Origin of the sequence: Salinispora mooreana (assembly GCF_000379065.1) — a bacterium.
Lineage (GTDB): Bacteria > Actinomycetota > Actinomycetes > Mycobacteriales > Micromonosporaceae > Micromonospora > Micromonospora mooreana.
In genome coordinates, this window is sequence record NZ_KB900614.1 from 1,065,273 (window position 1) to 1,177,902 (window position 112,630).

108 protein-coding genes and 1 riboswitch (1 of these 109 running past the window's edge) are annotated in these 112,630 nt (G+C 70.4%); of the genes, 37 read left to right on the forward strand and 71 right to left on the reverse strand.

What is annotated here, in order from left to right; translation table 11 throughout:
• A complete protein-coding gene (locus SALPAC6_RS0105030) occupies nucleotides 1-951 on the reverse strand; it encodes a malate dehydrogenase (RefSeq protein ID WP_018252354.1) in 951 nt (316 codons plus the stop codon).
• Nucleotides 952-1,073: 122 nt separating this feature from the next.
• On the reverse strand, nucleotides 1,074-1,934 hold the full coding sequence (locus tag SALPAC6_RS0105035; protein WP_018252355.1) for a bifunctional methylenetetrahydrofolate dehydrogenase/methenyltetrahydrofolate cyclohydrolase: 861 nt from the start codon (nucleotides 1,932-1,934) through the stop codon (nucleotides 1,074-1,076).
• Nucleotides 1,935-2,366: 432 nt separating this feature from the next.
• Here SALPAC6_RS0105035 and SALPAC6_RS0105040 point away from each other — a divergent pair, with 432 nt between their 5' ends.
• The 8 genes from SALPAC6_RS0105040 to SALPAC6_RS0105075 all read left to right on the forward strand — a co-directional run bounded on the left by SALPAC6_RS0105040 (nucleotide 2,367) and on the right by SALPAC6_RS0105075 (nucleotide 11,064).
• Nucleotides 2,367-3,968, forward strand: coding sequence for a peptide ABC transporter substrate-binding protein (locus SALPAC6_RS0105040; RefSeq protein ID WP_018252357.1), 1,602 nt, complete (start codon nucleotides 2,367-2,369; stop codon nucleotides 3,966-3,968).
• An 89-nt stretch (nucleotides 3,969-4,057) separates the two neighbouring features.
• The gene (locus SALPAC6_RS0105045) at nucleotides 4,058-4,996 is read left to right on the forward strand and encodes an ABC transporter permease (RefSeq protein ID WP_026189334.1); all 939 of its coding nucleotides are present in this window, start codon (nucleotides 4,058-4,060) and stop codon (nucleotides 4,994-4,996) included.
• Nucleotides 4,989-5,957: an ABC transporter permease gene (locus SALPAC6_RS0105050; protein ID WP_018252359.1), complete on the forward strand. Its 969-nt coding sequence runs from the start codon at nucleotides 4,989-4,991 to the stop codon at nucleotides 5,955-5,957. The genes SALPAC6_RS0105045 and SALPAC6_RS0105050 overlap by 8 nt, the downstream gene beginning before the upstream one ends.
• 5 nt (nucleotides 5,958-5,962) lie before the next feature.
• Entirely contained in the window at nucleotides 5,963-7,048 is a 1,086-nt protein-coding gene (locus tag SALPAC6_RS0105055; RefSeq protein ID WP_018252360.1) for an ABC transporter ATP-binding protein, read from the forward strand.
• The gene (locus tag SALPAC6_RS0105060; RefSeq protein ID WP_018252361.1) at nucleotides 7,032-8,072 is read left to right on the forward strand and encodes an ABC transporter ATP-binding protein; all 1,041 of its coding nucleotides are present in this window, start codon (nucleotides 7,032-7,034) and stop codon (nucleotides 8,070-8,072) included. Before SALPAC6_RS0105055 ends, SALPAC6_RS0105060 begins: the two co-directional genes overlap by 17 nt.
• Nucleotides 8,073-8,221: 149 nt before the next feature.
• Complete coding sequence (locus SALPAC6_RS0105065) at nucleotides 8,222-9,415, forward strand: helix-turn-helix domain-containing protein (protein ID WP_026189335.1); 1,194 nt, start codon at nucleotides 8,222-8,224, stop codon at nucleotides 9,413-9,415.
• Nucleotides 9,416-9,800: 385 nt separating this feature from the next.
• Complete coding sequence (locus SALPAC6_RS0105070; protein WP_018252363.1) at nucleotides 9,801-9,989, forward strand: hypothetical protein; 189 nt, start codon at nucleotides 9,801-9,803, stop codon at nucleotides 9,987-9,989.
• 316 nt (nucleotides 9,990-10,305) lie between these two features.
• Complete coding sequence (locus SALPAC6_RS0105075) at nucleotides 10,306-11,064, forward strand: alpha/beta fold hydrolase (protein WP_018252364.1); 759 nt, start codon at nucleotides 10,306-10,308, stop codon at nucleotides 11,062-11,064.
• 305 nt (nucleotides 11,065-11,369) lie between these two features.
• Here the strand turns inward: SALPAC6_RS0105075 and SALPAC6_RS0105080 are convergent, their stop codons facing one another.
• Nucleotides 11,370-11,771: an ArsR/SmtB family transcription factor gene (locus SALPAC6_RS0105080; RefSeq protein WP_018252365.1), complete on the reverse strand. Its 402-nt coding sequence runs from the start codon at nucleotides 11,769-11,771 to the stop codon at nucleotides 11,370-11,372.
• A gap of 45 nt (nucleotides 11,772-11,816) precedes the next feature.
• Between SALPAC6_RS0105080 and SALPAC6_RS0105085 the strand changes: the two genes are divergently transcribed.
• Entirely contained in the window at nucleotides 11,817-12,581 is a 765-nt protein-coding gene (locus SALPAC6_RS0105085; protein ID WP_018252366.1) for an SDR family NAD(P)-dependent oxidoreductase, read from the forward strand.
• A gap of 6 nt (nucleotides 12,582-12,587) precedes the next feature.
• On the opposite strand, the gene purH is transcribed toward SALPAC6_RS0105085, so the two are convergent.
• Together purH and purN are read right to left on the reverse strand one after the other, a co-directional pair.
• Nucleotides 12,588-14,159, reverse strand: coding sequence for a bifunctional phosphoribosylaminoimidazolecarboxamide formyltransferase/IMP cyclohydrolase (purH, locus tag SALPAC6_RS0105090; RefSeq protein ID WP_018252367.1), 1,572 nt, complete (start codon nucleotides 14,157-14,159; stop codon nucleotides 12,588-12,590).
• Complete coding sequence (purN, locus tag SALPAC6_RS0105095) at nucleotides 14,156-14,776, reverse strand: phosphoribosylglycinamide formyltransferase (RefSeq protein WP_018252368.1); 621 nt, start codon at nucleotides 14,774-14,776, stop codon at nucleotides 14,156-14,158. The genes purH and purN overlap by 4 nt, the downstream gene beginning before the upstream one ends.
• A 213-nt stretch (nucleotides 14,777-14,989) precedes the next feature.
• Here purN and SALPAC6_RS25365 point away from each other — a divergent pair, with 213 nt between their 5' ends.
• The gene (locus SALPAC6_RS25365) at nucleotides 14,990-15,550 is read left to right on the forward strand and encodes a DUF4190 domain-containing protein (RefSeq protein WP_018252369.1); all 561 of its coding nucleotides are present in this window, start codon (nucleotides 14,990-14,992) and stop codon (nucleotides 15,548-15,550) included.
• A gap of 14 nt (nucleotides 15,551-15,564) precedes the next feature.
• On the opposite strand, the gene SALPAC6_RS0105105 is transcribed toward SALPAC6_RS25365, so the two are convergent.
• Nucleotides 15,565-16,833 (reverse strand): cell division protein PerM, encoded by a 1,269-nt coding sequence (locus SALPAC6_RS0105105; RefSeq protein WP_026189337.1) that lies wholly within the window; start codon nucleotides 16,831-16,833, stop codon nucleotides 15,565-15,567.
• Between the two features lie 226 nt (nucleotides 16,834-17,059).
• On the opposite strand from SALPAC6_RS0105105, the gene SALPAC6_RS0105110 reads away from it, so the two are divergent.
• Nucleotides 17,060-17,311, forward strand: coding sequence for a hypothetical protein (locus SALPAC6_RS0105110; RefSeq protein ID WP_018252371.1), 252 nt, complete (start codon nucleotides 17,060-17,062; stop codon nucleotides 17,309-17,311).
• A 60-nt stretch (nucleotides 17,312-17,371) separates the two neighbouring features.
• On the opposite strand, the gene sucD is transcribed toward SALPAC6_RS0105110, so the two are convergent.
• The 3 genes from sucD to SALPAC6_RS0105125 all read right to left on the reverse strand — a co-directional run bounded on the left by sucD (nucleotide 17,372) and on the right by SALPAC6_RS0105125 (nucleotide 20,268).
• Entirely contained in the window at nucleotides 17,372-18,259 is an 888-nt protein-coding gene (gene sucD / locus SALPAC6_RS0105115; RefSeq protein WP_018252372.1) for a succinate--CoA ligase subunit alpha, read from the reverse strand.
• A gap of 2 nt (nucleotides 18,260-18,261) precedes the next feature.
• Nucleotides 18,262-19,440 carry an ADP-forming succinate--CoA ligase subunit beta gene (gene sucC / locus SALPAC6_RS0105120; RefSeq protein WP_018252373.1) on the reverse strand — a complete coding sequence of 393 codons (1,179 nt, stop codon included), beginning with the start codon at nucleotides 19,438-19,440 and terminating at the stop codon, nucleotides 18,262-18,264.
• A 423-nt stretch (nucleotides 19,441-19,863) separates the two neighbouring features.
• Nucleotides 19,864-20,268 (reverse strand): cobalamin B12-binding domain-containing protein, encoded by a 405-nt coding sequence (locus tag SALPAC6_RS0105125; protein ID WP_018252374.1) that lies wholly within the window; start codon nucleotides 20,266-20,268, stop codon nucleotides 19,864-19,866.
• 416 nt (nucleotides 20,269-20,684) lie between these two features.
• Between SALPAC6_RS0105125 and SALPAC6_RS0105130 the strand changes: the two genes are divergently transcribed.
• Nucleotides 20,685-21,398, forward strand: a complete 714-nt coding sequence (locus SALPAC6_RS0105130; RefSeq protein WP_018252375.1) for a M23 family metallopeptidase — start codon at nucleotides 20,685-20,687, stop codon at nucleotides 21,396-21,398.
• A 272-nt stretch (nucleotides 21,399-21,670) separates the two neighbouring features.
• A complete protein-coding gene (locus tag SALPAC6_RS0105135) occupies nucleotides 21,671-22,513 on the forward strand; it encodes a M23 family metallopeptidase (protein ID WP_018252376.1) in 843 nt (280 codons plus the stop codon).
• A gap of 61 nt (nucleotides 22,514-22,574) precedes the next feature.
• Here the strand turns inward: SALPAC6_RS0105135 and pcrA are convergent, their stop codons facing one another.
• Nucleotides 22,575-24,956 carry a DNA helicase PcrA gene (pcrA, locus tag SALPAC6_RS0105140; protein WP_026189338.1) on the reverse strand — a complete coding sequence of 794 codons (2,382 nt, stop codon included), beginning with the start codon at nucleotides 24,954-24,956 and terminating at the stop codon, nucleotides 22,575-22,577.
• Between the two features lie 315 nt (nucleotides 24,957-25,271).
• Between pcrA and SALPAC6_RS0105145 the strand changes: the two genes are divergently transcribed.
• The gene (locus tag SALPAC6_RS0105145; RefSeq protein ID WP_033667091.1) at nucleotides 25,272-25,610 is read left to right on the forward strand and encodes a chorismate mutase; all 339 of its coding nucleotides are present in this window, start codon (nucleotides 25,272-25,274) and stop codon (nucleotides 25,608-25,610) included.
• 69 nt (nucleotides 25,611-25,679) lie between these two features.
• Here the strand turns inward: SALPAC6_RS0105145 and SALPAC6_RS0105150 are convergent, their stop codons facing one another.
• From SALPAC6_RS0105150 to SALPAC6_RS0105180, 7 genes are all read right to left on the reverse strand, one after another.
• Nucleotides 25,680-26,690, reverse strand: a complete 1,011-nt coding sequence (locus SALPAC6_RS0105150; protein WP_018252379.1) for an ABC transporter ATP-binding protein — start codon at nucleotides 26,688-26,690, stop codon at nucleotides 25,680-25,682.
• Nucleotides 26,683-27,720, reverse strand: a complete 1,038-nt coding sequence (locus SALPAC6_RS0105155) for an ABC transporter ATP-binding protein (protein ID WP_018252380.1) — start codon at nucleotides 27,718-27,720, stop codon at nucleotides 26,683-26,685. The genes SALPAC6_RS0105150 and SALPAC6_RS0105155 overlap by 8 nt, the downstream gene beginning before the upstream one ends.
• A gap of 5 nt (nucleotides 27,721-27,725) precedes the next feature.
• On the reverse strand, nucleotides 27,726-28,667 hold the full coding sequence (locus SALPAC6_RS0105160) for an ABC transporter permease (RefSeq protein ID WP_026189339.1): 942 nt from the start codon (nucleotides 28,665-28,667) through the stop codon (nucleotides 27,726-27,728).
• A gap of 75 nt (nucleotides 28,668-28,742) precedes the next feature.
• Nucleotides 28,743-29,753, reverse strand: a complete 1,011-nt coding sequence (locus tag SALPAC6_RS0105165) for an ABC transporter permease (RefSeq protein ID WP_018252382.1) — start codon at nucleotides 29,751-29,753, stop codon at nucleotides 28,743-28,745.
• Between the two features lie 105 nt (nucleotides 29,754-29,858).
• On the reverse strand, nucleotides 29,859-31,481 hold the full coding sequence (locus tag SALPAC6_RS0105170) for a peptide ABC transporter substrate-binding protein (protein WP_018252383.1): 1,623 nt from the start codon (nucleotides 31,479-31,481) through the stop codon (nucleotides 29,859-29,861).
• A gap of 241 nt (nucleotides 31,482-31,722) precedes the next feature.
• Nucleotides 31,723-32,409 (reverse strand): response regulator, encoded by a 687-nt coding sequence (locus tag SALPAC6_RS0105175; protein WP_018252384.1) that lies wholly within the window; start codon nucleotides 32,407-32,409, stop codon nucleotides 31,723-31,725.
• Nucleotides 32,409-33,656, reverse strand: coding sequence for an ATP-binding protein (locus SALPAC6_RS0105180; RefSeq protein ID WP_018252385.1), 1,248 nt, complete (start codon nucleotides 33,654-33,656; stop codon nucleotides 32,409-32,411). Before SALPAC6_RS0105180 ends, SALPAC6_RS0105175 begins: the two co-directional genes overlap by 1 nt.
• A gap of 196 nt (nucleotides 33,657-33,852) precedes the next feature.
• Between SALPAC6_RS0105180 and SALPAC6_RS0105185 the strand changes: the two genes are divergently transcribed.
• From SALPAC6_RS0105185 to SALPAC6_RS0105195, 3 genes are all read left to right on the forward strand, one after another.
• On the forward strand, nucleotides 33,853-35,154 hold the full coding sequence (locus tag SALPAC6_RS0105185; RefSeq protein ID WP_018252386.1) for a PspC domain-containing protein: 1,302 nt from the start codon (nucleotides 33,853-33,855) through the stop codon (nucleotides 35,152-35,154).
• Nucleotides 35,151-35,420 carry a hypothetical protein gene (locus SALPAC6_RS0105190; protein ID WP_018252387.1) on the forward strand — a complete coding sequence of 90 codons (270 nt, stop codon included), beginning with the start codon at nucleotides 35,151-35,153 and terminating at the stop codon, nucleotides 35,418-35,420. Before SALPAC6_RS0105185 ends, SALPAC6_RS0105190 begins: the two co-directional genes overlap by 4 nt.
• 175 nt (nucleotides 35,421-35,595) lie before the next feature.
• A complete protein-coding gene (locus tag SALPAC6_RS0105195) occupies nucleotides 35,596-36,849 on the forward strand; it encodes a phosphatidylserine decarboxylase (protein WP_018252388.1) in 1,254 nt (417 codons plus the stop codon).
• A 76-nt stretch (nucleotides 36,850-36,925) separates the two neighbouring features.
• Here the strand turns inward: SALPAC6_RS0105195 and SALPAC6_RS0105200 are convergent, their stop codons facing one another.
• The 3 genes from SALPAC6_RS0105200 to SALPAC6_RS0105210 form a co-directional block, all read right to left on the reverse strand.
• Nucleotides 36,926-37,828, reverse strand: coding sequence for a CDP-alcohol phosphatidyltransferase family protein (locus SALPAC6_RS0105200; RefSeq protein WP_018252389.1), 903 nt, complete (start codon nucleotides 37,826-37,828; stop codon nucleotides 36,926-36,928).
• A gap of 459 nt (nucleotides 37,829-38,287) precedes the next feature.
• A complete protein-coding gene (locus tag SALPAC6_RS0105205; RefSeq protein WP_033667121.1) occupies nucleotides 38,288-39,190 on the reverse strand; it encodes an NUDIX hydrolase in 903 nt (300 codons plus the stop codon).
• Between the two features lie 101 nt (nucleotides 39,191-39,291).
• Nucleotides 39,292-40,239: an NUDIX domain-containing protein gene (locus tag SALPAC6_RS0105210; RefSeq protein WP_018252391.1), complete on the reverse strand. Its 948-nt coding sequence runs from the start codon at nucleotides 40,237-40,239 to the stop codon at nucleotides 39,292-39,294.
• Between the two features lie 144 nt (nucleotides 40,240-40,383).
• Between SALPAC6_RS0105210 and SALPAC6_RS0105215 the strand changes: the two genes are divergently transcribed.
• Nucleotides 40,384-40,698, forward strand: coding sequence for a PspC domain-containing protein (locus SALPAC6_RS0105215; protein WP_026189340.1), 315 nt, complete (start codon nucleotides 40,384-40,386; stop codon nucleotides 40,696-40,698).
• Nucleotides 40,699-40,705: 7 nt separating this feature from the next.
• Here the strand turns inward: SALPAC6_RS0105215 and guaA are convergent, their stop codons facing one another.
• From guaA to guaB, 5 genes are all read right to left on the reverse strand, one after another.
• Nucleotides 40,706-42,259, reverse strand: coding sequence for a glutamine-hydrolyzing GMP synthase (gene guaA / locus SALPAC6_RS0105220; protein WP_020493541.1), 1,554 nt, complete (start codon nucleotides 42,257-42,259; stop codon nucleotides 40,706-40,708).
• A gap of 98 nt (nucleotides 42,260-42,357) precedes the next feature.
• The gene (locus SALPAC6_RS0105225; RefSeq protein WP_018252394.1) at nucleotides 42,358-44,049 is read right to left on the reverse strand and encodes an FAD-dependent oxidoreductase; all 1,692 of its coding nucleotides are present in this window, start codon (nucleotides 44,047-44,049) and stop codon (nucleotides 42,358-42,360) included.
• Between the two features lie 43 nt (nucleotides 44,050-44,092).
• Nucleotides 44,093-45,514 carry a M1 family metallopeptidase gene (locus SALPAC6_RS0105230; RefSeq protein ID WP_018252395.1) on the reverse strand — a complete coding sequence of 474 codons (1,422 nt, stop codon included), beginning with the start codon at nucleotides 45,512-45,514 and terminating at the stop codon, nucleotides 44,093-44,095.
• A gap of 49 nt (nucleotides 45,515-45,563) precedes the next feature.
• Nucleotides 45,564-46,727 (reverse strand): GuaB3 family IMP dehydrogenase-related protein, encoded by a 1,164-nt coding sequence (locus tag SALPAC6_RS0105235; RefSeq protein WP_018252396.1) that lies wholly within the window; start codon nucleotides 46,725-46,727, stop codon nucleotides 45,564-45,566.
• Between the two features lie 29 nt (nucleotides 46,728-46,756).
• The gene (guaB, locus tag SALPAC6_RS0105240; protein ID WP_018252397.1) at nucleotides 46,757-48,319 is read right to left on the reverse strand and encodes an IMP dehydrogenase; all 1,563 of its coding nucleotides are present in this window, start codon (nucleotides 48,317-48,319) and stop codon (nucleotides 46,757-46,759) included.
• Between the two features lie 181 nt (nucleotides 48,320-48,500).
• Here guaB and SALPAC6_RS0105245 point away from each other — a divergent pair, with 181 nt between their 5' ends.
• Nucleotides 48,501-48,908, forward strand: coding sequence for a DUF5319 domain-containing protein (locus SALPAC6_RS0105245; protein ID WP_018252398.1), 408 nt, complete (start codon nucleotides 48,501-48,503; stop codon nucleotides 48,906-48,908).
• Between the two features lie 74 nt (nucleotides 48,909-48,982).
• Here SALPAC6_RS0105245 and SALPAC6_RS0105250 read toward each other — a convergent pair whose 3' ends face one another.
• The 4 genes from SALPAC6_RS0105250 to groES form a co-directional block, all read right to left on the reverse strand.
• The gene (locus tag SALPAC6_RS0105250) at nucleotides 48,983-49,789 is read right to left on the reverse strand and encodes a response regulator transcription factor (protein ID WP_018252399.1); all 807 of its coding nucleotides are present in this window, start codon (nucleotides 49,787-49,789) and stop codon (nucleotides 48,983-48,985) included.
• Nucleotides 49,790-49,965: 176 nt separating this feature from the next.
• On the reverse strand, nucleotides 49,966-51,561 hold the full coding sequence (locus SALPAC6_RS0105255) for a molybdopterin-dependent oxidoreductase (protein ID WP_018252400.1): 1,596 nt from the start codon (nucleotides 51,559-51,561) through the stop codon (nucleotides 49,966-49,968).
• A gap of 127 nt (nucleotides 51,562-51,688) precedes the next feature.
• Nucleotides 51,689-53,320 (reverse strand): chaperonin GroEL, encoded by a 1,632-nt coding sequence (groL, locus tag SALPAC6_RS0105260; protein WP_018252401.1) that lies wholly within the window; start codon nucleotides 53,318-53,320, stop codon nucleotides 51,689-51,691.
• 70 nt (nucleotides 53,321-53,390) lie between these two features.
• Entirely contained in the window at nucleotides 53,391-53,705 is a 315-nt protein-coding gene (gene groES / locus SALPAC6_RS0105265) for a co-chaperone GroES (protein ID WP_018222648.1), read from the reverse strand.
• A gap of 307 nt (nucleotides 53,706-54,012) precedes the next feature.
• Here groES and SALPAC6_RS0105270 point away from each other — a divergent pair, with 307 nt between their 5' ends.
• Both SALPAC6_RS0105270 and ybaK read left to right on the forward strand, forming a co-directional pair.
• Complete coding sequence (locus tag SALPAC6_RS0105270; RefSeq protein ID WP_018252402.1) at nucleotides 54,013-55,242, forward strand: class I SAM-dependent methyltransferase; 1,230 nt, start codon at nucleotides 54,013-54,015, stop codon at nucleotides 55,240-55,242.
• Nucleotides 55,243-55,251: 9 nt separating this feature from the next.
• Nucleotides 55,252-55,734, forward strand: coding sequence for a Cys-tRNA(Pro) deacylase (gene ybaK, locus SALPAC6_RS0105275; protein ID WP_026189341.1), 483 nt, complete (start codon nucleotides 55,252-55,254; stop codon nucleotides 55,732-55,734).
• Between the two features lie 146 nt (nucleotides 55,735-55,880).
• On the opposite strand, the gene SALPAC6_RS0105280 is transcribed toward ybaK, so the two are convergent.
• On the reverse strand, nucleotides 55,881-56,618 hold the full coding sequence (locus SALPAC6_RS0105280) for an ABC transporter permease (protein ID WP_018252404.1): 738 nt from the start codon (nucleotides 56,616-56,618) through the stop codon (nucleotides 55,881-55,883).
• Entirely contained in the window at nucleotides 56,599-57,510 is a 912-nt protein-coding gene (locus SALPAC6_RS0105285; protein ID WP_018252405.1) for an ABC transporter ATP-binding protein, read from the reverse strand. The genes SALPAC6_RS0105280 and SALPAC6_RS0105285 overlap by 20 nt, the downstream gene beginning before the upstream one ends.
• 84 nt (nucleotides 57,511-57,594) lie before the next feature.
• On the opposite strand from SALPAC6_RS0105285, the gene SALPAC6_RS0105290 reads away from it, so the two are divergent.
• From SALPAC6_RS0105290 to SALPAC6_RS0105310, 5 genes are all read left to right on the forward strand, one after another.
• A complete protein-coding gene (locus SALPAC6_RS0105290) occupies nucleotides 57,595-58,185 on the forward strand; it encodes a TetR/AcrR family transcriptional regulator (protein ID WP_018252406.1) in 591 nt (196 codons plus the stop codon).
• A gap of 199 nt (nucleotides 58,186-58,384) precedes the next feature.
• On the forward strand, nucleotides 58,385-59,476 hold the full coding sequence (locus SALPAC6_RS0105295; protein ID WP_018252407.1) for a sugar ABC transporter substrate-binding protein: 1,092 nt from the start codon (nucleotides 58,385-58,387) through the stop codon (nucleotides 59,474-59,476).
• Between the two features lie 104 nt (nucleotides 59,477-59,580).
• On the forward strand, nucleotides 59,581-60,396 hold the full coding sequence (locus SALPAC6_RS0105300) for an ATP-binding cassette domain-containing protein (protein WP_018252408.1): 816 nt from the start codon (nucleotides 59,581-59,583) through the stop codon (nucleotides 60,394-60,396).
• Nucleotides 60,393-61,655 carry a sugar ABC transporter permease gene (locus SALPAC6_RS0105305; RefSeq protein ID WP_018252409.1) on the forward strand — a complete coding sequence of 421 codons (1,263 nt, stop codon included), beginning with the start codon at nucleotides 60,393-60,395 and terminating at the stop codon, nucleotides 61,653-61,655. Before SALPAC6_RS0105300 ends, SALPAC6_RS0105305 begins: the two co-directional genes overlap by 4 nt.
• 63 nt (nucleotides 61,656-61,718) lie before the next feature.
• A complete protein-coding gene (locus SALPAC6_RS0105310) occupies nucleotides 61,719-62,900 on the forward strand; it encodes an ROK family protein (RefSeq protein WP_018252410.1) in 1,182 nt (393 codons plus the stop codon).
• A gap of 33 nt (nucleotides 62,901-62,933) precedes the next feature.
• Here SALPAC6_RS0105310 and SALPAC6_RS0105315 read toward each other — a convergent pair whose 3' ends face one another.
• From SALPAC6_RS0105315 to glmS, 11 genes are all read right to left on the reverse strand, one after another.
• Nucleotides 62,934-63,188 carry a hypothetical protein gene (locus tag SALPAC6_RS0105315; protein ID WP_018252411.1) on the reverse strand — a complete coding sequence of 85 codons (255 nt, stop codon included), beginning with the start codon at nucleotides 63,186-63,188 and terminating at the stop codon, nucleotides 62,934-62,936.
• The gene (gene tsaD / locus SALPAC6_RS0105320) at nucleotides 63,185-64,249 is read right to left on the reverse strand and encodes a tRNA (adenosine(37)-N6)-threonylcarbamoyltransferase complex transferase subunit TsaD (RefSeq protein ID WP_018252412.1); all 1,065 of its coding nucleotides are present in this window, start codon (nucleotides 64,247-64,249) and stop codon (nucleotides 63,185-63,187) included. Before tsaD ends, SALPAC6_RS0105315 begins: the two co-directional genes overlap by 4 nt.
• A complete protein-coding gene (gene rimI, locus SALPAC6_RS0105325) occupies nucleotides 64,242-64,733 on the reverse strand; it encodes a ribosomal protein S18-alanine N-acetyltransferase (protein ID WP_026189342.1) in 492 nt (163 codons plus the stop codon). The genes tsaD and rimI overlap by 8 nt, the downstream gene beginning before the upstream one ends.
• Entirely contained in the window at nucleotides 64,730-65,407 is a 678-nt protein-coding gene (tsaB, locus tag SALPAC6_RS0105330) for a tRNA (adenosine(37)-N6)-threonylcarbamoyltransferase complex dimerization subunit type 1 TsaB (protein ID WP_018252414.1), read from the reverse strand. Before tsaB ends, rimI begins: the two co-directional genes overlap by 4 nt.
• Before the next feature lie 55 nt (nucleotides 65,408-65,462).
• Nucleotides 65,463-66,164, reverse strand: coding sequence for a uracil-DNA glycosylase (locus SALPAC6_RS0105335; protein WP_018252415.1), 702 nt, complete (start codon nucleotides 66,162-66,164; stop codon nucleotides 65,463-65,465).
• A 152-nt stretch (nucleotides 66,165-66,316) separates the two neighbouring features.
• A complete protein-coding gene (tsaE, locus tag SALPAC6_RS0105340) occupies nucleotides 66,317-66,826 on the reverse strand; it encodes a tRNA (adenosine(37)-N6)-threonylcarbamoyltransferase complex ATPase subunit type 1 TsaE (RefSeq protein ID WP_018252416.1) in 510 nt (169 codons plus the stop codon).
• Nucleotides 66,823-67,917: an alpha/beta fold hydrolase gene (locus SALPAC6_RS0105345; RefSeq protein WP_018252417.1), complete on the reverse strand. Its 1,095-nt coding sequence runs from the start codon at nucleotides 67,915-67,917 to the stop codon at nucleotides 66,823-66,825. Before SALPAC6_RS0105345 ends, tsaE begins: the two co-directional genes overlap by 4 nt.
• Nucleotides 67,914-69,032 (reverse strand): alanine racemase, encoded by a 1,119-nt coding sequence (gene alr, locus SALPAC6_RS0105350; RefSeq protein WP_018252418.1) that lies wholly within the window; start codon nucleotides 69,030-69,032, stop codon nucleotides 67,914-67,916. The genes SALPAC6_RS0105345 and alr overlap by 4 nt, the downstream gene beginning before the upstream one ends.
• 21 nt (nucleotides 69,033-69,053) lie before the next feature.
• Complete coding sequence (locus SALPAC6_RS0105355; RefSeq protein WP_026189343.1) at nucleotides 69,054-70,559, reverse strand: NAD(P)H-hydrate dehydratase; 1,506 nt, start codon at nucleotides 70,557-70,559, stop codon at nucleotides 69,054-69,056.
• Between the two features lie 44 nt (nucleotides 70,560-70,603).
• Entirely contained in the window at nucleotides 70,604-70,972 is a 369-nt protein-coding gene (locus SALPAC6_RS0105360; RefSeq protein WP_018252420.1) for a holo-ACP synthase, read from the reverse strand.
• A 126-nt stretch (nucleotides 70,973-71,098) separates the two neighbouring features.
• Nucleotides 71,099-73,012 (reverse strand): glutamine--fructose-6-phosphate transaminase (isomerizing), encoded by a 1,914-nt coding sequence (gene glmS / locus SALPAC6_RS0105365; protein WP_018252421.1) that lies wholly within the window; start codon nucleotides 73,010-73,012, stop codon nucleotides 71,099-71,101.
• A 162-nt stretch (nucleotides 73,013-73,174) separates the two neighbouring features.
• Here glmS and SALPAC6_RS0105370 point away from each other — a divergent pair, with 162 nt between their 5' ends.
• Nucleotides 73,175-74,362, forward strand: coding sequence for a pyridoxal phosphate-dependent aminotransferase (locus tag SALPAC6_RS0105370; protein ID WP_018252422.1), 1,188 nt, complete (start codon nucleotides 73,175-73,177; stop codon nucleotides 74,360-74,362).
• Nucleotides 74,363-74,367: 5 nt separating this feature from the next.
• Here SALPAC6_RS0105370 and glmM read toward each other — a convergent pair whose 3' ends face one another.
• From glmM to SALPAC6_RS0105400, 6 genes are all read right to left on the reverse strand, one after another.
• Nucleotides 74,368-75,723 (reverse strand): phosphoglucosamine mutase, encoded by a 1,356-nt coding sequence (glmM, locus tag SALPAC6_RS0105375; protein ID WP_018252423.1) that lies wholly within the window; start codon nucleotides 75,721-75,723, stop codon nucleotides 74,368-74,370.
• Nucleotides 75,724-75,835: 112 nt separating this feature from the next.
• The gene (rpsI, locus tag SALPAC6_RS0105380; protein WP_018222625.1) at nucleotides 75,836-76,300 is read right to left on the reverse strand and encodes a 30S ribosomal protein S9; all 465 of its coding nucleotides are present in this window, start codon (nucleotides 76,298-76,300) and stop codon (nucleotides 75,836-75,838) included.
• Nucleotides 76,301-76,320: 20 nt separating this feature from the next.
• Nucleotides 76,321-76,764 carry a 50S ribosomal protein L13 gene (rplM, locus tag SALPAC6_RS0105385; protein ID WP_018217015.1) on the reverse strand — a complete coding sequence of 148 codons (444 nt, stop codon included), beginning with the start codon at nucleotides 76,762-76,764 and terminating at the stop codon, nucleotides 76,321-76,323.
• 243 nt (nucleotides 76,765-77,007) lie between these two features.
• Nucleotides 77,008-78,378, reverse strand: coding sequence for a NarK family nitrate/nitrite MFS transporter (locus SALPAC6_RS0105390; RefSeq protein WP_018252424.1), 1,371 nt, complete (start codon nucleotides 78,376-78,378; stop codon nucleotides 77,008-77,010).
• 199 nt (nucleotides 78,379-78,577) lie between these two features.
• Entirely contained in the window at nucleotides 78,578-78,883 is a 306-nt protein-coding gene (locus SALPAC6_RS0105395) for a type II toxin-antitoxin system PemK/MazF family toxin (RefSeq protein ID WP_018252425.1), read from the reverse strand.
• Entirely contained in the window at nucleotides 78,861-79,118 is a 258-nt protein-coding gene (locus SALPAC6_RS0105400; protein WP_018252426.1) for a DUF6364 family protein, read from the reverse strand. Before SALPAC6_RS0105400 ends, SALPAC6_RS0105395 begins: the two co-directional genes overlap by 23 nt.
• A gap of 211 nt (nucleotides 79,119-79,329) precedes the next feature.
• Between SALPAC6_RS0105400 and SALPAC6_RS0105405 the strand changes: the two genes are divergently transcribed.
• The 5 genes from SALPAC6_RS0105405 to SALPAC6_RS0105425 are packed head-to-tail and all read left to right on the forward strand — an operon-like array spanning nucleotide 79,330 to nucleotide 86,760.
• Entirely contained in the window at nucleotides 79,330-81,387 is a 2,058-nt protein-coding gene (locus tag SALPAC6_RS0105405) for a molybdopterin oxidoreductase family protein (protein ID WP_018252427.1), read from the forward strand.
• Nucleotides 81,384-82,820 (forward strand): FAD-dependent oxidoreductase, encoded by a 1,437-nt coding sequence (locus SALPAC6_RS0105410; protein WP_018252428.1) that lies wholly within the window; start codon nucleotides 81,384-81,386, stop codon nucleotides 82,818-82,820. The genes SALPAC6_RS0105405 and SALPAC6_RS0105410 overlap by 4 nt, the downstream gene beginning before the upstream one ends.
• Nucleotides 82,817-85,330: a nitrite reductase large subunit NirB gene (gene nirB, locus SALPAC6_RS0105415; protein WP_020493542.1), complete on the forward strand. Its 2,514-nt coding sequence runs from the start codon at nucleotides 82,817-82,819 to the stop codon at nucleotides 85,328-85,330. The genes SALPAC6_RS0105410 and nirB overlap by 4 nt, the downstream gene beginning before the upstream one ends.
• On the forward strand, nucleotides 85,327-85,671 hold the full coding sequence (gene nirD, locus SALPAC6_RS0105420; protein WP_018252430.1) for a nitrite reductase small subunit NirD: 345 nt from the start codon (nucleotides 85,327-85,329) through the stop codon (nucleotides 85,669-85,671). The genes nirB and nirD overlap by 4 nt, the downstream gene beginning before the upstream one ends.
• Nucleotides 85,672-86,760: a uroporphyrinogen-III synthase gene (locus tag SALPAC6_RS0105425; protein ID WP_018252431.1), complete on the forward strand. Its 1,089-nt coding sequence runs from the start codon at nucleotides 85,672-85,674 to the stop codon at nucleotides 86,758-86,760.
• 87 nt (nucleotides 86,761-86,847) lie between these two features.
• Here the strand turns inward: SALPAC6_RS0105425 and SALPAC6_RS0105430 are convergent, their stop codons facing one another.
• The 4 genes from SALPAC6_RS0105430 to SALPAC6_RS0105445 all read right to left on the reverse strand — a co-directional run bounded on the left by SALPAC6_RS0105430 (nucleotide 86,848) and on the right by SALPAC6_RS0105445 (nucleotide 91,439).
• Nucleotides 86,848-87,465, reverse strand: a complete 618-nt coding sequence (locus SALPAC6_RS0105430) for a GTP-binding protein (protein ID WP_018252432.1) — start codon at nucleotides 87,463-87,465, stop codon at nucleotides 86,848-86,850.
• Nucleotides 87,446-87,811 carry a DUF742 domain-containing protein gene (locus SALPAC6_RS0105435; protein WP_018252433.1) on the reverse strand — a complete coding sequence of 122 codons (366 nt, stop codon included), beginning with the start codon at nucleotides 87,809-87,811 and terminating at the stop codon, nucleotides 87,446-87,448. Before SALPAC6_RS0105435 ends, SALPAC6_RS0105430 begins: the two co-directional genes overlap by 20 nt.
• A gap of 86 nt (nucleotides 87,812-87,897) precedes the next feature.
• Entirely contained in the window at nucleotides 87,898-88,305 is a 408-nt protein-coding gene (locus SALPAC6_RS0105440; protein WP_018252434.1) for a roadblock/LC7 domain-containing protein, read from the reverse strand.
• Nucleotides 88,305-91,439 carry a sensor histidine kinase gene (locus SALPAC6_RS0105445; protein ID WP_018252435.1) on the reverse strand — a complete coding sequence of 1,045 codons (3,135 nt, stop codon included), beginning with the start codon at nucleotides 91,437-91,439 and terminating at the stop codon, nucleotides 88,305-88,307. Before SALPAC6_RS0105445 ends, SALPAC6_RS0105440 begins: the two co-directional genes overlap by 1 nt.
• A gap of 435 nt (nucleotides 91,440-91,874) precedes the next feature.
• Here SALPAC6_RS0105445 and SALPAC6_RS0105450 point away from each other — a divergent pair, with 435 nt between their 5' ends.
• Entirely contained in the window at nucleotides 91,875-93,053 is a 1,179-nt protein-coding gene (locus SALPAC6_RS0105450; protein WP_018252436.1) for an ABC transporter substrate-binding protein, read from the forward strand.
• 55 nt (nucleotides 93,054-93,108) lie between these two features.
• On the opposite strand, the gene SALPAC6_RS0105455 is transcribed toward SALPAC6_RS0105450, so the two are convergent.
• Nucleotides 93,109-93,957, reverse strand: coding sequence for an ABC transporter permease (locus tag SALPAC6_RS0105455; RefSeq protein WP_018252437.1), 849 nt, complete (start codon nucleotides 93,955-93,957; stop codon nucleotides 93,109-93,111).
• Nucleotides 93,958-94,043: 86 nt separating this feature from the next.
• Entirely contained in the window at nucleotides 94,044-95,063 is a 1,020-nt protein-coding gene (locus tag SALPAC6_RS0105460; protein ID WP_018252438.1) for an ABC transporter substrate-binding protein, read from the reverse strand.
• A 260-nt stretch (nucleotides 95,064-95,323) separates the two neighbouring features.
• Here SALPAC6_RS0105460 and SALPAC6_RS0105465 point away from each other — a divergent pair, with 260 nt between their 5' ends.
• The 4 genes from SALPAC6_RS0105465 to SALPAC6_RS0105480 all read left to right on the forward strand — a co-directional run bounded on the left by SALPAC6_RS0105465 (nucleotide 95,324) and on the right by SALPAC6_RS0105480 (nucleotide 98,805).
• A complete protein-coding gene (locus SALPAC6_RS0105465; RefSeq protein ID WP_018252439.1) occupies nucleotides 95,324-96,100 on the forward strand; it encodes an ABC transporter ATP-binding protein in 777 nt (258 codons plus the stop codon).
• The gene (locus tag SALPAC6_RS0105470; RefSeq protein ID WP_018252440.1) at nucleotides 96,100-97,050 is read left to right on the forward strand and encodes an LLM class F420-dependent oxidoreductase; all 951 of its coding nucleotides are present in this window, start codon (nucleotides 96,100-96,102) and stop codon (nucleotides 97,048-97,050) included. The genes SALPAC6_RS0105465 and SALPAC6_RS0105470 overlap by 1 nt, the downstream gene beginning before the upstream one ends.
• A complete protein-coding gene (locus SALPAC6_RS0105475) occupies nucleotides 97,047-97,349 on the forward strand; it encodes a cupin domain-containing protein (RefSeq protein WP_018252441.1) in 303 nt (100 codons plus the stop codon). Before SALPAC6_RS0105470 ends, SALPAC6_RS0105475 begins: the two co-directional genes overlap by 4 nt.
• 79 nt (nucleotides 97,350-97,428) lie before the next feature.
• Complete coding sequence (locus SALPAC6_RS0105480) at nucleotides 97,429-98,805, forward strand: hypothetical protein (protein ID WP_018252442.1); 1,377 nt, start codon at nucleotides 97,429-97,431, stop codon at nucleotides 98,803-98,805.
• A 103-nt stretch (nucleotides 98,806-98,908) separates the two neighbouring features.
• On the opposite strand, the gene thiC is transcribed toward SALPAC6_RS0105480, so the two are convergent.
• From thiC to rpmJ, 17 genes are all read right to left on the reverse strand, one after another.
• Complete coding sequence (gene thiC, locus SALPAC6_RS0105485; protein ID WP_018252443.1) at nucleotides 98,909-100,501, reverse strand: phosphomethylpyrimidine synthase ThiC; 1,593 nt, start codon at nucleotides 100,499-100,501, stop codon at nucleotides 98,909-98,911.
• Between the two features lie 17 nt (nucleotides 100,502-100,518).
• Nucleotides 100,519-101,304 carry a bifunctional hydroxymethylpyrimidine kinase/phosphomethylpyrimidine kinase gene (gene thiD / locus SALPAC6_RS0105490; protein ID WP_018252444.1) on the reverse strand — a complete coding sequence of 262 codons (786 nt, stop codon included), beginning with the start codon at nucleotides 101,302-101,304 and terminating at the stop codon, nucleotides 100,519-100,521.
• Nucleotides 101,301-101,909 carry a thiamine phosphate synthase gene (locus SALPAC6_RS0105495; protein WP_018252445.1) on the reverse strand — a complete coding sequence of 203 codons (609 nt, stop codon included), beginning with the start codon at nucleotides 101,907-101,909 and terminating at the stop codon, nucleotides 101,301-101,303. The genes thiD and SALPAC6_RS0105495 overlap by 4 nt, the downstream gene beginning before the upstream one ends.
• A complete protein-coding gene (locus tag SALPAC6_RS0105500; protein ID WP_020493543.1) occupies nucleotides 101,906-102,685 on the reverse strand; it encodes a thiazole synthase in 780 nt (259 codons plus the stop codon). Before SALPAC6_RS0105500 ends, SALPAC6_RS0105495 begins: the two co-directional genes overlap by 4 nt.
• Nucleotides 102,682-102,882 carry a sulfur carrier protein ThiS gene (gene thiS / locus SALPAC6_RS0105505; RefSeq protein ID WP_018252447.1) on the reverse strand — a complete coding sequence of 67 codons (201 nt, stop codon included), beginning with the start codon at nucleotides 102,880-102,882 and terminating at the stop codon, nucleotides 102,682-102,684. Before thiS ends, SALPAC6_RS0105500 begins: the two co-directional genes overlap by 4 nt.
• Nucleotides 102,873-104,057 carry a glycine oxidase ThiO gene (gene thiO, locus SALPAC6_RS0105510; RefSeq protein WP_018252448.1) on the reverse strand — a complete coding sequence of 395 codons (1,185 nt, stop codon included), beginning with the start codon at nucleotides 104,055-104,057 and terminating at the stop codon, nucleotides 102,873-102,875. The genes thiS and thiO overlap by 10 nt, the downstream gene beginning before the upstream one ends.
• A complete protein-coding gene (locus tag SALPAC6_RS0105515; RefSeq protein ID WP_026189345.1) occupies nucleotides 104,051-104,677 on the reverse strand; it encodes a thiamine phosphate synthase in 627 nt (208 codons plus the stop codon). Before SALPAC6_RS0105515 ends, thiO begins: the two co-directional genes overlap by 7 nt.
• Nucleotides 104,672-104,781: riboswitch (TPP riboswitch) on the reverse strand. (Overlaps the previous gene by 6 nt.)
• 152 nt (nucleotides 104,782-104,933) lie before the next feature.
• Nucleotides 104,934-105,902, reverse strand: coding sequence for an aldo/keto reductase (locus SALPAC6_RS0105520; RefSeq protein ID WP_018252450.1), 969 nt, complete (start codon nucleotides 105,900-105,902; stop codon nucleotides 104,934-104,936).
• A gap of 16 nt (nucleotides 105,903-105,918) precedes the next feature.
• Nucleotides 105,919-107,598, reverse strand: coding sequence for an ABC-F family ATP-binding cassette domain-containing protein (locus SALPAC6_RS0105525; protein WP_020493544.1), 1,680 nt, complete (start codon nucleotides 107,596-107,598; stop codon nucleotides 105,919-105,921).
• Nucleotides 107,599-107,640: 42 nt separating this feature from the next.
• Nucleotides 107,641-108,246, reverse strand: coding sequence for a class I SAM-dependent methyltransferase (locus tag SALPAC6_RS0105530; RefSeq protein WP_018252452.1), 606 nt, complete (start codon nucleotides 108,244-108,246; stop codon nucleotides 107,641-107,643).
• Between the two features lie 38 nt (nucleotides 108,247-108,284).
• Complete coding sequence (gene truA, locus SALPAC6_RS0105535; protein WP_018252453.1) at nucleotides 108,285-109,115, reverse strand: tRNA pseudouridine(38-40) synthase TruA; 831 nt, start codon at nucleotides 109,113-109,115, stop codon at nucleotides 108,285-108,287.
• Between the two features lie 68 nt (nucleotides 109,116-109,183).
• Nucleotides 109,184-109,756 carry a 50S ribosomal protein L17 gene (gene rplQ / locus SALPAC6_RS0105540; protein WP_018252454.1) on the reverse strand — a complete coding sequence of 191 codons (573 nt, stop codon included), beginning with the start codon at nucleotides 109,754-109,756 and terminating at the stop codon, nucleotides 109,184-109,186.
• 32 nt (nucleotides 109,757-109,788) lie between these two features.
• Nucleotides 109,789-110,811 carry a DNA-directed RNA polymerase subunit alpha gene (locus SALPAC6_RS0105545; protein WP_018217041.1) on the reverse strand — a complete coding sequence of 341 codons (1,023 nt, stop codon included), beginning with the start codon at nucleotides 110,809-110,811 and terminating at the stop codon, nucleotides 109,789-109,791.
• Between the two features lie 97 nt (nucleotides 110,812-110,908).
• A complete protein-coding gene (gene rpsD / locus SALPAC6_RS0105550; protein ID WP_018252455.1) occupies nucleotides 110,909-111,535 on the reverse strand; it encodes a 30S ribosomal protein S4 in 627 nt (208 codons plus the stop codon).
• 13 nt (nucleotides 111,536-111,548) lie between these two features.
• Nucleotides 111,549-111,956, reverse strand: a complete 408-nt coding sequence (gene rpsK / locus SALPAC6_RS0105555) for a 30S ribosomal protein S11 (RefSeq protein WP_007073011.1) — start codon at nucleotides 111,954-111,956, stop codon at nucleotides 111,549-111,551.
• 18 nt (nucleotides 111,957-111,974) lie between these two features.
• The gene (gene rpsM, locus SALPAC6_RS0105560; protein WP_018222593.1) at nucleotides 111,975-112,355 is read right to left on the reverse strand and encodes a 30S ribosomal protein S13; all 381 of its coding nucleotides are present in this window, start codon (nucleotides 112,353-112,355) and stop codon (nucleotides 111,975-111,977) included.
• A gap of 265 nt (nucleotides 112,356-112,620) precedes the next feature.
• Nucleotides 112,621-112,630, reverse strand: partial view of a 50S ribosomal protein L36 gene (rpmJ, locus tag SALPAC6_RS0105570; RefSeq protein ID WP_012015104.1) — the final stretch only. It continues 104 nt past the right edge of the window; 10 of the gene's 114 nt are visible here — the last part of the coding sequence; its start codon lies off the right edge, out of view — the gene reads right to left on this strand; it ends in the stop codon at nucleotides 112,621-112,623.

Sequence of the window (112,630 nt, forward strand, 5' to 3'; positions counted from 1 at the left end):
TCACATGCTGGCGATGTCGCTCTGCTTGGCGCGAACCGCCTCGGCGGCCTCCTTCAGGGCGGCCAGCTCATCGGCGTCCAGGTCGGTCTCGACGACCCGCCGGACTCCCTGCGCGCCGATCTCCGCCTCTACCCCGAGGTAGACGCCGGAGATGCCGTACTCCCCGTCCACCCAGGCGCAGACCGGCATGACCTCGCCGGAGTCCTCGGCGACGGCCTTCGCCATCCGGGCGGCGGCGGCCGACGGGGCGTAGTAGGCCGAGCCGGTCTTCAGCAACGCCACCACCTCGGCGCCACCGTTGCGGGTCTTGACCACCAGCTCCTCGATCTGCTCGGCGGGCATCGCCTCGCGCAGCGGCTTGCCGGCCACGCTGCTCTGTGACGGCACCGGGACCATGGTGTCCCCGTGCGAGCCCAGCGTCAGCGTTCGCACCGACGCCACCGGTACGCCGAGCGCCTCGGCCACGAAGTTGGTGAACCGGGCGGTGTCCAGCATGCCGGCCTGCCCGAGCACCCGGTTATGCGGGAACTGGGTGGCGATCTGGGCCAGCGCGGTCATCTCGTCGAGCGGGTTGGAGACCACGATCACGACGGCGTTCGGCGCGTACTTGGCGACGTTCTCGGCGACCTGCCGGACGATCTTGGCGTTGGTCTCCAGCAGGTCCATCCGGCTCATGCCCGGCTTGCGCGGCAGGCCGGCGGTGACAACGACGACATCCGAGCCCTCGATGGCCTCGTAGCCCTCGCCGTTGGGGCCGGTGGTCACACCAACCAGCTTGGTCTCGAAGCCCTCGATGGCCCGTGACTGGTTGAGGTCCAGGGCGAGACCGGCCGGCTTACCCTCCACGATGTCCGTGATCACGACGGTGTCGAAGACGTCGTACTCGGCCAGACGCTGCGCGGTGGTGGAGCCGTAGAAGCCGGCCCCGACGACAGTGACCTTCTTACCCATTGACGTCCCACTCCCTGATACCAGTCGGTTTTTCCGGACCGTATCAGCCATCCTGGCACCGATCCGGTCAGGGGCGGACGGTTATGACCCCGATGGGTGCGCTTCGGTGCCGCTGCGGGACCTCAGCCGCGCTCGGCCCGCTCCACGACGTTGGTCAGCAGCATCGCGCGGGTCATCGGTCCCACTCCACCGGGCATCGGGACCAGGGCCCCGGCCACCTCGGCGACGCCGGGATCGACGTCGCCGGTGTAGCGGCCCTTACCATCGGGGCCGATCACCCGGGTGATCCCGACGTCCACCACGACCACGCCCGGCGTGATCATGTCGGAGGTGAGTAGTCCCGGCACACCGGCCGCGACGATCACAATGTCCGCGGCCCGGGTGTGCGCGGCGAGGTCGAGGGTGCCGGTGTGGCACAGGGTGACGGTCGCGTTCTCGCTGCGCCGGGTGAGCAGCAGCCCAAGCGGACGGCCGACCGTGTTACCCCGGCCGATCACGACGACCCGGGCACCCCGTAGCGCCACATCGTGTCGGCGGAGCAGCTCGACAATCCCGCGCGGGGTACAGGGCAGCGGCCCCGGGTAGCCGAGCACCAGCCGGCCCAGGTTCACCGGGTGCAGACCATCGGCGTCCTTGTCCGGATCGATCAGCTCCAGCACTCGCTGGGTGTCGAGGTGGCCGGGGAGCGGTAGCTGCACGATGTAGCCGTGACAGGCCGGGTCGTCGTTCAGGTCGGCCAGTACGGCGTCCACCTGCTCCTGCGTGGCGTCGGCCGGAAGTTCCCGACGGAGCGAGGCGACGCCGACCTCGGCGCAGTCACGGTGCTTGCCGTTGACGTACGCCTGGGAGCCGGGATCAGCGCCGACCAGGACCGTGCCGAGACCCGGCGTGACACCCCGTTCCGCCAGAGCCTTCACGCGGACCCGCAGCTCGTCCTTGATCTGAGCTGCGGTCGCCTTGCCATCCAGAAGCGTCGCCGTCACCTCCAGATCGTCTCACGCCGGCCACCGTGCGGGGCCGACGACCCGGGCAGCCGACGGCCGGCACTGCTGTGGCCGGGGACACCAGGACTGCCCGTCAGGTGCGATTCGTCACTCTGGGTAACGCATGAGGGCCCAAAACCGGACGACCGACGGTGGGCAGGGGCACGCCGGACGGTCGGCGACGGCGGGTTCGGTGTCGCCGTTGCGGGTCGACACACCCCGACCGATCCGCCGGTTCGGCGAGCCAAAGGCGCAGGTCAGCAGCGGCTGCAATAGCACAGAGGGGCACCCCCACCAAGCCTTGACACCACCCTCCGTTACGACTTCGCAACCCTTCCGTTGTCAATCGCGCACCAGCGACCTACCGTTGTCGATCGTTGCGCAGCGTAACCCAGCGTCGGGTCCTGCGCTGCGTGAGGATGAGGAGGCTTCATGCGTGTTCGTAGACTCGCCGCCTGGACAGCCCTCCCGCTCGCGGTGACCCTGGGCCTGGTGGCCTGCGGCTCCGGCGGCGGTGGGTCCGGCGGGACCGACCCCAACGCGGCCGTGCGGATCGAGATCGCCGAGCCGCAGCACCTGGTGCCGACCAACACCAACGAGACGAGCGGCTCGCAGGTGCTCGCTGCCCTGTTCAGCCCGCTGATCGGCTACGACGACGCCAGCCAGGCGTACGAGGTGGCAGCCGAGTCGGTGACGTCCGAGGACAACATCACCTGGACGATCCAGCTCAAGGACGGTTACACCTTCCACAACGGCGAGCCGGTCACCGCCGACAACTACATCGACGCCTGGAACTACGGCGCCTATGCCCCGAACGGCCAGGCCACGAGCTACTTCTTCGAGAAGATCGCCGGGTACGAGGACCTCCAGGGCGACACCCCGGCCGCGCAGACGCTGTCCGGCCTGGAGAAGGTCGACGACCTGACCTTCACCGTGACCCTGTCCACGCCATACTCCGGCTTCCGGACCATGCTCGGGTACAACGCCTTCTACCCGCTGCCGAAGGCCGCGTTCTCGGAGCCGGGCGTACTCGACGAGGGCTACGAGCAGGCGCCGATCGGTCAGGGCCCGTTCCAGATGAAGGGCACCTGGCAGCACGACGCCCGGGTCGAGGTCGAGCGGTACGACGCCTTCCCCGGCGAGCAGCCGAAGGTGGCGGGCGTCGAGTTCCGGATCTACCAGCAGCCCGCCGCCGCGTACGCGGATGTCCTCTCGGACAACCTCGACGTGATCAAGGTGATCCCGACCGAGAGCCTGTCGACGGCCCCCACCGACCTGGGTGACCGGTTCCAGACCAGTCCCGGGTCGTCCTTCCAGTTCCTCTCCTTCCCGACCTACCAGGAGGAGTTCAGCAACCCGGACGTGCGTACGGCGATCTCGATGGCGATCGACCGCGAGGAGATCACGACGGCCATCTTCAAGGACTCGCAGACGCCGGCCCGCTCGTTCATCTCTCCGGTTGTCGCGGGCTACCGCGAGAACACCATCGGCGACGCTGGCACCTTCGACCCGGCCAAGGCCAAGGCGCTCTACCAGAGCGCGGGCGGGCCGAGCCAGATCGAGATCTCGTACAACGGCGACGGCGGCCACAAGGACTGGGTTGACGCCACCTGCAACCAGCTCAGGGCAAACCTGGATGTGGCGTGCGTCGGCAACGCCGAGCCGAAGTTCTCGGACCTGCTGACGAAGGTCAAGGCGGAGCAGCCGGTCGGCCTCTTCCGGATGGGTTGGTCCATGGACTACCCGTCCATGGAGAACTACCTCGGCCCGCTGTACAGCAGCACCGGCTCGTCGAACTTCTACGGCTACAGCAACCCCGAGTTCGACAAGCTGGTCGCCGAGGGTTCGGCGGCGGCCTCCGAGGAGGAGGCGATCGCGAAGTACCAGCAGGCCGAGGAGGTGCTGGCCGAGGACATGCCGGTGATCCCGCTGCGCTACGGCCAGAACGTCTTCGGGCACTCGACCAAGGTCACGAACGTGGAGTTGGACCTCTTCAACCGGGTCGACCTGCTGAAGATCGAGGCAGTCCAGTAGTTCCGTAGTAAGCGGTGTGGTCGGGTCGCCGGGTAGCTGGTGACCCGACCACCCCTCTCCTTCGCCCTTTTTCAGAGAGACTGCCTAGTATGGTCCGCTTTATTCTGCGACGACTGCTCCAGATGGTCCTCGCCTTCTTCGGGACCACGCTGATCGTCTACGCGCTGATGTTCGCCGGTCAGGGTGATCCCATCCAGGCTCTCGCCGGCGAACGCCCGGTCACCGATGCCCAGCGGGCATACCTGACGGAGAAGTTCCACCTGGACCGGACCGGCATCGACGGCTTCTTCTACCGCTACTTCGACTACATCCGGAACCTTCTCCGGGGCGACCTCGGCGAGTCCCTCACCGGACGGCAGATCGGCGACATCCTGGCCGCCGCCTGGCCGGTGACGATCAAGCTGGCGCTGATCGCGATGACAGTCACCGTGCTCGTCGGGGTCACCGCCGGCGTGCTCGCCGGCATTCGGCGGGCCAGTGTCTTCGACAACTCGACGCTGCTGCTGACCCTGGTCGTGCTCGCCGTACCGACCATCGTGCTGGCGCCCATCGCGCAGTACCTCCTCGGCGTCCGGTGGCAGCTCTTCCCGCCCACCGCCGGCGCCGACCCCGACTTCTACGCGCTGCTGCTGCCCGGGATCGTCCTCGGCTCTCTCTCCCTGGCCACCGCGCTGCGGCTGACCCGGACCTCGGTCGCCGAAAACCTCCGCGCCGACTACGTGCGCACCGCCCGGTCGAAGGGCCTGGTCAAGCGACGGATCGTCGGCATCCACGTGCTGCGTAACTCGCTCATCCCGGTGGTCACCTTCCTCGGCGTCGAATTGGGCAACCTGATGGGCGGCGCAATCATCACCGAAGGGGTGTTCAACATCCCCGGGGTCGGTTTCAACCTCTTCCGCGCCATCCGTACCGAGGACGGTCCGTTGGTGGTGGGGATCGTCAGCGTGCTGGTCGTCGTCTATCTCATCGCCAACCTGGTGGTGGACGTGCTCTACGCCGTACTCGACCCGAGGATCCGCTATGAGTGATTTCGAGACGGTGGCCGCGTCGGAGGACCCGAACGCCCGGCGCGGCCCCTCCGGCGAGCCGAACGCGCCGAACCAGGTCGGCGGCACCTCCGTCACCCCCGGCCGACCGCGCAGCCTCGCCGGCGACGCCTGGCGGGACCTGCGCCGAAAGCCGATCTTCTGGATCAGCTCCGCCCTGGTCCTGGTGGTCACCGCGATGGCCGCGGTGCCCGCGCTGTTCACCGCCGCCGACCCGGCCGACTGCGTACTCTCCCGGCAGCACGCCGGCCCCTCCGGCGGCGCCATCTTCGGGTACGACTTCCAGGGCTGCGACACGTACGCTCGGGCGGTCTACGGTGCCCGCGCCTCGCTTCTGGTCGGCGCCCTCTCGGCGCTGCTCACCGGGCTGATCGCGCTCACCGTCGGCATGCTCGCCGGGTACTTCGGCCGCTGGATCGACGCCGTCCTCTCCCGGGTGATCGACATCGTGCTCGGAATCCCCCTGCTGCTCGCCGCGATCGTGCTGCTCAAGCGAGTCGCCAGCGACAGCGCGACGGTCCGGATCGCGGCGGTGATCTTCGTCCTGGCGGTGCTCGGCTGGACGACGACGGCCCGGGTGGTCCGCTCGTCGGTGATCACCGCCAAGGAGCAGGACTACGTCGCCGCCGCCAGGATGCTCGGCGCGAGCAACAGCCGGATCATGTGGCGACACATCCTGCCCAACACACTCGCCCCCGCCATCGTGGTGCTGACCATAGCGCTCGGATCCTTCATCGCGGCCGAGGCGACGCTCTCCTTCCTCGGCATCGGGCTCAAGGAACCCACGATCTCCTGGGGCATCGATATCAACAGTGGCCGGGTGCACATGCGCGAGTCGGCCACCCCGCTGATCGTCCCGTCGACCTTCCTCGCGCTGACCGTGCTGGCGTTCATCATGCTCGGCGACGCGATCCGAGACGCCTTCGACCCGAAACTCCGGTGAGTCCCGTGCGCGGGAACCGACACACCCGTGGCAGCGAGCGAAAGGCAGGCGCTGTGTCCCAGTCCGCCGTCCAACCCACGCCCGCCTCCCCCACTCCGGAGGGCGGCCACCTGCTCGAGGTACGAGACCTGCACGTCGAGTTCCGCACCGGAGAAGGCGTGGCGAAGGTGATCAACGGTGTCTCGTACCACCTGGACGCCGGGGAGACCCTCGCCGTGCTCGGCGAGTCCGGCTCCGGCAAGTCGGTCACCGCTCAGGCGATCATGGGCATCCTGGACACCCCGCCCGCGGTAATCCGTAGCGGGCAGATCCGCTACCAGGGGCGCGACCTGCTCACCCAGTCGGAGGAGCAACGCCGGCAGGTACGCGGCACCGAGATCGCCATGATCTTCCAGGATGCGCTCTCCGCGCTGAACCCGACCTTCCCGGTCGGCTGGCAGATCAGCGAGACGCTGCGCCAACGGGCCGGGATGTCCCGTGGCAACGCCCGCCAACGCGCCATCGAACTGATGGAGCTGGTGAAGATTCCGGCCGCGGCCAACCGGCTCGGCGACTACCCGCACCAGTTCTCCGGCGGGATGCGGCAACGCGTCATGATCGCCATGGCGTTGGCGCTGAACCCGAAGGTCCTCATCGCCGATGAGCCGACGACCGCGCTGGACGTGACCGTGCAGGCCCAGATCATGGACCTCCTGGCCGACCTGCGTCGGGACCTCCGCATGGCGATGATCCTGATCACCCACGACCTCGGCGTGGTAGCCGGCGTCGCCGACCGGATCGCCGTCATGTACGCCGGGCGGATCGTCGAACACGCCGACGTCCGGTCGCTGTACAAGTCACCCGCCCACCCGTACACCAAGGGGTTGTTGGAATCGATCCCGCGGCTGGACTTCCACGGCCAGCATCTGTCGACGATCCGGGGCCTGCCGCCGAACCTGATGCGGATCCCCTCCGGCTGCCCCTTCCACCCCCGGTGCCCCTACGTCCAGCAGGTCTGCGTGGACGTCGTACCGCACGACCTGGTCCTCGGCGACGGCCGGACCAGCGCGTGCCACTTCGCGCAGGAGGTCCGCGATGACCGCGCCCGCTAGCCCGCCGAAGAAGGTACGCGGCGAGCCAATCCTCGCCGTCAGAGACCTGGTCAAGCACTTTCCCATCACCCAGGGCGTCGTCTTCCAGCGCCAGATCGGCGCGGTCCGCGCCGTGGACGGGGTCAGCTTCGACCTGCGCCGCGGTGAAACCCTCGGCATCGTCGGCGAGTCCGGCTGCGGCAAGTCCACCCTGGCCCGACTGCTGATGCGGCTGGAGATGCCGACCTCCGGAGCGGCGACCTTGGAGGGGCGGGACCTCTTCGCCGCCCGGGGCGGGGAGTTGCGCCGGCTACGCCGCAACATGCAGATGGTCCTCCAGGACCCGTACACCTCGCTGAATCCGCGGATGACCGTCGGCGACATCATCGGTGAGCCCTTCGAGATCCACCCGGAGGCGGCACCCAAGGGCAGCCGGCAGCGGCGGGTCCAGGAGCTGCTGGACATGGTCGGGCTCAGCCCCGAGCACCTCAACCGGTACCCACACCAGTTCTCCGGCGGCCAGCGCCAGCGCATCGGCATCGCCCGCGCGCTCGCGCTGCGCCCCGAGGTGATCGTCTGTGACGAGCCGGTCTCCGCGCTGGACGTCTCGATCCAGGCGCAGGTGATCAATCTGCTCGAGCAGCTTCAGGACGAGCTCGGTCTCTCGTACATCTTCATCGCCCACGACCTGTCGGTGGTACGGCACATCTGCGACCGGGTCGCGGTGATGTACCTGGGTCGGATCGTCGAGCTCGGCACCGAGGAGGAGATCTACCAGCGGGCCACCCACCCGTACACCCAGGCACTGCTGTCGGCGGTGCCGGTGCCCGACCCGGAGTTGCGGGACAACCAGAACATGATCCGCCTGATCGGCGACGTGCCGAGCCCGGCGAACCCGCCGAGCGGCTGCCGGTTTCGCACCCGGTGCTGGAAGGCACAGGACGTCTGCGCCACCCAGGACCCGGACACCGTGCCGCGGGCCGCCGACCCGCACCCGTCGGCCTGCCACTTCGCCGAGCTCCGTGCACCGGCGTCCCCCTCCTGACGACCGCCGACCACCGATGCGCTGCTTCCCGGGCCGGATCGCCGGCACACTCCCGTATCGGTGACGGCGAGTATCGTCAACTGTGGTGGCGTGCCGGAGTATCGGCCGGCGGTCCGCCGCCCAGAATCGCTACCTGGGAGGCGACGATGATGGACCAGACGACCTTCGGTGCACGCCTACGCGCCCACCGCGAACGTGCCGGGAAGACCCGACCGGTCCTCGGTGGTCTGGTCGGTCGCAGCGCGGAGTGGGTCAAGGCGTTGGAGAACGGCCGCCTACTTCCGCCCCGCCTTCCCATGATGCTTCGCCTGGCTGAGGTACTGGGGCTCGACGACCTCGCCGACCTGACCGGAGATCAGACCCTGCCCGTGGCGTCGGTGACCCGCGCTGGTCATCCCGCTCTCGACAAGGTCGCCGCCGCGATGCAACGCTCTTCCCTGCCGGCCGGTCCGGCTACTCAGGTCGAGGTGCTGCGCGGCTTGGTCGGTCAGGCGTGGGAGTTGTGGCACCGTTCAACCACCGAACGGACGGCGGTCGCCGGGGTACTCCCTGAGCTGCTGGGCGAAGCGCAGCGCAGCGCTCGCCGGCTGGACGGACTGGCCCGCCGACAGGCGCTCGTCGAACTGGCCCGGATCTACCACCTCGCCCAGTTGTACCTGGCCCACCAGCCGTACCCAGAGTTGGTGTGGCTGGCCGCTGACCGGGCGATGTCTGCCGCGCAGAACGCCGATGACCCGGCCGCGATCGCGGCGGCCGGCTGGTACTACGCCCACGTCTACCGCGGAGCCAACCAGATCGACGCGGCCGAGCAGGTGCTTGTCGACGCTGCCACTCTGGTGGACCCGGCAGCCGACGATGAGCAGTTGGCCCGGTGGGGGCAGGCCCAGCTCGGCCTCGCGCTGGGGCACAGCAAGGCTGGTCGAGCCGGGCAGGCCTGGCGGGCATGGGACGCCGCCGACGAGGCCGCGGGCCGGCTTGGCAGCACGTACACCCACCCGTGGTTGATGTTCGGACCGGCGGCCTGCGCGACGTACGCGGTCACCATCGAAACGGATCTGTGCCGGCCGGGTGCGGCGGTCCGGCGTGCGGACACCATGGACTACCGTGCGCTTCCGTCGTGCACGCGTCGGGCCGCCGCCCTGATCGAGGGCGCACGGGCGCATGTGCTGCACCGAGGTGAGTTGGCGGCGGTGCATCTGCTCGGACGGGCACTGCGGGAGAGCGTGGACACCCTGCGACACCATCCGTATGCCCGCACCGCTGTCCTGGAGCTGTCCAGCCGGCCCGGCATGGTCGGGGAGGACGCGAGGGAACTTGCCCTCGCGATCGGCGTCATGGGGTAGCGCTCCCTCAGGTACAGACTCTCCCCGCCCCCACCCGCGACCGCTCGTAGCGTCCAGGTCACTGGCGGAGGGCAACCACTCCGGCCTCGCTCCCGAGAGTGCCGGAACTCGCCGCCTTACGGAACTCGACGAAAGGCGAACCCATGGCGGCCTCTTCCAAGCTATCCGGCGTGGTGCGGTGGTTACTCCGGCGGCAGGAGTTGTCGCCACGAACTCAGGTCGGGGAGCGCCACCAGGCGATTGAGCGGGAAGCGGCCCGGCGGCGGCTGCTCGAACAGGCGAGACGACTACGGGACACGCAGTGGCACCGCGAGCCGACTCAGCCCGCGCCCCCTACCCGGACGACGGTGGCGCAGAGCACCGATGGTGAGACCAGGGGCCATCGATGAGACCGGCGGCCGACCAGCAGGAACAGGCGATCCTCGCCGCGCACGTACCCGGACCTGACGGCATGTGCACCGGTTGCCGCGCCTGGTGGTCGCGGCTGACGCCGTACCCGTGCCTGCAGGCCGACTGGGCAACCAGCCGGCACGCCCGCAGAATCACCCACCGCTTCCTACACGGTGCCGGATGACCGCCCACAGCCCGGTCACCCGAGCATGGACCCGCAGCGGCTGCGGCCAGCCCTGGCCCTGCCCAACCCGAAATCACGAGCTACCGGCGGAGTACGATCGTGCACGACGGCCCGCGACAGCTGGGGATCGGCGGCGGCACGGCCGGGCACGGTGACCATGGCCCTACCCGAGACGCTCACCGCCGTCCATCAGGGCCATATGCCGGACACACACGGATGGGTGTGCCACTGAGGCTCCACCACCCGTCCACGCTTGACGCTCACTAGTCGACTACCAATCGACGTACCAAACTGGCAGAAGGAAGGTACAGCACACGTGGTGCTGCTCTCGCACGACATGGCGGGGACCGGTGACACGGTCGTCCTGCTGCATTCCTCGGTGTGTGACCGGCGGATGTGGGACCCGCAGTGGCAGTCGCTACTGGACGCCGGGTACCGCGTGGTGCGCTGTGACTTCCGGGGTTATGGGCAGACACCGGTGCCGGACGCACCGAACAACAATGCGGACGATGTACGTGAACTGCTGGACGCACTGGGCATCGAGCAGACGGCCGTCGTCGGCTCCTCCTACGGCGGCCGGGTGGCCCTGGAGTTCGCGGCCCGCTGGCCGAACCGGGTGAGCGCTCTGGCGCTGCTCTGCGCCGGCTCACCCCACCATGAGCCCACCGCGGAGCTGGACACCTTCGACGCCGAAGAGGAGGCTCTGGTCGACGCCGACGACCTGGACGGCGCGGTCGAGCTCAACGTACGTACCTGGCTGGGACCGGACGCCGACGACGAGACGCGCGAGAAGGTACGGGGCATGCAGCGGCACGCCTACGACGTACAGCTCGCCGCGGAGGAGGAGTACGACCAACTGGAGGCGGACTGCGAGCTGTCGACGATCACGGCCCGCACCCTGATCGTCTCGGGCAAGCACGATCTGGACTACTTCCAGCAGGTCGCCATCGACCTGGCCGACCGCCTCTCCGACGCCCGGCACGTGCAACTGCCGTGGGGCGGGCACCTCCCGAGCCTTGAGCGCCCCGCCGAGACCGCGACGCTCCTCAAGGGCTTCCTGAACACGTCCTCCTGACCCGATGCCTCGCTGGCCCACCTGATGCACGGGGCGAGGCGGGCGCGGGGCGACTCGCGCCGACCGGGCCGGCCGGGGTCGGTGGCCGGGTGGACATGCCGCCCTACCGCCGGCTTCCTGCCCGTCCGGTCGGCGGCTTTGTTCGGGCTGTCCGGGCAAAGTAGAGCCGCCATGGTGGTCATGCCGGCCGTCTTGGCAGCGGCGATAACCTCCTCCTCCCGGATCGATCCGCCGGGCTGCACCCCCTGATGCCAACCCCGAGGGTTTCGATCCGCGGGGCACCCGACGGTCGAACTGCGAGGCCCTCAGCTTTCGATCTGCGGGGCTCCAGGCTTTCGATCTGCGCGGGCCTCGGGTAGGCCACCGACGACGCCAACGTGGCCGCCCACGTCGTCCCGATCGGCGGCGCCGAGGACGGCGCCCAGCAGCCCGGGGAAGCGGGCGTCGAGGTCACCGCCACGGAGCTCGACGAAGCAGCGGGTGCCTTCCTGCCGGGTGCGGGTGATACCCGCATCGCGGAGCACGCGCAGGTGGTGGCTGAGGGTGGACTTGGCGACCGGCGCCCGAAGTTCGCCCCACCCGCGTTCGCGACCATCGGCGAGCACCCGTACCAGGCCGACCCGGATGGGGTCGTGGAGAGCCCCCAGCACGTCGATGAGGGAGATCTCGTCACGGTCGGGATGTCGTGCCGTCTTCATGGCGTTCATGATACCTTGTTCGACGTTTCACGAACATCGAACATTGGAGTGACAGTGAACGCCAGACCCTGCACCGATCTCACCGCACATGTCGTTGTCGTCACCGGCGCCGGATCCGGCATCGGCCGCGCCACAGCACACGCATTCGCCGGCGCGGGCGCACGGGTGCTGGGTGTCGGCCGCCGCAAGGATGCCCTTGCGGCGACCGCCGCCGGACACCCCACGATCGCCGTCCATCCGGCCGACCTGAACGACCCCGGAGCACCGCAGGAAGTGGTGGACGCCGCAGTCGACCGCTGGGGACAACTGGACGTCCTGGTCAACAACGCCGGCGCTACCAGGATCATGCCGTTGGCGCACACCACGGCCGCGGGCATCGCTGCCCTGTTCGACCTCAACGTCGTCGCGCCCAGCCTGCTGGCGCACGCGGCCCTACCACACCTGCGCCGGAACCGCGGATCGATCGTCAACGTCTCCAGCACCTACGGCCACCGGCCCCTGCCCGGCGCCGCCCACTACGCGGCCTCCAAAGCCGCCCTCGAACAGCTCACCCGGAGCTGGGCGGCAGAACTCGCGGCGGACGGCATTCGGGTCAACGCCCTGGCTCCCGGCCCGACCGAGAGCCAGGCATTGGCCGCCGCCGGACTCTCCGACCCGGCCATCGAAGAGATCAAGCGAGAAGAGGCCGTCCGCATCCCCCTCGGTCGCCGCGGTGACCCCGACGAGGTCGCCGCCTGGATCCTGCGTCTGGCCGACCCGGCCAGCACCTGGCTGACCGGGCAGGTCCTCACTGTCGACGGTGGGCTGGAGCTGACGTGACCTCGGTCAGTGGAAGAAGTGCCGGGTGCCGGTGAGGTACATGGTCACGCCGGCCGCCTTGGCGGCGGCGATGACCTCCTCGTCCCGGATCGATCCGCCGGGCTGGACAATCGCCCGCACTCCGGCGTCGAAGAGGATCTTCGGACCGTCGGCGAACGGGAAGAACGCGTCGGAGGCGCACACCGCCCCCCGCGCCCGTTCGGCACCGGCCCGCTCCACCGCCAACCGGGCCGAGTCAACCCGGTTTACCTGCCCCATCCCCACGCCGACGGTCGCCCCGTCGCGGGCGAGCAGGATCGCGTTGCTCTTCACCGCTCGAACCGCCCGCCAGGCGAAGGCCAGGTCCCGCAGGGTCGCCTCGTCGGCGGCCTCACCAGTCGCCAGCTGCCAGGTGGCCGGGGCGTCGCCTGCGGCGTCCACCCGGTCCCGCACCTGCACCAGCATCCCACCGGTGACCGGTCGCCACTCCGCCGATGCCGGGGCGTAGGCCGGGGCGCGCAGCAGGCGCACGTTTTTCTTGCCCCGCAGCACCTCGAGCGCATCGGGTTCGAAATCCGGGGCGACAACCACCTCGGTGAACACCTCCGCCACCTGCCCGGCGAGCTCGACGCCGACCGGCCGGTTCACCGCGATCACGCCACCAAAGGCGGACACGGGATCGCAGGCGTGTGCCTTACGGTGCGCCTCGGCGACGTCCGCGCCCACCGCGATGCCACAGGGGTTGGCGTGCTTGATGATCGCCACCGCCGGCTGGTCGGAGAAGTCGTTGGCGGCCCGCCAGGCGGCGTCGGCGTCAACGTAGTTGTTGTACGACATCTCCTTGCCGTGCAGCTGCTCGGCCTGGGCGAGCCCGGCCGGGCTCGACGGGTCGGTGTAGAGGGCGGCCGGCTGGTGTGGGTTCTCCCCGTACCGCAGCACCGCGTCGCGGCGCAGCGCCAGCCCGGCGAAGCCCGGCCACGGCGCATCCTCCTCGACCAGCTCCCGCGCGCACCATTCGGCGACGGCCACATCGTAGTCGGCGATCACCGCGAACGCCCGGGCCGCGAGCGCCCGGCGCTGCGCCAGGGTGAAGCCACCCGCCCGTACCGCCGCCAGCAGTTGGGGGTAGCCCGACGGGTCGGTCACCACGGCGACCGAGGCGTGGTTCTTGGCGGCGGCCCGCACCATCGCCGGCCCACCGATGTCGATCTGCTCGACGCACTCGTCCGGCCCCGCCCCGGAGGCGACGGTCGCCTGGAACGGGTACAGGTTGGACACCAGCAGGTCGATCGCTCCGATGCCATGCTCGGCGAGCTGCCCAACGTGCGACTCCTTGCGCAGGTCCGCGAGGAGACCGCCGTGAATCTTGGGGTGCAGCGTCTTGACCCGGCCGTCGAGGATCTCCGGGAACCCGGTCACCGAGTCCACCGCGGTGACCGGCACGCCGGCACCGGCGATGGCCGACGCGGTGCTTCCGGTCGAGACGATCTCCACGCCGGCGTCATGTAACGCCTGGGCCAGCTCGGCCAGACCGGCCTTGTCGTAGACGCTGACCAGCGCCCGCCGGATCGGGCGGCGCTCGTCCTGACTGGAACTCACGGAACCGTGACCTTTCTTCCGGTGATCGTCCAACCTGCACGGACCAGGCGACCCACCTGCTCGACGAGCTGGCGTCGCTCGGCCTCCTTGATTCGCTCGGTGAGCGTCTGCTCGTCGTCGCCGTCCCGGACCGGCACCGCGACCTGGGCGACGATCGGGCCGGTGTCCGTACCCGCGTCAACGAAGAAGAGAGTGGCCCCGGTGATCTTCACCCCGTAGGCGAGCGCGTCGCGGGGCCCGTGAATGCCGGGGAAGGCCGGCAGCAGGGTGTTGTGCGTGTTCAGATAGCGGTCGCCGAACGCGGCAAGGAAATGCGGGCCGACCAGCTTCAGGAAGCCGGCGGAGACGACCAGGTCGGGTGTGTGCTCGGCGACCCGCGCGGTGAGCGCGGCGTCCCAGTCGGAGCGGGTCGGATAGTCCTTCACCCGCTCCACGAAGGTCGGCACCCCCGCCGCCGCGGCCCGGTCCAGCCCGGCGATACCGTCGCGGTCCGCCCCGACCGCGACCACCCGGGCGCCGTACCCAGGATCGGTGCCGGCGTCGAGCAATGCCTGAAGGTTACTGCCGGAGCCGGAGACGAGAACGACGATACGGGCGACAGACGCGGGCTCAGGCACCGGACAACCCTATCGGGGTGGCCCGGCCGCCGGTTCGCTGGGCGGCAAGCCGACGCTGAATCAGCGACCAGGCCAGGTACGCTGCCGTCGCTCCCCCGCACACCGGTAGCGACAGTTGTCCCCATGTCGCACCCTGTGCAGAGGAGTAGCGAAAGATGCAGCCCGGAGTCCCGCCCCAATCCTCGAGCTCCTGCTGATCGACCGGGAGGACGCATGCAACCCGACCCATCCACCCCGCAGCACGATCCGTCCACCCCACCAGCGGATTCGTACGCCCCACCGGCCACGGACCCGTACGTCCCACCGGCCACGGACCCGTATGCCCGACCGGTGGACCCGTACGCCCCACCGGCTACCCCGGATTCGCGGCAGCCGTACCCCCCGCCGCCGGTGAACCCCCACGCCATGCCCACACCGCCGAGCCCGCCACCGCCGAACCCGTACGCCGTGCCCACCACTCCGCCGTACCCGGGGCCCTACGGCGGGGTACAGATGCACCCGAACGCGGGCTACCCGTTCCCGGCGGGGAAGCAGAACACGCTCGGACTGCTCTCCATGATCCTCGGCATCGCGTCGGTCCCGCTGGCCTGTTGCTTTCTCGGCCTGCCGGTGGGCATCGCCGCGGTGGTGACCGGATGGCTCGGCCAGCAGAAGGTCGAGCAGGGGCTCGCGGACAATCGTGGCCAGGCCCTGGCCGGCATCATCTGCGGAGCGATCGGCGCGTTGCTGGGCCTCGGCTGGGTTGTCCTGGAAGTCGTCGGGCGCGCCCTCTAGTCGCCTTGACGGAGTCAGCCGCGGGACAGGAAGCGGGCCGCTACCACGCCACCCAGCACGCCGGCCCCGGTCACCACGGTCGCCACCGCCGCCACCTGCCACGGCACCGGTCCGACCTCCGCCAGCCGGCCCGCACCCAGCGGGCCGGCCGATGCCGCCGCCACCGCCCCCACCAGTAGGCCCGTCACCGGGCCGGCGAGCACCGCCGGGCGCAGCAGCGGACCCCACTCTTCCCGGGCTCTGTTGCTGCCGGACCGCAGCACCCGACGGGTCAACGACCAGCCCGCCACCATCCCCACCAGAACCGGCACCGCGAGCAGGCCCGCCCCCAGTCCGTCCACCGGTCCACCGGGGAGGCCCGCGACCAGCGGCAGGGCCGGCAGCGCCCCCACTGTCACCTCGCTGGTCTGCACCGTGGTGTCGGTGCCGACCGCGAACCCGGGGCCGAGCAGGTAGCTGGTTGACCAGATCGCCGCGTTCGGGGCGTACGCCAGGTTGACCAGGGTGATCCCGGCCTGTCCCGCCACTCCGGTGTGGTAGGCCGCGATCAGGTCAGCCGCGTCACCGCCGCCGGTCGCCACCGCCAGCCCCGCGACGCCAGCCCCCGCCGCAAGCAGCAGCAACGCCGCGACCAGGCCGGTCCGGATCCCCTCCCGCAGCGGTAGCGGCGCCCGTGCGGCGAGCAGGTCACCGAGCCCGGTCGTACGAACCGCTCCGACGAGGGCAGCAACCGTGGCAACCACGGCGAGGGTCAGGCCGGTCCGTACCGGCGACACGTCCAGTTCCCCGCCGGATACCAGCAGGGCGGCGAGCACTCCGAGGATGGTGTACACGACCCCGACCGCCCCCGCGGCGACGAACGCACGCTGTGGCGACCTGCTTCCCCGGGCACCGATGGCCCGGGTGACGTGCACCCCGGCCCGGATGAGTCGCCAGCCGGCGAGCAGGGTCACCGCCAACGGGGCGAGCCCGAGCGGACCGGCGTTCGTCGTCAGCGGGACGCCGTGCCCGAGCAACCAGCCGGCCAGCCCGACCCGGACCGCGCCCGGCAGGCTCGACGCACCCTCACTGAGCTGGAAGAACCAGAGCACCACTGCCACCGGCAGCCAGGAGGTGAGCGCCGCCCCGACAGCGGCGACGCCTGCGGCGACGGCCAACGGCGGACGACTCGGCGGGCCACCCGCCCGTGGCGCGGGGACCCGGCGAGCCGGCCCGGGTCGCCCCGGTGGGCGAGCGCCCACCCGGGCGCGCCGACCGGGCTGATCGGGGGTGACAGAGGACATCAGGTCCACTCTGACATGCCGTGCGGGCAGTGGCAGGTCGATAAACCCGCCGGACGGGTTCGAGTTGCGTGATCCACCGTCTCCTGCCTCCGATCCGGTCTAGCCTCGGCCACAGGACGCCACCGCGGCCGACCGGTGTGTCACGTGAGGACCTCCACCACCGGAGGTGTTGAACCGTGTCTCCCCGTATCCCGGCCCGCGCGGCACCGACGCGAGGAGGCACGCCGTGACCGCTGCATATCCTCCGCCCGAGGCGACGGCGGGCCGGGACCGGACGACGCTCTGGGGCGTACTCGGTATCGTCGTTGGCCTGCTCTGCTGCGGGGTCCTCGGGATCGTCTTCGGCTACCTGTCGATCCGCGATGCGCGGCGCTTCGGCAACTCACCGGTGCTCGGTTGGTTGGGCATCGCCTTCGGCGTGTTCAACATCATCGGCAACGGACTTCTCTACGTTGGTGGCAACAATCCGTTCAGCTGAGGTGACGGCTGGAGGGATCAGCCGTGAACGGCCGATCCCTCCAGCTGTCGTCGGCGGGGCTCAGCCCGCGGACATGATCTCCCGCATCAGCCGGGCCGTCTCGGTCGGAGTCTTGCCGACCTTGACGCCGGCTGCTTCCAGCGCCGTCTTCTTGGCCTCCGCGGTGCCGGCCGAGCCGGAGATGATCGCACCCGCGTGCCCCATCGTCTTACCGGGCGGTGCGGTGAAGCCAGCGATGTAGCCAACCACCGGCTTGGTGACGTTCGCCTTGATGAACTCGGCAGCCCGCTCCTCGGCGTCGCCACCGATCTCGCCGATCATGACGATCGCGTCGGTGTCCGGGTCGGCCTCGAACGCGGCCAGCGCATCGATGTGCGTGGTGCCGATGATCGGGTCACCGCCGATACCGACACAGGTGGAGAAGCCGATGTCACGCAGCTCGTACATCATCTGGTAGGTCAGCGTGCCACTCTTGCTGACCAGGCCGATCCGGCCGGTGCCGGTGATGTCGGCCGGGATGATGCCGCCGTTGGAGGCGCCCGGCGACACGATCCCCGGGCAGTTCGGCCCGATGATTCGGGTCCGCTCGCCCTGCGCCACGTTATACGCCCAGAAGGCGGCGGTGTCGTGCACCGGCACACCCTCGGTGATCACCACGGCGAGCGAGATGCCGGCGTCGATCGCCTCGATCACCGCGCTCTTGGTGAACTGCGGCGGCACGAAGATGACCGTCACGTTGGCGCCGGTCTCCCGCATCGCGTCGGCGACGTTCGCGAAGACCGGCAGCTGGGCGCCGTCGAAATCAACGGTGGTGCCCGCCTTACGCGGGTTCACCCCACCGACGATGTCGGTGCCCGCGGCGAGCATCCGCCGGGTGTGCTTGGAACCCTCGGAACCGGTCATCCCCTGCACGATGACCTTCGAGTCCTTGGTCAGCCAGATCGCCATTGTCAGACCCCCGCAGCGGCCAGCTCGGCGGCCCGCTCGGCCGCACCATCCATCGTGTCGACCCGCTGGATCAGCGGGTTGTTCGCGCCGTCGAGAATCGCCCGACCGGCCTCCGCGTTGTTGCCGTCGAGGCGGACGACCAGCGGCTTGGTTACCTTCTCGCCCCGCTGCTCGAGCAGGCCCAGCGCCTGCACGATGCCGTTGGCTACCGCGTCGCAGGCGGTGATGCCGCCGAACACGTTGACGAAGACGCTCTTCACCGCGGGGTCGGAGAGCACGATCTCGAGGCCGTTGGCCATCACCGCGGCGCTCGCACCGCCACCGATGTCGAGGAAGTTGGCCGGCTTCACACCACCGTGCCGCTCACCGGCGTAGGCGACCACGTCGAGGGTCGACATGACCAGTCCGGCGCCGTTGCCGATGATGCCAACCTCACCATCGAGCTTGACGTAGTTGAGGTCCTTCTCCTTAGCAGCCTGCTCGAGAGGATCCACCGCGGCCTGGTCAACCAGCGCCTCGTGGTCCGGGTGCCGGAAGGCCGCGTTCTCGTCCAGGCTGACCTTGGCGTCCAGCAGGAGCAGCCCGCCCTCAGCGGTCTTGGCGAGCGGGTTCACCTCGACCAACGTCGCATCCTCGGCGACGAACGCCTTCCACAGGTCCACCGCGATCTCGACGGCCTGGTCGGCAATCTCGGCCGGGAAACCGGCCTGGGTGACGATCCGCCGGGCCGTCGCCGCGTCCACGCCGGTGTTCGCATCGATCGGCGCCTTGACGACCTTCTCCGGCGTCTCGGCGGCCACCTGCTCGATGTCCATCCCACCGGCGACACTGGCGATGCAGAGGAAGGTGCGGTTCGCCCGGTCCAGCAGGTAGGAGAAGTAGTACTCCTCGGCCACGTCAGCGGTCACGGTGATCATGACCTTGTGGACGGTGTGCCCTTTGATGTCCATGCCGAGGATGTCGGTGGCGCGGGCCACCGTCTCCTCCGCGCCCTCGGTCAGCTTCACCCCGCCGGCCTTGCCCCGGCCACCGACCTTCACCTGCGCCTTGACAACCACCCGACCGCCGAGGCGTTCGGCGATCGCGCGGGCCTCCTCCGGGGTCGTGGCGACGCCGCCGGCGAGCACGGGCAACCCGTGCCGCTCGAACAGGTCCCGCCCCTGGTACTCGTACAGGTCCACGATTGCGCGTCCCGTCCCGTCTCCGCGGCGCGCCGTCGCGCCGCCACCAGCGTATGGAAAACAGTTTGACGCCTGTCATCAGTTGTAACAGGCCATTGAAGGCAGCCTAGCGAGGTCGACACCACCAACGACCAAGCGGGTACGTGGTGTGCGGTTGTGCACAGCCGACTGGCCAGCACCCACCGTTTGGCCGAGTGTCAGCCTTCCGGACGATGTTTTCCCCGACACGTAACCCCGGCGGTCAGGCCTCGTTGAGTCAGATGTCAAAGCGCTGGTCAGCGCGGCGACGAAACGGCCGATGCCCTGTCGGTCGAGGGGTGGCGGCGGGGCATCGTGCATAGAGAGGCCGGGCGTGTGAGGGGTGCGTCCGGCCTCTCCCCCTGCCCAGCCCAGTGAACGCCCCCGGGCCGATCGTCAGGCGGGTCAGGCGACGGTCTGCGCCACGTTCTGCCGAACCCAGTCCACGATCGACCCCGTGGTGGCACCCGGGGTGAACACCTTGGCCACGCCAATCTGCTGTAGTTCCGGGATATCAGTGTCCGGGATGATTCCCCCCCCAAAGACGACGATGTCTCGCGCGTCTCGCTCGGCAAGGAGCTCCAACACCCGCCGGAAGAGTGTCATGTGTGCCCCGGAAAGAACGGAAAGCCCGACCGCGTCGGCGTCCTCCTGGATCGCGGTCTCCACGATCTGCTCCGGGGTCTGATGCAGACCGGTGTAGATGACCTCCATCCCGGCATCCCGGAGGGCACGCGCGACGACCTTTGCGCCGCGGTCATGGCCGTCCAGGCCCGGTTTGGCGACGACGACCCGAACACGAGAGCTCATCTGCGCATCCCTTTCACCGGCTCCGCGGCTTGACCTTAACGAACGGTAACCCGACGGGCCCGGGCTGCGGAATCCGGGCCGTCGAAACCCCGTCGCCTCGGCACCCGACCGCCCACCGGAGACCGAGACAACACCCGGGGTCAGGTCGGATGATGACGCTGCTCGGTCACCCTATGCGACGAACAGGATGAGATTGGGGACACCCTTCATCGACTTAGCCCCAGGACAATAGTGGACACAATCGGGCAGAACATCACACCAATCTGGCGATGCGGCTTGTGACGGACGTGGGGGTTGGCTACCGTGTCCAACGGTTGCCATCAGGTCCATGGACGAGTGACGACGCGGTCGGCGGAGTTCACCCAGCTTCGCGAACGAGCCCGACCGCATCGATACCCCGACAACGGAGGGTGTGCGTGCGCCAGCGCCTGTCGTCTGAGCCCGATAGATATCGCGGCCGCCGCCGCGTACCCACCCCACCGCGGAGCCGCTACGCCGCAGTCGTCACCACCGCCCTCGTCGGCGCCAGCGGGGTCGCACTCCTCGCCGGCAGCGCCCTTCCCGACGCCAAGAGCGTCAGCCCGACAGTCCTGGACGAGCTGAAGACGGCCTCCGCGCTGAGCGAGGACGCCGCGGAGCGCGCCAACGCCGCCGACCGCTCGTCGCGGGACGGCGAGCGGGTCGGCCCGGAGGCGGAGACCGGAGTCTGGTGCCTCCCACTCAAGGACTACGAGTTCAACTCCCCGTACGGCGTTCAGGGTGAAGAGCTCCACACCGGGGTGGACCTGGTCGCCCCGGAGGGCACCCCCTACGTCTCCATCCATGACGGCACTGTCACCAAGGCCGGCTGGTTTGGCGGATACGGATACACGGTGATCGTCGCTAACGCCGACGGCAGCGAGGCCATCTATGGCCACTCCTCCGCCCTCAGCGTGCAGGAGGGCCAACAGGTCAAGGCCGGCGACCAGCTCGGCCTGGTCGGCAACACCGGCCTCTCCTACGGCTCTCACCTGCACCTCGAGGTCCATGTCAAGGGCGAACCGCTTGACCCGGTGCCCTGGCTGATGGAGCGCGGAGTGGACATCCAACTCCAGATGGAACCTTTCCACAGCGAGGTCACTGCCCCCTGACGCTGAGTTACGCCCTACTGCCGCCCGGATCGCAGGATCCGGGCGGTTTTTTCTCGCCTCCAGCCGGTGAAGGTGTTTGGGGTCACCTCCAGCAGTGTGACCGAGCCCACGCACACACCGGATCGCTGCCGCTGCTATTCGCGACACGGGCTGACAAAGCTCCGCCGATCGCGCCGGACCGAGCCCGCCGGAAGGCCCCTCGTCCGTGGCCGGCACCAGGGGGACCTCAGGATGTCCGGGTCACGTACCCCTACGAGCAGTGAAGGTCCGTTGTGCAGAACGACACCCCCCGCTCGCGCGGGAACACCACGCCGGCCCGCCATCGGCGACCGACCAGCACCCGGGGCCGGGTATTGCGGGCCACGGCTGCCGCGGTAGCCGGACTCGCCCTCACCGGAGTCGCGGTAACAGCGATCACCGGAGACGACCAGGACGCCACACCGAACGGTGCCGTCGACATCGGCCTGCGAGCCCAGGCCGAGGCCGCCGCCCAGGCCGAGGCCGCCGCCCAGGCCGAGGCCGCCGCCCAGGCCGAGGCCGCCGCCCGCGCCGAGGCCGCCGCCCGCGTTGCGGCGGCCGCCCGCGCCGATCGCTCCGCCCGGGAGTCAGCGAGCAGCGGTCCGACCCCCACCGTGTCGGCGAGCCCCACAGCGCAGCCGTCGGCCAGCACGACACCGAAGGTGACAGCCGAGCCGGCAACCACCGCGTCAACGCCGACCTGGGTCATCCCCATGGCCGACGCCGCCATCACCTCCTGTTACGGCCCTCGGTGGGGAGCCCTGCACGCCGGCATCGACTTCGCCCTGCCCGCCGGCACCCCGGTCCGCGCTGCCTTCGGCGGCACCGTGACGAAGGCCGGCGACGTCGGCGACGGGTACGGCATCTCCGTCGTCATCGATCACGAGAACGGCTATCTGACCCACTACGCCCACCTGAGCACCGCGAAGGTGAGCGTCGGCGACCAGGTCGGTGCCGGTGACACCATCGGCCTGGAGGGCTCCACCGGCGACTCCACCGGCCCGCACCTGCACTTCGAGGTGCATCAGGGCCAGCTGTGGAACCAGATCGACCCGGCGCCGTTCCTCCGCGAACGCGGCATCGACGTAGCCTGCTGACCGAGCAGGTCCCGGGGCCGGACGGCGCCGGTCCCGGAGCCCCGGCGCCGGCGCCGTCCGCTCAGAGTCGATCGATCGGTGCGTGCCGGAGCACCAGCCAGAGCGTCTGGTCACCGAAGTCGATCTGGGCGCGGGCGCCCGGGCCATTCCCTTCCACCGCGAGCACGCGACCCAACCCGTACCGCTGGTGGTTGACCCGGTCTCCGACCGCGACCCGCGGGGGCGCCGACGGCAGCTCGCTGGCTGTGGCGAGGCGGCTACCGTCGACGCCGAGCTGACGCGCGAGCTGCGTGGCCTTCGGCGTGCCCCCGGTGAAGCCACCCCGGTCCGCGCGACCACCCACGCCCCCGCCGCCGCCGGTCCACGAGGTGTACGAGCCCTCGGTGCGCTCCCAGCGCACCGAGGGCTCGGGCAACTCCGCAAGGAACCGGGACGGCGCGTTGTAGGCCGGCTGGCCCCACGCCGAACGGGTGACCGCCCGGGACAGGTAGAGCCGCTGCCGGGCCCGGGTGATCCCCACGTACGCCAGGCGCCGCTCCTCCTCCAACTCGTGGTTGTCGCCGAAGGTACGGGCGTGCGGGAAGACCCCGTCCTCCATCCCGGTCAGGAACACCACCGGAAACTCCAGTCCTTTGGCGGTGTGCAGCGTCATCAGGGTGACCACCCCCTGGTGCTCAGGGTCGTCGGCGGGCAACTGGTCCGCGTCGGCCACCAGCGCGACCTGCTCCAGGAAGCCGGCGACGGTGGCCCGCTCACCCTCCGCACCCAGGCCCTCCACCCGCTCCGTGTACTCCCGGGCCACGCTGACCAACTCCTGGAGGTTGTCGACCCGGCCGGCGTCCTGCGGGTCCAGGCTCTCCTCCAGCTCGGCCAGGTATCCCGACCGGTTCAGCAACGCCTCCAGCACCTCCTCGGGCGCGCTGGACTCCGCGACCTCCCGGGCGCCGTCGAGCAGTGCGATGAACTCCGCGATGCCGTTCGCCGCCCGAGTGGAGATGCCCGGCGCGTCCTTGGCCCGACGCAGCGCCGCGCCGAAGGAGATCCGGTCCCGGCTGGCGAGCGCCTCGACACACGCCTCGGCTCGCTCCCCGATGCCCCGGCGGGGAGTGTTCAGCACCCGACGAAGGCTGACCGTGTCGTCCTCGTTGACCAACGCCCGCAGGTAGGCCAGGGCATCCCGGACCTCCTTCCGCTCGTAGAAGCGGACCCCACCGACGACCTTGTAGGGGAGGCCGACGCGGATGAACACCTCCTCGAAGACCCGGGACTGGGCGTTGGTGCGGTAGAAGACCGCCACGTCCCCCGGCCGGGTGTCGCCGTCGTCCACCAGCCGGTCAATCTCCCGGGCCACCCAGTCCGCCTCGGTGTGCTCGGTGTCGGCGACGTAGCCGACGATCGGGTCGCCGGTCCCGGCGTCGCTCCAGAGCCGCTTGGGCTTACGGGAGGTGTTGCGGTCGATCACGGCGTTGGCCGCGTTCAGGATGGTCTGGGTGGAGCGGTAGTTCTGTTCCAGCAGGATCGTCCGAGCGTCGGTGAAGTCCCGCTCGAACTCCAGAATATTGCGGATCGTCGCGCCCCGGAACGCGTAGATCGACTGGTCGGCGTCGCCCACCACACAGAGCTCCGCCGGGTCGAGCCCGTCGGTGCCCGACACCAGCTCCTTGATCAACACGTACTGGGCGTGGTTGGTGTCCTGATACTCGTCGACCAGCACGTGCCGGAACCGACGCCGGTAGGTCTCCGCGACGTGCGGATGCGACTGGAGCAGGTGCACCGTCGTCATGATCAGATCGTCGAAGTCCAGCGCGTGCGCCTCACGGAGCCGCCGCTGATAGAGCGAGTACGCCTCGGCGAGCGCCCGCTCGTTCGGCCCCTTGGCCCGCGCGGCGAACTCCTCGGGGTCAACCAGCTCGTTCTTCAGGTTGGAGACCTGGGCGGCCAGCCCCCGCGCCGGGTAGCGCTTCGGGTCGAGGTCCAGCTCCCGGGTGACCAGCTGCATCAGCCGCCGGGAGTCGTCGGCATCATAGATCGAGAAGGTCGACTTCACACCGGCGTGCTCGTGCTCGGCCCGCAAGATGCGGACACACGCGGAGTGAAAGGTCGAGACCCACATCAACCGAGCACGCGGCCCGACCAGCTGGGCCACCCGCTCCTTCATCTCGCCCGCGGCCTTGTTCGTGAAGGTGATCGCGATGATCTCACCTGGGTGCACCTCTCGCTCCGCGAGCAGGTACGCGATCCGATGGGTCAACACCCGGGTCTTGCCGGAACCGGCCCCGGCCACGATGAGCAGCGGTGACCCGGCGTGGGTGACCGCATCTCGTTGCGGGCCGTTCAGCCCGTCCAGCAGCGCCTGTGGGTCGAGGCGCGCCGGAGTGGGCCGTCGCGGCGGAGCAGGGTCGGGCGCGGACGAGGGCACGGGAATGTCAAAGAGAGGATGCATCGCACGGCGAGTCTATGCCGTCGCCCCGACGAATCCCGTCGGCCACAGCCCGGGTGTGGGCGACGGCGCGCTCTCCCGTCCCGGCCCTCCCCGCCGGTGACCCTGAAGGGCTTTCCTTGCGGCCCATCGCGGAAGCGGGCATAATCGGATCCGTGTTTGGTCAGCGCGACTACTTTTACTACGGTCCGGAGAGTCCGGCAGCCGTAGGTCACGCCTGATCAACAAAGACCTACGAAAAGGCCCCGGGCTCGCGAGCCCGGGGCCTTTTCGTCTCGGGATCCGGGCACCAGCGCCCGACACCCGAAGGGTACGACGATGATGACAGGCGTGGCGGAGCAGAACGGCAGCACGGACGGAACGAGTGGCGCGGAGGGCACCGTCGAGCGCGACGCCGGCACGAGGGAACCGTTGGCCGCAGCGCAGATCGCGAATATCCGGCGACGGATCGACGAGATCGACGGCACTCTGATCGACCTCTGGCAGGAGCGGGCACAGCTCTCCCGACAGGTTGGCGCGACCCGCATGGCCTCCGGCGGCACCCGCTTGGTGCTCTCTCGGGAGCAGGAGATCCTGGAACGCTTCCGGGCCGCGCTGGGGGCGGACGGCACCCAGGTCGCCCTCCTACTGCTCCGCGCCGGCCGCGGCCCGCTCTGATCCGACGGCCCGGACACAGGACCGGGGCGTCGGCCAGGTACGGCCAACGCCCCGGTCGCTGTAGCGCTGCTACTGCTGCGCGTGCACCACGTCCCGAACCTCGGCGAAGTGGCAGGCGCTCGGGTGGGCCGAACTCTGCCGGACGGTCAGCTCCGGCTCCTGCTGAGCGCAGATCTCCTGCGCCTTCCAGCAGCGGGTCCGGAAGCGGCAGCCGGAGGGCGGGTTGGCCGGCGACGGAACATCGCCGGTCAGCACGATCTGGTCCCGCAGACCCCGCAGCTTCGGATCCGGCACCGGCACCGCCGAGAGCAGCGCCTGCGTGTACGGATGGGTGGGGTTCTCGTAGATCTGGTCCTCGGTGCCGGTCTCGACGACCCGACCGAGGTACATCACCGCGACCCGGTCGGCGATGTGCCGCACCACGGACAGGTCGTGCGCGATGAAGATGTACGACAGCCCCAACTCTTTTTGGAGCTTCTCCAGCAGGTTGATCACCTGCGCCTGGATCGACACGTCCAGGGCGGAGACCGGCTCATCGCACAAGATGATCTCCGGGTTGAGCGCCAGGGCGCGGGCGATACCGATGCGCTGACGCTGGCCGCCGGAGAACTGGTGCGGGTAGCGGTTGATGTGATCGGGGTTCAGACCGACCAGATCCAGCAGCTCCTGAACCCGGGCCCGCCGTTTGGGCTTCGCCAGCACCTCGGGGTGCACCTCGAACGGCTCGCCGGTGATGTCGCCGACGGTCATCCGCGGGTTGAGGGACGTGTACGGATCCTGCATCACCAGCTGGATGTTGCGCCGGCCGCGACGCCGCTCGGCGCCGCTGACCTTCGCCATGTTCCGGCCCTGCACGAACAGGTCACCGGAGGTGGGAGTCTCCAGCCCCACCAGCATCCGGGCCAGGGTCGACTTGCCACAGCCGGACTCGCCGACGATGCCGAGGGTCTCACCCCGGCGTAGCTGTAGGTTGATCCCATCGACCGCGCGGACCGCACCGATCTGCCGCTTGAAGAGGATCCCCTGGGTCAGCGGGAAATGCTTCACCAGGTCACGGGCCTCCAGCACGATGTCAGACATCGGCCTTGACCTCCTTCCAGAAGTGGCAGGCGGAGCTTCGGGCCGGGGCAACCTGATGCAGCGGTGGCACCGGGTCCTGACGGCAGGCATCCTTCGCGTAGCGGCACCGGGGGTTGAACGCGCATCCCTTCGGGATGTCGGTCAGCAGCGGCGGCAATCCCTTGATGGCGGAGAGTTCCTGGCCCTTGAGGTCCAGGCGGGGGATCGACTCCAGCAGGCCCTTGGTGTACGGGTGGGACGGGCTCTCGTAGATGTCCCGGACCGGAGCCTCCTCAATGACCCGGCCGGCGTACATCACCGAGATCTGGTCCGCCACGTCGGCGACCACACCCATGTCGTGCGTGATCAGCAGCAGGCCCATGTTCCGTTCCTGCTGCAACTCGGCGAGGAGAGCCATGATCTGGGCCTGCACGGTGACGTCCAGAGCAGTGGTCGGCTCGTCGGCGATCAGTACCTCCGGATCGAGCGCCAGGGCCATAGCGATCATGACGCGCTGCCGCATACCACCGGAGAACTGGTGCGGGTACTCGTTCACCCGCTGCCTCGCCGCCGGAATCTTGACCAGGTCAAGCAGCTCGACAGCGCGCGCCTTGCTGTCCGACCGGGACATTCCCCGGTGCTTGCGGAAGAGCTCACTGAGCTGGAAACCGACCGTGAAGACCGGGTTCAGCGCGGAGAGGGCGTCCTGGAAGATCATCGCGATCCGGTTGGCGCGGACCTTACGCCGCTGCTCCTCCCGGATCTTGAGCAGATCAACGCCGCGGTAGCGGATCTCCCCGCCGGTGACAAACCCGGGCGGGCTGTCCAGGATCCCCATAATCGCCTGGGCGGTGACGCTCTTACCGCAGCCGGACTCACCGAGAATCGCTCGGGTCTCGCCGGCCCGCAGGCTGAAGCTGACGCCGTTGACCGCGCGGGCGATGCCGTTGCGGGTGCGGAACTCGACGTGCAGGTCCTTGACCTCAAGCGGCAGGGCATCCGAGTCAAGGCCGGGCAGGGCATCCAGCTTGACGTTCACATCAGTGCTCATGGCGCTCACCGGAACTTCGGGTCGAGGGCATCGCGCAGGGCGTCACCCATGAGAATGAAGGACAGCACCGTGCCAATCAACAGTCCGCAGGGGAAGAGCAGCAGCCACGGGTCCTCCAGGAAGTAGACGTCGTGGGCCGAGATCATGATGCCCCAGGACTGGGCCGGCGGCTGAAGCCCGATACCGAGGAAGGTCAGCGTGGCCTCCGCGGCGACGAACGAACCCAGCACGATCGTGGCGTACACCAACATCGGCGCGATCGCGTTCGGCAGGATGTGCCGGAACATCAACCGGCCATTGCCTGCCCCGACCGCTCTGGCGGCCTGCACGTAGTCCAGGTCCTTTGAGGAGATGACGCTACCGCGGATGATCCGGGCGATCGTCGGCCAGCTCAGCAGGAACAGCACCAGGGCGATGGTCACGACGTTCTGCTGCTTGATCAGCGTCAGGAAGACGATCGCACCGAGCAGGAACGGCAGCGAGAAGAAGATGTCCATCAACCGGGAAATGATCCCGTCGACCCAGCCGCCGTAGTAGCCGGCGAGGAGTCCCATCAGGCCACCGAAGAGCACGATGCCCCCGGTCGCCATGATCGCGATCACCATCGACGGCCGAGCGCCGTAAATGGCGTGCGAGTAGTAGTCGCAGCCCTGAATATTGAAGCCAAACGGGTGTTCCCAGCTCGGCGCGAGCCGGGACTGGTCGGTGCTGCACGCCCGGGGGTCCTGACTGGTCCAGAGCTTCGGGAAGGCGGCCATCGTGCCGACCACGAAGATGTACAGCACGGCGATCATGAAGACCGGGTCGCGGACCAACTGCCGGCGGGCATCCGCCCACAAGCTGGCGTTGCGCTCCTTGCCGCTCCTGCTCTTCTTCTCCGGGGCCCGACCGTCGCCGGAACCCGGGGCACCGCCGACAGCGGCGCCGGCACTCGTCGCGTCACTCATGTCCACACCTCGTTTCGCTTCGCCCTGCCGCGGATCGCCGGGATCGCCGGCCACCGGTTACTCACCACGGTGCCGTCACTCATAGCGGATCCTCGGGTCGAGCACGGCGTACAGGAGGTCGACCAGCAGGTTGACGAGCAGAATGACCAGCACCAGCATGGTCACCACGCCGATGATCACAGGTGATTCACCGGTACGGGCGGCCTGGGTCACCAGCCGGCCAATACCGGGCACGTTGAAGATGGTCTCGGTGACCACCGCGCCGGCCATCGCCGAACCGATGTCGACGCCGAGGTACGTGATCACCGGAATCAGCGAGTTACGCAGCGTGTGCACGCCGATGACCCGCTTGTTCGCCAGGCCCTTAGCCCGTGCGGTCCGGACGAAGTCGGCGCGGATGTTCTCCATGATGCTGGTCCGGGTCAGGCGCGCGGTGGTGGCGAGCGCGACCGAGCCGAGCACCATGCCGGGGATCAGAAGACTGGCGAAGGGGTAGTCCGGCTTGAAACCGGGGCTGAAGAACCCGTACGCGATGACGTCGGGAATCCACTCCTGATCACGCAGGATGTTCCCGAACTTGACCCCGACGAACTCACGCACCACCACACCGAGTACGAAGATCGGGACAGAGATCACGAAGACGGTGCTGATCTTCACCAGGTTGTCGGCGAAGCTGCCGCCCCGCAGACCTGCCCACACGCCGGCGGCGATACCGACGACGGCCTCGAAGACGATCGCGATCACCAGCAGCTTGAGGGTGAACGGAATGGCGTTGGCCACCAGGTCGGTGACCTCCTGCCGCCGCAGGTTGATGCCGAAGTCGAAGTGCAGGAAGACTCCGCTCACCCGGTCGAGGAAGAGCCCGAAGCAGGGGTTGCCCTTCTGCTCTAAGCAGGGGTCACCGTAGCCGAGTCGGTCGGTGATCGCCTGGAGTAGGGCCGGCGGCGGGGTCCGGTCACCGAAGATGGCTCGGACCGGGTTCCCACTGAACTGAATCGCCAGCGAGGTCATGTAGTGGAGCAGGAACATGGTGCCCAGCACGGTCGGGATGAACTGGAGCAACCGTCGAATGACGTAGCGCCCCATGTCGGGGTCTCCTCTCGGCGCTGATATAGCGGCAACGATCACCCTGGTGGGGTGATCGTTGCCGCCACATCCTTTACGGCGGGATCAGATTTCCGAAGCTCAGTTCTACTTCAGTGAGGTCGCACTGTAGTCGGCACCATCGACCCGGTTCCAGACGAAGGAGTCGACGTTCTCGCTGTAGATCGCCGCTTCCTTGCGCCAGAACATCGGAATGACCGGCATCTCCTCGGCCAGGATGTCCTCACCCTGCTGGTAGAGGCTGATCGCCTCGTCAATCGTCGCGGCGGAGTCACCCTGCTTCATCAGGCTGTCGAACTCGGTGTTGCTGATGGTGGTGTGGTTACTGGAGGCACCAGTGGTGAAGATCGGAGACAGATAGGTCTCCAGGTACGGGTAGTCCGGGAGCCAGCCGAGCCGGAACGGGCCGGTGAACGCCTTGTTGTCGGCCGTCTCCAGATACTCGGGGAACTGCAGGTTGACCTTCAGCTCGTAGTCGATGCCCAGCGCCGCCTTGATCTGGTCGCCGACCGCCTGCAGCCAGGCCTCGTGGCTGTTACCCGCGTTGGCCCACAGGACCAGCTTGTCGCCCTTCCAACCGCCGGCCTCAGCCAGCAACTCCTTGGCCTTCTCGACGTCCTTCTTGCAGTAGGTGCAGGCGCCCTCGCGCGCACCCTGGAAGGTCGGCGCGACGAAGCCGGTGGCGGCTGCGTACCGTCCGTCGAAGACGGCGTCGATGATGGACTGCCGGTCGATCGCCATCGAGAGCGCCTGGCGGACACGCTTGTCCTGGAAGTTCTCGTTGTACAGCGGCAGGCCGACGTAGTTGTAGCTGACACCGGGCTGCTCGAACAGCCGGTCGCCGTAGTTGGCCTTGGCGTCCTTGAAGCGCGCTGGCGGGATCGTGTACATCACGTCCAGCTCGCCGGCCTGGAAGGCGGCGTAGCCGCTGTCCACGTCGGCGAAGATCCGGTGGTTGACCGCGTCGGACTTGCCCGGCTCACCCTTCCAGGTGTCGCTACGAACCAGGTTGATCTCGATGTCGTGTTCCCAGGTGCCATCGATCTTGTAGGGGCCGTTGCCGATCGGTGTCTCGTTGCAGGCCTCCACGTCGTCGATACACGCCTGGGCCATCGGGAAGAAGCCCTGGTAGCCGACCGTGATCGGGAAGCCGGTGAACGGCGCGCTGAGCTCGACGGTGAAGGTCAGGTCGTCGACCTTCTTCAGGCCGGACATCGTCTCGGCCACCGGCGCGGCGGCCTCCTCCGGCCCGTCACCATCCGGGTCCTTGGCCGTGACATCGTCGTAACCGGCGATTCGCTTCATGAAGTAGCCGTTGTTCTGGGCGTTCGGCCCATAGGCGGCGAAGTTCCACGAGCGGATGAAGGCGTCGGCGTCGACCGGCTCACCGTTTTCGAAGGTGTAGCCGTCCTTCAGCTTGATCGTCCAGAGCTTCTGGTCGTCCGAGGTGATCGACTCGGCCAGTTCCATCTCCGGTTCACCGGTCTCGGCGTTGTACTTGACCAGGCCACGGTAGAGCTGACGGATCACCAAGGACGACGGCTCGTCATTGCCATTCGACGGCAGCAGGGACGCCGGCTCCGTCGCGTAGACGCGAAGCGTGCCACCGGCATCACCATCAGCATCGCTCGAGCCGCCGCCACCGCAGGCGGTGGCCAACATAGCGGTGGCGGTCGCCGCGACCGCCACCTTCAGGAATTTCCCGCGCATTGGGAGTGCCTCCTCAGGGCGCTCAGCTCACGAGGGGTGTGAGGTGCCTGCCACTGTGACACCAGACGCGCGCTAGCGGGAAGGCGTGTTATCAACCCGATACCCGGCCGGGACGGTGTGTACATCCGCCCGGAGGTGGCTTCATCGACCCTAGGCAAGCGTGGTAGGAGCTGCGGAAACAGCATCGACAACGACCGACACCGCCACCCCGCGCGCCCCCACCGGCACCGCCGGTGGGGGCTCAGACGAGCCGACGATCCGCCGCCCAACGTGACAACTCGTAACGGCTCGACATCTGGAGCTTGCGGAGCACGTTCGACACATGCGTCTCGACCGTTTTGATCGAGATGTACAGCTCCTTGGCAATCTCCTTGTACGCGTACCCCCGAGCGAGCAGACGCAGCACCTCCCGCTCCCGGTTGGTCAACTGGTCCAGCTCGGGGTCGGAGACCGGCGCGTCCGGGCGGGCGGCGAAGGCGTCCAGCACGAAACCGGCCAGCCGGGGACTGAAGACGGCATCGCCCTCGGCGACCCGTCGGACCGCCGCCGCCAACTCGTCCGGGGAGATCGTCTTGGTGACATAGCCGCGGGCACCGGCGCGGATCAGCCCAATCACGTCCTCGGCCGCGTCCGAGACGCTGAGCGCGAGGAACCGCACGTGCGGGTGCGTGCGCCGGATGGCCTCGAGCACCGCCCGGCCACCCCCCTCCGGCATGTGCACGTCGAGCAGCACCACATCGGGCTCGGTGGCGGCGATCCGACTGACCGCCTCCCCCACCGTGCTCGCCTCGCCCACCACGTCGACATGCCCGCCCAGCTCGGCGCGGACTCCGGCCCGAAACATCGCGTGATCGTCAACGAGGAAGACCCGCAGCCGCCTCGGGGCCACACCCGCCTCCGCCGCTGTGTCCGGTGTCTGCTCCGCCATCACCTACTCCTCTCCGCCGTGGACCCGTCTCGGGAGATCGGCAGGATCAACCGGATCTCGGTCCCCTCCCCGGGCTCGGAGCGGATCTCCGACCGGCCACCGTGTCGCTTCATCCGGCCGATGATCGAGCCGCGAACGCCATGCCGGTAGTCCTCCACCGTAGCCGGATCGAAACCCCTCCCCCGATCCCGGACGAAGACGCTGACCTGCTCGGGTTCGACCTCGGCGTAGAGCGAGACGGTCTGCACCCCGGCGTGCCGGGCGGCGTTGACCAGCGCCTCGCGGGCGGCGGCCACCAACGCGCCGACCCGCTCGTCGGTCTCCCGGTCACCGACGACCACCGTCTCCACCGTGATCGCGTACGTGTCCTCCACCTCGGCCGCCACCTGCTCCAGCGCCGCCGCGAAGCGCTCCGTCGGCGAGGCAGTCGGCCGGTAGAGCCAGTTGCGCAGCGAGCGTTCCTGCCCCCGGGCCAGCCGGGTCACCGTCTTCCCATCGCTGGCGTTTCGCTGGATCAACGCGAGGGTGTGCAGCACCTGGTCATGCACCATGGCGGCCAGTTCGGCCCGCTCCTGCTCCCGGATCCGCCCCTCCCGCTCCGACCGGAGCTGGTTCCAGGTCCGCCAGAGCACCGGCGCGGCCACCACCCCGACCCCCGCCAGTCCAACCAGGGCAAAGATCACGCCGTTGAGCACCGCGTCGAAGTTCTGCGTCGGGGAGTACACCGCCGCGACCCCGATAACCCCCACCGCAACCAGGACTCCGCCGCCGATGAATCGGAGCACGAACGCCCGACGGTCGCTCTCCTCCACCACCGCGCTCAGCCAGGGCACCGGCAACGTCCCGCCCCACTGCCGTCGCCGCTGCGGTGCGGACTGGTGCCAGATCAGCCCGGCACCGACCGCGATGATCGTGACCAGCCAGCCGGCGGTACCGGCCACACCGGTAGCACCCACCGAATCAAAGAGGATCAGCTGGAGGATCAGCACCACCAGGCCGATCGCCACGAACGGCAGCAGCTGGGCCACGTCACGACGGGGCGGGGTGGCGGTGTCCCCCGGTCGCAGCGGCACCACCGCCCAGAAGGCCGCGTACAGCAGCAGCCCGAGGCCGTTGAAGCCGAGCAACACCAGGAACGCGACCCGGACCCAGAGCACCGGAATGCGCAGGTGCCCGGCGATCCCGGCCGCCACCCCGACAGCGATCCGGCGCTCGCGGGCGCGATAGAGGCGCGGGGGGTTGGTCACGACACTGATCGGGGGCTCCCTAGCTAGTCGCGGTGGGTTCGCCGGCGAGCGGCACGCGCCGCCGGTTCTGATCGTCACACGCCAGGTAGCCACTCGGCCACGGGGCCTTCCCGGAGATCCTGTCTCCCTGATCTCAGGGTGAGGTCAGGGTCTCCGCCGGAGGCCGGCGAAGCGACGAGGGAGCAGGATCGGAGTCATGACCGAGGAAGCCGCCCAGCACCAGCCAACCGGGGCGACGCCATCACCTGCAGCGCCTTCCGGTGAGCCGCCACCGACCGGGGGCCCACCCGAAGGCCCACCACCGCCACCGACCGGGGGCAGCGGCTTCACCTCGCGGTACGGGCTGGTCCGTCCGCACGACGGCCGCTACCTGGCCGGCGTCTGCGCGGCGATCGGCCGGGCGACGAACACCGATCCGGTGCTCTGGCGGGTGCTGCTCGCGGTGCTCGGCTTCTTCGGCGGCATCGGCATCCTGGTGTACATCTCCGCCTGGCTGATCATCCCGGGCGAGGGGGACACCGCCTCACCGGTCGAGTCGATGCTGGGCCGGGGACGCTCCAGCATGTCCCCGGTCACTGTGATCGTGCTCGGCATCCTGGTGGCGGTCAGCTTCGCCTTCATCGTCACCGACGCGTTCCGGGCCGTTCTGCTCGGCGCGGCGATCCTGATCAGCGGCGCGTTGCTGCTCAACCGCGAACGTCCGGGCCGGCCCGGACCACCCGTTGCACCGCCGCCGCCCGGGCCGACCTGGGCACCACCGCCGCAGGCACCGACAGTGCCCGAGGCTCCGCCCGGCGGCTTCCGCCCCCCGTTCGCCCCGCATGGGCCGTACGCCCCATCGACCCCGCCGCCGACCCTCCGGCCAGAACGGAAGCGACCGCGGGAACGGTCCGCGCTCGGCGGGGTGACCTTCTCGCTGGCCTTCCTCGTCCTCGGGCTGCTGGCCGTCCTGGATCTGACCGGCGTACCCACGCTCGGCCCGTCCGCGTACTTCGCGGCGGTCCTGGCCACCATCGGCCTCGGCCTACTCGTCGGCGCCTGGTTCGGCCGGGCCCGCTGGCTCATCGCGCTCGGCCTGATCACTGCCGCCGCACTGGGGGTGGCCACGGTGGCCGAGTCCGACCGGTTCCGAGCAGTGGACCAAGCGGTGAACTGGGCTCCTGCCAACCACGCCGAGCTCGCAAGCCGGTACGAGAACACCGTCGGCAACTCGTTGCTCGACCTCCGCTCGGTGGACTTCACCGGGAAGCACAGCGAGGTCACGGTGGAGGTCATAGCCGGGGAGGCCACCGTGGTACTGCCCCCGAACGTTGACGCCACGGTCACCGCGACCGTCAGCGTCGGCGACGCGGTCGTCTTCGACCACCGCGTCAACAAGCGCGACGGCTCCACCGGTTCGCTCCACGACAGCACCGATCTGGGGGCGGACGGCCCCGGCGGCGGGACGCTGCGCCTCTTCGTTCACGTTGACTTCGGCAAGCTGGAGGTGACCCGGTGAAGGCCCACCGCACCGACTCGGTGTCTCTGATCTTCGGGCTGCTCTTCCTTCTCCTTGCCACCTGGTGGCTGGTCGCCCGGCTACTCGACTTCACCCTCCCCCCGGTGGGTTGGTTCCTCGCCGGAGCGCTGCTACTGATCGGCGTGCTGGGGCTGGTCGGGGCGCTTCGCGCCGCCCGGTCCGGCAGCCCGGCCGCTCCGGAGGAAACGGCGCCGCCAACCGGTGCGCCGCCGGAGCCCGGGCCAGCCGAGGGCGACCGGCGCTGAGCGCGACGCCGGGACGGCACGACTCGGGGCATATGCTGGCCGGTGGTGCCCGCCCCGCCACACACTCGCCGGCTCGGCGCCGGCGGCCCGCAAGGGGCGACGCCGAGCCGACCCGACGCCGATCGCGCCGATGTCACCAACCCGTCGTCCCGCCCCCGTCAGGAGCCTGTCCGACATGACCCAGTCCCCCGCCGTGCTTCCCACCGGCCGCTCCGGTCCGGTCCGCATCGGCGAGCGCGCCGCCCGCGTCCTCGTCTCGGAACTTGCCCGGAGCAACGAGCCGAAGGCCGCCCTGCTGGTTGACGCCCACCCGGAGTCCCCGGTGCTCGCCGCGGCGATCGAGGCGCTGTTGCCCGGTGACTTGCTCACCGTCGTGCCGGCCGGGTGGTCGGACGCCGGGACGCTGCGCGAGCATGTGGCTGCCCAGGGGCCCTGGGTCACCGAGCGGATCCGGGTCGTTGACGCGCTGGCCGACGCCGAGGCCGCAGCAGTGGTGATCATCGGTGAACCGCTCACCGGGACGGTGGAGGAGACCCGTGCCACCCTCGACGGGCTCGGCAAGCACCTCGACAACGGAGCCACGGTGAGCGTCGCCACACCCGCCATCGCCAAGCGCACCGGCGGCGCGAGTGTCGAGCTGGACCGCCAGGCCGCGCTGTACGGCGTCGGTAGCGACCTGTTGCTGCGCAACAACCCGCCGCTGCGGGTGCACCGACTCCGCTTCAGCCCGGCCAACGCGGCGGAGGCGGCGGGGATGGCCCCGGCCTACCGGCCCTCCAGCGTGCCGCTGACCCGCACGATGCACATCGACAGCAACGGGGTGGCTGCCGCCGGGATCGCCCTCGGGCTGGCGGCGGTGGCCCGCGCCGCCCGGCCGAACTCGAAGCTGTGGCTGCTGCCGGCCCTCGCCGCCGCACCGGTCGCCGCCTTCTTCCGGGACCCGGAGCGGGAGGTGCCAGCAGATCCGTCCGCGGTGGTTGCCTCGGCCGACGGCAAGGTGCTCTCGGTACAACGGCTCTCCGACGAGCGGTTCGGCGACGGCGAGTGGCTGCGGATCGCCGTGTTCCTGTCGGTGCTCGACGTCCACGTCAACCGCTCCCCGGTGGCGGGCAAGGTGGTCGACTACTTCGTGACCGACGGCGGCTTCGCCAACGCGGCGAAGCCCGATGCGGAACACAATGTCGCCGCATACACGGTGTTGGACACCACCCACGGAACGGTGGTCGTGGCGCAACGTACCGGCTTGATCGCCCGGCGGATCGTGCAGCGCGCGCCCATCGGGTCACTACTCGCCAAAGGCGAGCGGTTTGGGCTGATCCGGTTCGGCTCCCGCACCGACGTCTACCTGCCGGCCGATGCGGCGCAGCCGCTGGTCGGGCCCGGCGACCGGGTCGTCGGTGGGTCGTCGGTGATCGCCCGCTGGCACTGACCGCGCCGCGCGACGGGGCGACGGAAGAAGCTGCGTGGGACGCCGTGGAACCACGGCGTCCCGTCGCGAAACCGGATCAGATGGTGCGGCGCTGCCGCAGCCAGAGCACCGGACCGCTGAGCAGGTAGCCCACCACGGCCAGGGCGAAGGTCAGCCGGACATCGACCAGCGCACCGACCAGCGGAGCCAGCCACACCCAGGGCGGCAGTTTCACCAGGCGAGCAAGCTTCACGTATGGAAAACTGGAGACCATCGCGAAGGCGAGCAGCGCCACCCCGCCGAGCAGGACCAGCCCGGACACCGGCAGCCCGATGGCAACAGTCAGGGCCAGCATGGCGGCGGCCACGGTGGTGGGCACACCGCAGAAGAAACGGCCGTCCTTCGGCGAGACGTTGAACCGGGCGAGGCGGATCGCGGCGCAGGACGCGACGAGCGCACAGGCCACCGCGGCGGCGGCCGGCGGCACCGAGCCGGCCAGTGAGGCGTACACCACGACCGGAGCGGCGAGGCCGAAGGAGCACATGTCGGCCAACGAGTCCATCTGGGCGCCGAACGGACTGGCCACGCCGAGTCGGCGGGCGAGGGCGCCATCGAGACCGTCGAAGGCGACGCAGGCGATCAGGCAGAGGGCTGCTGCCCGCACCTCACCCTGCATGGCCAGGAAGATCGCCAGCATGCCGAGGGTAAGACTGGCGAGGGTGCAGCCGTTGACCAGCACGAATTTCATCCGCCGGGCCGCTGTCCGCGCACCGGGGAGCAGCGGAATCGCGATCGCCGCCGCATCATCCACCGGCGGTACCGGGAGGACAGCGGGGCTGACCGGGACGATCGCCTCCACCTCGGCGTCGTACCGCGGGTAGCGGCGCTTGGGGAACCGGCGCTCGATCAGCGGCCGGTCAACACCGGCACGGCGGCCACCATCTTGGCGACCTGCCCGGACCCACAGCACCTGACGGGCGATCGTGCCGCTGCGCCGCAACGGACCTGCCCATCGACGCCCTGCAGGACGTGGACTGTCTGTCGTACGACGCCGGCGCCAGGGGGCTCTCGGCACGTTCCCTCCATCACCGGATCGGCCAACCGTCGCAACGGCGGGGTGTCCGGCTGTCTCGTGCCGGACCTTCTTGGCCCAGCAGCCGTTTTGCGGGGTACACCATCGCACAGGCAAACGGGGCTTGGCGATAGCTGCCGGTGGTACTTAAAAATCCCTTAAACCACGCGAAGTGTCCTCTTACTCCCAACCCGGATGGCATCGCCCGTTACACCGTTTACTCCCGCACCCAAATGTACCGGAGCTCAGCGGCGCCACCATGATGAGCACTCTTCAGCACCCGTAATGCCCTCATTGAACAGAAATTGAGGGGCCACACATCCACCCCTGTCTGGGGCCAACGCACCCCCACCGCGCCGCCCGCCGCGCCGCCCCGAACCGGGATGGTCAGCGGAGCTCAGCGACCATCCGGGCAGCGATGTCGCTGAGCCGCAGCCCCGCAAGCTCGGTGACGGTAAACCAGCTCGCCCGCGCGGTTGACCCCCCGGCCGGCTCCAGCACCCGTGCCTCAGTCGGCTCATCCACCACCACCGTGTAGATGGCCCGAACGGTGTGCCAGTCCAACGGGTGGCCCTCCGGCCCGACCGCCCCCGGGAGGTGAAGGCTGTCCACCCCGACCAACTCGACGACCCGGCCGACCTGACCGGACTCCTCCACCAGCTCGCGGAGCAGCCCCGTCTCCGGCGCCTCACCGTGGTCGGTGCCACCGCCGGGCAGGTGCCAGCTGCCAGCGCCCGGATAGCCCTCCGCGATCAGCGTCAGCAGCACCCGCCCAGCCGGGTCGGTGACCAGCCCGTACGCGCCGAACCGGTGCCGCCGAGCGGTCGACGCCGAGATCGTCGGTGCCGGAGCCGTCGGTGCCAGCGGCAGCACCCGGGACAACCCCGACGGCAGGGGTGTGCCCGGCCGGCCGAGTAGCTCCGCCGTGAACGGCATCACGGGCACCGCCGCCGCCGAGTCGGGCGTGAACCACCCCAGCCTGGCACCGCCCCGCTCCGGCGGGAACACCTCCCCCGTCGTCGCGGCCACGTCGAACACCAGCCGGTCGGTGTGCAGCCCGGCTCCGGCGGCGAGGGAGGCCACATCAGCTACCGCCGCCCGGATCCCGGCCACCGTCACGGCCAACCCGGTCTCCTCGGTGAACCCGCGGACGACCGCGGCGGCGGGATGCTCGGCGTGCCGAAGGCCGCCGCCCGGCAGCCGCCAGGCACCCCGATCCGGGCGCTCGTCCCCGCCCTGTACGAGTAGCACCTGCCCGCCGTCATCCCGCAGCACCCCATATGCCGCCATCCGCCGCTGCTGCTGCTGCACCCTGCCCCCGCCCGTGCCGAATCAATGAGACCTTGTCGCCGCGATCCGACGATAGCTTCGGGAACGCCAGACTGGGGCGGTCAGGTCAGCCGGGCGGCCTGGACCGCCTCGGCCGTCACCTCGGTCAGCCGATCGACCGGAAGGGCGCCCAGCTCCTCCTTTGCGAACCAGCGGGCCTCGCAGGTGGACCCACCGACGTCGATCACGGTGGGCGGGGCGGGGCGGTCAACCACAACCCGGTAGAAGGCGCGAACCCCGTGCCAGTCGATCGGGTAGCCCTCCGGGCCGAGTGAGGCCGCGTCCCGGTGACTCGCCACGCCAAGTAGCTCGACCAACCGCCCGGTCTGCCCGGTCTCCTCAACCAACTCACGGATGAGGGCCGCGCCCGGCTGCTCACCGTAGTCCGTGCCGCCACCCGGCAGGTGCCAGCAGCCGGCACCCGGATACCCGTCCGAGACCCGGGTGAGCAAGACCCGCTCGTCTGGGTCGGTGACGACCGCGTACGCGGCGAAGCGCTGCGCCCGGTGCAGGCCGTCCGGCCCCTCGACCGCGTAGAAGGAGGGGAACTCGGGCGGCTCCTCCGGCACGATGTCCGCCGACGAGGCGGGTAGGCCGAGGGCCCGTGCCGTGAACGAGCGCAGGGGCAGCTCGCAGGCCTGCTCGAGGGTGAACCAGCGGGCCAGGTCGGTGGGCTGGTCAACGCGGTCGGCGAGCGTCCCGCCCCGCACTGACACCTGGTAGAGCAGACGATCGGTGTGGATCGTGATTTTCCGCTCGGGCAGCGCTCGCATGTCGGCGAGCACGTCGGTGAGGATGGCGACACTGACCGACAGCCCGGTCTCGGCGGCGGTCTCCCGCACGACCGTGTCGCAGGGGTCCTCCCCGTGGTCGACCGCGCCCCCGGGCAGCGACCACGTACCGGGTGTGCCGGAGCGCTGCGAGGCACGGACCAGCAGCACCTGACCGACCGAGTTAGTACAAACCGCGTACGCCGCAATCCTACGAAGCGGCTCCAGCATGAGGGTCACAGAGCCAAATTCTCCCCGCTCCCCGCCACCGACGCCGAAAAGGGTCGGATTCATGACTCGCGGCTCTCGGGTGCGGGGCAGATCAGGGTAAGGCTCCGGGAAATCACCGAGGTCGACCGGAGTGGGGCGACGCACCATGAGGAGATGACAAGCACCGGAACTCCCCGGCCCCCGTACAGACAGCTCCGTCGCCCCACCACCGACCGGATGATCGCCGGGGTGGCCAGTGGCGTCGGCCGCTACTTCAACGTCGACCCCACGCTGGTTCGGGTCGTCTTCGCGGTGACCGGCCTACTCACCGGCGGGATCGCGGCGCTCGCGTACCCGATCATGTGGTTTCTGATTCCGGTGGAGCCGGCGGACGCGCCGGCCTGGCCGCACCCGGTAGCACCCGGGGCGACCACCACCCCCACCTGGCCGGGGCCAGGGTCACAGCCGCCGGCTCCCCCCGTCAGGTGAGCGCGACTCACTCCCACTCGATGGTGCCCGGCGGCTTGCTGGTGACATCCAACGCCACCCGGTTCACCTCGGCAACCTCGTTGGTGATCCGGGTGGAGATCCGAGCGATCAGGTCATACGGCAGCCGCGACCAGTCGGCCGTCATCGCGTCCTCGCTGGAGACCGGGCGGAGCACCACGGGATGCCCGTAGCTACGTCCGTCTCCCTGCACACCCACACTGCGTACGTCGGCCAGGAGAACCACCGGGAACTGCCACACGCCCCGGTCCAGGCCAGCAGCGCTGAGCTCCTGCCGGGCGATGAAGTCGGCCCGGCGGAGCACGTCGAGCCGCTCGCGGTCCACCGCACCGATGATCCGGATCGCGAGCCCCGGCCCGGGGAACGGGTGCCGCCAGACCATCGCCTCCGGCAGGTCGAGCTGGAGGCCGAGTGCGCGGACCTCGTCCTTGAAGAGCGTACGCAGCGGCTCGACCAGGGAAAATCCAAGATCCTCCGGAAGCCCGCCGACGTTGTGATGGCTCTTGATGCTGGCCGTGCCCGCGCCACCGCCGGACTCCACCACGTCCGGATAGAGGGTGCCCTGCACCAGGAACTCCACGTCGCCGTGGGCGGCGATGTCCCGGGCAGCGGCCTCGAACGTCCGAATGAACTCCCGGCCGATGATCTTGCGCTTCCGCTCCGGATCGGTCACCCCGGCCAGCGCGGTCAGGAACTGGTCCGCCGCGTCGACCACCCGCAGCTTGATTCCGGTGGCGGCGACGTAGTCCTTCTCCACCTGCTCGGCCTCGCCCGCGCGAAGCAGACCGTGGTCAACGAAGACGCAGGTCAACTGGTCGCCGATGGCCCGGTGCACCAGCGCCGCGGCGACCGCGGAGTCAACGCCACCGCTGAGACCGCAGATGACCTCCTTGGTACCGACCTGTTCCCGGATCCGGGCCACCTGCTCGTCGATGATGTTCTCCGGCGTCCAGGTGGGCTCGATGCCGGCGATGTCGTAGAGGAAACGGGTCAATATCTCCTGGCCGTGCGCCGTGTGCCCGACCTCCGGGTGGAACTGCACCCCGACCCGTCGCCCGGCCCGATCCTCGAAGGCCACCACCGGGGCGCCCGCCGACTCGGCGGTCACCGCGAAGCCGGCCGGCGCCTCCGTCACACAGTCGCCGTGGCTCATCCAGACCGAAAGATCACCAGGGAGATCACGCAGCAGCACCCCGGGTTCCGACCGCGGGCGCAGCACAGTGCCGCCGTACTCCCCATTGCCGGTCCTCGCGACCGTGCCCCCGAGTGCCTGCGCCATCACCTGGAAGCCGTAACAGATGCCGAAGACCGGCACCCCGGCGTCGAACACCCCGGCGTCGATACCCGGCGCGCCGGGCGCGTAGACGCTGGACGGGCCACCCGAGAGGATGATCGCTGCCGGGTCCTTCGCCAGCATCTCGGCCACCGACATCGTGTGCGGGACGATCTCCGAGTAGACCCGGGCCTCCCGTACGCGACGTGCGATGAGCTGGGCGTACTGGGCTCCGAAGTCCACCACTAGGACAGGGCGCGGGGTGCTCATGTGCAGAAAGCCTACCCACCGACACGCCCGACGCCGACCCGGGACCCGAGTCGGCGAAGCGGCCCCGCCGACCGCGCCGCGCCGCGGTCCCGCCGGCGCTACCGCAGCGCACCGGGGGCGTCAGCTGGCACCGCCGGATGACGTGGAGCCACCGCGGGCAGCCGGACGTACCGGGAGCCGAGCGGAGGGCGGGGATCCGGGTCCCCCTGGTTCGGCCAGAACGACATGGCCCGCTCGGCCTGAGCGGTGATGGTCAGACTCGGGTTCACCCCGAGATTGGCCGAGACTGCCGCGCCGTCAACGACGTGCAGCCCGGGGTGCCCGTACACCCGTTGCCACGGGTCCACCACACCGTCCTCCTCGGTGGCGCCGATCACCGCGCCGCCCAGGAAGTGCGCGGTCACCGGGACATTGAACGGTTCGGTGAGCGAACCACCCGGCACCCCGTCGATCTCCTCGGCCAGAAGCCGAACCGCCCGGTTGCCGGCCGGTATCCAGGTCGGGTTCGGCTCCCCGTGACCCGGTTCGCAGACGAGTCGACGACCGCCGAGCCCGCGACGTAGCCGGGTGGTCAACGAGTTGTCCGCCGACTGCATGACCAGGGCGATCACCGTACGCTCGGACCAGTTGCGGACCGACAGCATCCCCGCCGCAGCACGTGGCTGCCGCACGAGATTGCCCAGCCAGCGACGTACCCGACGAGGGCCGCCGTCCACCAACAGAGACTGGAGCAGCCCCATCGCGTTCGAGCCCCGGCCATAGCGGACCGGTTCGATGTGGGTCTGCGGATCGGGGTGGAACGAACTCGTGATCGCCACCCCTTCGGTGAAGTCGATCCCCGCCTCCCGCGCCGACCGCCGGGGCACCGACGCGCCGAGAATCGCCTCCGAGTTGGTTCGGGTCAACACTCCAAGGCGGGACGAGAGCCGTGGCAGAGCCCCAGCCACCTTCATCCCGTGCAGCAGGCGCTGGGTACCCAACGCGCCGGCGGCGAAGACCACCTGGTCGGCGTGGATCACCTGCGAGCGCCCAGGCAGCCAGGAGCCGGTACGCCGGGTGTGCACCGTGTACCCGCCCCCCTCGACCGGCACAACGGCGGTCACGGTCGTCAACGGATGCACCCGCGCGCCGAGCCGCTCAGCCAGCCACAGGTAGTTCTTGGCCAGCGTGTTCTTCGCGCCAAGCCGACACCCCGTCATGCAGGCACCGCAGTGCGTGCAGCCGGTTCGCTCCGGCCCCGCCCCGCCGAAGTACGGATCGGGCACCCGCTGACCCGGCCGGCCGAGGTACACCCCGACCGGGGTGGCCCGGAAGGTGTGTCCGACCCCCATCCGCTCCGCCACCGACCGCATCGCCCGGTCCGACCCGGTGGTTTCCGGGTAGGTGGTGACGCCGAGCATTCGCTTCGCCTGATCGAAGTGGCGGGTCAACTCCTCCCGCCAGTCGGTGATGTCCCGCCACTGCGGGTCCTCGTAGAAGGCGTCCAGCGGCTCGTACAGGGTGTTCGCGTAGACCAGGGAGCCGCCGCCCACTCCAGCCCCGGAGAGCACCAGCACGCCACCAGACCGGCGCTGGCCCGCCCGCAACAGCGTGATCCGCTGTAGGCCGTAACAGCCCAGGATCGGCGCCCAGACGAAGCGACGCAGCCGCCAGGACGTCTGCGGGAAGTCACCGTCGGCGAAGCGTCGGCCCGCCTCCAGCACCCCGACTCGGTAGCCCTTCTCCGCCAGCCGCAGCGCGGCGACACCACCGCCGAAACCGGACCCAATGACAACCACGTCGTACCGCATATACGTATCATTACCGACCAGTAACAATCGCGCCAGAGGTAGCTCAGCCCGATTCGGGGATGGCGGGCCGGGTGATGCCGGAGAGCCAGGCGTCGAAGAGACCGTCGAGCTGCTCCCCACCGACCCGCTCGGCCAGCTCGATGAAGTCATCGGTGGTGCCGTTGCCGTCGCGCCGCTCGGCCGTCCAGGCTCGCAGGATGGCGAAGAAGGCGTCGTCGCCGACCGCCCGCCGCAACGCGTGCACGGTCAGCGCCCCGCGCTGGTAGACGGCGGTACCGAACATCTGATCTGGCCCCGGGTCCAGGGCCGGCCGCGACCAGTCCGTCACCGCGTACCGGTCTTCGAAGGTGCGCTGCACCGACCGACCCCCCTGGTGCTCCTCCCAGAGCCACTCGGCGTAGGTGGCGAAGCCCTCATTCAGCCAGATGTCCCGCCACCGGGTTACCGCCACGCTGTCGCCGAACCACTGGTGTGCCAGTTCGTGGACAACCACCCCGAAATTGGGCCGTCCGCTGCGAAAGAAGCCGGGGCCGTACACGGGGCGGGACTGTGTCTCCAACGCGTACCCCACCCGTGGGTCGACGACCACCACCCCGCCGTAGGAGTCGAACGGGTACGGCCCGAAGTGGTGGGCCAGGAAGTCGGCGATCTCGCCGGTACGGGCCAGCGAGACGGCCTCCGGGCTGGTCTCCGCGAGCTGCTCCGGCACGGCGGTGACCATCGGCTTCCCAGCGTGGGTGCTGGTCTCCACCCGGTACGCGCCGATCACCAAGGTGGTCAGGTAGCTCGCCATCGGGGCCCGTTGCGCCCAGCGCCAGGTGGTTCGGCCACCGGCGCTGCTCCGTTCCCCGGGAACCCCGTTGCTCAGCGCGGCGAGCCCGTCCGGGACGGTGACCTCGATGTCGTACGTCGCCTTGTCGCTCGGATGGTCGTTCACCGGAAACCAGGCGGCGGCCGAGTAGGGCTGGCCGAGCGCGATCGCGCCGTCCTCGGTGTGCAGGAAACCGCCGCCGCCCAGCGGCCCGTTCGGCCGGGTGCCGGGGCTGCCGGCGTACTCGACCGCGACGGTGAACCGGCTGCCCTCGGCCAACCCCCGCGCCGGCGTCACCACCAGTTCGTCGCCGTCGCGACGGTGCCGGGCCCGGTCCCCATCCACCCCGACCGCCGTGACCTCCAGACCCTGCAGGTCCAGGTGGAACCGGGACAACGGCTGGGTGGCGACAGCGGTGACCGCCGCCCGCCCCCGGAGCCGGTCGCTGGCCGGGTCGTAGTCGACGGCGAGCCGGTAGTGCTCCACGTCGTATCCCCCGTTGCCCGCACCCGGCACGTACGGGTCACCCAGGTCGGCAGCGCCCGGGCGGAAGTCGCCGCCCGGGTCCGCCGAAGAGCAGCCGGTGAGCAGGGTCGCCGCCACGACGACAGCGGCGGCGAGGCCGGGTCGAACCCGGGCAGAGGTGGACCGCACCGGTCGAGCCTAACCACCTGATCGGTGCGACGACGCCCCTCCGCGCCGCCTAACGATCCAGGACCAGGCCGACCTTCTGGAACTCCTTGAGGTCCCGGTAGCCACACTTGGCCATCGCCCGGCGCAGCCCGCCGAAGAGGTTGAGCTGGCCATCCGGCTCGTCGGCCGGGCCGTACAGCAGCCGTTCCATCGAACCGACCGGCTCGCCGGCGACCTCGAAGGCACCCCGGGGCAGCGACGGGTGGCTGGCGGCCGAGTGCCACCAGGCGCCGCCGGCCGGCGCCTCCGGGCAGAGCGAGAGCGGCTCCCCCAGCATCACCGCGTCGGCGCCGCAGCCAAGCGCCTTGGCGATGTCACCGGACGTCCGGATGTCGCCGTCGGCGATCAGGTGGACGTAGCGGCCGCCGGTCTCGTCCAGGTAGTCCCGGCGCGCCGCCGCGGCGTCGGCGATCGCGGTGGCCATCGGCACCCGGATACCAAGCACCGATTCGGTGGTTGACCAGTCGTCGCCGCCGATCCCCACGATCACCCCGGCGGCGCCGGTGCGCATCAGGTGCAGGGCGGTCTTGTAGTCGGTGCAGCCGCCGACGACCACCGGTAGGTCGAGGTCGGCGATGAACTCCTTGAGGTTCAGCGGCTCGTCGGTGGTGGAGACGTGCTCGGCGGAGACGATGGTGCCCTGGATCACCAGGATGTCCACCCCGGCGTCGAGGATCACCGGGGCGAGCGCCAGGGTGTGCTGCGGCGAGACGCGTACCGCCACGGTCTGGCCGCCGGCCCGCAGCTCACGAACCCGCTCGGCGATCAGGTCCGCGCGGATCGGCTCGGCGTACACCTCCTGAAGCCGCCGGGTGTGCCGCAGCCCGGTCGCGCCGGGGCGGGTGGGGCGGGGCGACCGGCCCGTGCCGTCCTCGCCCAGGCTGGCCAGCTCCTCCAGCACCTTCGTCGGGTCCTCGTACCGGGTCCAGAGACCCTCCACGTTGAGCACACCGAGGCCGCCGAGTTGGCCGAGCCGCACCGCCGAGGCCGGGCTCATCGTCGCGTCGGAGGGGTGACCGACGCAGGGGATGCCGAACGGGTACGCGTCGAGCTGCCAGGCCGTCGACACGTCGTCAACGTCCCGGGTGCGGCGGCTCGGCACGATCGCGATGTCGTCCAGGTGATAGCCGCGCTGCGCGGTCTTGCCCAGCCCGATCTCGACCACGTCTCGCATGGGAACTCCAGACGGTAGGGGGTGATGGGTCAGCGGGTTTGGTAGTTGGGTGCCTCAGCGACCATCTGGATGTCGTGTGGGTGGCTCTCCTTGAGCCCGGCCGCGGTGATCCGAATGAGCTGTCCGCGTCGGTGCAGCTCGGAAACGCTCTCCGCCCCGGCGTACCCCATCGCCAGGCGCAACCCGCCGACCAGCTGGTGGGCTACCTGGGCGAGCGGCCCCCGGTATGGCACCTGGCCCTCGACGCCCTCGGGGACAAGCTTCTCGTCGCTGGTGACATCCTGCTGGAAGTAGCGGTCCTTCGAGTACGACCGGACCTGGCCCCGGGATTGCATCGCGCCCAGCGAGCCCATCCCCCGGTATGCCTTGTACTGCTTGCCGTTGATGAAGATCAGCTCACCGGGGCTCTCCGCACAGCCGGCGAGCAGGCCGCCCAGCATCACCGTGTCGGCGCCGGCCACGAGCGCCTTGGCGATGTCGCCGGAGTACTGGATGCCGCCGTCCCCGATGACCGGAACACCGGCCGGTCGGGCTGCCCGAGCCGCCTCCATGATCGCGGTCACCTGCGGCACGCCGACGCCGGCCACGATCCGCGTCGTGCAGATCGCCCCCGGCCCGACCCCCACCTTGACCCCGTCCACACCGGCCTCGACGAGCGCCTTCGCCCCCGCGTAGGTGGCGACGTTACCGCCGACGACATCGACGCGGACATCCTTCTTGATCCGGGCGACCATCTCCAGCACAGAACGTTGGTGGCCGTGCGCGGTGTCCACGATCAGCACGTCCACGCCGGCGTCCACCAGGGCGCGCGCCCGCTTGTACGCGTCCTCACCCACGCCGACGGCGGCGGCGACGCGAAGCCGACCGGCGGAGTCCTTGGTGGCGTTCGGGTACTGCTCGCTCTTGGTGAAGTCCTTGACGGTGATCAGGCCCCGCAGCTTGCCGGTGCCGTCAACGATCGGCAACTTCTCGACCTTGTGCTGGCGCAGCAGGCCGAGCGCGTCGTCCTTGCTGACGCCGACCGGGGCGGTGATCAGCGGGGTCCGGGTCATGATCTCGCTGACCGGCGTGGCCGGGTCGGAGACGAAGCGCATGTCGCGGTTGGTGACGATGCCGACCAGCTGCCCGTCGCCGTCAACCACCGGCACGCCGGAGATCCGGTACTGCCCACAGAGCGCGTCCACGTCCTGGAGGGTGTCGTTCGGGCCGGCGGTCACCGGATTGGTGATCATGCCCGACTCGGAGCGCTTCACCAGGTCGACCTGGAGCGCCTGGTCCTCCACGGAGAGATTGCGGTGGAGCACGCCGATGCCGCCCTGGCGAGCCATGGCGATCGCCATCCGGCCCTCCGTGACCGTGTCCATCGCACTGGACAGCAGGGGGATGTTCAGCTCGATGGTGCGGGTGAGCTTCGTGCGGGTGTTCACCCGGCTCGGCACGACATCCGACTCGCCCGGCTGGAGCAGCACATCGTCGAAGGTCAGCCCGAGTGGAACCACCCGCGCCGAACCGGCGGGCAACTCCGGCAGGTGACCGCCCAGCTCACCGATTTCGGTGTCGGTCGGCTGAACTGTGCTGGGCGAATTTTCCACGATTGCTCCCCTGAGCTGGTCGAACGGGCTTCAGCGAGGTGGGCGGGCGGGCACCGGCAGAAACCGGGTAGCGGCGCTTCGCCCCATCGTACCCATCGGCTGGCCGCGCCCCCGTTGCCGGCGGGCAGGTCGGGTACGCCCAGGGCGGGCGGCGATCGGGCGTTGGGTCTACGGTGAGGGGGTGCACGACGAGCCCATCGATCCCTTCAATGGAGACCCGGCCGACTCGACGGCGGGCCAACCCGATTCCGGCGACGCTGAGCTCGACCCACTGAGCGATGTCGAGCGGCAGGAGGTGCTGGAGGACCTCGCCGACCTGGAGATCTACCAGGCACTGCTGGCGCCGATCGGGGTACGCGGTCTGGTGATCAAGTGCGAGGACTGCCGGGAGCCGCACTACTTCGGCTGGGATCTACTTCGCGGTAACCTGCGTCACCTGCTCAGCTCCGGGCACCCCCGGGTGCACGAGCCGGCGTACGACCCCGATCCGGATCACTATGTGACCTGGGACTACGCGCGCGGGTACGCCGACGGGGTGCACGACACCCTGAGCGAGGGCAGCGACGAGGAACCGAACTCCAACCGCTGATCCGGGCGCTCGTCCGGCGTCCCGGGCTGATCGTCCGGCGTCCCGGGCTGATCGACCGACACGTCAACGACGCATCAGGCGACCAGCCCGGCGCGGAAGCCGGCGGCGACGGCGTGGGCCCGATCCCGGGCGCCGAGCTTGCGGAAGAGTCGTCGGGCGTGGGTCTTCACCGTGTCCTCGGAGACGAACAGCTCGCGGCCGATCTCGGCGTTGCTCTTGCCCTCGGCCATGCCCAGGAGAACCTGTAGCTCCCGTTCGGTCAGCCCGACCGCTGGCCGTGCCTCCCGAGCTGGGCCGCCGGCGGGCACCGCGGCGGGCTCAGCCGCCGGGTCGGCAGGGTCGTCGCCGCGCTGCGCCGGTACGACCGTGGGCGCCCCACCAGCCCCCTCGACGGCCCCAGCCGGCCAACCCGACGGCGGGTCGGCGGGAGCCCGGCCGCCGGGGGTAGCGCGGACCGACCCGCCCACCGAGGCCGCGTCCCGCGCCGGGTCGACCCGGTGGCGGTTGGCCCGCCCGGGGCCGGAGAGCAGCAGCAACGCCTTCGCCACCGAGCTGGTGAGGTCGTGGTCGGCACCCTGAATCAGCCCCCGGGCACCCGCGCTGATCGTCGCCGCCGCCGACTCAGACTCCTCGGCTCCCAGCAGCACCACCGCCGCCTGCGGTGCCCGGGCCAGGACCCGGCGAACGAAACCCGCGCTGTCTGGCCGGGTCAGCGCCGTATCAACAAGCACCACATCGGCGGGGCGTTCGGCGAGCCGCAGCATCACCTCAGGGTCGGAGACGGCAGTCCGTACCGCCCCGGATAGCCCCAGCCGCGCCGCGGCGGAGGTCAGGTGTTGCGCCGCCAAGGGCGTCCGAACGCACACGAGAACCGTACGCACAGTGGTCTCCTCTCCGTCAACGAGCAGACCATGACGGAGTCCGGTCGGGAGGGGGTTCCCGCCAATCCTTCGAACTTTTCCGACAGTTGGGGCATTTGCCGCTAGTTGTCCGAGGTTCCCGGTCCTGGGGTGTACATCACGCCACCCCGCGACGGAGTCGGCGTACGTCGCGCGGGTCAGCCAACCGTGACGCGCACCGTGTGCCAACCGGTCGCACCGTCCGGAGCCACCGGCGTGCTCTGGCTGGTCTGCGTCTCACCGGTCATGTCGGTGGCCCGAACCTGAAGCGCGTGCTCCCCCGGTGTCGCGTCCCACCGCCACGACCACTGCACCCAGGTATCCACCGAGACCGTCCGCGCGAGGTCGGCCTCCCGCCAGGGCCCCTCGTCCACCCGGACCTCCACCCGCCGGACGCCCCGGTGCTGCGCCCAGGCGACACCGGCGACAACCACCTCCCCCGCCACCAACCGGCTCCGCCGACGGGGCGTGTCGATCCGCGACTGGGTCTTCACCGGGCCCTGCGCCGACCAGCCGCGCGGCACCCAGTACGCGTCGAAGTCCGCGAAGCTGGTCAGCTCCAGCTCGGTGACCCACTTACAGGCCGACACGTAGCCGTACAGGCCCGGCACCACCATCCGGACCGGGAAGCCGTGCTCGACCGGCAGCGGCTCACCGTTCATACCGACCGCCAGCAGCGCGTCCCGGCCGTCCCGCAGCACCGCCGTGGGGGTGCCGCAGGTCCAGCCGTCAACCGACCGCCCGACCACCTGGTCCGCGCCCGACAGCGGATCCGCCTCGGCCAACAGCTCCCGCAGCGGCACCCCCAGCCAGCGGGCGTTGCCGATCAGGTCACCGCCGACCTCGTTCGACACACAGGCCAACGTGACATACCGCTCGACCAGCGGCCGGGCCAGCAGGTCGGCGAAGCTGAGGGTGATCGGGTTACGGACCCGGCCGTGGATGCGCAACTGCCAGGTGGCCGGATCCACCTGTGGCACCACCAGGGCGGTGTCGATCCGGTAGAAGGTGGATCTGGGCGTGACATAGGGGGCGAGCTGGGCCAGTTTCAGATCGGCGCCGGCCGGCACCGCGGAGGCCGGCGATGCCGGGGCGGGCAGCACGACCGCCGCGCGGGCCACCGACACTCCCCGCCGGCCGCTCCACCATCGGCCGCCGACACCGGCCGCCCCCGCCGCACCGAGCAGCAGCCCACTCGCGGTGAGGAACCGTCGCCGGGACTCCGGGCTCGGCCCCACGGTCTGCTTCCGGTCGGCCAACGCAGCCACCGGCGCACCGGAATCGGCCGGTGGGGTGGGGGCGGACCAGGGCCATGGATCCAACTCCAACGGGCCCTGGATGAACGCCCAGAGCACCAACGCGCCGAGGCTGCCCCCGGCCAGCGCCGGCAGGGCGTCGGCGAGATCCGCACCGGCCCGGGTCAGGGCCGCGAACGCCCCCAGCGCCGTGAACGCCGTGACACCGGCCAGCCCGTACGCCAGGTGCCGCCGGGACAGTACGCCGAGCAGCGCGGCGAAGCTGGCCAGCAGCAGGGCCGTCCCCACCAGCAGAGCAACCTTGTCGTAGCTGCCGAAGAGCGCGATGCCGAACTGTGCGAGTGGCTCCGGCACGGTGTCGACCACCAGGCCGCCGACGGCTACCAGGGGAGCGGAACGGGGGCCGGTCACTACCGCGACAAGCTCCGCCGTGCCGATCGCCACCGCAGCGGCGATCACCCCGGCCAGCGCGGCGTGGGGACGGGTCGTACTGGTCACGCGGACCAGTGTTTCCAATCTCGGTCCGCGCCGGTAGTCACGTCAGCGTTCCGTAAGCAGTCCGGAAGACGCGTCGGGGCGCGTCGCCACCGTGGACGACGCGCCCCGACCGAGCGTCCGGCGTGGGTCAGAAACCCGGGCCGTGCTGGTGACCGTGGCCGTGGCCAGCCGCGGCCGGCTCCGGCTCCTGCGGCTTGTCCACCACGAGGCTCTCGGTGGTGAGCAGCAGGCCCGCGATCGACGCGGCGTTGGCGACCGCGTTGCGGGTCACCTTCACCGGGTCGAGAATGCCGGCCTTGGCCAGGTCGACGTACTCGCCCGTTGCCGCGTCAAGGCCGTGGCCCCAGTCCTTGTTGACGACCTTCTGCACCACCACGTAGCCGTCGTGGCCAGCGTTCTGGGCGATCCAGCGCAGCGGCTCGACCAGCGCCTTGCGCACGATCGAGACGCCGACCTTCTCGTCCCCGACGAGGCCGAGGTCATCGTCGAGCGCCGGCAGGACCTGGGCCAGGGCGGCACCGCCGCCGGGCACCGTGCCCTCCTCGACCGCGGCCTTGGTGGCGGCGATGGCGTCCTCGATGCGGTGCTTGCGCTCCTTCATCTCGACCTCGGTCGCCGCACCCGCCCGGATCACGGCGACGCCGCCGGAGAGCTTGGCCAGCCGCTCGGCGAGCTTCTCCCGGTCCCACTCGGAGTCCGAAGCCTCGATCTCCTTGCGGATCTGGGCGACCCGGTCCGCGGCGTCGGCGGCCTTGCCGCCGCCGTCAACGACGGTGGTGTTCTCCTTGTCGACCACCACCCGGCGGGCCGTGCCGAGCACCTCCAGCCCAACCTGGTCCAGCTTGTAGCCCAGCTCCGGGGCGACCAGCTCGGCACCGGTCAGGATCGCCATGTCCTGCAGCATCGCCTTGCGGCGGTCGCCGAAGCCGGGAGCCTTCACCGCGCAGACCTTCATGGTCTTGCGGAGCGCGTTGACCACCAGCGTGGACAGCGCCTGGCCCTCGACGTCCTCGGCGATGATGAGCAGCGGCTTGCTGTCCTGGAGAACCTTCTCCAGCAGCGGCAGCAGCTCCTCGATCGCCGAGATCTTCTGCGTGGTGATGAGGATGTACGGGTCCTCCAGGACCGACTCCTGCCCCTCCGCGTCAGTGACGAAGTTGGGCGAGATGAAGCCCTTGTCGAACTGGAGACCCTCGGTCACGTCCAGCTCGGTGGCGAGGGTGGAGCCCTCCTCGACGGTGATGACACCGTCGCGGCCGACCCGCTCCATCGCCTCGGCGATGAGCTCACCGATCGTGGAGTCCTGCGCGGAGACGGTCGCGACGTGCGCGATCGCCGCCTTGTCCGACACCTCGACGGCCTTGCCGAGCAGCGCCTCGGAGACCTTGGTGGCCGCCGCGTCGATGCCCCGCTTGAGGCCGGTCGGGTTGGCGCCGGCCGCCACGTTACGCAGGCCCTCCCGGACCAGCGCCTGGGCCAGCACGGTGGCGGTGGTGGTCCCGTCGCCGGCGACGTCGTTGGTCTTGGTCGCCACCTCCTTGACCAGCTGCGCGCCGAGGTTCTCGTGCGGGTCGGTGAGTTCGATCTCCTTGGCGATCGTCACGCCGTCGTTGGTGATCGTGGGTGCACCAAACTTTTTGTCCAGGACGACGTTGCGCCCGCGGGGGCCGAGGGTGACCTTGACCGCATCCGCGAGGGCGTTGACACCGTGCTCCAGCTGGTGCCGAGCGTCGTCCGAGAAGCTCAGGATCTTCGCCATGAATGTCCCTTCGAAGCGTCGTCGCCCCGGCCCGGCGAGCCGGACCGGGGCGACGACACTGCTCGGTTACCTACTTCTCGATGACCGCGAGGACGTCGCGGGCGGAGAGCACCAGGTACTCCTCGCCGGCGTACTTGACCTCGGTGCCGCCGTACTTCGAGTAGAGGACGGTGTCGCCGACCTTGACGTCGATCGGCACGCGGTTGCCCTTGTCGTCGATCCGGCCCGGGCCGACAGCGAGGACGGTGCCCTCCTGCGGCTTCTCCTTGGCGGTGTCGGGAATCACGATGCCCGACGCCGTGGTGGTCTCAGCCTCATTCGCCTGGACCACGATGCGGTCCTCAAGCGGCTTGATCGCAACCTTGGTCGCGGTAGTCACGGGCATACCCTCCTGGGGTACTTGGTGTCGTTACCGACCGGCAAACCGGCCAGCTCAATCTGCCACATGCCACCGGGCGGGGCCGTCGTCGCGGGTGCCGGTCCGCCTGGCGTTAACCTGCCGGGCACCAGGGCCCGAAGGTTGGCACCCTCAGGTTGAGAGTGCTAATCGCAGGTTATTCCTCGGCTAGCACTCCGTCAAGGAGAGTGCCAACGAACCGCCCAACGCGTCGCGCGGACGAGTGAGGTGGGCCGGCGCGCGGCCGGCAACACCCCGACTCCGGTCCCCACGGACCGGCCGGAAGAATGGCGGGGTGGACCTGGGACAGCTGGCGCAGCTCCGTACCCCGGCGGGGTCGGCAGTGCTCGCGGCGGCGACCACGGTGGCCGGGGGTGACCCGCTGGCCGCGGCGGCGGCGCTCCGCTCCGCCGGGTTCCCGGCCGACCTGGCCGCGGCGGCGCTGACCCAGGCCGAGCTGCGCCGTCGCGCGGTGGGCAAGTGTGGTCCGGGAGCGGCCGACATGTTCTTCACCCGGGCCGGCCTGGAGCAGGCCACCCGCCAGGTGGTGGCGCGGCGCCGCGCCGAACGGATGCGCACCGGTGGTGTCCGCGCCCTGGCCGACCTCGGCTGCGGAATCGGTGCCGACGCGCTCGCCGCCGCCCGGGCCGGGATCCGGGTGTACGGGGTGGAGGCCGACCCCCTCACCGCCGCGATCGCCACCGCGAACGCCGAGGCGACCGGACTCGCCGAACGCTTCACCGTCAACCAGGGGGACGCGGCCACCTTCGATCTCAGCCAGGTGGACGGAGTCTTCTGTGACCCCGCCCGCCGGGCCTCCGGTCGACGGATCTTCGACCCGAACGCCTACTCCCCACCGTGGGACTTCGTGCTCTCGCTGACCGAACGGGTGCCGCGGACGGTCGTCAAGGTGGCACCCGGCCTGGACCACGCACTGATCCCACCCGGCGCGGAGGCGGAGTGGGTCAGCGTCAACGGCGACCTGGTCGAGGCCGCCCTGTGGTGCGGCGAGTTCGCGACGGTGGCCCGCCGCGCGACCGTGCTGCGGGAGGAACCGCCAACCAACACCACCGGCCGGGTCGGACCCCTCACGCACCGCACGAGGGCGCACGAGCTGACCAGCTCCCGCGTCGCCGAGGCCCCGGTCGGGCCGGTCCGCCGCTACGTCTACGACCCGGACCCGGCGGTGGTCCGCGCGCACCTCGTCGCCGAGCTGGCCGGCGCCCTCGACGCCACCCTCGCCGACCCGACGATCGCCTACCTGTACGCCGACACTCCCACGCCGACCCCCTTCGCCCGCTGCCTGGAGATCACCGACGTGCTGCCGTTCTCGCTGAAGCGGCTTCGTGCCCTGCTGCGCGAGCGGCGGGTCGGCCGGGTGGAGATCCGCAAGCGGGGCTCGGCCCTCGAGCCGGAGAAGCTCCGCCGCGACCTGCGGTTGACCGGTGACCTGCCGGCCAGCCTCGTGCTGACCCGGGTGGACGGCGCCCCCACGGTGCTGATCTGCCGTCCCGGCCCGGGCTAGGCTGATGGTGTGGCGCGACGACAGGTGACGCCGGCGACCACGCTGCTGAACCAGCGGAGAGTCAGGTACCGCACCCATCCGTACGACGTCCCGGCGGACGCCCCGAACTACGGAGCACTTGTCGCGGCGACGCTCGGCCTGCCGCCGGACCGCGTGTTCAAGTCACTGGTAGCCGTGGTCGACGGTGCGCTCACCATCGTGGTCGTCCCGGTGACCGGCGAACTCGGCCTCAAAGCCCTGGCCGCCGCGGTAGGCGCCAAACGGGCCGGGCTGGCCGACCGGGCAACGGCCGAACGCGCCACCGGGTACGTACGCGGCGGCATCAGTCCGCTCGGACAGCGGCGCAACCTGCCGACCGTGCTCGACGAAAGCGCCCTGCACCACGAGACCATCTACGTCTCGGCTGGCCGCCGGGGGCTCCAGCTAGAACTGGCCCCGCAGGATTTGGTCACCCTCACCGACGCCCGAACGGCACCGGTCGCCTCCACCTAGACCAGCGGACAACCCGCACTCTGGCCCGGTGTCCTAGCCGGATGCGGGCTGATCGCGCCACCCTCCCGAAGCGCCGGCTACGTCCGACGCGGTCTGGCGGCTTGCCGCCCAGGCCTGTCCGCGAGTGGACCGGCGACCGGCCCGGCTCAGGCTCGTCGGGTCATGATGTGCAGGGTGGCGGCGAAGCCGAGGGCGCACCACGCGGCCAGGACCGCGTACGGCGCGGCCGAGACGCCCTCCGGGCCGGCGGTGAGGGAGTCGCGAACCACCTGCGCCATGTGCTGGAACGGCAGCACCTGGTGGACCGTCTGCAGCCACTCCGGGAGCCGGTCGGCGGGGAAGTTGATCGGCGAGAACATCAACGCGATGAAGACGATGAGCTGGGTCACCATGTTCGTCACCGGTGGCGCGGCCGCGTAGGCGATCGCGAGGCCGACGGTGGTCGCGGCGAGCGCGACCAGGACCGCGGCGGGTACGGCCAGCCAGCTCACCCGAAGGGTGAGATCAAAACGCAGTACCGCGACCAGTAGCCCGAGGAGCAGTCCCGGCGCCCCGACGACCAACCAGGTGGTGACCTCCGAGACCACAACCGCGGTCCGCGGTACGGGCAGTGTCTGGTTGTAGGTGAAGGTGCCCTCGGTCTTCGCGGTGGCGACCAGTTGCGGTGCCATCACCATGCCGATCGTGATCAGGCCCAGGGTCGGCGCCCCGGTGGCGAGGTAGCGCGCGGTGGCCGAGTCGATCTGCGGCAGCAGGAAGGCGAACCCGAGGACGATCCCCACCGAGAGGAAGATCTGGACGACCAGCACCAGCGAGAGCAGGTAGCGCAGCCGGATCGCCGACCAGCGCAGCAGGAGCAGGTAGCTACGAAACCAGTGTCGCATCAGGGTTGGTCTCCGGGTTCGCGGTCAGGGTGAGGTAGAACTCTTCGAGGCCGACGGGGTTGAGCGAGAAGCGGCTGGTCATCGACGTCGCCCAGGCCACCGCGAGCTGCGCGTGCTCCGCGGCGAGGGTGATGGTGAGCCGGTCGCCCGCCCGGCTGGTGCGCAGCGCCCAGGCGGGCACGGTCGGTGCGGCGGTCCCGCTCATCTCCAGACGCAACTGTCGGTCCGGGGCCAGCGCGGCCGGCGGGCCGGTGGCGGTGACCCGGCCGTGGTTGAGGATCACCACCGTGTCGATCACCCGTTCGGCCTCGGCGATGTTGTGGGTGACCAGGACGACTCCGTGCCCCGCTGCCGCCAGTTCCCGAACCTGTGCCCAGAGCAGGCGCCGGCGGGCCGGGTCCACGTCGTTGGTGGGTTCGTCCAACATGACCAGCCGGCCCGGCTCGACGACCGCCATGCAGAACGCGGTGAGCCGCCGCACCCCGCCGGAGAGGCGTTCGCCGGGCTGGTCCGCCCACTGCTCGATGTCCAGGGCAGCGAGCAGTTCGGTGGTCCGACGTCGCACCGCCCGGCGGTGACCACCGCGGATCCTGCCGATGCTCTCGATCGCCTGGCGGACGGTGACACCGGTGAGCGGGGCGTGGGCCTGCGGCTGGAACGAGCAGACCGAGCGCGCCCAAGCGGGCTCGGCGACCGGGTCGCGGCCGAGCAGGGTGATCGTGCCGCCGGTTGGTCGAGCCAGGCCGACGACCTGGTTCAGCAGGGTGGTCTTGCCGGCGCCGTTGTGTCCGAGCAGGCCGAGGAGTTCACCGCCGGCTACCGCCAGGCTGATGCCGTCGTTGGCGCGCACCCCACGGCGATAGACCTTGGTCAGGTTGTTGATGTACAGCATGAGACTCCGAATACTGATTAGTATCTGGATACCAGACGGTATGTAGATACTGGGTCGTATGTCAATGGGGTAGGTTCGGTACCCATGGCGGAACGACTCACCCGGGCACAGCGACAGGAACTCACTCGGGCCCGCCTACTGGACGCCGCGGAGGCCCGGTTCGGCGACCGCGGGATTCACCAGACCTCACTGGATGAGATCGCCGCCTCCGTCGGCCTGACCAAGGGCGCCATCTACGCGAACTTCAGCAGCAAGAACGACCTCATCGCGGCGATCCTGGAGCGCAGGGTCGGCGGCCACGAAGAACCGCACCCGATCCAGTCCCTGGCCACCTGGGCGGCTCGCCTCGGCGACAGCTACGAGTCCAACGTGGACAGGGACGAGAACCGCCGCTTCGCGCTGGCGCTCATCGAGTTCTGGCTCCACGGCATGCGCAACGAACCCGCGCGAGCGCTCCTGGCCCGATGGCTCCAGACCGCCCGCGAAGCCACCGCCCAGGACGCCGCCACGCTGACCGGCGCCGACCTCCCCCTCCCCGCCGACCAGCTGGCCACCCTGCTCCTGGCGCTCGACATCGGGGTGGGCCTCCAGCGCCTACTGGACCCCGAGTCGGTGCCGGCCGAGGTCTACACCGCCGGCGTCCAGGCGATTCTGGGGCGCGAACACCCGGAGTGACCCCCGCGCCGGTGACCGCACCGGGCAAGGACACGGCAGACCGGGCCCGTCACAGCCCAGAGACCACGACGTTGCCGAATTGTTACTGCCGACAACAAACTCATGACCTCGACACTCTTGTGCCCTCCGGGGATCGCGGAATACGTTGCCGGGCACAACAAACCATCCCCCAATCCCCCACCTGGAAAGGACCCTGCAGATGCGCAAGGGTTTCCTCGCCGCTGCCACCGCCGGCCTCCTGGCCACCGGCAGCATGGCGGCCTGTGGCGACAACTCCGCCGACGAGGAGTCGGCCGGCAAGACCCCCAAGGTCGGCGTGATCCTCCCGGACAGCAAGTCCTCCGCCCGCTGGGAGGGCGCGGACCGCACGTTCCTTGAGGAGGCGTTCAAGGAGGCCGGTGTCGAGGCCGACATCCAGAACGCGCAGGGTGACAAGACCCAGTTCCAGACCATCGCCGACCAGATGATCACCCAGGGGGTCACCGCCCTGATGATCGTCAACCTGGACTCCGGCACCGGCAAGGCCGTCCTGGACAAGGCCAAGTCGCAGGGGGTCGCCACCATCGACTACGACCGCCTGACCCTCGGCGGCTCGGCGGAGTACTACGTCAGCTTCGACAACGAGGCCGTCGGCAAGCTCCAGGGCGAGGGCCTCGTCACGTGCCTCACCGACGGCGGCGTGCAGAACCCGTCGATCGTGTACCTGAACGGCGCGCCGACCGACAACAACGCCACCCTGTTCAAGAACGGCTACGACTCGGTCCTCAAGCCGAGGTTCGACGCCGGGGAGTACCAGCAGGTCGCGGACGACTCCGTGCCGGACTGGGACAACGCGCAGGCCGCCACCATCTTCGAGCAGCAGCTCACCAAGTCCGGCGGCAAGATCGACGGGGTGCTCGCGGCGAACGACGGGCTCGGCAACGCCGCCATCTCGGTGCTGAAGAAGAACAAACTCAACGGCAAGGTCCCGGTCACCGGCCAGGACGCCACCCCGCAGGGCCTACAGAACATCCTCGCCGGTGACCAGTGCATGACCGTCTACAAGGCGATCAAGCAGGAGGCCCAGGCCGCCGCCGAACTGGCCATCTCGCTGGCCAAGGGGGAGCGGAAGGAGACCGGCCAGACCGTCACGGACCCGGAGAGCGGCCGGGATGTTCCCGCTGTGCTGCTCACCCCCCAGGCGATCTACAAGGAGAACGTCAAGGACGTCATCGCCGACGGCTTCGTGACCAAGGACGAGGTCTGCACCGAGGCGTACGCCGAACTCTGCGCAAGCGCCGGCATCAGCTGACCTCCGCCGTGGCCGTCGCCCGGCACGGGCCATCCCGTGCCGGGCGACGTGTCGCCGCATCCGGTGGTACGACGATCTCCCCTCACGTGCGTTAAGGAGTCCCCGTGTCCGCGACCCCCCTGCTGGAGCTGCGCGGGATCGACAAGAGCTTCGGTCCCGTCCAGGTCCTGCGTGATGTCGCTTTCTCCGCCTTCCCCGGGCAGGTGACCGCGCTGGTCGGCGACAACGGCGCCGGCAAGTCCACCCTGGTCAAGTGCATCAGCGGCATCTATCCGACCGATGCCGGCGAGTTCCTCTTCAACAGCCGCCCGGTGAGCATCCACAACCCCCGCGACGCCGCCGCACTCGGTATCGAGGTCGTCTACCAGGACCTCGCGCTCTGCGACAACCTCGACATCGTGCAGAACATGTTCCTCGGCCGGGAGAAACGGCACGGCCTCGTGCTCGACGAGCCGACCATGGAGCAGATGGCTGCGGACACGCTCGCCGGGCTCTCCGTCCGCACCGTCAAGTCGTTACGCCAGCAGGTTTCCAGCCTCTCCGGAGGACAGCGGCAGACCGTGGCGATCGCCAAGGCGGTGCTCTGGAACAGCAAGGTCGTCATCCTGGACGAGCCGACCGCCGCACTTGGTGTCGCGCAGACCGCGCAGGTGCTCGAGTTGGTGCGCCGACTGGCCGACAACGGCCTCGCAGTCGTGCTCATCTCCCACAACATGAACGATGTCTTCGCCGTCTCCGACCGGATCGCCGCGCTCTACCTGGGCCAGATGGTCGCCCAGGTGAAGACCACCGACATCACCCACGCCCAGATCGTTGAGCTGATCACCGCCGGCCGCTCCGGTGCGCTCGGGCTCAGCGCGGGCAACGGATCGAACGACACCGGCGGGGAGCCCGCCGCCGCCCCGGGAGCCGCCCGATGACCAGCACCGCCCTCCCCGACCAGGAATCCCCGGCCACCCCCGCCGCCGTGCCCACCCTCACCAGCCACGTGCGCGGCTATCTCAGCCGGGTGCGCGGCGGGGACATCGGTGCCCTACCCGCCGTTCTCGGCCTGATCGTGCTCTGCACCGTCTTCGCGATCATGCGGCCGTCGTTCCTCACCGCCGCTAACTTCGCCAACCTGTTCACCCAGGGAGCAGCGGTCACGCTGATCGCCATGGGGCTGGTCTTCGTCCTGCTCCTCGGCGAGATCGATCTCTCCGCCGGCTTCGCCAGCGGAGTCTGTGCCGCGGTGCTGGCCAACGTGGTCACCGTCCTCGGCTACCCGTGGTATGTCGCGGTGCTCGCCGCCGTCCTCACCGGAGTACTGATCGGCAGCATGCTCGGGATACTGGTCGCGAAGATCGGCATTCCGTCCTTCGTGGTCACCCTCGCCGGCTTCCTCGCCTTTCAGGGCATCGTGCTGTTGCTGATGGAGGAGGGCAGGAACATCTCGGTCCGTGACCCGGTGCTGGTGGCGATCGCGAACCGCAACCTGCCACCGGCCCTCGGCTGGGCCCTGGCCGGGCTCGCCGTCGCCGGCTACGCCGCGGTCCAGGCGATGCGGTACCGCACCCGTGCGGCCCGGGGCCTGGTCACCGACCCGCTCACCGTGGTCTTCGCCCGGGTCGTCGGGCTGGCCACCGTGCTCGGCGCGACGGTCTATCTCCTCAACCAGGAACGCAGCTTCAACGTTCTGATCAATTCGCTCAAGGGAGTACCGATCGTGGTGCCGCTGATCGCGGTACTGCTGATCACCGGGACCTTCGTACTGCAACGCACCAGCTATGGCCGACACATCTACGCGGTCGGCGGCAACAAGGAAGCAGCCCGCCGGGCCGGCATCAACGTCGACCGGATCCGCATCTCCGTCTTCGTGATCTGCTCCGCGATGGCCGCGATCGGCGGCATCGTCGCCGCCAGCCGGGCCAACTCGGTCGACCCGAACACCGGTGGCAGTAACGTACTGCTCTACGCCGTCGGCGCAGCGGTGATCGGTGGCACCAGCCTCTTCGGCGGCAAGGGTCGGGTCCTCGACGCGGTGCTCGGCGGTGCGGTCGTCGCGGTGATCGACAATGGGATGGGGCTGATGGGCTACAGCTCAGGGGTCAAGTACGTGGTAACCGGCGTGGTCCTACTCCTCGCCGCCAGTGTGGACGCGCTGTCCCGACGCCGGGCCGCCGCCAGCGGCGGCCGATGACCGGGCCGGCCCGACCAGACCGCCGCCACCGCCCCGCCACGCACTGAGGAGCAGTACGCCGCGATGCGCGCAGGACCGAGCCAGGACGAGATCCGTCGGCAGAACCTCGGAGCGTTGCTGCGGTACGTCCACATGCACGGGGCGACGTCCCGGGCCGAGCTAACCACCACGCTGGGGCTGAACCGCAGCACCATCGGCGCACTCACCACCGACCTCGCCGCGGCCGGCCTGGTGAGCGAGGGGGCGCCGAAGGAAACCGGCCGGGCCGGGCGACCGTCACTGGTCGTCCGGCCCGAGTCGGCCCGGGTGTACGCGTACGCGTACAGCATCGAGGTGGACCGGCTGCGGGCCGCGCGGATCGGTCTCGGCGGCGGGGTGCTCGACCGGCGGGAACTGGCACGTCCGCGCGGCATCACCGCCGCCGAGGCCGCGCCGTTGCTGGCCCGGGCGGCGCGGGAGATGCAACAGTCCGTGCCCGCCGACGCGATCTGCGTCGGCGCGGGCGTCGCCGTCTGTGGCCTGGTCCGCCGGGACGACGGACTGGTCCGGCTCGGCCCCACGATGGGCTGGGTGGACGAGCCGATCGGTGCGGCGATCGGCGCCGAGCTGGGGCCGGGCGTTCCGGTCGTCGTCGGAAACGTCGCCGACGTGGCGGCCTTCGCCGAGCACACCCGCGGCGCCGCCACCGGCTGCGACAACCTGATCTACCTGTACGGCGATGTCGGCGTCGGTGCCGGCATCATCACCGGTGGGCGTCGGCTGACCGGACACGGCGGCTACGGCGGCGAGGTCGGGCACATGGTGGTCCGGCGGGACGGCACCCGCTGCGAGTGTGGGTCGCGCGGCTGCTGGGAGACCGAGATCGGCGAGCACGGTCTGCTGCGCGCCGCCGGCCGCTCCGACACCCAGGGCCGAGACGCGGTGTTGGCCGTCTTCGAGGCTGCCGACCGGGGTGATGCCCGAGCCCAGACCGCGGTCCGGACTGCCGGCGACTGGCTCGGCTTCGGCGTGGCCAACCTCGTCAACATCTTCAACCCGGAGTTGGTCATCTTCGGCGGTGCAATGCGGGACCTCTACCTGGCCGCCGCGGCCCAGGTGCGCAGCCGGCTCAACGCCAGCGCACTGCCCGCCTGCGTGGAACACGTCCGGCTGCGCACCCCCAAGCTCGGCGACGACGCCGCCCTGATCGGCGCGGCCGAACTCGCCTTCGAACGGCTCCTCGCCGACCCGCTCGACGTCAGCTGAGCCCCGTCCTCGGTGGAGTTGATCGACGCCGGGTCAGCGATCGACCGGCGTAAAGTCCCAGGAGTGCGGGGGACGCGCGAGCAGGGTCACCGGCGGGTCGGGCAGGGGACGGGGGTTGCCCCGCCACTTCGAGATCACCACGACCCGGTGATCGGTGGAGGAGAAGACCTCGCTCGAGACGTACAACGGGTCGTGTTCGAACTCCGGCAAGGCGGTCTCGCACACCCAGGTGATCAGATCGGCCATCCCGTACGGCTCGGCCCGTACCTCCCACATCCGCACGATCATGTCCACTCCTCCCCGGTAACACTGACTGTCGTCAGTGGCATCGCCGAATCGGCGGGCAGGTCCAGGCGGCTCGGCGCGACACCGGCGGCGACCAGGTGTGAGCCAAGCGCGGCGACCATCGCGCCGTTGTCCGTACACAACGTCGGACGGGGCGTTCGCACCCGGATGTCGTATTTCGCCGCGCGCTGCTCGGCCATCGCCCGCAGCCGCGAGTTGGCCGCCACCCCGCCCCCGATCACCAGGGTCTGCACCCCGTTCGACCGGCAGGCATCCAGTGCTTTTCCGATCAGCACGTCGCACACCGCCTCCTGGAAGGAGGCGGCGACATCGGCAACCGGGATCGGCTCGCCGGCCCGCTGCCGACGCTCCACCCAACGCGCCACCGCGGTCTTCAACCCAGAGAAGGAGAAGTCGTAGCGGTGCGCTGCCAGGTCCTTGGCCGCGGTCAGCCCGCGGGGGAACGCGATGGCCGCCGGATCGCCGGCGCAGGCCTCTCGATCGATGTACGGGCCACCGGGGAAGGGCAGCCCAAGAAGGCGGGCGACCTTGTCGAACGCCTCGCCGGCCGCGTCATCGATCGTGGCGCCGAGCGGGGTGACACCGTGGGCCAGGTCGTCAACCAGCAGCAGCGACGAGTGCCCGCCCGAGACCAGCAGGGCGATCGCCGGCTCGGGCAGCGGCCCGTGTTCCAGCGTGTCCACCGCAACGTGCGCCGCCAGGTGGTTTACGCCGTACACCGGCTTGTCGGCGGCGACCGCGTAGCCCTTGGCCGCGGCGACCCCGACCAGCAGCGCCCCGGCCAGACCGGGACCGGAGGTTACCGCGATCGCATCCACGTCGGCGAGGGTCACGCCCGCCTCCGTCAACGCCCGCTCCATCGTCGGGACGATCGCCTCCAGGTGGGCCCGGCTGGCCACCTCCGGCACCACCCCACCGAACCGGGCATGCTGCTCGACGCTGCTGGCCAGCGCGTCGGCGAGCAGGGTATGGCCCCGGACGACACCGACCCCGGTCTCGTCGCAGGACGTCTCGATCCCCAGGACCAGGGGTTCGTCAGCCATCGGTCAACTCCTCGTCCCGGCGCATGACCAATGCGTCGGTGTTGCTCGGCTGGTAGTACCCACGCCGCACGCCGATCGCCTCGAAGCCATGCGCCGCGTAAAGCTTCTGCGCCGGGGCATTGTCCGCGGCCACCTCCAGGAGAGTGCCGCGGACCCGTAGTCGCGCCGCCTCGGCCAACAACGCACGCAACAGCAGCCGCCCGACCCCCCGCCGCTGCGCTGACCGGCAGACGGCCATGTTCTGCACCCAGGCCTCCTCGCCGGCGACAGCGGTGAGCCCCGCGTAGCCGAGCAGGGCTCCCCCCTCGGTCGCCACCAGGTAGTGGTGCCCGTTGGCGAGTTCGTTCCAGAACATGGCGGCTGACCACTGCTCGACACCGAAAAGGTCCGCCTCGATCGGCAACACCTCGGCAATGTGCCACCAGCGAAACCGCTTTAGCTGGAGGCGGCTCCCGCCGCCACCCGGTTCGCCGCCCCCACTCACGGCAGGACCGGCTTGCGGCCCGCCGCCGCGACCGCGTCCGGGCGTCGCAGGTAGAGCGGGGTGAGTGGCTCACCGGGGGCGCCGGCGGCGATCCGCTCCGCCGCGAGCTGCGCCAGCGCCACCGGCATCGGGTAGCGGGGCTCGTCGGCGGCCGGCAACTCCAGCGTCGCCGCGTACCGGTGCGCACCGTCGCCGATCACGGCGACAACCGCCAGGTCACGGGCGCGCGCGGCAGCGACCTCCGGAGCGGAGACCTCGGGGCCAACGATCCGTTGGCCGGCCCCGTCGTACACCGCCCAGTAGATCTCCCGACGGCGCGCATCGGTCGCCGCCAGGACCGGCTCGCCAGCGGCGGCCGGGAAACCGATGCCGTCCAGCGAACAGACCCCGTAGGTCGGCACGCCGAGCGCCTGCCCCATCGTGGCGGCGGTGACCAGCCCCACCCGCAGCCCGGTGAACGGGCCCGGTCCGAGGCCGGCGACGATCGCACCGAGAGCGGAGGGGCGCGCCCCGAGATCGGCCAGGACCGCGTCCACCTGTGGGGCGAGCAGCTCGCCGTGGGCGCGGGCGTCAACGGCGCAGCGCTGCGCCCGCACCTCGACGCCGGCCGCCGTGACCTCCACCAGCGCGGCGATCACCGCGGGGGTCGAGCTGTCCACCACCAGTACGAGCACGGTGAACCAGCCTAGCCGCCCGGCTGGCGGACCCGGCCCCGCCCCGGCGAAGCGATCAGCCGGCGGCGCGTTCCCAGTCGATCGTCGGCAGACCGGCGTCGGCGAGCGCCTTGTTGGTCGCGCTGAACGGGCGGCTGCCCAGGAACCCCCGCGGGTTCATCGGGCTGGGGTGTCCCGCTTCCAGCACCACGTGGCTCGGGTTCGTCACCAAAGTCGCCTTCTTTCGGGCATACCCGCCCCAGAGCAGGAAGACCACTCGGTGCTCCACCGCGTTCAGCGCCCGGATCGTCGCGTTGGTGAACTCCTCCCAGCCGCGGTTGGCGTGCGAGCCGGGGCTGGCCTCGCGGACCGTCAGCACCGAATTGAGCAGCAGCACCCCCTGCTCGGCCCAGCCACCCAGATTTCCACCGGCCGGCCTCGGCACGCCCAGGTCGGCACCGAGTTCCTTGAAGACGTTGCGCAGTGAGGGTGGTGTCGCCACCCCCGGGCGGACGCTGAAGCTCAGCCCGTGCGCCTGCCCGGCCCGGTGATAGGGATCCTGGCCGAGGATCACCACCCGGGTCTCCGTCGGCGGGCAGAGCTGGTAGGCCGAGAAGAGGTCCGCCACGGGCGGGAAGACGGTCTGGGTGGCGTACTCCTGCGCGACGAAACCGGCGAGCGCCGTGGTGCGGGCCGGGTCGAGCTGCGGAGCGAGCGCGGACCGCCACCCCGGTGGCAGCAGGGACAGCAGGTCCAGGGCGGGTGCGTCGTCGGGCATCAGGGGCCTTTCCGGTCGGGGCGTCCCGCGCACTCTAGTCGCCGGTGGTGACATCGCCGGCCGCCTCCGGCGTGCCACCGGACGACGCTACTCCGGGTCGCCACGTCGAGCCCACCAGGACGACCGACTCCCATGCGGGTCCGTCGACTCGGTCAGCTGTCGATGAATCCGGGGGTGCCGGTCAACCGCGCGCTCCAGTCGCCACCGACCGGTTCCAGGTCGACCAACCGGGTGTCGTCGTCCCGACGGTCGATCCGGACCCACAGGTGCGCGGCGACGAGCTGTTCGGCGAGCCCTTCGCCCCACTCGACCACGGTCACCGCCTCGTCCACCGACGCGTCCAGGTCCAGGTCGTCGATCTCGGCGCGGGGGTCGGTCGCATCGCCCAGCCGGTACGCGTCGGCGTGCACGAGGGGTACCGAGCCGCCCCGCGCCGGATCGGGCTGGTGTACCCGCGCGATCACGAAGGTGGGGGAGGTCACTGCCCCGGTCACCCCCAGACCAACGCCGATGCCCTGGGTGAGGGCCGTCTTGCCGGCACCGAGGGGACCGGTCAGCAGCAGCAGGTCCCCCGCCCGGAGGAGGCCGGCCAGCCGGCGGCCGAAAGCCTGCGTGTCGGCGACGGTCGGCAGGGTGAATCGGATCGGCCTTCCGGGGTTCACAGCTCCTCCAGGAACCGGGTCAACGCCACGTTCACCTCGTCGGCGTGCTCCAACATCACCACATGCCCACTGTCGGGGATCTTGACAAACTGGGCGTGCGGCAGCCGACGGACGATCTCCTCCGAGTGCGCCACGGGCGTGATCATGTCTTTCTCCCCGACCAGCACCAGCACCGGCGCGCTGGCGAGCGCCGCCAACGCCGGAAACCGGGAGTGGGTGGCGAGCGTTCGCAGGTAGCGGGTGACGGTGTCGGCGGAGGTACGGGAATTCATCTCCTCGACGTAGGAGACCAGAGCCGGGCTGGGATGACCGGTACCGAAGCCATACCGGCGGGTGAGCAGCCAGGCCACGTTGGAGGTGGACCGACGCGCCCGGTCGATCACCGGGCTCCCGTAGCGGGCGGCGTTGCTCATCATGTGCAGCACCGGCGCACCGACCCGTCCCAGCAGCGCCGGGGCGACCAGCTTGGTCTCGGCGAGCAGCCCGCCCGAGGTGGCCAGCAGCACGGTGCCCACCACCCGGTCCCCGAACAGCTCCGGGAAGAGCTCCGCGAACGCCATGATGGTCATGCCACCCATCGAGTGGCCGACCAGCACCAGCGGGCCCTCCGGCGCGGTCCGGTCGATCACCGCGCGCAGCGTCCGACCGAGCGCGGTCAGGTCGTACTCGCCGGTCTCCAGCTGGCCGGAGCGTCCGTGCCCCGGCTGGTCGTACGCCACGATCCGGTGCTCGCCCCGGGCCGCGAGCAGCTGACGCTGGAAGTGGAAGGTCCCCTGGTCCAGGCAGAATCCGTGCACCAGCACGACAGTGGGGTTCCCGCTGACCGGCCGGGCCGGCTCGACCACCTCCACGTGGATGTCGGTGCCGTCCGGCATCTCCACCTGCAACGCCTCGTCGAACCGCTGGGCACCAAAGTCCTCGCCGGCGTACCGGTCGGTGGGGTCGGCCTTCAGCCGACGGACCAACGCGCGTTCGGTCGCGACGCCGGCGACGAGACCGGCGGCCGCGACACCGACGGCGGCCAACGCGCCGATCGCGGCCCGGGGGTGGCTGGCCCGGGGCAGCGGAACCCGGAACCGGGACGACGTCACGGCCGCTCGCCGTCGTAGCAGCGGGGCACCCGGGTGCTGCCGAATCGGGTGACGATCTCGTAGTTGATCGTGCCGACCGCCTCGGCCCAGTCGTCGGCGGTGGGCTCCCCGTTCCGTCCGGTACCGAAGAGGGTGGCCACGTCTCCCGGCGCGACCGGATCGTCGCCGCAGTCGAGCACGAACTGGTCCATGCAGACCCGGCCGGAGATGGTTCGCCGGACGCCACCGAGCTGCACCGGGCCGCTGTTGGACGCATCCCGGGGGACCCCGTCGGCGTACCCGAGTGGAATCACGGCGAGATTGCCTGCCCGTTCAGTGGTGTACGTGTGGCCGTAGGAGACCCCGGCCCCCGCCGGGACCTGCTTGGTGAGCATCACGCGGGCCCGGGCGGTCATGGCCGGCCGCAGGCCGAAGCGCTCCCCGGCCACCGGCGAGAGCCCGTAGATGGCCAGCCCGGGACGGACCAGGTCGAAGTGGGCGTCCGGCCGGGTCAGCGTGGCCGCCGAGTTGGCCAGGTGGCGGTAGCGCGGGCGCAACCCCGCCTTCTCCACCATGCTCAGCCCCTCGTGGAAGACGGCGAGCTGCCGGTCGGTGGTCGGGTGTCCGGGCGCGTCGGCGTAGACGAAGTGGCTCCACACCCCCACCACCTCGACCGCGCCGTCAGCCTGCGCCTTCGCCGCGGCATCGAGCAGTCCCGGCCACTCCGACACGGTCGCGCCACCCCGGGACAGCCCGGTGTCGATCTTCAGGTGCAGTCGGGCTGGACGCCCAGCCACCCGGCTCGCCTCGACCATCTCGTCGAGCTGCGCAGTGCTGGCCGCGCCGAGATCAACGCCGGCCAGCACGCCTTCGTGCAACGGCAGGCCCGGCGCGAGCAGCCAGGCCAGGATCGGCACGGTGATCCCTGCCCGGCGCAGGGTGAGCGCCTCGTCGAGGGTGCAGACACCGAGCCAGTCGGCACCACCATCCAGCGCGGCGCGGGCGGCCGGGACCATGCCGTGGCCGTACCCGTCCGCCTTGACCACCGCCATCAACTCGGCGGCGCTACCGGAGCGCAACCAGCTCACGTTCTCACGGATCGCGTCAAGGTCGACGCGTACCTCGGCCTGCCACATGCCCCCAGCCTACTGAGTTGATCAGAAGTTGGGCCCGGCCCAGGTCGATCCGCCGACCCACCCGAGCCGGGCCAGCACCGGACGCAGGGCGGCGGCGACATCGGGCGAGGCCACCGGGCCGCCCTGCGCGGCCTCCCGGCCGGCGAGACCGTGCAGGTAGGCCGCCGCGGCGGCGGCCCGCTCCGGGGCGAGACCCGCGGCGAGCAACGAGCCGAGCAGCCCGGCCAGCACGTCGCCCGTACCGCCGGTGGCCAGGGCCACGGTCCCGGTCTGGTTGACATAGGCCCGGCCGTCTGGAGTGCCGATCACCGTCCGGTCGCCCTTGAGCAACACCACCACGTTCATCCAGGCGGCCAGGCGCAACGCGGCAGCGACCCGGTCGTCGCCGGGAGTCTCGCCGCAGAGCCGGCCGAACTCCCGATCATGCGGGGTGACCACGACCGGGGCGTCCCGCCGCCGGAGCTGGTCGGCGAGGGAGCCATCAACGAGCAGGGTCAGCGCGTCCGCGTCGAGCACCGCCGGCACCGGTGCCGCGAGCACCGCCCGCAGTTCACCCGCCGCCTCGTCACCGGTGCCCAATCCGGAACCGCAGACCCACGCCTGCACCCGACCGGCATCGGCGACCCGGTCGGTAGCGATCACTGACGGGTGTTGGCGCAGCACCTCCGCCCGGGCGCTGCCGGCGTAGCGGACCAGACCGGTCGGACCGGCCAACGCACCGGCGACCGAGAGCACCGCGGCGCCGGGGTAGACGGCCGAGCCGGTGGCCACACCGACCACGCCCCGGCTGTACTTCTCCGCCGCCGGTCCGGGCCGGGGCCACCAGTCGGTCACATCCGCCCGCTCGGTCACCTGCAGCGCCGCGGTGCCCCGCAGCCAGGGCTCCAGCCCGATGTCGACCAACTCCACCTGGCCGGCCAACGGCGCCGCCGCTCCCACCACCAAAGCCGGCTTCAAGGCGCCGAAGGTCACCGTAACGTCGGCGTGGATCGCGGCCGGCTGACCAGCCGCGGTCAGCGGCACCTGCCCGGTGTCGACCGACACCCCGCTCGGCACGTCCACCCCGACCACTGTCGCCCGACCACCGGCTCGCCCGCGACATTGCGCCAGGCCCGCCGCGAGCTGCGCTGCCGGTGCCCGGAGCCCACCGCTACCACCGATGCCGACGATGCCGTCGAGCACCAGGTCCACCCGGGCCGGTGGGCGGTCAACCAGCCGACCGCCGGCGGCCCGAAACGCCGCCAACGCCTCGGCGTGCGCCCGGTCCGGAGCCAGCAACAGCGCCGACACCGCCGCCCCGCGCCGGGCCAGCCGGGCACCGGCGAAGAGCGTGTCGCCGCCGTTGTCGCCCGAGCCGACCAACAGCAGTACCGGGGCGCCGTAGACACCACCCCGGTCGGCGAGGAGAAGCGCACAGCGGCGGGCGAGCCCCGCCGCGGCCCGCTGCATCAGCGTCCCGGGCGGGAGCGTCGCCAGCAAGCCCGCCTCGGCGGCGCGTACATCCGCCACCCGCCACACCGGTCTCATCCCACTCCGTCCCCGTGCCCGACTCGACCGGGGCACGCCACCGATCAGCGTTCCGCGACCACCATGGCCGACGCGATCCCCCCGTCGTGCGACAGCGACAGGTGCCATCGGTTGGCCCCCCGCTCGACCGCCGCCGCCGCGACCGTGCCGGAGACGGTCAACCACGGCCGGCCATCCGGATCCGGCACGATCTCGCAGTCGTGCCAGCTCAGCCCGCTCGGTGCACCGAGCGCCTTGGCCACCGCCTCCTTCGCCGCGAAGCGGGCGGCGAGCGACTCGGGCGAACGGGGGTTACCAGAACGGGTGTACCGCTCGGCCTCGGTGAAGAGCCGGTCGGCGAGCAGCGGCGTCCGGGTCAGCGCACGAGCGAACCGCTCCACCAGGACCACATCGATGCCGACCCCGACGATCATGCACTCACCCTACCGGTGCGCTGCCCCGCGCATACTGCCGTCGCCTCCACTCGGGACGCCCCACCGGGCCGCCAGGCGTGGCACGTCGGCCCGCATGCCCACCGCGCTCCCGGCGGCCCTCGGTACTCACTCGACCGTAACGGACTTCGCCAGGTTTCGGGGCTGGTCAACGTCGTGACCCCGGGCAGCGGCGATCTCCGCGGCGAAAGCCTGCAACGACACGGTGGTCACCAGCGGCGCGAGCAGAGTCGGCGTGCGCGGTACGTAGATCAGGTGGTCGGCGTACCGGACGACAGACTCGTCCCCCTCCTCCGCGATCACGACGGTCCGGGCACCCCGGGCCCGCACCTCCTGGATGTTGGAGACGATCTTGTCGTGCAGCATGCCGCGGCCGATCGGCGACGGCACGATGCAGATCACCGGCGTGCCCTCGTCGATGAGCGAGATCGGGCCGTGCTTCAACTCGCCCGCGGCGAAACCCTCGGCGTGCATGTACGCCAGTTCCTTGAGCTTCAGCGCACCCTCCAGGGCCACCGGGTAACCGACGTGTCGACCGATGAAGAGCACGGTCGGCTCGGACTTCAGGTCGCGGGCCAGCTCCCGTACCGGCTCGATCCGCCCCAGCAGCTCGCGCAGCTTGCCCGGCACCTCCTGGAGCTGGGACACCACCGCAGCGACCTCGTCGGCGAACTTGATCCCGCGCACCTGGGCCAGGTGCAGGCCGATCAGGTAGCAGGCGACGAGCTGGGTCAGGAACGCCTTGGTGGAGGCGACCGCGATCTCCGGTCCACCGTGGGTGTAGAGGACCGCGTCGGACTCCCGGGGAATGGTCGAGCCGTTGGTGTTGCAGATCGCCAGCACGCGCGCCTTCTGCTCCTTGGCGTGCCGCAGCGCCATCAGGGTGTCCATCGTCTCGCCGGACTGCGAGATCACCACAATGAGAGTGGACCGGTCGAGGACCGGGTCGCGGTAGCGGAACTCGCTGGCCAGCTCCACCTCACAGGGGATCCGGGTCCAGTGCTCGATCGCGTACTTCGCCACCATTCCGGCGTGGTAGGAGGTACCGCAGGCGACGATAAAGATCTTGTCCACGTCGCGCAGGTCCTGATCGCTGAGGCGTACCTCGTCGAGCATGATCTCGCCGGTCTCGGTGAGCCGGCCCAGCAGCGTGTCGGCGACGGCCTGTGGCTGCTCCGCGATCTCCTTGAGCATGAACCAGTCGTAGCCGCCCTTCTCCGCGGCGGAGGAGTCCCAGTCGATGTGGAAGTCCTTACCGGTGGCGGGCTGGCCGGCAAAGTCGGTGATCTCGATGCTGTCGGCGGTGATCAGGACGATCTGATCCTGACCCAGCTCAGTCGCCTCCCGGGTGTGCTCGATGAACGCCGCGACGTCGCTCGCCAGGTAGTTCTCGCCGTTGCCCCGGCCGACGACCAGGGGCGAGTTACGCCGTGCACCGACCACCGCGCCCGGAACACCGGCATCCACAGCGAGCAGGGTGAAGGCGCCCTCCAGACGCTGACAGACGACCCGCATGCCGGCGGCGAGCAGCTGCGGTCCCTCCGGATGCCCGGCGGAACGCAGGTCGGCAAGGGCCGCGGCGAGCAGGTGGGCGGTGCACTCGGTGTCGGTGTCGCTGACGAACTGGACCCCGTCGGCCTCCAGCTCGGCGCGCAGCCTCGCGAAGTTCTCGATGATGCCGTTGTGGATCACCGCAACCCGTCCGTCCGGGGAGAGGTGCGGGTGGGCGTTGCGGTCGGTGGGGCCACCATGGGTGGCCCAACGGGTGTGGCCGATCCCGGTGACCCCGTCTCCGATCCCGATCGGGGACGCGGCACAGGCCTCCGGATCCCGTGCGGACCGCTCGGCGAGGATCTTCTCCAGGTTGGCCAACTTGCCGGCCTTCTTCTCCGCCAGCAGCTCATCCGCGCAGATGATGGCGACCCCGGCCGAGTCGTAGCCGCGGTACTCCAGCCGTCGCAGCCCATCGAGCACAATGCCGAGCGCCGGACGCGCACCGGCGTAACCCACGATTCCACACATGGGTGGCAGCCTAACCCAGTTTCACTCATCGGTGGTGCGCGAAAGGTGGGTAAACAAGCAGCTACTTTGAGCGAATAGCGCAAGTGGTTACCTAGCGTCACGAACGACGATCGGTGACCGCAGCGGATGGAACCGACACGGACAGTCCGTAGGCTGGCAGACGTGACGACCACCCACGTCGATCCCCTGGTAGCCCGAATGCGCCCCTTCGGGACGACGATCTTCGCCGAGATGTCCGCCCTCGCCAGCCGTACCGGGGCGGTCAATCTCGGGCAGGGCTTTCCGGATACTGACGGCCCGCCCGAGATGCTGACCGCGGCGGCTGAGGCGCTGCGCGGCGGGCAGAACCAATACCCGCCCGGGCCCGGCCTCCCCCTGCTCCGCGCCGCCCTGGCCGCACACCAACAGCGGTTCTGGGGCCTCGAGTACGACCCCGACGGCGAGATCGTGGTGACCGCGGGCGCCACCGAGGCGATCGCAGCGGCGATCCTGGGCCTTTGCGAGCCCGGCGACGAGGTGGTCTGCTTCGAGCCCTACTACGACTCGTACGCCGCCTCGATCGCGCTGGCCGGCGCCCGCCGACGCCCGGTGACGTTGCGGCCCGGGGCAGCCGGCCGGTACGTGATGGACCCGGACGAGCTGCGCGCCGCCTTCGGGCCCCGCACCCGGCTGGTGCTGCTGAACTCACCGCACAACCCCACCGGCAAGGTCTTCACCCCCGCCGAACTGAGCCTGGTGGCCGAGCTGTGCCGCGAGTACGACGCGTACGCGGTCACCGACGAGGTCTACGAACACCTCGCCTTCACCGACGCCGCCACCGGCCACGTGCCCCTCGCCACGCTGCCCGGAATGCGGGCGCGAACGCTGCGGATCTCCTCGGCCGGCAAAACCTTCTCCTGCACCGGCTGGAAGGTCGGCTGGGCGAGTGGCCCGGCGTCGCTGGTGTCGGCGGTGCTGCGGGTCAAGCAGTTCCTCACCTTCGTCAACGCCGCGCCGTTGCAACCCGCGGTCGCGGTGGCCCTGGGCCTGGGCGAGCGCTACTTCACCGAGTTCCGGGCCGGGATGCAGGCCCGCCGGGACCAGCTCGTCGCCGGCCTCGCCGACGCCGGGTTCGGCGTCGGGCCACCGGAGGGCACCTACTTCGTCACCGCCGACGTGACACCGCTCGGCGCCCGGGACGGGGTGGAGTTCTGTCGCGCACTGCCGGAACGCTGTGGCGTGGTCGCGGTCCCGACCCAGGTCTTCTACGACGACTCGGAGGCCGGTCGGCGGCTGATCCGGTTCGCCTTCTGCAAGCGCCCGGAGGTGCTGGCTGAGGCCGTCACCCGGCTACGGCAGCTGGCCCGATGAGCGGGTCAGCTGACCGGGCTGGCGGTGCGGACCTGCTCGGCGATCCGCTCGGCCACCGCACGCGCCGTCGCCTCGGTACCGGCCTCCACCATCACCCGGACCAGTGGCTCAGTGCCCGAGGGGCGCAGCAGGACCCGCCCGGCATCGCCCAGTTCGGCCTCGGCCCGCGCGACCTCGGCCCGTACGGTCGGAGCCGCCGCCCCGACCGTACGGTCAGCGACCGGCACGTTGATCAGAACCTGAGGCAGCGGAGTAACCACGGCTGCCAGCTCGGCCAGGGACGTGCCGGTCCCCGCCATCCGGGACATCAGGTGCAGGCCGGTCAGCACGCCGTCGCCGGTGGTCGCGTGGGCGGGCATCACGATGTGCCCACTCTGCTCGCCACCGAGCGCCAGGCCGGAGGCGCGCAGCTCCTCCAACACGTAGCGGTCACCGACCTTCGTCTCGACCAGCCGAATCCCCTCCCGCGACATGGCTATCCGCAGGCCGAGGTTGCTCATCACGGTCGCCACCAGGGTGTCGGCGGTGAGCGTGCCGGCCTCCCGCATCGCCAGCGCGAGGATCGCCATCACCTGATCGCCGTCCACCTCGACACCGTCGGCGGTGACCGCCACGCAACGGTCGGCGTCGCCGTCGTGGGCGATGCCGAGCTGCGCGCCGTGCTCGACGACGGCCTGCCGGAGCGCCGCCACGTGGTTGGAACCGCACTTGTCGTTGATGTTGAGGCCGTCGGGCTCCGCGTGGATCGCGACCACCTCGGCGCCGGCCTCCCGGTACGCCGCCGGGGCCACCTCGGCGGCGGCGCCGTTGGCACAGTCCACCACCACCTTGATCCCGTCCAACCGGTGCGGCACGGTGCCGACCAGGTGCTGCACATAGTGGTCGGCACCGTCGAGCAGGTCGTGGACCCGGCCGACACCCGCCCCGACCGGACGCTCCCAGACGGTCGTCGCGTTCGCCTCGACCGCCGCCTCGATCTTCATCTCGATCTCGTCCGGTAGCTTGTGCCCGCCCGCGGCGAAGAGCTTGATGCCGTTATCCGGCATGGGGTTGTGCGAGGCGGAGAGCATCACCCCGATGTCGGCCTTGGCCTCCGCGGTGAGGAATGCCACCGCCGGGGTCGGCAGGACACCGACCCGTACGACGTTCGCACCGGCACTGGTCAGCCCGGCCACCACCGCGGCCTCCAGCATCTCGCCACTGGCCCGGGTGTCCCGGCCGACAACGGCCAACGGGGGGTGGCTCCGATCCGCCTCAGCGAGGGTGTGCGCGGCGGCGACCGCCACCGCGAGCCCCAACTCGGGCGTGAGATCCGCGTTCGCCCGTCCCCGTACCCCGTCCGTGCCGAACAACCGACCCATTCCCGCCAAACCTCCGATACGACTACCGATGGTGAAAAACGGAACGGCCGGGCCACCTCCGTTCGCAGGAGGCGGCCCGGCCGTCGTTAGAAGTACAACGAGCAGCTGATGGTCAGCGCTTCGAGTACTGAGGAGCCTTACGGGCCTTCTTGAGGCCGTACTTCTTGCTTTCCTTGACCCGCGCGTCCCGGGTCAGGAAGCCGGCCTTCTTGAGCGCCGGGCGGTCGTCCGGCTCGCTGGCGATCAGCGCGCGGGCGATAGCCAGCCGGAGCGCGCCGGCCTGACCGGTGGTGCCGCCGCCCCGCAGGTTCGCGATGACGTCGAACTCCTCCGCCTTCTCGGTGGTGACCAGCGGGTCCTTGATCAGCTGCTGGTGCACCTTGCTCGGGAAGTACGCCTCAAGGTCCCGGCCATTGCAGGTGATCTTGCCAGTGCCCGGGACGATACGGACCCGGACGATAGCCTCCTTGCGGCGACCCACGGTCTGGATCGGCCGGTCGCCAAGGGGCGCGCGGACGACGGGCGCCAGCGCCTCGGCGGCCTCGGGGGCGACCTCGGTGGCGATGATGTCGGTCATGCTGCTTCCTTCGCCCGCGCTCACTGCGCGATCTGCTTGATCTCGAACGGCACTGGCTGCTGCGCGCCGTGCGGGTGCTCGGCACCGGCGTAGACCTTCAGCTTCTTGATGAGCTTCCGGCCCAGCTTGTTGTGCGGGAGCATGCCCTTCACGGCCAGCTCAACGGCCCGCTCGGGGCGCTTGGTCAGCAGCTCGTCGTAACCAACCTGCTTGAGGCCGCCGGGGTAACCGGAGTGCCGGTAAGCGATCTTCTGCTGCCGCTTGTTGCCGGTCAGCGCGACCTTGCCGGCGTTCACGATGACGACGAAGTCGCCCGTGTCGACGTGCGGCGCGAAAGTCGGCTTGTGCTTGCCGCGCAGCAGCGTGGCGGCGTGGGTGGCCAAGCGGCCCAGCACGACATCAGAGGCGTCGATAACGTGCCACTGACGCTCGATCTCACCCGGCTTCGGGCTGTACGTACGCACAGGTTTACCTTGTCTCGTCGTCGGTCTGGGGCCTGCGCGCCGGGGTGACCATGACTTTCAGGCCGAGCCAACGCGCACGAACGACCAAGCGCACCTCAGACGGCACGCCCCTAGATGTCGCACAACAGCAGGTAACGATACCCAACGCCGGGCCGGCCGGCAAAACGGGGTCCGGTTGGCCCGGCCGGCGGGGCCGGGACGGGCTGGTTTCCCGCCCACGGCACAGACCAATGATGACCGAAATCACACCCGAGCCGAGGCCAGCCGCGCCCCCGGGCGTAGGTAGACCGCCCACGTCAGCACGGTCAGCACCAGGAAGAAAACGACATAGAACCACAGCGCGGGCTGAATGCTGCCGTACGCCGACTTCGCCCACGCGTAGCAGATGGGAACCAGGAAGCCGCCGAAGGCGCCGATCGCGGAGATGATCCCAAGGGCCCCGGCCGCCTGCCGGCGCATGGCGCGCATGGTCTCCGGCGAACCGCCGAGCTCCTCCCCCCGCACCTGGAAGATCCGAGAGATCATCCGGTACGTCGATCCGTTGCCGACCCCGGTGGCCACGAACAACAGCATGAACGCCAGGAAGAACAGCTCCAGCCAGCGCTCCCGCACCGACCACAGCGCCAGGTACGCACCGCCGGTCATCAACACGAAGCTGGCCACGGTGACCCGGGCGCCACCGATGGAGTCGGCGAGACGACCGCCGAAGGGTCGGCACAGGGAGCCCACCGCCGCACCGAGGAACGCCCAGGACAGCGCGATGTCGGGCCGGCCGAAGACCCCGTTGAGCAGCGTCGGGAAGGCCGCCGAGTAGCCGATGAACGAGCCGAACGTGCCGACGTACAGCAACGACATGATCCAGGTGTTCCGGTCTCGCAGCGAGGACCACACCGGCCCTACGTCCGCCTTGGCCTCGACCAGGTTGTCCATGAACAGGTAGGCACAGACCGCGGCGATCACCGCGAGCGGGAGGTACATCAGGCCGGCTCGGGCCAGCGCGAGGCCACCGCCGAGCACGATCACCTGCGGCACCAGGAACTGCACGACGGCGACCCCGATGTTGCCGCCCGCCGCGTTCAGCCCGAGTGCCCACCCCTTCTCCCGCTCCGGATAGAAGAACGAGATGTTCGCCATGCTGGAGGCGAAGTTTCCGCCGCCGAGGCCGGCCGTGGCGGCGATCAGCAGCAGCGGCACGAAGCCGATCTCCGGGTGCTGCACCGCCCAGGCCAACCCGGCAGCCGGGATGATCAGCAGCAGGGCGGAGACCACGGTCCAGTTCCGCCCGCCGAAGACCGGCACCGCGAAGGTGTAGGGCAGTCGCAGCAGCGCGCCGACGCCACTGGGCACGGCGGTCAGCCAGAGCGCCTGGCTGGTTGTCAGCGTCCAGCCGACATCATCCAGCCGGACCACCACGATGCTCCAGAGCAACCAGACGGAGAAGCCGATGTGCTCCGCGAAGATCGAATAGATGAGATTGCGCCGGGCGACGCCCCGACCGACGGTCCGCCAGAAGTGATCGTCCTCCGGAGCCCAGCGGCCGATCCAGCGGCCCCGGCCGCGTTGCAGGTCGACCTCCTCCGCCGTGGTCGTCGCGGGCACGCTCGTCGTCGTCATCAGGCGCTCCTTCCGGCCAGGCCGTCCTGGCCCGCCGGCCGCACCGGCTGGTCGGTGTCGAGCGGGCCCGGCTGGATCCTAGAAAGCCGGCGTTACCGCAGCGTTCGTCGCCGGATTCGGGGAGGCAACGGTGCTCGCACCGGGCTGCCCACCGACCCGTGAGGAGCGCTGTCGGTCAGCGGGGCGATCGGCGGGTGACTCAGAGCTGTTGCAGGATGCGCAGCGCGCGGCTGACCCGACGCATGACCTCGTGGTCGGCCACGTCCACCCACTCGGAGAACCACTGCTTCATCGGCGAGGAGAGCCGGTCCGGCATCACCACCCGCTCGCCCATCGACACCGCGAGGGGAGAGTCCCGCAGCAGCGCCGTCTCCACCACCTCCGCCACGATCACGATCGGCACGGCGGTGGAGTTGTAGACGTCGGAGCTGACGACCAGACCCAGCCGCTCCCGGGCCCCCGAGATCCGCCAGACCTCGCCCCTACGCAGCACGCGGACGGCCACTGCGGAGCAGGTCGTCAACCAGCCCCACCTCGTGGGCGTCCGCGAGCGCGGCGGCTTCCCAGTCGAGACCGGCCCGACTGACCGCGTCGGCGTGGGCGGAGAAGACCGCCCGCAGCGTCTTCTCCCGAGCGGCCTGGTCCATCCAGGCGGACAGGGAGAGCCCCTCGCGTCGGGCGAACCACCGGGCCTGCTCGATCGTCTCGTCGGCGAGCGACAGGGTCACCTTGGCAGTCATGCCGGCAGCCTACCCAGGGGTGGGACCATCAGTCAGCCCGCCGAGATGGTGCGCCCGACTTGACCGGACCGAAACACACGGGAACCGGGCCGGAAACCCCCTACCGGCACGCTTCACCGGCATGACAGACGGTACGCGCCCCGCTACCGCATCCGAACAACCCGACCCCGAGGCCGCGACGCACTGCCCGTACTGTGCTCTCCAGTGTGGGATGACCCTGCGCGAGACGGCCGGCGAGGTGGCCGTACTCCCCCGCTGGTTCCCCACCAACCAGGGCGGGCTCTGCCAGAAGGGCTGGACCGCCGCCGAGCTACTGGACCACCCGGATCGCCTCACCACCCCGCTGCTTCGCGACCCGGCCAGCGGCGAGCTGCGCCCGGCGAGCTGGGACGCGGCCCTGGACCGGATCGTCACAGGCATCCGCACCGTCCAGGCCGGCCACGGGCGGGACGCGGTCGCCGTCTTCGGCGGCGGTGGCCTCACCAACGAGAAGGCGTACGCGCTGGGCAAGTTCGCCCGGGTGGTGCTCCGGACCCGACACATCGACTACAACGGGCGGTTCTGCATGTCGTCGGCAGCGGCCGCCGGGATGCGTGCCTTCGGTGTCGACCGGGGTCTCCCCTTCCCCCTGTCCGACCTGGGCGCCGCCGACGCCCTGCTGCTGGTCGGCGCGAACCCGGCCGAGACGATGCCTCCACTGGTGCGCCGGCTGGCCGAGCAACGCCGCCGAGGGGGGCGGCTGATCGTGGTGGATCCGCGCGTCACCGCCACCGCCCGCCAGGCCGACCTGCACCTACAGCCGCTGCCCGGCACCGACCTGGCGGTGGCCAACGCGCTGCTGCACATCGCGCTCGCCGAGGGGTTCGTTGACCACAGCTACGTCGCCGGACGCACCACCGGCTTCGACGACGTCCGCCGGGCGGTGGCGGAGTGGTGGCCAGCCCGCGCCGAGGCGCTCTCCGGGGTGTCGGTGGCCGATCTGGAGACGACCGCACGTGCGCTTGGCGGCGCCCGGCGGGCGATCGTCCTCACCGCCCGCGGTGCCGAGCAACACGCCAAGGGAGTCGACACCGTCACCGGGTACGTGAACCTGGCGCTCGCCCTCGGCCTGCCCGGTCGCCCCGGCTCCGGTTACGGCTGCCTGACCGGGCAGGGCAACGGCCAGGGCGGCCGGGAACACGGCCAGAAGGCCGACCAGCTTCCCGGCTACCGGCGCATCGACAACCCCGCCGACCGCGAGCACGTCGCCGCGGTCTGGGGTGTACCAGCGGAGGACCTACCGGGGCCCGGGGTACCCGCGTACCGGTTGCTGGACTCGCTCGGCACCCCGGACGGGCCGAAGGCGCTGCTGGTATTCGGCTCCAACCCGGTGGTCTCCGCGCCCCGGGCGGCCCGGATCGAGGGCCGCCTGCACGACCTCGACCTGCTGGTGGTCGTCGACTTCCTGCGCTCCGAGACGGCTGCCCTCGCCGACGTGGTGCTGCCAACCGCGCAGTGGGCCGAGGAGGACGGCACCATGACCAACCTGGAGGGACGGGTCCTGCGTCGGCGGGCGCTCCGCACACCACCGCCCGGCGTCCGCACCGACCTGGAACTCCTCGCCGCCCTCGCCGCGGCGCTGGAGCATGGCCCCGAACGCCCTGCCCACCGGGACCGAGGGCCCGCCCTCTCGCCCGAGCCACAGGTGGTGTTCGAGGAGCTCCGAGCGGCCTCGGCCGGCGGGCTCGCCGACTACGCCGGGATCAGCTGGGAGCGGATCGACGCGCAGGAGGGGGCGTTCTGGCCCTGCCCGGAGATCGACGGGCCGGACACCCCCCGACTCTTCGCCGACCGGTTCCCCACCCCCGACGGACGCGCCCGATTCCACCCCGTGCAGCACCGACCCGCCGCGGAGCAGGTGTGCGCCGCCTACCCGCTGCACTTCACCACCGGACGGGTGCTCGCCCAGTACCAGTCGGGAACTCAGACCCGCCGGGTGCCCGCGCTGCACCGGGCCGCGCCAGCGGCCTTCGTCGAACTGCATCCGGACGTGGCCGGCCGGCTGGGCGTGACCGATGGCGAGCCGGTCCGGGTGCGCTCCCGCCGGGGCGAGCTGGTCGCGCCGGCCCGGCTCAGCCCGGCGATTCGGCCGGACACCGTCTTCGCCCCGTTCCACTGGGGCGGCACCGCCCGCGCCAACACGGTCACCAACGACGCCGTTGACCCGATCTCCGGAATGCCGGAATTCAAGATCTGTGCGGTCCGAGTGGAGAAGGTGGCGGCGACATGACCAACCGCATCGTGATCGTCGGCAATGGAATGGCCGGCACCCGTCTCGCCGGTGAGCTCTCCGCGCGCGGCGGGGACGGAAGAGTCACCGTGCTCGGGGCAGAACCGCACCGCGCATACAACCGGATCATGCTCTCCACCCTGCTGACCGGAGCGATCGGGGAGCCGGACATGCGGCTGGCCGAGGTCGCCGGGCACGGAGTCGACCTGCGCACCGGGGTCTGCGTCACCGCGATCGACCGCAGGGACCGTGCGGTCCGCACCGACCGGGGCGACCAGATCCACTACGACCACCTGGTCCTGGCCACCGGTGGCCGTGCCGTTGTCCCCCCGCTGACCGGCCTGACCGGCGGGGAACTGCCGGAACGGGTGGTGGCGTTTCGCACCCTGGATGACTGCCGCCGCATCCTCGCCGTAGCTGACCGGGCCCACCGCGTGCTGGTGCTCGGCGGCGGGCTACTCGGTCTGGAGGCGGCCCGCGGGCTCGCCGGCCGCGGGCTCGAGGTGACGGTGGTGCACCCGGTGCCGTACCTGATGGAGCGGCAACTCGACCCGGCCGCGGCGGCCGTGCTCGCCCGTACGCTCGCCGGCCTCGGGGTCACCACCCGGCTGGCCGTACCGGCCACCGCCGTGGTCGCCGGCCCCCGCGGCGTCCGCCTCGAGCTGGCCGACGGCCGGTCGCTCGCCGCCGACCTGCTGGTGCTTGCCTGCGGCATACGTCCGGACACCGCGCTCGCCACCGCCGCCGGCCTGGCCGTACGGCGGGGGGTGCTGGTCGACGACCAGCTACGCACCAACGACCAGCGCATCTCGGCCATCGGCGACTGCGCCCAGCACGGCGACGCCCTGACCGGCCTGGTGGCCCCGGCCTGGGCGCAGGCACGGGTGTTGGCACAGGTGCTCAGCGGCGCGGACCCGTCGGCCCGCTACCGGCCGAAACCGGTAGTGACCCGACTCAAGACCGCCGGCATCGACCTGGCGGCGATGGGTGACCCCGGCGAGGGCCCCGGTGAGGAACTGACCTTCACGGACCCGGCCGGTGGCACGTACGCCCGACTGCGAATCAACCACGAACGGGTGACCGCCGCGATCCTGCTGGGCGACAACCCGTCCGTCGGTACGGTCATCCAGCTCTTCGACCGGGGACAGCCGGTGCCCAGCGACCGGCGGTCGCTGCTGCTCGGCCGGGCACTCAGCCCGGGGTCAGCGGAACCGGCCACGACACCGGCGCTGATGCCGGCCGCGGCGACGGTCTGCCACTGCAACAACGTCAACAAGGGAGCACTGGTGGAGAGTTGGCGCAGCGGGGCGCGGACGGTTGACGAGGTGGTGGCGGAGACCCGCGCCGGTACGGGCTGCGGCTCCTGCCGGGACGCGGTCGCCGGCATCGTCGAGTGGCTCTCCACCGTGGAATCGGTGGAGGTGGGACGATGAGGCAAGGCCGACTGGTGGTCGTCGGCAACGGAATGGTCGGTCAGCGTTTCGTGGACGCGTTGTGCGCCCGCGACAGCGACGGTCGATGGCGGGTAACCGTGCTCGGCGAGGAGCCCCGACCCGCGTACGACCGGGTGCGTCTCTCCGCCCTCTTCGACGGGGTGGGCGCCGCCGAGCTGAACCTGCACACCCCGGATCCGCGGGTACGGCTGCGGCTCGGTGCGCCGGTCACCACGATCGACCGGACCCGACGCGTCGTGACGACGACCGCCGACGAGTACCCGTACGACGCACTGGTGTTGGCGACCGGCTCGTACCCCTTCGTGCCGCCGATCGACGGCGTCGACCTGCCGGGCGTCTTCACCTACCGCACCCTGGACGACCTGGCCGCGATCCGCGCGCACGCCCGGGGCTGCCGGCGGGGCGCGGTGATCGGCGGTGGGCTGCTCGGCCTGGAGGCGGCGAACGCGCTGCGGCTACTCGGGCTCGTCACCACCGTCGTGGAGTTCGCGCCGCGGCTGATGCCGGTGCAGGTGGACACCGCCGGCGGGGCGCTGCTGCGCCGCTACGTCGAGGAGCTGGGCGTCGCCTGCCACCTCGGGGTCGCCACCAGCGCGCTGCGCCCCGGCCCGGACGGCGCGGTGGCCCGGCTGGAGCTGGCGGACGGCGGTCGGGTGGACGCCGACCTGGTCGTCGTGGCGGCCGGTATCCGCCCCCGGGACGAGCTGGCCCGCGCCGCCGACCTGCCCCTCGGCCGCCGCGGCGGGGTGCTGGTTGACCGCGCCTGCCGCAGTGCCGACGAGCGGATCTGGGCGGTCGGCGAGTGCGCCGCCGTGGACGGCACCTGCCACGGTCTGGTCGCCCCCGGCTACGCGATGGCGGAGACGGTGGCCGACCGGCTGGTCGGTGGGGCGGCCACCGTCCCCGACGCGGACACCGCCACCAAGCTCAAGCTGCTCGGCGTGGACGTCGCCTCCTTCGGCGACGCCCACGGCACCACTCCGGGCTCCCTCGACGTGACCTTCACCGACCCGGCCACCCGGGTCTACGCGAAGCTGGTCCTCTCCGACGATGCGCAGACGCTGCTCGGCGGCGTGCTGGTCGGCGACGCCGACGCGTACCCGACGTTGCGGGCCAGCGTCGGTCAGGCGCTGCCCGCCGCGCCGCTCGCCCTGCTCGCCCCGGCCGGTGCGGGCCCCGGGGCGGCGGCGCTCCCCGGCTCCACGCAGGTCTGCTCCTGCAACGCGGTGACCCGCGCCGACCTGGACGCGGCGATCGCCGGCGGCGCGGCCGACGTGCCGACGCTCAAGGCGTGCACCCGGGCCGGCACCAGCTGTGGCTCCTGCGTACCGATGCTCCGGCAGCTACTCGACGCCGCCGGAGTTGGGCAGCCCCGCGGGCTCTGCGAACACTTCGAGGTGAGCCGCCAGGAGCTCTTCGACCTGATCCGGGTCCGGGGGATTCGCACCTTCTCCCGCCTGATCGCCGAGTACGGCCGGGGAGATGGCTGTGACATCTGCAAGCCGGTGGTGGCGTCAATCCTGGCCTCCCTCGGCACCGGGCACCTCCTCGACGGCGAGCGGGCGTCGCTACAGGACACCAATGACCACTTCCTGGCCAACCTGCAGCGGGACGGCAGCTACTCGGTCGTGCCCCGAATCCCCGGCGGCGAGATCACCCCGGAGAAGCTGATCGTGCTCGGCGAGGTGGCTCGGGACTTCGCGCTCTACACGAAGATCACCGGTGGGCAGCGCATCGATCTGCTCGGCGCGCGGGTGGAGCAGTTGCCGCAGATCTGGCGCCGGCTGGTCAACGCGGGCTTCGAATCCGGCCACGCCTACGGCAAGGCACTGCGGACGGTGAAGTCGTGCGTCGGGTCCACCTGGTGCCGGTACGGGGTGCAGGACTCGGTCGGGTTGGCCATCGCGTTGGAGCTGCGCTACCGCGGGCTCCGCGCCCCCCACAAGATCAAAGCTGCGGTCTCCGGCTGTGCTCGGGAGTGCGCCGAGGCGCGCGGCAAGGACTTCGGCATCATCGCCACCGACGCTGGCTGGAACCTCTACGTCGGCGGCAACGGCGGATTCCGGCCCCGACACGCCGACCTCTTCGCCACCGACCTGACTACCGAGGCGCTGGTACGACTGGTCGACCGCTTCCTGATGTACTACATCCGCACCGCGGACCGGCTACAACGTACCGCCGCCTGGATCGAGGCGATGGACCGCGGCCTCGAGCACCTCAGCGCGGTCATCGTGGACGACTCGCTCGGGCTCTGCGCCGAGCTGGACGCGGCGATAGCCCACCACGTGGGGTCGTACTCCGACGAGTGGCGCGACGTCCTCGAGGATCCGGCCCGGTTGGGCCGGTTCACCTCGTTCGTCAACGCTCCCGAGGTGCCCGACCCCTCCATCCGGTTCACCGAGGAACGTGGGCAACGGGTACCTGCGCGGGCTGGGGAGACCGGGAACCAACAGCCGGTCGGGCTGGGAATGCCGCAGGTGCGGCGATGACCGGCCAGCCGCGGGGGTGGACGGTGGTCTGTCCACTGACCCGCCTTGACCCGGGTCGAGGGGTGGCCGCGCTCGTTGACGGCGTCCAGGTGGCGCTGTTCCGTACCGCCGCCAACCTCTTCGCCCTCGACAACCGGGACCCGGTCACCGATGCGTACGTGCTCTCGCGCGGAATCGTGGGCAGCCGGGGCGAGGTGCCGACAGTCGCCTCCCCACTACACAAACAGGCATACGACCTGCGTACCGGAGACTGCCTGGACCTGCCGGGCGTCGCGGTCCGGTGGCACGAGGTGCGGTGCCGGGCCGGGCTGGTCGAGGTACGACTGCGAGAGGAGGCGTAGATGCGCGACGAACTGGCCGGCTTCACCGTCGGGGTGACCGCCGACCGGCGTCGGGACGAACTGGCGACGCTGCTTCAGCGGCACGGGGCTCGGGTGGTCTTCGCGCCGGCCCTGCGGATCGTGCCACTCGCCGACGACACCGAACTGCGCGCGGCGACGCGGGCCTGCCTCGAGCGACCGCCGGATGTTCTGATGGCCGACACCGGGATCGGGATGCGGGGCTGGCTGGAGGCGGCCGAAGGCTGGGGGCTGGCTGAGCCGCTGCGCGCAGCGCTGCGCGGGGCGTACGTGGTGGCGCGCGGCCCGAAGGCCCGCGGCGCGATCCGGGCCGCCGGCCTGCACGATCAGTGGTCGCCCGCCTCGGAGAGCTGCGCCGAGGTGGTGGAGCACCTGCGTGACCGGGGGGTGGCCGGCCAGGTGATCGCCATGCAACTGCACGGCGGAGCACAACCCGAGTGTACGAGGGCGCTGGTTGCAGCCGGCGCGACCGTGATCACGGTGCCGGTCTACCGCTGGGTCCCGCCGACCGACCTGACACCGCTGCATCGGCTGATCGACCTGGTTGCCGATCGGATGGTGGACGCGGTGACGTTCACCTCGGCGCCTGCGGCCGAGGCGTTGCTGCGCGCCGCCGGAGACCGGACCGACCGGGTGCTCGACGCGTTCCGGGGCACGGTGCTGGCGAGTTGCGTGGGGACGGTTACCGCGGAGCCGCTGCGGCGACGGGGGGTGCCGGTCAGCGCTCCCGAGCGAGCCCGGCTGGGCGCTCTGGTCCGCACGATCGTTGCGGAGTTGCCGCGGCGCGCGGTCACCCTGAAAGCCGCCGGCCACCTACTCACCCTGCGCGGGCACGCCGCCGTGGTCGATGGTGAGCTGCGACCGCTGGCGCCGGCCCCGATGGCGGTACTGCGGACCCTGGCGGCCTCCCCGGGGCGGGTCCTGTCCCGGGCGACGCTGCTCCGGACGCTGCCGCGCGGGGCGGACGAGCACGCGGTGGAGATGGCGGTGGCCCGGCTGCGTGCCGGGCTGAAGGCCCCCAGGGCGGTGCAGACGGTGGTGAAGCGCGGCTACCGCCTCCGGGTCGACTGACGCGGAGGCGCCACAGACCCGGCCCGCAGCTAGGTGGCGGGCCGGGCTCGCGGACCGATACCGGGGGTGCCGGTCACCGGCACCGGCTCACCCGACCGGAGTCGGGAAACCGCGGTTGTGCTCGGCCTGTAGGCGGCTCATGGCGTGCTCGACGACGGTCACCAGCACCTGCTTGACCGAGTCCCGGCTGCGCGCATCGGTCAGCACGAGCGGCACGTCCGCCGGGATGGCGAGCGCCTCGCGCACCTCCGCCAACTCGTAGTCGGGGGCACCGTCGAACCGGTTGAGCGCGACCACGTACGGCAGTTGGCGGTTTTCGAAGTAGTCCAGCGGGGCGAAGGCATCGGTGATCCGGCGGGTGTCCACCAGGACGGCCGCACCGACCGCACCACGAATGATCTCGTCCCACATGAACCAGAACCGGGTCTGGCCGGGTGTGCCGAACAGGTACAGGATCAGATCCTGCGCCATGGTGATCCGGCCGAAGTCCATGGCGACTGTCGTCGTCTCTTTGCCCGGCACCTTGGACGGATCATCGATGCCGACACCGGCTGTGGTCATGATCGCCTCAGTGGTCAGCGGTGTGATCTCCGAGATCGCCCCGACCAGCGTCGTCTTTCCGACGCCGAAGCCCCCCGCGACGACGATCTTCGCGGAGATGATCTCCCGGCTCGCACTGGCGGGGTCATAGTTCGCGAAGTCCACTTAGCACCCTTCCAAGCAGGTTCATCCGCTCCACGAACCCCATCGTGGGAGCGGCAGTGTGTAGCGTCAGCAAGCCCTCGGCCACCATGTCGGCCACCAGTACCCGGGTTACGCCGAGGGGCATCCGGGTGTACGCGGCGATCTCCGCCAACGACTGCGCCCGGCCCTCACAAATCGTCGCGATGCGGTGCTTGTCGTGCCCCGCGAAACGGGACTCGGCAGCCGCCGTGGCGCTCGCGGACAGCACCGCCTCCAGGGTGATGTCCCGCTGCGGCTCGGTCCGGCCCCGAGTAACCGCATACGGGCGCACCAGCTCCCCACGTGGTTCGGTCCGCCGGCCTTCCATCCGCTGTCACCTCCCCTCTCGCCCGATCGGTGCCCCTTCGGCGCCGGATCTACTCTTCTCGGGCGGCGCTGTCCGGAGCCCAATGATCATGACGACACCGCGTCCCGAGGCAACGGCACCAGTGCGGCACCGACCCGTTCCACCAGGAGTGCCATCTCGTAGCCGACCTGTCCGACATCGCAGCTACGGGCAGCGAGTACCGCCATTGACGACCCGTCACTGATCGACATCAGGAAGAGGTAGCCGCTGTCCATCTCGATGACCGTCTGCAGCACCCCGCCGGCGCTGAACATGCGGGACGCGCCGTCGGTCAGGCTCACCACGCCGGAGGTGATCGCCGCGAGCTGATCTGCGCGGTCCGCGGGCAGATCCCGGGACGAGGCTAGCAGCAGCCCGTCGGCGGACACCGCAACCACGTGAGCGATGCCCGCCACGCTGTCGGCGAAGTTACTGAGCAGCCAACCCATGTCCTGCATGGTCGCTGAGCTGTTCATCAGCTCGTCTCCTTGCTCGAGGTGCTGTTGGGGTCCGAGCCGGCCGCACGGCCGCGCTGCACGCCACGGTGATATGCCGACAGCAGGCCACGGACTTCATCCGGCGTCCGGCGGGTCCGTTCCCGGGCCCGGGGCTCGATCCCACCGGGAACGAGTTGCGCCTTCGGCACCCGCTTCGGCAAACCGGAACGGGTAGTACCACCATTGGTCGGCTCGGCAGCCTGGCTGGCCCGACTCCAACCCTCATCCGCGACGGTGCGCCACGCATCGCCACCGCCGGCCGGGGGCCCGGAGGCACTCGGCGACGCCGGAGGCACGCTCGTCGGCGACGCGGCCGGAGGCCCGGAGGCACTCGGCGACGCCGGAGGCACGCTCGTCGGCGACGCGGCCGGAGGACCGGAGGCACTCGGCGACGCCGGAGGCACGCTCATCGGCGACGCGGCGGGCGGAGGCCCGGCGGAAGCAGGGGCGGCGGAGTACGACGACGCCGGGGTGGCCGCCGGCGGAGTCGTCGTCGTTCCGGGCACCCGGGTGGGTAGCTGCGGCTTGGCTGGGAAGCTCGCCGTCTCGGACGGGTCCTGGTCGAAGTCCGGCCGGGTGAAGATAGCGGTCGCATCATTGCCGTGCGTCCGGAACCAGACCGCCTCCATCTCCCGGAAGATCGGGGCCTCCGCCGGCGGCGGCGTCGGCGCCGCCGGTGGCGCCGACATGGGCGTCGCGGCGATCGATGCGGTAGCGGCCAGGTCCGCGCCGAGCCCACCGGTCAGCGTGCTGTCGGCGCCGAGTGGAGTGGCTGGCGGTGGGTCGACTGGCGACGGTGGGGTGGCAGCCACAGTGGGAAAGGCCGCAGTCGCCACTGAGGATTCACCCGAGGGTTTCCGTTGCGGCAGTGGGTACGACGCCGTGGGGGCATCACCGAGGCCACCAGCGGCGCTGAGGCTGGGATCGGTACCGGTCACCCCGCCGGTCTGGTCCGGCACCACGCTGGCAACAGCCGGCGTCGCCCACGGGGCTGGCTCAGGCTGCCGCTGCTCCGGCAGAATAGCGGCGCTCGTGGCGACCGCCACCGGCTCACCAAAGCCGACCGAGGTGGCCGGGCCCTGCTCCACCGCGAGCTGCTGGCGAGGTCGGGTGAGCTGGGCTGGCCCCCGCCCGACGGGCAGCACCACCGCGGCCGTCGGCAGGGTTACCTGGGCGACGATGCCCCCCTCAACGTTGCGGCGCAGCTCGACGCGAATGCCGTGCCGATCAGCGAGCCGGCTCACCACGGCCAGGCCCATCAGCCGGAACGCCGCGACGTCGACGCTCTGCGGCTCCGCCAGCCGCCGGTTGAGCGAGTCGAGCTGCTCGTCGGAGAGGCCGAGACCACGGTCCTCGACCTGGATGAGCACGTAGTCGCGGATCCGCCGCCCGTCAGCGACCACAGTGGTGTTCGGCGGCGAAAAGCGGGTGGCGTTGTCGAGTAGTTCGGCGACGAGCCGGACCACGTCGTTGACCACGTGGGCGGCCACCGACACGTCCGTGTCGACGGTTCCGAACTCGATCCGGTTGTAGAGCTCGACCTCGGACTGCGCGGCCCGCAGCACGTCCACCAGGAGAGCGTCCTCCCGCCGGGGTACGGCCGAGTCGGCTCCAGCGAGGACCAGTAGGTTCTCGTCGTTGCGACGCATTCGGGTGGCCAGGTGGTCCAGTTCAAAGAGTCGGGCCAGCCGCTTCGGGTCCTCCTCACCACGCTCGATCGCGTCCAGTTCCCCGATCATCCGGTCAACCAGTGTCTGACTCCGTCGGGCCAGGTTGAGGAACATCGCTGAGACGTTGGTCCGCAGCGCAGCCTGCTCCGCCGCCACCCGGACCGCCTCCCGGTGCACCACGTTGAAGGCGACGGCGACCTGACCAACCTCGTCCTGGTTGGTGAGCCGAATCGGTGCGCGGATCTCCCGAACGATTTCGTCAACCCCGCCCTCGTCAACCGCCTCCATGTTCTGCAGGCGACGTACTGCTTCCGGCAGATCGTGGTTGGCCACGGCCAGGGCGCCCTCTCGCAGCCGGTGCAGCGAGTGGTTCAGCGAACGGGCCAGCACCACGGCCAGGGTGACCGCGATGATCAGGGTCAACAGCACCAGCAGCGCCTCGATGAAGGCCTGCCGGAGGACGTCCGAACGGTTCTGCTCGGTATCGGCGAGCAGCTCCGCCTGGAGCCGGGTCTCGGTCCACCGCATGAGGTCGTGGACGGCGCCGAGGGCTGCGCTGGCCTCCTCCGCGCTCATCAGGGACTGCTGCCCGACCGAGCGGGCGATGTCCACGGCGACGGTGTCCGACAGCGTGACCGCATCGCCCGAGATGGTGTTCTCCACGAACGAGCGTTGCCCCGGATCCGCCGCGAGGGCGAAGGCGAGCAGCGCCTCCTGCCGGCTGGTCAACGTCGCCACGAAGGAGGAGTACTGCTCCTCGTCGAAGCCGCTGGCGCTCAACGCGGTATAGGCGACGGACTCTTCCTCGGCGACTGCGGCCTTCGCCCGGGCGAAGGCCGCGACCGCCCGCCGGGACTCTGCCAGCCGCTCGTCGCCTGGGAGCTGGGCGAGGCCGTCGCCGTAGGCCACCAGGTCCGCCAGGATGACGCCGTAGCGCAACGCTGACTCGGCAACCGCCATCTGCTTACGGTCCAGCACCTGCTGCCGAATCGCGTCCAGTGTCTCGAGGTGCCCGTCGATGGCCACCACCCGGTCGCTGACGGTGGCCGGCAGCTCGTCGAAGAGGTCGCGTTCCTCCCGGTAGGCCTGCACCCGGTCGTCGGTACTACGCACCCGCAGGTTGTAGGCGTCGGCGGCCTCTTTCGCCTCTCCCGGTGACGCGATATAGGCCGCAGCCGCCATTCGTTCGGCATGCAGGTCCTGAGTGAGGGCCGAGATGTCGATAGAGAGCTCGGTGAGCGCTTTGGCCCGCGTGGCGTCGTACGCACCCTCGCCGACTGTGATCAGACGAACAGTCGCCAGCGCGATGACCGCGGCGACCGGCACGACCAGGATCAGCGCCAGCTTCGAGCGGATTCGCGCATTGCGGAGCTGAGGCAACCAGCGCCGCTTCGGCCGCTCAGTGCCGCCGCTTACGGGCAGGGTCGTCGGTCCGGTGCTCACGACATCGCCTCCGTCATTCCATCCACGCCTGAACCGCCGACCCATGTCTGGTCCAGCAGAAGAGAAACCATGCGCGGCACGGCCGCGATTTCATCAGACGGGACGGGATTTGGGAAGTCGAGCTGAAGCCGGAAAGGCCGGATGACGGCCAGCCGATGCCACAGTCCACGAATGCTGCCTATTCAACACCGCTCTGAACAGGCAATGTAGACGCGCATTGGTGTAGCAATGCTGCATGGTGACCAAGCGTAAACTTTACGTTACCCCAGCATGTGAGATCCTCGTCCCGAAACGCCTCTGCCGGGCCCGCTTGACCACAGGGCCCGACATTGGCAAGGTTTTCCAGGCTGCGCGCACACCGTACGGGAAAAGTGATCGATATCCCAGCGATAGCGAACGATCCGCTGGCTCCCGTGCCGTACCTGGAGGACAACGTTGAGCCCCATCCGCTCCGCAACCGCGGCACTCACCTCGGCTGTACTGGCCGCCACGCTCACCGCCTGCCAGCTCGGCACGGAGGAGCGAGACACCAGCCCGATCATCGTCGCCGCCGACCTCGAACTGTCCGGTCCCGGCGCACCACTGGGCAAGACCTACCGACGGGCTCTCGAGCTCAAAGCCGAACAGCTCAACTCATCCGGCGCGCTGAACGGTCGGCAGATCGAGCTCCGGGTCAAGGACAACCGCTCCGATGTGAGCGAGTCCCTCCGCAACGTCACCGACTTCAGCACCGACCCTCAGGTCAGCGCGATCGTCATGGGCGGTTGTAACGAATGCGCGATGGGCGCGGTGGAGACCGTCAACGGGCAGCAGGTGCCGATGGTGGCGCTGGCCGGCGCCGATGCCATCGCCACCCCGGCAACGGAACGCCGGTACGTGTTCAAGCTGGCTCCGAACGCACCGGACAGCGCCGAAGCCCTCGCTGTCGAGCTTCGCCGCAACAAGATCGACGAGGTGGCGGTACTGCGTGGCGACGACGCCTACGGCAAGGAGGGGCTCGCAGTCCTCGAGGCCACGCTGGACAAGGCGGACATCGAGGTACAGGACGTGAAGACCGTCCGCGCCACCGACACCGACGTCTCCAGCCAGATCACCGCGCTGGCGGAGTACGAGCCCGAGGCACTGGTGCTCTGGGCCCCCGCCGAGCAGGCCGGCCTCGCCGCCGTCGCCGCACGGGAGGCCGACTTCGAGGGTGCGCTCTACTTCGATGCCTCGGCTGCGGGTGAGCTCTTCCTCGGTACGACGGCACAGGCCGCGGAGAACGCCACAATGGTCTTCACCCAGACCATGGTGATCGACGACGTGATCGCCACCACCCCGGCGAAGGCGGCACGGCGACAGTGGTTCCAGGACTACACCGCCCGCTTCGGCGGGTACCACGGCTCGTCCTCATTCGCCGCGGATGCCCTCCAGCTCATCGCCGACGCCGCCATGCGCTCGGCCGGCAGCGCCGGCGAGCCCGACCGGGAGGGCATCCGGAACGTGCTGGAAACCTCACAGTTGGACGGTCTCTCCGGCCCGATCCGGCTGACTCCGGACAACCACTCCGGTCTCATGCCGCAGGCACTGACCACTCTGGTCGCGCGCAACGGCCGCTGGCATCTGGCCGGGTGACACCTCCGCCCGGCCCGGTCGCACCGGGCCGGGCGGTCTGGTCACGCCGGCCGGGTCACCGAGCCGACGTGGTCGCGCGAACCCACGGCAGGGCGAGCCGTTCGACGAGGTGAACCACGGAGTAGAGCCCGATGCTCATCGCGGCGATCAACACGATCGCCGCCCACGCCGTCGCCGTTTCCCCGATCCCGTTGTACTGCAGGATCTGATAGCCCAGGCCCGGCTGGTCCGAGTAGAACTCCCCGATCACCGCCCCGATGGCGGCCAGTGGCATTGCCACCTTGAGCCCGACGAAGACCTGCGGTAGCGCGGCCGGGAAGCGCACCTTTCGGAACGACTGCCACCAGGAGGCGTGCAGCGACCGCGCCAGTTCGGCCAGGTCCGCCGGGGTGGTGGTCAGACCAGTCGCGGTGGAGAGCACGATCGGGAAGAAGCAGAGCAGGAACACCATGGTCAGGACCGGCTTTGCGCCCCAGCCGAACGACACCACGAGGAGCGGGCCAAGCGCGATCTTCGGCACCGCGTTGACGGCGACGAGCAGCGGCGCGAACATCCGCTCGAGGTGTCGAGACGCGGCTAGCGCAATCCCGATCAGCACCCCGGCGGCCGCCGAGAGTAGGAAGCCCACCACCGTCATCACGGTGGTGATCCCGAGCGCGGGGATGAGCACACCGCTCCGTTCGGCCATCGAGGCCGCGACGGCCTGCGGTGGCGGCAAGGCGGCCGGGTGCACGAGGCCGAACCCTGTGGTGACCAGCCACCAACAGGCCAGTGCGATCACCAGTCCGAGTAACGGAAGCCCGGCGTCCCCCACTGGGATCGCGTGCCGTCGGCGGGCGGCCGGCGCGGGCGGGTTGACCACCCCTGCCGGCGGCCCCTCGGGGCGGGTCCGGGTCTCGGTCACAGCCTCCCTCCTTCCTGCCGGCTGCGGGCCGGCACACGGCGGGGGTGCGGACCGGGTTCCGGTCCGCACCCCCGAACGGTGGTCGATCAGGCCTTCGGTGTGAGGCTGAAGTCGATGACCTGGTCGGGCTCGAGCTCCTGCTTGAGCTGCCCCGCACCTCGCAGAATGGCGATGCTCTTCGCCACGCGGGCACTATCCAGTGTGCCCAGCGCCGCACCACTGTTGCTGGACCGGACGTAGCCGGCCATCAGCTCCAGCTCCGCCTGGGCGGACTCGACGTTCGTCGATTCCACGTTCTTCTTCAACAGCTCGGCTGACTCCTGCGGGTTGTCCAATGCGTACTCCAGGCCCCTCAACAGGGCTTCGCTGAACCGCTTCACCATCTCCGGCTTTTCCTTGGCGATAGTCGTGGAGGTGATCAGCACGTTGCCGTAGAGGTCCTGCATGTACTCGCTGTACGGCAGCATGACCGCCTTCTTCTTGGCGATCGCCTCAATAGTCGGCTGGCCCACGACGAACTGCCCGATGCCGTCGACCGTGCCGGCGGCGAGGGTGCCCATCAGGTCCTGCGGCTGACCGTTGACCCAGGTCACCTTGCTCGCGTCAACACCGGCCAACTCCGCGTACGTGGGGAAGAGGTTACGGACCACCGAGGTGGGGGAGTCCGCGATCTTCTTGCCCTCGAGGTCCTTCGGCGTGGCGATGTTCGTACCCTCGACGGTGGCGATGCCGGCCATGGTGCGCTGCTGGATTGCGGCGACGACGACGAAGTCCTTGGCCTCGCCGTTGCCGAACTGGAGCAGGCTACCGGTGAGGTCGACCGGCCCGAAGTCGGCCTGGCCGCCGGAGACCGTCTGAATGGTGCTGCCGGTGCCCTGCCCCGGCTTGATCTCGACATCAAAACCCGCGTCGCGGAAGAAACCCTTCTCCTTCGCCACCCAGGCGTAGGAGTCCCGGCCGAAGTTTCCGAAGGAAGTGAGGTAGGTGACCTTCTCCATCGCGCCGTCACCCCCCTCGGTGGATTCCGAGTCACTGCTACACGCCCCAACCATCGCCAGCGCGGCGGCCATCGTGGTCGCGGCGACCGCACGAGTCAGCCTTCTCATCAGTGCACCTTGTCCTTTCCGACCGGGGCCGAGAGCCACCGGAGGGGTAGTCGGGTGGCGGCGGCCGAAGGGTGAAGCCGGCGCCACCATCGTGAGGGGACTTCTCGGGGGCACAGCGTACGAGAAAACCGCTGCCCTGCCGCCAGGTATGCCGGGTTGCGGAACGGACACAACTATTCCCACCCCAGCCAGCATCATCGCCGTACCCGGCCGGTACCCTGTCCCTTGATCACTGACTGTCGACTCAGGAGGGCCCGCGGATGATCCGGCTGTCCGGGGTATCCCGAATTTTCGATGGCCGCTCCGGCCTCGTCGAGGCCCTGCGCGGCATCGACCTTGACATCGCCGACGGTGAGTTCATCGCCGTGCTCGGCCGCTCCGGATGTGGCAAATCCACTCTGCTCCGACTCGTCGCTGGGCTACTCCCGGTTACCACCGGGGAGGTCACCGTCGCTGACGCACCGGTCACCCATCCCCGACCGGATGTCGCGATGTTGTTCCAGCGACCGGCCCTGCTGCCCTGGCGCACGGTGCTCGACAACGTCCTCCTCCCCGCGGAGATCTTCGGCTGGAAGCGGGCCCAACACCGCGACCGGGCCCGGCAGCTGCTGGAGCTGACCGGCCTCGCCGGGTTCGAAAAGCGGCTGCCACACGAGCTCTCCGGCGGCATGCAACAGCGGGTCTCGCTCTGTCGCTCACTGATCGGCGAGCCCCGGGTGATGCTGATGGACGAGCCCTTCTCCGCACTTGATGCGCTCACCCGCGAGGAGCTCTCCGGTGAGCTACAACGGGTGCACATGGAGACATCGGCGACGGTCATCTTCGTCACCCACTCCATCGAGGAGGCGGTCCTGCTGGCCGACCGGGTGGTGGTGCTCAGCCCTCGCCCCGGCCGCATCCGTGACATCGTTGACGTCTCCATCCCCCGTCCGCGCACGCTCGGCCGCAACGCACATCTGGCCGATGTCGCCCGGGTCAGCGCCGACCTACACGAGCTGCTCGCGGAGCAGGACCCCGCACCGGTGGAGGTGCCCTGATGCGCGTTTCGGTGTTCACCGAGCCACACCGGGGCGCCAGCTACGACGACCAGCTCCGGTTCGCCCGCCACGCGGAGCGCTGCGGCTACGACGGCTTTCTCCGCGCCGACCACTACCGGGCGATGGGTGACGACCCGGCGTTGCCCGGACCCACGGACGCCTGGCTGACGCTGGCCGCGCTGGCCCGCGAGACCAGCCGGATCCGGCTCGGCACGCTGGTCACGTCGGCCACCTTTCGGCTACCCGGTCCACTGGCCATCATGGTGGCGCAGGTTGACCAGATGAGCGGTGGCCGGGTCGACCTGGGTATCGGCGCCGGCTGGTACGAACGGGAGCACACCGCGTACGGGATCCCCTTCCCCAGCGTCAGCGATCGGTTTGACCGGCTGGCCGAACAGCTGGAGATCGTCACCGGCCTGTGGCGTACCCCTCCGGGGACCGCGTTCAGCTACACCGGAGAGCACTACCAACTCGTGGACGCGCCAGCATTGCCAAAGCCGGTCCAGCGCCCCGGTCCACCGGTGATCGTGGGTGGTCGTGGCGCGAAGCGTACCCCCGACCTGGCTGCCCGTTATGCCGACGAGTTCAACATGCCGTTCACCTCCATCGCGCAGACGGCGGCCGCGTACGAGCGGGTCCGCCAGGCGTGCGACGCCGCCGGTCGGGCCGAGTCCGGGCGGCAACCGTTGGCGCTCTCGGCGGGGATTGTGGTGGCCGTCGGCCGCACCGACGCCGAGGCAGGCCACCGGGCCGCGCCGCTGCACCGGCCCAGTGCCCTCCCCCCGGAGGATCCGGTCGTGGGCTCGCCCGCGCAGCTCGTCGAACGCATCGGCGAGTTCGCCGCGATCGGAGCGACCCGCGTCCACCTGCGCCTCATCGATCTCGCCGACCTCGACCACCTGGAGCTCATCGCCGCCGAGGTGCTCCCCCAACTGGATGGATCACAATGACCACAACCGACCTTGAGCTGGGCCCGGTGGGCCAGGAGATCGTCTTCGAGAACGACCGGGTACGAGTCTGGCACATCAGGCTGGCACCCGGTGAGCGGCAACCGCTGCATCGGCACGACCACCCGTATCTGGTGGTGGCGATCCAGGGCGCCAAGAACGTCGTGCAGACCATCGACGGCGAGCGGATCGACGCTGACGAGCCAACCGGCGGCGTCGTCTATCGGGATCCGGGAGCGGTGCACATGCTCACCAACACGGGCGACACGACCTACCTGGCCCGTCTGGTCGAGCTCAAGTAGCCCCACCGCCGGGCGGGCTACCGCACCCACCCGGCGTGCCAGTGGCGCACGCGCGCACCAGGACCGTAACGTGCCCGGCATGGCGTTTCGGACCATGGGCAAACTACTGCTCACGGCGCTCGGGGTAAGCCTGTTGGCCGGTGCCGGCCAACTCGGCATCGCCTTCGGATTCGGCATCGTGCGCTTCTCCGGCGCCTTCACCGGTGAGGGCGCCAACCAGTGGCCGGCGCAGCTCGCCTGGGTCGGCTGGTTTGCGGCGAACGCCGCGGTCACCGGTGCGGTCTGCGCCGAACGGCTGACGCGCCGGGCAGCCCCGCTGATCGGTGCCGGTCGGCAGGCCGTCGTGGCGGGTGCCGCCGCGCTCGGCGCCACCGTCGTCGCGCCACTGGGCATGCAGTCCGCCCGCGCCGCCGACGTGGGCGCCGGGGATCCGGTCTGGGCCGTCGCCGCCGGCGCGCTCCTCGGCGCGGTGGTCGGCGCGGGCGCGGCGCTGGCCGTCCTGATGCGACCCCCACTACTCTGGAGCACGGCGTTCGTCGCCGGCCTGGTCTGGTTCCTCGCCCTGGCCTCGGTGGCCCCATCGTGGAACGACACCGGCCCACTTCGGGCAGTACGCCTCGGGGTGTGGGAACCCTCCTGGCTCGGTCCCGCCGTGGCACACCGCCTCTGCCTGCTAGGCCTTCCGGTGGCGGTGCTGCTGGCCGGAGCCTGTGCCGGTGGCCTCGCCCGTCGGCGCGGGGAGCCCACACCCGTCGGCGCGCTGACCGGGCTCCCCGGGCCGGTGCTGCTGGCCGGCGCGTACCTGACCGCGGGCCCCGGCACGGACGCAGACCAGTACCAGACCACGCCGTACTACGGCGCCCTGCTCGCGGTGGTCGCCGGCGGGTTCGGCTCGACCGCCGCCGCTATGCTGCGCTGGCCACTGATCGAACGCCCGGTCGAACGGGCCGCCACGATGCTGCGCTGGCCGCTGAGCACACGCCGGGTCGAGCACGTCGCCACGACCCCCGCAGCCGCAACCGAGGCGGCAGCCGACGCATCAGGCACCGAGCGGGTACCCAACCCGGAGCCGGCACCCGACACCACGCCGACGGCCAGCCCCGAGCCGACGGCACTTCCCCCGACGCGCCCGGCTCCGGCCGCACCAACCACCGGCAACCCGGTACCGGCGGCCCGGCCCCGTCCGGTAGCGGACGAGGATGACCCGGGCACCGCTGCCGACCCGTTGGGGGACGGCGCAACGCCTCCCGCGTCACGCCGCCGAAGCCTGTTCAGACGCAGTCACCTCCGGGCCGACGAGGCCGGGGAACCGACAGCGGAGGTCCAGCTACCAGTGCAGGATGAGGAGTTCGTTGACTGGGTCACGGGTCTGAGCAAGCCGGTGCCCAACAACGAACCCGATCCGGAACGCGCGCGCCGCTCGTTGCGCTCCATCGGTCGACACCACGCCGACTAACCCGGGCTGCCCCCGGGCCGCCCGCTCCGGCCGACCACCGATACCACGGTGCCCACCCGTGGCACCCCGACCAACGGCCAGGGCGTCACGGGTGGATGGGAGATCAGGCCAGCGGAAGGTAGACCCGACCGCCGGAGGCGACGAACTCCTCCGACTTGTCCTTCATGCCGCGCGCCGCGTACTCCTTCAGCTCCTGGGTGATCTTCATGGAGCAGAACTTCGGGCCGCACATCGAACAGAAGTGGGCCGTCTTCGCCGGCTCGGCGGGCAGGGTGGCGTCGTGGTAGGCGCGTGCGGTCTCCGGGTCCAACGCGAGGTTGAACTGGTCCTCCCAGCGGAACTCGAACCGCGCCTTGGACAGCGCGTCGTCCCAGGCCTGGGCTCCCGGGTGCCCCTTGGCCAGGTCTGCGGCGTGCGCGGCGATCTTGTACGCGATCACGCCGGCCTTCACGTCGTCCCGGTCCGGCAACCCGAGGTGCTCCTTCGGGGTGACGTAGCAGAGCATCGCCGTACCGAACATTCCGATCATCGCCGCGCCGATGGCGGAGGTGATGTGGTCGTACGCGGGGGCGATGTCCGTGCTCAGCGGGCCGAGCGTGTAGAACGGCGCCTCGTGACACCACTCCTGCTGAAGGTCCACATTCTCCTTGATCTTGTGCATCGGCACATGACCCGGACCCTCGATCATCACCTGGACATCGTGTTCCCACGCGATCTTCGTCAGCTCACCGAGGGTCTTCAGCTCAGCGAACTGCGCCTCGTCGTTGGCGTCCGCGATCGAGCCGGGGCGCAACCCGTCGCCGAGCGAGAACGTCACGTCGTAGCGGGCCAGAATCTCGCAGAGCTCCCGGAAGTTCGTGTAGAGGAAGTTCTCCTCGTGGTGGGCCAGGCACCACGCTGCCATGATCGAACCACCACGGGAGACGATCCCGGTCACCCGGTCCACGGCGAGCGGCACGTACGACAACAGCACTCCGGCGTGCACCGTCATGTAGTCCACGCCCTGCTCGGCCTGCTCGATGACCGTCTCCCGGAACACCTCCCAGCTCAACTGCGCCGGGTCGCCGCCCACCTTCTCCAACGCCTGGTAGATCGGCACAGTGCCGATCGGCACCGGGGAGTTCCGGACGACCGCCTCCCGGGTTTCGTGGATCCGCTTGCCGGTCGACAGGTCCATCACGGCGTCCGCACCCCAACGGGTCGCCCAGGTCAGCTTCTCCACCTCTTCGGCGACCGAGGAGGTGACCGCCGAGGTACCGATGTTCGCATTGATCTTCACCAGGAAGGCCTTGCCGATGATCGCCGGCTCGCACTCCGGGTGGTTGACGTTCAGCGGCAGCACCGCCCGACCGGTCGCGATCTCCTCCCGCACCAGCTCCGGGGCCACCCCCTCGCGGATCGCCACAAACTCCATCTCCGGCGTCACCACACCCGCCCGGGCATACGCAAGCTGGGTCGGCCGCTGGCCGTCCACCCCCGCCAGCGGCGTACCGGCACCGCGCACCGGCGCGACGTCCCCACGGGACGCGATCCACTTGCCGCGCATCGGCGGCAGCCCCACCTCCGGGTCGGATCCCGGCCCCGAGGTGTCGTAGAGCCGCACCGGCGGGTTGTCTCCGGTCAGGTCGACCTCGGCGAACGGCACCTGAATGTCCGGTCGTGACCCCTCGACGTAAACCTTGCGACGTTTCTGCATGACAGCCTCCCTGTAGGTCAGACGGACCAATTGAAGTGATCGAGTGGCCCGGATCCCGCGCCCAACTCCCAGTCCCGAGCGCCGATCAGTGCCCGGGTCACGTACTCCTTGGCCGCCGCGACCGCCACCGGCACCGCATCACCGAGAGCGAGCCGGACGGTGACGGCCGCCGAAAACGAGCACCCCGTTCCGTGGTGGTGCCGGGTCGGCACCCGGGCAGCGCGGAGCAGGGTGGTGCCGCCCGCGCCGTGGAGCACGTCCACCGCTTCGTCCCCTTCGGCGTCCCCGCCGGTGACCACGACGTACTCTGGTCCGCCGGCGGTGAGGGCCGTCGCGGCGGCGATCATCTCCTCAACCGTCTCCACCCGGCCTCCGGTGAGGACCGCGGCCTCCGCCCGGTTCGGCGTCGCCACCTGGGCGGACGGCAGCAACCGCTCCACCACCGGGACCGCGCTCAGCCGGTGCCCGCTGCTGGCCACCAACACCGGATCGACGACGAGGTGCGGCAGCCGGCCCTCCCGCGCCGCGACAGCGACCGCGTCGGCGACCGCCGGGCTACCGAGCATGCCGGTCTTCACCGCCCGCACCGAGAAGTCGGCGAGCACGCTCTCCAGCTGATCGGTCACGGTCTGCGGGGGCAACGGCAGGACGGCGTCGACGCCGCGGGTGTTCTGCGCGGTGACCGCGGTGACAACGCTGGTGCCGTACGCTCCCAGCGCCGCGAAGACCTTCAGGTCGGCCTGGATGCCGGCGCCCCCACCCGAGTCCGAGCCAGCGATGGTGAGGACGGTACGAGGCGTCACCGTCTCTCTCCACCAGCGACGGTGATGAAGGCTCCCTGCAGGGTGGCCGCAACCACGCGCGGGTCCTCGGCCCGCATGACCGCACCCAGTACCGCCACCCCGGCCGCTCCCGCGGTCACACAGTCGCGTACCTGCCCGGCCGTCTCGATCCCGCCCAGCGCCACCACCGGGACCGGGCAGACCCCGATCAACGCTGCCAGTCCGGTCGGGAGCAGCGGCGGGCCGTAGCCGGGCTTCGTCCGCGTCGGATAGACCGGGGAGACAATGGCGTAGTCCTCGACCGTGAGTCGCTTCAACTCTGCCTCGTCATGGCAGGAACGGCCGGTCAGGCCCGGTCGTGGTGGCGGATACGGACCCGCCGCCGGCAGGTGAACGGCGCTTCCGTCGAGCGGATCCGGGCCGGCAACAACAAGGGTGCCACCGACCGGGGTGAGGACCCGGCGCAGTGCACCGGCGAGGGCGGCACGCTCGGCCCGCGGCAGATCCCGCTCCCGCAGCACCACCCAGCGCACGCCGCCGGCCACGGCCTCGGCGACAACCTCGACCAGTGGTCGCCGTGCCGCCCGGCGGTCGGTGAGCACCACCAGGCCGCTCGGGCCGGTCACAGCTCCGGCCGCCCATCGTCGGGGGTGGAGGCGAGGGCGTGGAAGCGACGCGGGATCCGGCCGGCCCGATACGCGAGCCGGCCGGAATCGACCGCGTACCGCATCGCCGTGGCCATCGCCACCGGATCGGCAGCCCGAGTCACGGCGCTGGCCAGCAGTACCGCGTCGCAGCCCAACTCCATGGCGAGCGCCGCATCGGAGGCGGTCCCGATTCCCGCATCCACAATCACCGGCACCGCCACGCTCTGCCGGATGAGCCGGATGTGGTGCGGATTCGACACGCCGAGCCCCGAGCCGATCGGCGCACCCGCCGGCATCACCGCCGCGCAGCCGACATCGGCCAGCCGACGTGCCAGAATCGGGTCATCCGAGGTGTATGGCAGCACGGTGAACCCGTCGGCGACCAGCTCCTCCGCAGCCCGCAACAGCTCCACGCCGTCGGGCAGCAGGGTGCGCTCGTCACCGATCACCTCAAGCTTCACCCAGTCGGTCTCGAATGCCTCCCGGGCTAGCTGGGCCACCTTCACCGCCTCACCGGCCGTGTAGCAGCCGGCGGTGTTGGGGAGCAGCCGGACCCCGCAGCGGTCGATCAGGTCCAGTAGGCCCCCCGAGGGGCCGCCGGTGGTGTCCACCCGGCGCAGCGCCACGGTGACCAGGTCGGTGCCGGAGGCTCGGATCGCCTCTTCCAAGACGGTGAGGTTGGCGGCCCCGCCGGTGCCGAGGATCAGGCGCGACGAGATCGGCACCCCACCCAGTTCGAGGGTCACCCCGCTCACCCACCCTGCGCGGCGCTGAGCACCTCGACCCGGTCCCCATCCCGCAGCGGGGTGGCCGGCCAGCCACCGCGCGGCACGACCTCGCCGTTGACGGCGACAGCCAGGCCACGCTTCTGGTCGGTCACCACCTGGACCAGGTCCGCGAGGGTCGTCCCGGCGGGCAGGGTACGCCCGGCACCGTTCACCATCAGTTCCACGACTCCTCCTGTGGGGTTGTCCGGGCCGCGGCAGATCCGCGTGCCGGCGCGGGCACACCCGCCGCCGGCCCGAGGCGCTCCGGGGTGAAGGGAGCGAGCAGTGGATCCGGCGTACCGGTGACGATCAGGTCGGCGATCAGGTCGGCGGTGACCGGGGTGAGCACGATCCCGTGCCGGTGGTGCCCGGTCGCGGCGAGCACCGCCGGCCGGCCGGGCAGCGGACCGAGGATCGGGGCGTTGTCGGGGCTGCCCGGACGGAGCCCGGCGAGCGCCTCGACCAGCTCGTACTCGGCCACCTCGGGCACCAGGTCGGTGGCGGCCCGGAGCAACCGCAACACCGCACCGCTGGTCACCATGGTGTCGGTGCGCTCCTCCGAGGTCGCCCCGACCACGACCTCCCCCTCCTGCCGCGGGACGAGGTACACCTGCTCCCCGTCGGCGAAACCCCGGATCACGTGCCGGAAGCCCGGCCCTTCCGGGGCGCGGAGCCGAAGCACCTGCCCCTTGACCGGACGAACCGGCAGCCCGGTCAACGCGGCGGTGCCGCAGCCGGCCGCGACCACCGTGGTCCCCGCGGTCACCTGGGTCAACCGCTGGACCGGCGTCGGCACCAGCACTCCCCCGGCCCGCTCGGTGGCGGTGCGCAACGCCGACATCAGCCGCCGCGGGTCCACCTGGTGATCGGTACCGGCATAGGCGCCACCCCGCAGGCGGGGTGAGAGCGCCGACTCCCGGTCTCGCAGCTCGGAGGGGCGCAATGGGGTGATCGGCAGCCCCAGCCCCTGCTGGTACGCCCAGAGCCGGCGGGCCACCGCGAGATCGTCGGTGGTGAGCCCGACCATCAGGGTGCCCTCGCTGCGATAGCCGACGTCGGCGCCGGAGGCGGCGACGAGCTCGGCGGCGAACGCCGGCCAGCGCGCCGCCGACTCGGTGAGCAGGCCGGTCAGCTCGTGCTCACCGAAGTACGCCTCGGCGACCGGCGCGAGCATTCCCGCGGCGGCATACGCCGCGCCCGAACCAGGATTCGGGTCGTGCACGACGACCCGCAGCCCGCGCGCCGCGCACCGCCAGGCGATGGCCAAGCCGATCGGCCCCGCCCCGACCACCGCAACGTCGGGCGTGGGCAGCGAGTTCGGGTTGTTGCCCCGGGAGGTGCCGGGGAATGTGCTCACCACGTCAGTGCCTCCATCAGGGCGGCGGTGGCCTGGGCGGGGTCGGCGGCGCGCGAGAGCGCGCCGATCACCGCCACTCCGTATGCGCCCGCTGCCCGCAGGGCAGGCACGTCCGCCGCGGTCACCGCCCCGATGGCGATCACCGGCACGCTGACCGCGGCGGCGACCGCTCCTACCCCGGCCACACCGATGGCGGGCGGCAGACCCTCCTTTGAGGTGGTGGAGTGGACCGGGCCGACCCCGAGGTAACTGGCCCCGGCGGCGACCGCCTCGACAGCGGTGTCCGCGTCGCGAGCGGTCGCGCCGAGGACGGCAGCGGAGCCGAGCACCGCGCGGGCCGCGCCGAGCGGCAGGTCGTCCGCGCCCACGTGTCCACCGGCAGCACCCACCGCCAGGGCCACGTGCAGCCGATCGTTCACCAGGCAGGTCGCGTCGTGCCGGGCGCAGAGCGCGATCACCCGGCGGGCCAGGTCGTACGCCTGCCGGTCGGTCGCATCGTCGGGCACCCGGACCTGGACGACCAGTTCGGTACGGGCCACCGACAGGGCCGCCTGCACCACGGTGAGCGGGCTTTGCCCAGGGCGGGCATCGGTAATCAGATGTAAGCGTCCAAGGGACGACACGGCAACTCTCCTCCCTGCGCCGGCACTACCCGGATCAGGTTCAACGGTCGGGGGCTCCCAGCCCCCCTCTCAGCCCGGTCTACCGGGCTCCCGTGGGTCACTTGCCTGCCACCGTACGGCAGCCGCCATGAGGCTGCCAAGACGGCCCCAGACGGGGCCATCTTGGCCAGGATGTACACCGGCCGCTGCCGGAGGTGCCCCGGACGCGACTCGGCGTCCCACCGTCGAGACGGTGGGACGCCGGCTTCTTCACCTTCTAGCTGTCGAGCACCGCCCGCAGGGCCGCCAGATCGCCGGCATCGGGTGACCAGGATCCCGCCGCCGCGTTGGCCCGAACCTGGTCGGGTGTGGTGGCACCGGCGATCACCGAGGTCACCGCGGGCTGGGCGGCGAGCCCGCCAATGGCGACCTGAAGCAGGCTGAGCCCGCGCTCGGCCGCGTAGGCCTCGAGCGCCTCGATGGTGTCCCACTCGGCGGCGGCCAGCCGGGCGGCATACCGGGCGCCACCAGCGAGGCGACTGCCCGACGGAGCTGACTCGCCCCGCTTGTACTTGCCGGTGAGCAGGCCGTTGGCGAGGGGGAAGAAGGGCAGCAGGCCCAGCCCGAACCGCTCACACGCCGGGATGATCTCGGCCTCGACGCCCCGTTCGATGAGGGAGTAGTGATTCTGCGCGGAGATGAACCGGGTCCGCCCCCGCGACCTGGCGGTCCAGTCCGCATCGGCGATCTGCCAGCCGCCGAAGTTGGAGTTGCCCAGGTAACGCACCTTGCCGGCGGTGACCAGATCGTCCAGTGCGGCGAGCGTCTCGTCAATCGGGGTGCCCGGGTCCGGCTCGTGCATCTGATACAGGTCGATGTGGTCGGTGTTGAGCCGACGCAGCGAAGCCTCCACCGCTCGCATGACGTAGCGCCGGGCACCGCGGGCGCCGTGGTCCGGTCCGTTCCGGCCGTCCATGTCCATGCCGAACTTGGTGGCGATCACGACATTGTCCCGGCGCCCCTTGAGCACCTGGCCAAGGAATTCCTCGGAGCTACCCGGCGAAGCACCGTAGATGTCGGCGGTGTCGAAGAAGTTGATCCCAGAGTCGAGGGCGGCCTCCACCACCGCCCGGGTCCCGTCGAGGTCAATTCTGCTACCAAAATTGTTGCAGCCGATGCCGACTGCGGACACCACGAGCCCGGAGTCACCCAATCGGCGATAGGTCATCTCAGTCACGAGATCCACCCTATGCCCAGCGTACTCAGGCCATCTCCCAGATCGGCTCGGCGGCCTCCACCACCTCGCCGTCTCCCTGGAACAGCAGGAACCGACCAAACGAACGGGTGAACCATCGGTCGTGGGTCACCGCCACCACCGTCCCCTCGAACGCGGCCAGCCCCGATTCGAGCGCCTCCGCGGAGGCCAGGTCCAGGTTGTCCGTCGGCTCGTCGAGCAGCAACAGGGTCGCCCCGGACAACTCCAGCAACAGCACCAGGAAGCGAGCCTGCTGGCCACCGGAGAGGGTGCCGAACCGCTGGTCCCCCTGCCCGGCCAGCTCGTACCGGGACAACGCCGCCATCGCCGCGTGCCGGTCCATGCCGGTGCGGTGCTCGTCGCCCCGCCAGAGAATGTCGACCAGCACCCGCTCCATCAGCTCCGGCCGGTCGTGGGTCTGGGAGAAGTGGCCGGGTCGGACCCGGGCACCGAGGCGAGCCACCCCGTCATGCCCGACGGGTGCAAGACCCGCACCGCCGTCAACCGGCTGATTCATCGGATCGGGGTCTGTTCCGCCCCGGGCGATCAGGCGGAGGAAGTGCGACTTTCCGGTCCCGTTGGCACCGAGCACGGCGACCCGGTCGCCGTACCAGAGCTCCAGGTCAAAGGGGTAGGTCAGACCGTCGAGCTCCAGTTGCTCGCAGATCAGGGCGCGCTTGCCGGTCCGGCCGCCGGCCAGCCGCATCCGGATGTCCTGTTCCTTCGGGGGTACGGGTGGTGGCCCGGCCTCCTCGAACTTACGCAACCGGGTCTGGGCGGCCTGGTAACGGGAGGCCATACCGGAGTTGTACGCGGCCTTCTGCTTGTACATCAGCATCAGCTCACGCAGCTTCTGGTGCTCCTCGTCCCACCGCCGACGCTGCTCGTCGAGGCGGTCATGCCGGGCAACCCGGGCCTCATGCCAGCTGGCGAAACCACCCGGGTGCACCCACGCGCCACCGCCCTCGACGGCTACCACCCGGTCCGCGGTGCGGGCCAGCAGCTCCCGGTCGTGCGAGACGTACAGCGCCGACTTGCCGGACTCCCGCAGCCGCGCCTCCAACCAGCGCTTCCCGGGCACGTCGAGGAAGTTGTCCGGCTCGTCGAGCAGGAGCACCTCTTCGGGACCACGCAGAAGCAGCTCCAGGGCGAAACGCTTCTGCTGCCCACCGGAGAGCGTCCGGACCGGACGGTGCCGCGCCGTGTCCCACGGCAGGTCGAGCACGATCGTGGTGACGGTGTCGAAGAGCACCTCGGCGTCGTACCCGCCGGCCTCCCCCCAGGCGGCGAGCGCCTCCGCGTACGCGAGCTGGGCCTTGCCGGCAGCGGTGCTGTACTTGCCGCGTACCTCGGCCGCCCGCATCGCTGCCTCGGTCCCGGCGACTCGCTGACCAGCCTCGCGCAGCCGGGGCGGGGCGAGGGAGAGAGCCAGGTCGGCGAGGGTTGACTCGTCGCCGATCATCCCGATGAACTGACGCATTACTCCCAGCCCGCCGGCCCGGGAGATCGCGCCGCGCGGCACCGGCAGGTCGCCGGCGACCATCCTCAGCAGCGTCGTCTTTCCCGCGCCGTTCGGCCCGACCAGGGCGACCTTCGCGCCATCGGCGACGCGGAACGACACATCAGCGAATAGTTGTCGCCCGTCGGGCAGCCAGTGCCCAACGGCCGCCACGTCTACGTAACCCACGCTGGCATCCTGCCGGGCCGGCCCGATCCGGGCCAACCCGTTTTACCGGGTCACCCGCAGCACCCGGTAGCCCTTCTGGCTCGCCGGCCGCGCCACCTGCCAGCCCCGCTCGGAGAGCCAGCGATGTAGCGAGTCACCACCGAGGTGCCGGGCGACAACCAGCCAGGCCACCCCGTCCGGTGCCAGCCGGGGCAGCCAGCACAGCAGAAGCTGGTGCAGCTCGGTCTTGCCGACCCGGATCGGCGGATTCGACCAGATCTGATCGAATGTCACCGCTGCGGGAACCGCATCCGGCGGAGCGACCCGGACCCGGCCCGCCGCCCCGACCCGCGCGGCGTTGGCCGCGGTCAGCTCCCGAGCCCGCTCGTTGACGTCGACGGCCCAGACGGTGGCCGACGGCACCGAGGTGGCGAGCACACAGGTGATCGGTCCGAAACCGCAGCCGAGGTCGAGCAGGTGACCGGTGCTCTCCGGCGCCGGTAGCTCCGCCTTGCGCAGCAGCACCGCCGTCCCCGGGTCGAGCCGCCCGGCAGAGAAGACACCACCGGCGGAGGCCAGGGTGTAGTCGCGTCCCGCCGCGGAGAACACCACCTCCCGGGGTTGGACGGCAGTCGCCGGTTCAGCGGTGAAGTAGTGGTCGCCGGTCACACCGCCGATTCTCGCATCGGCTCCGCCAGCGCCCCGCCTCAGGCCGGGGGCGGCACCCGCAACCGGCGGGTCAGGGTAGCCCGGCGGGCATACTCGGTCGGGTCATCCGGGTAGCCCACCGCGACCAGGGTCAAGCCGTGCGCCGGAGCGACGTTCACCTCGCTGGCGCGTTCCCGACGGACGAGCAGACCGGCCGGCCAGTCGGCGGGGCGGCGGCCGTCCCCGACGGCCAGCATCGCACCGACCAGACTGCGTACCATCGCCTGGCAGAAGGCGTCGGCCTGCACGGTCGCCACGAGAGTCCCGTCCGGGGCACGCCCCCAGTCCAGCCGGTTCACCTCCCGCAACGTCGTCGCGTTCTCCTTACGCCGGCAGTACGCGGCGAAGTCGTGCTCCCCCACCAGCCCGTCGGCGGCCGCGTTCAGGGCGGCCAGATCGAGCCGGCTCGGCCAGGCCAGGGTGTCGTGGCGCCGCAACGGCTCGGCACCCCAGGGCGCGTCGGTGACCCGGTACTCGTACCGCCGGAAGGTCGCCGAGAAGCGGGCGTCGAAGTCGTCGGGCGCTCCCGTCATCGCCCGTATCCGCACGTCGGCGGGGAGCAGCCGGGCCAGCCGCCGCAGCAGGGTGTTCTCATGCTGGTGCCACAGATCGGTCCGCAGGTCAACGTGGCAGACCTGCCCGGTGGCGTGCACGCCGGCGTCGGTCCGGCCGGCGACGGTCAGCCCGGTCGCCGCACCGGCACCAAGCACCAGGTCAAGCGCGGCCACCAGGGCACCAGCGACCGTGCGCCGCTGCGGCTGGATCGCCCAGCCGGAGAAGTCGGTGCCGTCGTACGAGACATCCAGTCGTATCCGGGTGCGCTCCTGCACTCCTGTCCCCTTCCACGCGTCGGGCCCGACACCCGGGTGGGTGTCGGGCCCGACGGGAGCCTGGCCGATCAGGCCTTGTTCTGCTCGTTGTTCTCCTCGACAGCGAGGTCGCTGTCCGCGCGGGCCGCAGCGGTGTCACCCGAGGCCGAGACGGGCGCCTCGGCGTCCTGGTCGCCGCTGGTCGGCGCCGAGGTCTCCGCGGCCGGGGCGAGCGCCTCGACCTTCTCCTGCTGCGCGGCCTTGCGGCCGGCGGTCTTCTTGTTCGCCTTCGGCTCCGCGACCGCCAGCTCCTCGACCAGCTCGATGATCGCCATCGGAGCGGCGTCACCCTTACGCGGACCGGTCTTCACGATCCGGGTGTAGCCACCGTTACGGTTGGCGTACCGGGGCGCGATCTGGTCGAACAGGGTGTAGACCACGTCCTTGTCCTTGACGACCGTGAGCACCCGACGCCGGGCGGCCAGGTCACCGCGCTTCGCCTTGGTGATCATCTGCTCCGCGAGCGGCCGCAGCCGCCGGGCCTTGGTCTCGGTGGTCTGAATCTTGCCGTGCTGGAACAGCGACGTGGCCAGGTTGGCCAGCATCAACCGCTCGTGCGCCGGGCTGCCGCCGAGGCGGGCACCCTTAGTGGGCGTGGGCATTCTCGGTGCTCCTCGTCAATCCTCAGCCGCGCTTACAGCTGCTCAGTCTCGCGGTAGTCCTCGGTGTCGTAGTCGGCCTCACCGAAGGCGTCCACGACGTTCGCCGGGTCGAAGTTCGGAGCCGAGTCCTTCAGCCCCAAGCCCATCCCAGCGAGCTTCATCTTGACCTCGTCGATCGACTTCTGGCCGAAGTTACGGATGTCGAGGAGGTCAGCCTCGGTACGCCCAATGAGCTCACCAACGGTGTTGATGCCCTCGCGCTTGAGGCAGTTGTAGGAGCGGACGGTGAGGTCCAGCTCCTCGATCGGCAACGCCAGATCCGCTGCCAGCTGGGCGTCCTGCGGGGACGGCCCGATGTCGATGCCCTCCGCGGTCTCGTCCAGCTCCCGGGCCAGGCCAAAGAGCTCGACCAGGGTGGAACCGGCCGACGCCAGGGCCGTGCGGGGCCCCATCGACGGCTTGGACTCGACGTCGATGATCAGCCGATCGAAGTCGGTCCGCTGCTCGACCCGGGTCGCCTCGACCCGGTAGGTGACCCGGAGCACCGGCGAGTAGATCGAGTCGACCGGAATCCGACCGATCTCGGCACCCGCCTGCTTGTTCTGCGCCGCCGTGACGTAGCCACGGCCCCGCTCGACGGTCAGCTCCATGTCGAGCCGGCCCTTGCCGTTGAGGGTGGCGAGCTTCAGGTCCGGGTTGTGCACCGAGACACCAGCCGGGGGCTGGATGTCACCCGCGGTCACGTCACCCGGGCCCTGCTTACGCAGGTACATGCTGACCGGCTCGTCATGCTCGGAGCTGACGCAGAGCTCCTTGATGTTCATGACGAGCTCGACCACATCCTCCTTGACCCCGGGGATCGTGGTGAACTCGTGCAGCACACCGTCGATCTTGATCGAGGTCACCGCCGCGCCGGGGATGGACGACAGCAGCGTCCGACGCAGCGAGTTACCCAGGGTGTAGCCGAAGCCGGGCTCCAGCGGCTCAATGGTGAACCGGGACCGGGTCTCGTTGATCGACTCCTCGGAGAGCGAGGGCCGCTGGGAGATGAGCATCTCTTCTCTTTTCTTCCGGGGCGCCCGCCATATGACGCCCACGACACACCGTTGTGGTGGTCCGCCCCGGCAAGGGGGCGGACCATCACTCGAGCGCCTACTTGGAGTAGAGCTCGACGATCAGCTGCTCCTGAACCTGGGTGTCGATCACCTGGCGGCTCGGGAGCGAGTGCACGAGCACCTTCATCTGGCTCGGAATGGCCTCCAGCCACGCCGGCACGCTCTTGGAGCCGGCCTCGGCCTGCGCCACCAGGAACGGGGTGAGCTCCTTGCTCTTGCCCCGGACCTCGATGATGTCGTGCTCCTTGACGCGGTACGACGGGATGTCGACCTTCTTGCCGTTCACCGTGAAGTGACCGTGCTTGACCAGCTGCCGGGCCATGTCCCGGGACTTGGCGTAGCCGGCCCGGTAGACCACGTTGTCCAGCCGCGACTCGAGGATCTGCAGGAGGACCTCACCGGTCTTGGCCTGCTTCGAGACGGCCTCATCGTAGTAGCCGCGGAACTGCTTCTCCAGCACGCCGTAGACCCGGCGGGCCTTCTGCTTCTCGCGGTGCTGGAGCAGGTACTCCGTCTCCTTCGTGCGGCCACGGCCGTGCTGTCCGGGCGGGAACGGCCGGGACTCGAACGGGCACTTCGGGCCATCGCACTTGCTGCCCTTGAGGAACAGCTTCATCTTCTCCCGCCGGCAACGGCGGCAGTCAGCACCGGTGTAACGAGCCATCTCTTCCTACCTCTCAGACCCGGCGACGCTTCGGCGGACGGCACCCGTTGTGCGGCTGCGGGGTCACGTCGGAGATCTGACCGACCTCCAGGCCGACGGCCTGCAGCGAACGGATGGCGGTCTCCCGGCCGGAGCCGGGGCCCTTGACAAACACGTCGACCTTGCGCATGCCGTGCTCCATCGCGCGACGCGCGGCGGCCTCGGCGGCCAGCTGCGCGGCGAACGGAGTCGACTTGCGGGAGCCCTTGAAGCCAACCTGGCCGGCGGAGGCCCAGGAGATGACCGCACCGGTCGGGTCCGTGATGGACACGATGGTGTTGTTGAAGGTGCTCTTAATGTGCGCCTGGCCGTGGGCGACATTCTTGCGTTCCTTGCGCCGGACCTTCTTGACAGCGGCTCCGGCACGAGCCTTCGGTGGCATAAGTCTTCTGCGCTCCTATTACTTCCTGCCGGGCTTCTTCTTGCCGGCGACGGTCCGCTTCGGGCCCTTGCGGCTGCGGGCGTTGGTCCGCGTCCGCTGACCACGAACCGGTAGGCCCCGGCGGTGCCGGATACCGGCGTAGCAGCCGATCTCGACCTTGCGACGGATGTCCGCGGCGACCTCGCGGCGCAGGTCACCCTCGACCTTGTAGTTGGCCTCAATGTGGTCGCGGAGCTGCACGAGCTCCTCGTCCGTGAGGTCCCGGGCGCGCTTGTCCGGCGAGATGCCGGTGGCGGCGAGCGTCTCCAGGGCGCGGGTGCGACCCACGCCGAAGATGTAGGTGAGCGCAATCTCCAACCGCTTCTCGCGGGGGAGATCAACGCCGACTAGCCGTGCCATGTGCGGGCGTACTCCTCGTGGTTTCTGGCGGAGGTGTGGTCCCGTCCCATCCCGCTACCGACCATCCCGTTCTCCGACGCCAATACCGACGCCGGCGACCGGTTCGGTCGCTGCCCGAGCGGGCCCCGGCCTCCGACCGGGGGTTAACCACGATGAGGTACGCGCTGCGCACTCCTGCGGCTGGAACGAGCATGTGCTGTGTTGTGACGGAATCTGCGGCCGGGGCCGGTGTCAACCGGTCGCGTGGTCACGACCGGCCGGACAGTCAGCCCTGA

What these genes read in the sequence shown, in the direction of transcription:
- SALPAC6_RS0105435 (WP_018252433.1), bottom strand. Translation starts at nt 87,811, where the DNA reads ATGGAAGGCCGGCGGACCGAACCACGTGGGGAGCTGGTGCGCCCGTAT.
- SALPAC6_RS0105065 (WP_026189335.1), top strand. Translation starts at nt 8,222, where the DNA reads ATGGACCAGACGACCTTCGGTGCACGCCTACGCGCCCACCGCGAACGT.
- glmM (WP_018252423.1), bottom strand. Translation starts at nt 75,723, where the DNA reads ATGGGTCGGTTGTTCGGCACGGACGGGGTACGGGGACGGGCGAACGCG.
- SALPAC6_RS0105125 (WP_018252374.1), bottom strand. Translation starts at nt 20,268, where the DNA reads ATGAGCTCTCGTGTTCGGGTCGTCGTCGCCAAACCGGGCCTGGACGGC.
- SALPAC6_RS0105470 (WP_018252440.1), top strand. Translation starts at nt 96,100, where the DNA reads ATGCGCGTTTCGGTGTTCACCGAGCCACACCGGGGCGCCAGCTACGAC.
- SALPAC6_RS0105545 (WP_018217041.1), bottom strand. Translation starts at nt 110,811, where the DNA reads ATGCTCATCTCCCAGCGGCCCTCGCTCTCCGAGGAGTCGATCAACGAG.
- SALPAC6_RS0105040 (WP_018252357.1), top strand. Translation starts at nt 2,367, where the DNA reads ATGCGTGTTCGTAGACTCGCCGCCTGGACAGCCCTCCCGCTCGCGGTG.
- SALPAC6_RS0105295 (WP_018252407.1), top strand. Translation starts at nt 58,385, where the DNA reads ATGCGCAAGGGTTTCCTCGCCGCTGCCACCGCCGGCCTCCTGGCCACC.
- SALPAC6_RS0105475 (WP_018252441.1), top strand. Translation starts at nt 97,047, where the DNA reads ATGACCACAACCGACCTTGAGCTGGGCCCGGTGGGCCAGGAGATCGTC.
- SALPAC6_RS0105235 (WP_018252396.1), bottom strand. Translation starts at nt 46,727, where the DNA reads ATGCGAGACGTGGTCGAGATCGGGCTGGGCAAGACCGCGCAGCGCGGC.
- SALPAC6_RS0105360 (WP_018252420.1), bottom strand. Translation starts at nt 70,972, where the DNA reads ATGATCGTCGGGGTCGGCATCGATGTGGTCCTGGTGGAGCGGTTCGCT.
- glmS (WP_018252421.1), bottom strand. Translation starts at nt 73,012, where the DNA reads ATGTGTGGAATCGTGGGTTACGCCGGTGCGCGTCCGGCGCTCGGCATT.
- SALPAC6_RS0105305 (WP_018252409.1), top strand. Translation starts at nt 60,393, where the DNA reads ATGACCAGCACCGCCCTCCCCGACCAGGAATCCCCGGCCACCCCCGCC.
- sucD (WP_018252372.1), bottom strand. Translation starts at nt 18,259, where the DNA reads ATGGCGATCTGGCTGACCAAGGACTCGAAGGTCATCGTGCAGGGGATG.
- SALPAC6_RS0105410 (WP_018252428.1), top strand. Translation starts at nt 81,384, where the DNA reads ATGACCAACCGCATCGTGATCGTCGGCAATGGAATGGCCGGCACCCGT.
- SALPAC6_RS0105030 (WP_018252354.1), bottom strand. Translation starts at nt 951, where the DNA reads ATGGGTAAGAAGGTCACTGTCGTCGGGGCCGGCTTCTACGGCTCCACC.
- SALPAC6_RS0105225 (WP_018252394.1), bottom strand. Translation starts at nt 44,049, where the DNA reads ATGCGGTACGACGTGGTTGTCATTGGGTCCGGTTTCGGCGGTGGTGTC.
- SALPAC6_RS0105465 (WP_018252439.1), top strand. Translation starts at nt 95,324, where the DNA reads ATGATCCGGCTGTCCGGGGTATCCCGAATTTTCGATGGCCGCTCCGGC.
- guaA (WP_020493541.1), bottom strand. Translation starts at nt 42,259, where the DNA reads ATGAGCACCCCGCGCCCTGTCCTAGTGGTGGACTTCGGAGCCCAGTAC.
- SALPAC6_RS0105315 (WP_018252411.1), bottom strand. Translation starts at nt 63,188, where the DNA reads ATGATCGTGCGGATGTGGGAGGTACGGGCCGAGCCGTACGGGATGGCC.
- rplQ (WP_018252454.1), bottom strand. Translation starts at nt 109,756, where the DNA reads ATGCCCACGCCCACTAAGGGTGCCCGCCTCGGCGGCAGCCCGGCGCAC.
- SALPAC6_RS0105425 (WP_018252431.1), top strand. Translation starts at nt 85,672, where the DNA reads ATGCGCGACGAACTGGCCGGCTTCACCGTCGGGGTGACCGCCGACCGG.
- SALPAC6_RS0105440 (WP_018252434.1), bottom strand. Translation starts at nt 88,305, where the DNA reads ATGAACAGCTCAGCGACCATGCAGGACATGGGTTGGCTGCTCAGTAAC.
- SALPAC6_RS0105185 (WP_018252386.1), top strand. Translation starts at nt 33,853, where the DNA reads ATGACCGAGGAAGCCGCCCAGCACCAGCCAACCGGGGCGACGCCATCA.
- SALPAC6_RS0105215 (WP_026189340.1), top strand. Translation starts at nt 40,384, where the DNA reads ATGACAAGCACCGGAACTCCCCGGCCCCCGTACAGACAGCTCCGTCGC.
- SALPAC6_RS25365 (WP_018252369.1), top strand. Translation starts at nt 14,990, where the DNA reads ATGCAACCCGACCCATCCACCCCGCAGCACGATCCGTCCACCCCACCA.
- SALPAC6_RS0105480 (WP_018252442.1), top strand. Translation starts at nt 97,429, where the DNA reads ATGGCGTTTCGGACCATGGGCAAACTACTGCTCACGGCGCTCGGGGTA.
- SALPAC6_RS0105310 (WP_018252410.1), top strand. Translation starts at nt 61,719, where the DNA reads ATGCGCGCAGGACCGAGCCAGGACGAGATCCGTCGGCAGAACCTCGGA.
- groES (WP_018222648.1), bottom strand. Translation starts at nt 53,705, where the DNA reads ATGCCCGTGACTACCGCGACCAAGGTTGCGATCAAGCCGCTTGAGGAC.
- SALPAC6_RS0105155 (WP_018252380.1), bottom strand. Translation starts at nt 27,720, where the DNA reads ATGAGCACTGATGTGAACGTCAAGCTGGATGCCCTGCCCGGCCTTGAC.
- SALPAC6_RS0105400 (WP_018252426.1), bottom strand. Translation starts at nt 79,118, where the DNA reads ATGACTGCCAAGGTGACCCTGTCGCTCGCCGACGAGACGATCGAGCAG.
- SALPAC6_RS0105405 (WP_018252427.1), top strand. Translation starts at nt 79,330, where the DNA reads ATGACCCTGCGCGAGACGGCCGGCGAGGTGGCCGTACTCCCCCGCTGG.
- SALPAC6_RS0105335 (WP_018252415.1), bottom strand. Translation starts at nt 66,164, where the DNA reads ATGCCCGACGACGCACCCGCCCTGGACCTGCTGTCCCTGCTGCCACCG.
- SALPAC6_RS0105045 (WP_026189334.1), top strand. Translation starts at nt 4,058, where the DNA reads ATGGTCCGCTTTATTCTGCGACGACTGCTCCAGATGGTCCTCGCCTTC.
- SALPAC6_RS0105165 (WP_018252382.1), bottom strand. Translation starts at nt 29,753, where the DNA reads ATGGGGCGCTACGTCATTCGACGGTTGCTCCAGTTCATCCCGACCGTG.
- groL (WP_018252401.1), bottom strand. Translation starts at nt 53,320, where the DNA reads ATGGCGAAGATCCTGAGCTTCTCGGACGACGCTCGGCACCAGCTGGAG.
- SALPAC6_RS0105205 (WP_033667121.1), bottom strand. Translation starts at nt 39,190, where the DNA reads ATGGCGGCATATGGGGTGCTGCGGGATGACGGCGGGCAGGTGCTACTC.
- SALPAC6_RS0105170 (WP_018252383.1), bottom strand. Translation starts at nt 31,481, where the DNA reads ATGCGCGGGAAATTCCTGAAGGTGGCGGTCGCGGCGACCGCCACCGCT.
- SALPAC6_RS0105060 (WP_018252361.1), top strand. Translation starts at nt 7,032, where the DNA reads ATGACCGCGCCCGCTAGCCCGCCGAAGAAGGTACGCGGCGAGCCAATC.
- SALPAC6_RS0105105 (WP_026189337.1), bottom strand. Translation starts at nt 16,833, where the DNA reads ATGTCCTCTGTCACCCCCGATCAGCCCGGTCGGCGCGCCCGGGTGGGC.
- rpsD (WP_018252455.1), bottom strand. Translation starts at nt 111,535, where the DNA reads ATGGCTCGTTACACCGGTGCTGACTGCCGCCGTTGCCGGCGGGAGAAG.
- SALPAC6_RS0105160 (WP_026189339.1), bottom strand. Translation starts at nt 28,667, where the DNA reads ATGAGTGACGCGACGAGTGCCGGCGCCGCTGTCGGCGGTGCCCCGGGT.
- SALPAC6_RS0105145 (WP_033667091.1), top strand. Translation starts at nt 25,272, where the DNA reads ATGATGACAGGCGTGGCGGAGCAGAACGGCAGCACGGACGGAACGAGT.
- SALPAC6_RS0105175 (WP_018252384.1), bottom strand. Translation starts at nt 32,409, where the DNA reads ATGGCGGAGCAGACACCGGACACAGCGGCGGAGGCGGGTGTGGCCCCG.
- nirB (WP_020493542.1), top strand. Translation starts at nt 82,817, where the DNA reads ATGAGGCAAGGCCGACTGGTGGTCGTCGGCAACGGAATGGTCGGTCAG.
- rpsK (WP_007073011.1), bottom strand. Translation starts at nt 111,956, where the DNA reads ATGCCACCGAAGGCTCGTGCCGGAGCCGCTGTCAAGAAGGTCCGGCGC.
- nirD (WP_018252430.1), top strand. Translation starts at nt 85,327, where the DNA reads ATGACCGGCCAGCCGCGGGGGTGGACGGTGGTCTGTCCACTGACCCGC.
- SALPAC6_RS0105390 (WP_018252424.1), bottom strand. Translation starts at nt 78,378, where the DNA reads ATGACGACGACGAGCGTGCCCGCGACGACCACGGCGGAGGAGGTCGAC.
- tsaD (WP_018252412.1), bottom strand. Translation starts at nt 64,249, where the DNA reads ATGGCTGACGAACCCCTGGTCCTGGGGATCGAGACGTCCTGCGACGAG.
- alr (WP_018252418.1), bottom strand. Translation starts at nt 69,032, where the DNA reads ATGTGGCAGGCCGAGGTACGCGTCGACCTTGACGCGATCCGTGAGAAC.
- SALPAC6_RS0105355 (WP_026189343.1), bottom strand. Translation starts at nt 70,559, where the DNA reads ATGAGACCGGTGTGGCGGGTGGCGGATGTACGCGCCGCCGAGGCGGGC.
- SALPAC6_RS0105080 (WP_018252365.1), bottom strand. Translation starts at nt 11,771, where the DNA reads ATGAACGCCATGAAGACGGCACGACATCCCGACCGTGACGAGATCTCC.
- rpsM (WP_018222593.1), bottom strand. Translation starts at nt 112,355, where the DNA reads ATGGCACGGCTAGTCGGCGTTGATCTCCCCCGCGAGAAGCGGTTGGAG.
- rpsI (WP_018222625.1), bottom strand. Translation starts at nt 76,300, where the DNA reads ATGACCGACATCATCGCCACCGAGGTCGCCCCCGAGGCCGCCGAGGCG.
- SALPAC6_RS0105150 (WP_018252379.1), bottom strand. Translation starts at nt 26,690, where the DNA reads ATGTCTGACATCGTGCTGGAGGCCCGTGACCTGGTGAAGCATTTCCCG.
- SALPAC6_RS0105280 (WP_018252404.1), bottom strand. Translation starts at nt 56,618, where the DNA reads ATGCGACACTGGTTTCGTAGCTACCTGCTCCTGCTGCGCTGGTCGGCG.
- SALPAC6_RS0105195 (WP_018252388.1), top strand. Translation starts at nt 35,596, where the DNA reads ATGACCCAGTCCCCCGCCGTGCTTCCCACCGGCCGCTCCGGTCCGGTC.
- SALPAC6_RS0105285 (WP_018252405.1), bottom strand. Translation starts at nt 57,510, where the DNA reads ATGCTGTACATCAACAACCTGACCAAGGTCTATCGCCGTGGGGTGCGC.
- SALPAC6_RS0105050 (WP_018252359.1), top strand. Translation starts at nt 4,989, where the DNA reads ATGAGTGATTTCGAGACGGTGGCCGCGTCGGAGGACCCGAACGCCCGG.
- SALPAC6_RS0105070 (WP_018252363.1), top strand. Translation starts at nt 9,801, where the DNA reads ATGAGACCGGCGGCCGACCAGCAGGAACAGGCGATCCTCGCCGCGCAC.
- SALPAC6_RS0105460 (WP_018252438.1), bottom strand. Translation starts at nt 95,063, where the DNA reads ATGAGAAGGCTGACTCGTGCGGTCGCCGCGACCACGATGGCCGCCGCG.
- pcrA (WP_026189338.1), bottom strand. Translation starts at nt 24,956, where the DNA reads ATGCATCCTCTCTTTGACATTCCCGTGCCCTCGTCCGCGCCCGACCCT.
- thiC (WP_018252443.1), bottom strand. Translation starts at nt 100,501, where the DNA reads ATGCAGAAACGTCGCAAGGTTTACGTCGAGGGGTCACGACCGGACATT.
- SALPAC6_RS0105290 (WP_018252406.1), top strand. Translation starts at nt 57,595, where the DNA reads ATGGCGGAACGACTCACCCGGGCACAGCGACAGGAACTCACTCGGGCC.